Annotated in this window: 102 protein-coding genes, 3 tRNA genes and 1 other annotated feature (1 of these 106 cut by a window edge); of the genes, 66 read left to right on the forward strand and 39 right to left on the reverse strand. The window is 61.1% G+C overall.

Features of this window, described 5'->3' with window-relative positions:
• Positions 1-671, reverse strand: partial view of a D-alanyl-D-alanine-carboxypeptidase/endopeptidase AmpH gene (ampH, locus tag AWX27_RS11730; RefSeq protein ID WP_060422247.1) — the 5' portion only. The gene continues 472 nt to the left of window position 1, outside the view; the window shows 671 of its 1,143 coding nt (coding positions 1-671); the start codon lies at positions 669-671; its stop codon lies off the left edge, out of view.
• A 126-nt stretch (positions 672-797) separates the two neighbouring features.
• A complete protein-coding gene (locus AWX27_RS11735; RefSeq protein WP_060422250.1) occupies positions 798-1,556 on the reverse strand; it encodes a FadR/GntR family transcriptional regulator in 759 nt (252 codons plus the stop codon).
• Between the two features lie 235 nt (positions 1,557-1,791).
• Between AWX27_RS11735 and AWX27_RS11740 the strand changes: the two genes are divergently transcribed.
• The 7 genes from AWX27_RS11740 to fucP are packed head-to-tail and all read left to right on the forward strand — an operon-like array spanning position 1,792 to position 7,953.
• Positions 1,792-2,532 (forward strand): SDR family oxidoreductase, encoded by a 741-nt coding sequence (locus AWX27_RS11740; protein ID WP_060422253.1) that lies wholly within the window; start codon positions 1,792-1,794, stop codon positions 2,530-2,532.
• Positions 2,533-2,557: 25 nt separating this feature from the next.
• Positions 2,558-3,403 (forward strand): fumarylacetoacetate hydrolase family protein, encoded by an 846-nt coding sequence (locus tag AWX27_RS11745; protein ID WP_049202360.1) that lies wholly within the window; start codon positions 2,558-2,560, stop codon positions 3,401-3,403.
• 14 nt (positions 3,404-3,417) lie between these two features.
• Positions 3,418-4,695 (forward strand): L-fuconate dehydratase, encoded by a 1,278-nt coding sequence (locus tag AWX27_RS11750; RefSeq protein ID WP_060422259.1) that lies wholly within the window; start codon positions 3,418-3,420, stop codon positions 4,693-4,695.
• Between the two features lie 14 nt (positions 4,696-4,709).
• The gene (locus AWX27_RS11755) at positions 4,710-5,573 is read left to right on the forward strand and encodes an amidohydrolase family protein (RefSeq protein ID WP_060422262.1); all 864 of its coding nucleotides are present in this window, start codon (positions 4,710-4,712) and stop codon (positions 5,571-5,573) included.
• Complete coding sequence (locus AWX27_RS11760; RefSeq protein ID WP_033636997.1) at positions 5,551-6,327, forward strand: L-fucose dehydrogenase; 777 nt, start codon at positions 5,551-5,553, stop codon at positions 6,325-6,327. Before AWX27_RS11755 ends, AWX27_RS11760 begins: the two co-directional genes overlap by 23 nt.
• The gene (locus tag AWX27_RS11765; protein ID WP_060422266.1) at positions 6,324-6,683 is read left to right on the forward strand and encodes an L-rhamnose mutarotase; all 360 of its coding nucleotides are present in this window, start codon (positions 6,324-6,326) and stop codon (positions 6,681-6,683) included. Before AWX27_RS11760 ends, AWX27_RS11765 begins: the two co-directional genes overlap by 4 nt.
• Before the next feature lie 40 nt (positions 6,684-6,723).
• The gene (fucP, locus tag AWX27_RS11770; protein WP_060422270.1) at positions 6,724-7,953 is read left to right on the forward strand and encodes an L-fucose:H+ symporter permease; all 1,230 of its coding nucleotides are present in this window, start codon (positions 6,724-6,726) and stop codon (positions 7,951-7,953) included.
• A gap of 1 nt (position 7,954) precedes the next feature.
• Here fucP and AWX27_RS11775 read toward each other — a convergent pair whose 3' ends face one another.
• Positions 7,955-9,157, reverse strand: coding sequence for an MFS transporter (locus tag AWX27_RS11775; RefSeq protein WP_060422274.1), 1,203 nt, complete (start codon positions 9,155-9,157; stop codon positions 7,955-7,957).
• Positions 9,158-9,265: 108 nt separating this feature from the next.
• Here AWX27_RS11775 and AWX27_RS11780 point away from each other — a divergent pair, with 108 nt between their 5' ends.
• On the forward strand, positions 9,266-10,177 hold the full coding sequence (locus AWX27_RS11780; protein WP_060422279.1) for a LysR family transcriptional regulator: 912 nt from the start codon (positions 9,266-9,268) through the stop codon (positions 10,175-10,177).
• A gap of 10 nt (positions 10,178-10,187) precedes the next feature.
• Here AWX27_RS11780 and AWX27_RS11785 read toward each other — a convergent pair whose 3' ends face one another.
• Entirely contained in the window at positions 10,188-11,384 is a 1,197-nt protein-coding gene (locus tag AWX27_RS11785; protein ID WP_060422285.1) for an MFS transporter, read from the reverse strand.
• A gap of 136 nt (positions 11,385-11,520) precedes the next feature.
• On the opposite strand from AWX27_RS11785, the gene AWX27_RS11790 reads away from it, so the two are divergent.
• Positions 11,521-12,117, forward strand: coding sequence for a TetR/AcrR family transcriptional regulator (locus AWX27_RS11790; protein ID WP_060422288.1), 597 nt, complete (start codon positions 11,521-11,523; stop codon positions 12,115-12,117).
• Between the two features lie 13 nt (positions 12,118-12,130).
• Here AWX27_RS11790 and AWX27_RS11795 read toward each other — a convergent pair whose 3' ends face one another.
• Positions 12,131-13,216 (reverse strand): GGDEF domain-containing protein, encoded by a 1,086-nt coding sequence (locus AWX27_RS11795; protein WP_060422291.1) that lies wholly within the window; start codon positions 13,214-13,216, stop codon positions 12,131-12,133.
• Positions 13,217-13,477: 261 nt separating this feature from the next.
• Here AWX27_RS11795 and AWX27_RS11800 point away from each other — a divergent pair, with 261 nt between their 5' ends.
• On the forward strand, positions 13,478-13,762 hold the full coding sequence (locus AWX27_RS11800) for a DUF1435 domain-containing protein (protein ID WP_048233751.1): 285 nt from the start codon (positions 13,478-13,480) through the stop codon (positions 13,760-13,762).
• Between the two features lie 88 nt (positions 13,763-13,850).
• On the opposite strand, the gene AWX27_RS11805 is transcribed toward AWX27_RS11800, so the two are convergent.
• The 4 genes from AWX27_RS11805 to AWX27_RS11820 form a co-directional block, all read right to left on the reverse strand.
• Positions 13,851-13,937 (reverse strand) — tRNA-Leu (locus AWX27_RS11805).
• Positions 13,938-13,979: 42 nt separating this feature from the next.
• Positions 13,980-14,066: transfer RNA gene (locus tag AWX27_RS11810), tRNA-Leu, on the reverse strand.
• A gap of 36 nt (positions 14,067-14,102) precedes the next feature.
• Positions 14,103-14,189: transfer RNA gene (locus AWX27_RS11815), tRNA-Leu, on the reverse strand.
• A 72-nt stretch (positions 14,190-14,261) separates the two neighbouring features.
• Entirely contained in the window at positions 14,262-15,206 is a 945-nt protein-coding gene (locus AWX27_RS11820; RefSeq protein ID WP_060422294.1) for a LysR family transcriptional regulator, read from the reverse strand.
• Positions 15,207-15,324: 118 nt separating this feature from the next.
• On the opposite strand from AWX27_RS11820, the gene AWX27_RS11825 reads away from it, so the two are divergent.
• On the forward strand, positions 15,325-16,317 hold the full coding sequence (locus tag AWX27_RS11825; RefSeq protein WP_049272812.1) for an aldo/keto reductase: 993 nt from the start codon (positions 15,325-15,327) through the stop codon (positions 16,315-16,317).
• A gap of 50 nt (positions 16,318-16,367) precedes the next feature.
• Here AWX27_RS11825 and rsmC read toward each other — a convergent pair whose 3' ends face one another.
• Positions 16,368-17,408 (reverse strand): 16S rRNA (guanine(1207)-N(2))-methyltransferase RsmC, encoded by a 1,041-nt coding sequence (gene rsmC / locus AWX27_RS11830; RefSeq protein ID WP_049198058.1) that lies wholly within the window; start codon positions 17,406-17,408, stop codon positions 16,368-16,370.
• 146 nt (positions 17,409-17,554) lie between these two features.
• Between rsmC and AWX27_RS11835 the strand changes: the two genes are divergently transcribed.
• The 14 genes from AWX27_RS11835 to yjjJ all read left to right on the forward strand — a co-directional run bounded on the left by AWX27_RS11835 (position 17,555) and on the right by yjjJ (position 31,412).
• Complete coding sequence (locus AWX27_RS11835; protein WP_060422298.1) at positions 17,555-17,992, forward strand: DNA polymerase III subunit psi; 438 nt, start codon at positions 17,555-17,557, stop codon at positions 17,990-17,992.
• Positions 17,937-18,380 (forward strand): ribosomal protein S18-alanine N-acetyltransferase, encoded by a 444-nt coding sequence (gene rimI / locus AWX27_RS11840; RefSeq protein WP_060422302.1) that lies wholly within the window; start codon positions 17,937-17,939, stop codon positions 18,378-18,380. Before AWX27_RS11835 ends, rimI begins: the two co-directional genes overlap by 56 nt.
• 151 nt (positions 18,381-18,531) lie before the next feature.
• Positions 18,532-20,121, forward strand: a complete 1,590-nt coding sequence (gene prfC, locus AWX27_RS11845) for a peptide chain release factor 3 (protein WP_038878480.1) — start codon at positions 18,532-18,534, stop codon at positions 20,119-20,121.
• 517 nt (positions 20,122-20,638) lie between these two features.
• Positions 20,639-21,253, forward strand: a complete 615-nt coding sequence (gene osmY / locus AWX27_RS11850; protein ID WP_060422308.1) for a molecular chaperone OsmY — start codon at positions 20,639-20,641, stop codon at positions 21,251-21,253.
• Between the two features lie 161 nt (positions 21,254-21,414).
• Positions 21,415-21,576: a DUF1328 domain-containing protein gene (locus AWX27_RS24530; RefSeq protein WP_004857650.1), complete on the forward strand. Its 162-nt coding sequence runs from the start codon at positions 21,415-21,417 to the stop codon at positions 21,574-21,576.
• Positions 21,577-21,644: 68 nt separating this feature from the next.
• The gene (locus tag AWX27_RS11855; protein ID WP_060422311.1) at positions 21,645-21,830 is read left to right on the forward strand and encodes a CsbD family protein; all 186 of its coding nucleotides are present in this window, start codon (positions 21,645-21,647) and stop codon (positions 21,828-21,830) included.
• A 10-nt stretch (positions 21,831-21,840) separates the two neighbouring features.
• The gene (locus AWX27_RS11860) at positions 21,841-22,959 is read left to right on the forward strand and encodes a patatin-like phospholipase family protein (RefSeq protein WP_060422316.1); all 1,119 of its coding nucleotides are present in this window, start codon (positions 21,841-21,843) and stop codon (positions 22,957-22,959) included.
• Complete coding sequence (locus tag AWX27_RS11865) at positions 22,956-23,738, forward strand: TatD family hydrolase (RefSeq protein WP_060422321.1); 783 nt, start codon at positions 22,956-22,958, stop codon at positions 23,736-23,738. The genes AWX27_RS11860 and AWX27_RS11865 overlap by 4 nt, the downstream gene beginning before the upstream one ends.
• Positions 23,739-23,922: 184 nt before the next feature.
• Positions 23,923-25,200 (forward strand): NupC/NupG family nucleoside CNT transporter, encoded by a 1,278-nt coding sequence (locus AWX27_RS11870; RefSeq protein ID WP_038630188.1) that lies wholly within the window; start codon positions 23,923-23,925, stop codon positions 25,198-25,200.
• Between the two features lie 370 nt (positions 25,201-25,570).
• On the forward strand, positions 25,571-26,350 hold the full coding sequence (gene deoC, locus AWX27_RS11875; protein WP_004933072.1) for a deoxyribose-phosphate aldolase: 780 nt from the start codon (positions 25,571-25,573) through the stop codon (positions 26,348-26,350).
• A 66-nt stretch (positions 26,351-26,416) separates the two neighbouring features.
• A complete protein-coding gene (deoA, locus tag AWX27_RS11880) occupies positions 26,417-27,739 on the forward strand; it encodes a thymidine phosphorylase (protein ID WP_019454991.1) in 1,323 nt (440 codons plus the stop codon).
• Positions 27,740-27,809: 70 nt separating this feature from the next.
• Positions 27,810-29,033, forward strand: a complete 1,224-nt coding sequence (deoB, locus tag AWX27_RS11885; RefSeq protein WP_049198074.1) for a phosphopentomutase — start codon at positions 27,810-27,812, stop codon at positions 29,031-29,033.
• A 166-nt stretch (positions 29,034-29,199) separates the two neighbouring features.
• Positions 29,200-29,931: a purine-nucleoside phosphorylase gene (gene deoD / locus AWX27_RS11890; protein WP_004933059.1), complete on the forward strand. Its 732-nt coding sequence runs from the start codon at positions 29,200-29,202 to the stop codon at positions 29,929-29,931.
• 137 nt (positions 29,932-30,068) lie between these two features.
• Positions 30,069-31,412, forward strand: coding sequence for a type II toxin-antitoxin system HipA family toxin YjjJ (gene yjjJ, locus AWX27_RS11895; protein WP_060422325.1), 1,344 nt, complete (start codon positions 30,069-30,071; stop codon positions 31,410-31,412).
• Between the two features lies 1 nt (position 31,413).
• Here yjjJ and AWX27_RS11900 read toward each other — a convergent pair whose 3' ends face one another.
• The gene (locus tag AWX27_RS11900; RefSeq protein ID WP_060422328.1) at positions 31,414-32,097 is read right to left on the reverse strand and encodes a YtjB family periplasmic protein; all 684 of its coding nucleotides are present in this window, start codon (positions 32,095-32,097) and stop codon (positions 31,414-31,416) included.
• A 110-nt stretch (positions 32,098-32,207) separates the two neighbouring features.
• Between AWX27_RS11900 and serB the strand changes: the two genes are divergently transcribed.
• The 4 genes from serB to AWX27_RS11920 all read left to right on the forward strand — a co-directional run bounded on the left by serB (position 32,208) and on the right by AWX27_RS11920 (position 37,487).
• Entirely contained in the window at positions 32,208-33,185 is a 978-nt protein-coding gene (gene serB, locus AWX27_RS11905) for a phosphoserine phosphatase (RefSeq protein WP_016929162.1), read from the forward strand.
• Positions 33,186-33,204: 19 nt separating this feature from the next.
• Positions 33,205-34,590, forward strand: coding sequence for a DNA repair protein RadA (gene radA / locus AWX27_RS11910; RefSeq protein WP_025159617.1), 1,386 nt, complete (start codon positions 33,205-33,207; stop codon positions 34,588-34,590).
• 58 nt (positions 34,591-34,648) lie between these two features.
• A complete protein-coding gene (nadR, locus tag AWX27_RS11915) occupies positions 34,649-35,920 on the forward strand; it encodes a multifunctional transcriptional regulator/nicotinamide-nucleotide adenylyltransferase/ribosylnicotinamide kinase NadR (RefSeq protein ID WP_049198077.1) in 1,272 nt (423 codons plus the stop codon).
• 133 nt (positions 35,921-36,053) lie between these two features.
• Complete coding sequence (locus tag AWX27_RS11920) at positions 36,054-37,487, forward strand: glycosyltransferase family 39 protein (RefSeq protein WP_060422331.1); 1,434 nt, start codon at positions 36,054-36,056, stop codon at positions 37,485-37,487.
• A 31-nt stretch (positions 37,488-37,518) separates the two neighbouring features.
• Here the strand turns inward: AWX27_RS11920 and AWX27_RS11925 are convergent, their stop codons facing one another.
• Positions 37,519-38,520, reverse strand: a complete 1,002-nt coding sequence (locus tag AWX27_RS11925; RefSeq protein WP_060422335.1) for a zinc-binding alcohol dehydrogenase family protein — start codon at positions 38,518-38,520, stop codon at positions 37,519-37,521.
• 97 nt (positions 38,521-38,617) lie between these two features.
• Between AWX27_RS11925 and AWX27_RS11930 the strand changes: the two genes are divergently transcribed.
• Positions 38,618-39,529 (forward strand): LysR family transcriptional regulator, encoded by a 912-nt coding sequence (locus AWX27_RS11930; RefSeq protein ID WP_060422339.1) that lies wholly within the window; start codon positions 38,618-38,620, stop codon positions 39,527-39,529.
• Between the two features lie 28 nt (positions 39,530-39,557).
• Here AWX27_RS11930 and AWX27_RS11935 read toward each other — a convergent pair whose 3' ends face one another.
• Together AWX27_RS11935 and AWX27_RS11940 are read right to left on the reverse strand one after the other, a co-directional pair.
• The gene (locus tag AWX27_RS11935) at positions 39,558-40,565 is read right to left on the reverse strand and encodes an NADP-dependent oxidoreductase (protein ID WP_060422343.1); all 1,008 of its coding nucleotides are present in this window, start codon (positions 40,563-40,565) and stop codon (positions 39,558-39,560) included.
• Positions 40,566-40,579: 14 nt separating this feature from the next.
• The gene (locus AWX27_RS11940) at positions 40,580-41,548 is read right to left on the reverse strand and encodes an SDR family NAD(P)-dependent oxidoreductase (RefSeq protein WP_060422347.1); all 969 of its coding nucleotides are present in this window, start codon (positions 41,546-41,548) and stop codon (positions 40,580-40,582) included.
• 162 nt (positions 41,549-41,710) lie between these two features.
• Between AWX27_RS11940 and AWX27_RS11945 the strand changes: the two genes are divergently transcribed.
• Positions 41,711-42,616 (forward strand): AraC family transcriptional regulator, encoded by a 906-nt coding sequence (locus AWX27_RS11945; RefSeq protein ID WP_060422351.1) that lies wholly within the window; start codon positions 41,711-41,713, stop codon positions 42,614-42,616.
• 32 nt (positions 42,617-42,648) lie between these two features.
• Here AWX27_RS11945 and ettA read toward each other — a convergent pair whose 3' ends face one another.
• From ettA to AWX27_RS11965, 4 genes are all read right to left on the reverse strand, one after another.
• On the reverse strand, positions 42,649-44,316 hold the full coding sequence (gene ettA / locus AWX27_RS11950) for an energy-dependent translational throttle protein EttA (protein WP_025159620.1): 1,668 nt from the start codon (positions 44,314-44,316) through the stop codon (positions 42,649-42,651).
• Positions 44,317-44,458: 142 nt separating this feature from the next.
• A complete protein-coding gene (locus AWX27_RS11955; protein WP_033649136.1) occupies positions 44,459-44,956 on the reverse strand; it encodes an outer membrane lipoprotein YfiB in 498 nt (165 codons plus the stop codon).
• A 38-nt stretch (positions 44,957-44,994) separates the two neighbouring features.
• Positions 44,995-46,242 carry a diguanylate cyclase DgcN/YfiN gene (locus tag AWX27_RS11960; RefSeq protein WP_038878524.1) on the reverse strand — a complete coding sequence of 416 codons (1,248 nt, stop codon included), beginning with the start codon at positions 46,240-46,242 and terminating at the stop codon, positions 44,995-44,997.
• The gene (locus AWX27_RS11965; RefSeq protein ID WP_060422355.1) at positions 46,239-46,844 is read right to left on the reverse strand and encodes a regulatory sequestration protein YfiR; all 606 of its coding nucleotides are present in this window, start codon (positions 46,842-46,844) and stop codon (positions 46,239-46,241) included. Before AWX27_RS11965 ends, AWX27_RS11960 begins: the two co-directional genes overlap by 4 nt.
• Before the next feature lie 639 nt (positions 46,845-47,483).
• Here AWX27_RS11965 and sltY point away from each other — a divergent pair.
• Positions 47,484-49,412: a murein transglycosylase gene (gene sltY, locus AWX27_RS11970; RefSeq protein ID WP_060422358.1), complete on the forward strand. Its 1,929-nt coding sequence runs from the start codon at positions 47,484-47,486 to the stop codon at positions 49,410-49,412.
• 54 nt (positions 49,413-49,466) lie between these two features.
• Positions 49,467-49,796 (forward strand): trp operon repressor, encoded by a 330-nt coding sequence (gene trpR, locus AWX27_RS11975; RefSeq protein WP_016929152.1) that lies wholly within the window; start codon positions 49,467-49,469, stop codon positions 49,794-49,796.
• A gap of 11 nt (positions 49,797-49,807) precedes the next feature.
• On the opposite strand, the gene yjjX is transcribed toward trpR, so the two are convergent.
• A complete protein-coding gene (gene yjjX, locus AWX27_RS11980) occupies positions 49,808-50,326 on the reverse strand; it encodes an inosine/xanthosine triphosphatase (protein ID WP_060422361.1) in 519 nt (172 codons plus the stop codon).
• A gap of 101 nt (positions 50,327-50,427) precedes the next feature.
• Between yjjX and gpmB the strand changes: the two genes are divergently transcribed.
• A complete protein-coding gene (gpmB, locus tag AWX27_RS11985; RefSeq protein WP_060422364.1) occupies positions 50,428-51,075 on the forward strand; it encodes a 2,3-diphosphoglycerate-dependent phosphoglycerate mutase GpmB in 648 nt (215 codons plus the stop codon).
• Here the strand turns inward: gpmB and robA are convergent.
• Complete coding sequence (gene robA / locus AWX27_RS11990; protein WP_038878537.1) at positions 51,072-51,941, reverse strand: MDR efflux pump AcrAB transcriptional activator RobA; 870 nt, start codon at positions 51,939-51,941, stop codon at positions 51,072-51,074. The two genes, gpmB and robA, sit on opposite strands and share 4 nt — an antisense overlap.
• 342 nt (positions 51,942-52,283) lie before the next feature.
• Here robA and creA point away from each other — a divergent pair, with 342 nt between their 5' ends.
• Positions 52,284-52,763, forward strand: a complete 480-nt coding sequence (gene creA / locus AWX27_RS11995; protein ID WP_060422367.1) for a protein CreA — start codon at positions 52,284-52,286, stop codon at positions 52,761-52,763.
• Between the two features lie 51 nt (positions 52,764-52,814).
• On the opposite strand, the gene arcA is transcribed toward creA, so the two are convergent.
• The gene (gene arcA, locus AWX27_RS12000; RefSeq protein ID WP_060422371.1) at positions 52,815-53,531 is read right to left on the reverse strand and encodes a two-component system response regulator ArcA; all 717 of its coding nucleotides are present in this window, start codon (positions 53,529-53,531) and stop codon (positions 52,815-52,817) included.
• Between the two features lie 630 nt (positions 53,532-54,161).
• On the opposite strand from arcA, the gene AWX27_RS12005 reads away from it, so the two are divergent.
• The 5 genes from AWX27_RS12005 to thrC all read left to right on the forward strand — a co-directional run bounded on the left by AWX27_RS12005 (position 54,162) and on the right by thrC (position 59,893).
• Positions 54,162-54,848 (forward strand): tRNA/rRNA methyltransferase, encoded by a 687-nt coding sequence (locus tag AWX27_RS12005; protein WP_060422374.1) that lies wholly within the window; start codon positions 54,162-54,164, stop codon positions 54,846-54,848.
• Between the two features lie 212 nt (positions 54,849-55,060).
• Entirely contained in the window at positions 55,061-55,129 is a 69-nt protein-coding gene (thrL, locus tag AWX27_RS24535; protein ID WP_071998276.1) for a thr operon leader peptide, read from the forward strand.
• Positions 55,068-55,185 (forward strand) — a sequence feature (Thr leader region). (Overlaps the previous gene by 62 nt.)
• A 24-nt stretch (positions 55,186-55,209) precedes the next feature.
• The gene (thrA, locus tag AWX27_RS12010) at positions 55,210-57,669 is read left to right on the forward strand and encodes a bifunctional aspartate kinase/homoserine dehydrogenase I (RefSeq protein ID WP_060422379.1); all 2,460 of its coding nucleotides are present in this window, start codon (positions 55,210-55,212) and stop codon (positions 57,667-57,669) included.
• A 1-nt stretch (position 57,670) separates the two neighbouring features.
• Positions 57,671-58,600: a homoserine kinase gene (gene thrB, locus AWX27_RS12015; protein WP_060422382.1), complete on the forward strand. Its 930-nt coding sequence runs from the start codon at positions 57,671-57,673 to the stop codon at positions 58,598-58,600.
• Positions 58,601-58,603: 3 nt separating this feature from the next.
• On the forward strand, positions 58,604-59,893 hold the full coding sequence (gene thrC, locus AWX27_RS12020; RefSeq protein WP_060422384.1) for a threonine synthase: 1,290 nt from the start codon (positions 58,604-58,606) through the stop codon (positions 59,891-59,893).
• Positions 59,894-59,939: 46 nt separating this feature from the next.
• Here thrC and yaaA read toward each other — a convergent pair whose 3' ends face one another.
• Positions 59,940-60,716 carry a peroxide stress protein YaaA gene (gene yaaA, locus AWX27_RS12025; protein WP_060422564.1) on the reverse strand — a complete coding sequence of 259 codons (777 nt, stop codon included), beginning with the start codon at positions 60,714-60,716 and terminating at the stop codon, positions 59,940-59,942.
• Between the two features lie 106 nt (positions 60,717-60,822).
• On the reverse strand, positions 60,823-62,259 hold the full coding sequence (locus AWX27_RS12030) for an alanine/glycine:cation symporter family protein (RefSeq protein ID WP_060422389.1): 1,437 nt from the start codon (positions 62,257-62,259) through the stop codon (positions 60,823-60,825).
• A gap of 384 nt (positions 62,260-62,643) precedes the next feature.
• Here AWX27_RS12030 and tal point away from each other — a divergent pair, with 384 nt between their 5' ends.
• From tal to AWX27_RS12045, 3 genes are all read left to right on the forward strand, one after another.
• Positions 62,644-63,597: a transaldolase gene (gene tal / locus AWX27_RS12035; protein ID WP_004932982.1), complete on the forward strand. Its 954-nt coding sequence runs from the start codon at positions 62,644-62,646 to the stop codon at positions 63,595-63,597.
• 151 nt (positions 63,598-63,748) lie between these two features.
• On the forward strand, positions 63,749-64,336 hold the full coding sequence (mog, locus tag AWX27_RS12040; protein ID WP_004932980.1) for a molybdopterin adenylyltransferase: 588 nt from the start codon (positions 63,749-63,751) through the stop codon (positions 64,334-64,336).
• A 124-nt stretch (positions 64,337-64,460) separates the two neighbouring features.
• Positions 64,461-65,768, forward strand: a complete 1,308-nt coding sequence (locus AWX27_RS12045; RefSeq protein WP_060422391.1) for an MFS transporter — start codon at positions 64,461-64,463, stop codon at positions 65,766-65,768.
• 44 nt (positions 65,769-65,812) lie between these two features.
• On the opposite strand, the gene satP is transcribed toward AWX27_RS12045, so the two are convergent.
• Complete coding sequence (gene satP / locus AWX27_RS12050; RefSeq protein WP_025301520.1) at positions 65,813-66,412, reverse strand: acetate uptake transporter; 600 nt, start codon at positions 66,410-66,412, stop codon at positions 65,813-65,815.
• Positions 66,413-66,736: 324 nt separating this feature from the next.
• On the opposite strand from satP, the gene dnaK reads away from it, so the two are divergent.
• From dnaK to nhaR, 4 genes are all read left to right on the forward strand, one after another.
• On the forward strand, positions 66,737-68,650 hold the full coding sequence (gene dnaK, locus AWX27_RS12055) for a molecular chaperone DnaK (RefSeq protein ID WP_004932972.1): 1,914 nt from the start codon (positions 66,737-66,739) through the stop codon (positions 68,648-68,650).
• A 106-nt stretch (positions 68,651-68,756) separates the two neighbouring features.
• Positions 68,757-69,881, forward strand: coding sequence for a molecular chaperone DnaJ (dnaJ, locus tag AWX27_RS12060; RefSeq protein ID WP_004932969.1), 1,125 nt, complete (start codon positions 68,757-68,759; stop codon positions 69,879-69,881).
• A gap of 236 nt (positions 69,882-70,117) precedes the next feature.
• On the forward strand, positions 70,118-71,284 hold the full coding sequence (nhaA, locus tag AWX27_RS12065; protein ID WP_033649145.1) for a Na+/H+ antiporter NhaA: 1,167 nt from the start codon (positions 70,118-70,120) through the stop codon (positions 71,282-71,284).
• Positions 71,285-71,476: 192 nt separating this feature from the next.
• Positions 71,477-72,376, forward strand: coding sequence for a transcriptional activator NhaR (gene nhaR, locus AWX27_RS12070; RefSeq protein ID WP_004932962.1), 900 nt, complete (start codon positions 71,477-71,479; stop codon positions 72,374-72,376).
• A gap of 71 nt (positions 72,377-72,447) precedes the next feature.
• On the opposite strand, the gene rpsT is transcribed toward nhaR, so the two are convergent.
• On the reverse strand, positions 72,448-72,711 hold the full coding sequence (gene rpsT / locus AWX27_RS12075; protein WP_033637053.1) for a 30S ribosomal protein S20: 264 nt from the start codon (positions 72,709-72,711) through the stop codon (positions 72,448-72,450).
• 390 nt (positions 72,712-73,101) lie between these two features.
• Here rpsT and ribF point away from each other — a divergent pair, with 390 nt between their 5' ends.
• From ribF to ispH, 5 genes are read left to right on the forward strand one after another with little or no spacing between them, the layout of a single operon-like run.
• On the forward strand, positions 73,102-74,040 hold the full coding sequence (ribF, locus tag AWX27_RS12080; RefSeq protein WP_033637054.1) for a bifunctional riboflavin kinase/FAD synthetase: 939 nt from the start codon (positions 73,102-73,104) through the stop codon (positions 74,038-74,040).
• Between the two features lie 32 nt (positions 74,041-74,072).
• On the forward strand, positions 74,073-76,889 hold the full coding sequence (gene ileS / locus AWX27_RS12085) for an isoleucine--tRNA ligase (protein ID WP_060422395.1): 2,817 nt from the start codon (positions 74,073-74,075) through the stop codon (positions 76,887-76,889).
• Between the two features lie 13 nt (positions 76,890-76,902).
• Entirely contained in the window at positions 76,903-77,412 is a 510-nt protein-coding gene (lspA, locus tag AWX27_RS12090) for a signal peptidase II (RefSeq protein WP_038873364.1), read from the forward strand.
• Position 77,413: 1 nt separating this feature from the next.
• The gene (gene fkpB / locus AWX27_RS12095) at positions 77,414-77,884 is read left to right on the forward strand and encodes an FKBP-type peptidyl-prolyl cis-trans isomerase (protein ID WP_033637057.1); all 471 of its coding nucleotides are present in this window, start codon (positions 77,414-77,416) and stop codon (positions 77,882-77,884) included.
• Positions 77,865-78,818 (forward strand): 4-hydroxy-3-methylbut-2-enyl diphosphate reductase, encoded by a 954-nt coding sequence (gene ispH / locus AWX27_RS12100; RefSeq protein ID WP_038873368.1) that lies wholly within the window; start codon positions 77,865-77,867, stop codon positions 78,816-78,818. The genes fkpB and ispH overlap by 20 nt, the downstream gene beginning before the upstream one ends.
• A gap of 274 nt (positions 78,819-79,092) precedes the next feature.
• On the opposite strand, the gene AWX27_RS12105 is transcribed toward ispH, so the two are convergent.
• Positions 79,093-80,019, reverse strand: a complete 927-nt coding sequence (locus tag AWX27_RS12105) for a LysR family transcriptional regulator (RefSeq protein ID WP_060422398.1) — start codon at positions 80,017-80,019, stop codon at positions 79,093-79,095.
• A gap of 191 nt (positions 80,020-80,210) precedes the next feature.
• Here AWX27_RS12105 and pvcA point away from each other — a divergent pair, with 191 nt between their 5' ends.
• The 8 genes from pvcA (at position 80,211) to kefC (ending at position 91,940) form a co-directional block, all read left to right on the forward strand.
• Positions 80,211-81,176: an L-tyrosine isonitrile synthase gene (pvcA, locus tag AWX27_RS12110; protein ID WP_060422401.1), complete on the forward strand. Its 966-nt coding sequence runs from the start codon at positions 80,211-80,213 to the stop codon at positions 81,174-81,176.
• Positions 81,177-81,272: 96 nt separating this feature from the next.
• Complete coding sequence (locus AWX27_RS12115; RefSeq protein WP_049272798.1) at positions 81,273-82,136, forward strand: TauD/TfdA dioxygenase family protein; 864 nt, start codon at positions 81,273-81,275, stop codon at positions 82,134-82,136.
• 24 nt (positions 82,137-82,160) lie between these two features.
• A complete protein-coding gene (locus AWX27_RS12120) occupies positions 82,161-83,420 on the forward strand; it encodes a glycosyltransferase (protein ID WP_060422405.1) in 1,260 nt (419 codons plus the stop codon).
• 263 nt (positions 83,421-83,683) lie between these two features.
• Positions 83,684-84,505 carry a 4-hydroxy-tetrahydrodipicolinate reductase gene (dapB, locus tag AWX27_RS12125; protein ID WP_060422408.1) on the forward strand — a complete coding sequence of 274 codons (822 nt, stop codon included), beginning with the start codon at positions 83,684-83,686 and terminating at the stop codon, positions 84,503-84,505.
• A 470-nt stretch (positions 84,506-84,975) separates the two neighbouring features.
• Positions 84,976-86,124 carry a glutamine-hydrolyzing carbamoyl-phosphate synthase small subunit gene (carA, locus tag AWX27_RS12130; protein WP_072265406.1) on the forward strand — a complete coding sequence of 383 codons (1,149 nt, stop codon included), beginning with the start codon at positions 84,976-84,978 and terminating at the stop codon, positions 86,122-86,124.
• Between the two features lie 16 nt (positions 86,125-86,140).
• On the forward strand, positions 86,141-89,365 hold the full coding sequence (gene carB, locus AWX27_RS12135; RefSeq protein WP_033649161.1) for a carbamoyl-phosphate synthase large subunit: 3,225 nt from the start codon (positions 86,141-86,143) through the stop codon (positions 89,363-89,365).
• A 171-nt stretch (positions 89,366-89,536) separates the two neighbouring features.
• Entirely contained in the window at positions 89,537-90,094 is a 558-nt protein-coding gene (kefF, locus tag AWX27_RS12140) for a glutathione-regulated potassium-efflux system oxidoreductase KefF (protein ID WP_060422413.1), read from the forward strand.
• The gene (kefC, locus tag AWX27_RS12145; protein WP_038873391.1) at positions 90,087-91,940 is read left to right on the forward strand and encodes a glutathione-regulated potassium-efflux system protein KefC; all 1,854 of its coding nucleotides are present in this window, start codon (positions 90,087-90,089) and stop codon (positions 91,938-91,940) included. The genes kefF and kefC overlap by 8 nt, the downstream gene beginning before the upstream one ends.
• Before the next feature lie 35 nt (positions 91,941-91,975).
• Here the strand turns inward: kefC and AWX27_RS12150 are convergent, their stop codons facing one another.
• Positions 91,976-92,590, reverse strand: a complete 615-nt coding sequence (locus AWX27_RS12150) for a LysE family translocator (RefSeq protein WP_033651688.1) — start codon at positions 92,588-92,590, stop codon at positions 91,976-91,978.
• Positions 92,591-92,717: 127 nt separating this feature from the next.
• Between AWX27_RS12150 and AWX27_RS12155 the strand changes: the two genes are divergently transcribed.
• The 4 genes from AWX27_RS12155 to AWX27_RS12170 all read left to right on the forward strand — a co-directional run bounded on the left by AWX27_RS12155 (position 92,718) and on the right by AWX27_RS12170 (position 96,674).
• Positions 92,718-93,518, forward strand: coding sequence for a threonine/serine exporter family protein (locus AWX27_RS12155; protein ID WP_060422417.1), 801 nt, complete (start codon positions 92,718-92,720; stop codon positions 93,516-93,518).
• Positions 93,515-93,979, forward strand: coding sequence for a threonine/serine exporter (locus AWX27_RS12160; RefSeq protein ID WP_033637072.1), 465 nt, complete (start codon positions 93,515-93,517; stop codon positions 93,977-93,979). The genes AWX27_RS12155 and AWX27_RS12160 overlap by 4 nt, the downstream gene beginning before the upstream one ends.
• 143 nt (positions 93,980-94,122) lie before the next feature.
• On the forward strand, positions 94,123-94,605 hold the full coding sequence (gene folA, locus AWX27_RS12165; protein WP_038873402.1) for a type 3 dihydrofolate reductase: 483 nt from the start codon (positions 94,123-94,125) through the stop codon (positions 94,603-94,605).
• 179 nt (positions 94,606-94,784) lie between these two features.
• A complete protein-coding gene (locus tag AWX27_RS12170; protein ID WP_060422420.1) occupies positions 94,785-96,674 on the forward strand; it encodes a PhoX family protein in 1,890 nt (629 codons plus the stop codon).
• 47 nt (positions 96,675-96,721) lie between these two features.
• On the opposite strand, the gene apaH is transcribed toward AWX27_RS12170, so the two are convergent.
• The 6 genes from apaH to lptD form a co-directional block, all read right to left on the reverse strand.
• The gene (gene apaH, locus AWX27_RS12175; protein WP_060422423.1) at positions 96,722-97,573 is read right to left on the reverse strand and encodes a bis(5'-nucleosyl)-tetraphosphatase (symmetrical) ApaH; all 852 of its coding nucleotides are present in this window, start codon (positions 97,571-97,573) and stop codon (positions 96,722-96,724) included.
• A gap of 2 nt (positions 97,574-97,575) precedes the next feature.
• Positions 97,576-97,953: a Co2+/Mg2+ efflux protein ApaG gene (gene apaG, locus AWX27_RS12180; protein WP_016929119.1), complete on the reverse strand. Its 378-nt coding sequence runs from the start codon at positions 97,951-97,953 to the stop codon at positions 97,576-97,578.
• 12 nt (positions 97,954-97,965) lie between these two features.
• Positions 97,966-98,784, reverse strand: coding sequence for a 16S rRNA (adenine(1518)-N(6)/adenine(1519)-N(6))-dimethyltransferase RsmA (gene rsmA / locus AWX27_RS12185; RefSeq protein ID WP_060422426.1), 819 nt, complete (start codon positions 98,782-98,784; stop codon positions 97,966-97,968).
• Positions 98,777-99,769, reverse strand: a complete 993-nt coding sequence (pdxA, locus tag AWX27_RS12190; RefSeq protein ID WP_033649277.1) for a 4-hydroxythreonine-4-phosphate dehydrogenase PdxA — start codon at positions 99,767-99,769, stop codon at positions 98,777-98,779. Before pdxA ends, rsmA begins: the two co-directional genes overlap by 8 nt.
• Positions 99,756-101,057 (reverse strand): peptidylprolyl isomerase SurA, encoded by a 1,302-nt coding sequence (surA, locus tag AWX27_RS12195; RefSeq protein WP_048232625.1) that lies wholly within the window; start codon positions 101,055-101,057, stop codon positions 99,756-99,758. The genes pdxA and surA overlap by 14 nt, the downstream gene beginning before the upstream one ends.
• A gap of 65 nt (positions 101,058-101,122) precedes the next feature.
• Positions 101,123-103,483, reverse strand: a complete 2,361-nt coding sequence (gene lptD, locus AWX27_RS12200; protein ID WP_060422429.1) for an LPS assembly protein LptD — start codon at positions 103,481-103,483, stop codon at positions 101,123-101,125.
• Between the two features lie 228 nt (positions 103,484-103,711).
• Between lptD and djlA the strand changes: the two genes are divergently transcribed.
• Positions 103,712-104,533: a co-chaperone DjlA gene (gene djlA, locus AWX27_RS12205; RefSeq protein ID WP_015376627.1), complete on the forward strand. Its 822-nt coding sequence runs from the start codon at positions 103,712-103,714 to the stop codon at positions 104,531-104,533.
• A gap of 143 nt (positions 104,534-104,676) precedes the next feature.
• Here djlA and rluA read toward each other — a convergent pair whose 3' ends face one another.
• The 3 genes from rluA to AWX27_RS12220 all read right to left on the reverse strand — a co-directional run bounded on the left by rluA (position 104,677) and on the right by AWX27_RS12220 (position 110,905).
• Positions 104,677-105,327: a bifunctional tRNA pseudouridine(32) synthase/23S rRNA pseudouridine(746) synthase RluA gene (gene rluA, locus AWX27_RS12210; protein ID WP_060422432.1), complete on the reverse strand. Its 651-nt coding sequence runs from the start codon at positions 105,325-105,327 to the stop codon at positions 104,677-104,679.
• A 57-nt stretch (positions 105,328-105,384) separates the two neighbouring features.
• Positions 105,385-108,291 (reverse strand): RNA polymerase-associated protein RapA, encoded by a 2,907-nt coding sequence (gene rapA, locus AWX27_RS12215; protein WP_060422435.1) that lies wholly within the window; start codon positions 108,289-108,291, stop codon positions 105,385-105,387.
• Between the two features lie 247 nt (positions 108,292-108,538).
• A complete protein-coding gene (locus AWX27_RS12220) occupies positions 108,539-110,905 on the reverse strand; it encodes a DNA polymerase II (protein WP_060422439.1) in 2,367 nt (788 codons plus the stop codon).
• Positions 110,906-111,119: 214 nt separating this feature from the next.
• On the opposite strand from AWX27_RS12220, the gene AWX27_RS12225 reads away from it, so the two are divergent.
• The gene (locus AWX27_RS12225) at positions 111,120-111,896 is read left to right on the forward strand and encodes a DedA family protein (protein WP_038873425.1); all 777 of its coding nucleotides are present in this window, start codon (positions 111,120-111,122) and stop codon (positions 111,894-111,896) included.
• A 29-nt stretch (positions 111,897-111,925) separates the two neighbouring features.
• Here the strand turns inward: AWX27_RS12225 and ilvN are convergent, their stop codons facing one another.
• The 3 genes from ilvN to ivbL all read right to left on the reverse strand — a co-directional run bounded on the left by ilvN (position 111,926) and on the right by ivbL (position 114,142).
• Positions 111,926-112,219 (reverse strand): acetolactate synthase small subunit, encoded by a 294-nt coding sequence (gene ilvN, locus AWX27_RS12230; RefSeq protein ID WP_016929110.1) that lies wholly within the window; start codon positions 112,217-112,219, stop codon positions 111,926-111,928.
• Between the two features lie 3 nt (positions 112,220-112,222).
• On the reverse strand, positions 112,223-113,917 hold the full coding sequence (gene ilvB / locus AWX27_RS12235; protein ID WP_060422442.1) for an acetolactate synthase large subunit: 1,695 nt from the start codon (positions 113,915-113,917) through the stop codon (positions 112,223-112,225).
• Positions 113,918-114,028: 111 nt separating this feature from the next.
• A complete protein-coding gene (gene ivbL, locus AWX27_RS25090; RefSeq protein WP_154747116.1) occupies positions 114,029-114,142 on the reverse strand; it encodes an ilvB operon leader peptide IvbL in 114 nt (37 codons plus the stop codon).
• Positions 114,143-114,177 lie beyond the last annotated feature (35 nt).

Raw genomic sequence — 114,177 nt, forward strand, 5'->3', positions numbered from 1 at the left:
GGCGTCAGCGTGGTGTCGACCATGCCGAGCGGCGCGGTGATTTTCTCTTTCAGCAGCGCGTTGTAAGGCTTGCCTGCAGCGCGCGACAGCGCGTCGGCCAGCAGGTCATACGCCAGGTTGGAGTAGGCGGCGCGTACGCCCGGCGGCACCGTGACGTTGGCATGGGCCAGCCACTGCCAGCGCTGGGCCTTGGTCGGCCAGGTGAACACCGGCGTTTTCGGCGGCTTCTTGCCCGGCTGCTCGCGCGGCAGCGAGCTGGTGTGCGTCGCCAGGTTCAGCAGGGTGATCGGCTGCCCGGCGTTGTAAGCCGGCACATAGGCGCCTTTGGGGGCGTACTTGCGCAGCGGATCGGTCAGTTTGACCTGGCCTGCCGCCGCCATTTTCACCATCACTTCGCTGGTCATCAGCTTGGTGATCGAAGCGATGCGGATCAGCGAATCCGGGCGCGGGCGCAGGTTGTTGCCGGGTTTGGTATCGCCAAAGCTGCGGTTAACCACCTGATTACCGTCGATCACCACCAGCGCCATGCCGGTGGCGCCGCTGTTGTAGAAAATATGTTCGGCATACTGGTCGACGATTTGCGAAGCCAGCTGCGGGGGCGCGGCCTGCACGGCCAGCGGCGCGGCGCACAGGCCCAGCGCCAGCAATAAAGCGGAGACAGAGTTCTTCAACGGTCGTTATCCATTTAACAATGCAGCGGGGAAAGGGCTTATCCGTCGCCCAGTGTAATGCGCCCGGGCCCCGGCTGCATGTAGAAAAAAGAGCGGTGGCGATAAAATTTTTTCACCGCCGGCGAGCTACTGCGCGCGGGCGAAAATGGCGATCACTTCATCGAGGTGCGCCTTCATCGCCTTGCGGGCGCCGCGCACGTCGCGCGCTTCGATCGCCGCCAGGATCGCCCGGTGTTCCAGTTCGGAACGGTGCGGCATGTCGTCCGGCGTATAGTGGCGTTGCAGCACGCGGAACATGCTGCCGTAACGGTGGCCGAGCAGGTGGCCGATGATGAACGCATAGGCCGGGTTGCCGCTGGCCTGGGCGATGCGGATGTGGAACAGCCGATCGCCGGGGTGGGTGGCGGAACCGGCGCGGTTATCGCGGCAGTTCTGCTCGTAGGCGGCGCGGATGCCCGCCAGCTCTTCGTCGGTGGCGTGGCGCGCGGCCAGCGCGGCGGTCTCCGGTTCGATCAGCAGACGGGTTTGCAGCAGAGAAAACGGCGGCAGCTCGGCGTTGAAATCCAGCTCGATGTTCAGTTCGTCGTCGATCTCCGCCCACTGGTTGCGGCCGGCCTGGGTCATCACCGGCTCCTGCGACGGCGCCAGCGGCGTTGGCGAGCGCACGATCACCCCGTTACCGACCTTGACGTCCACCAGGCCGATCACTTCCAGCGCGATAAGCGCCTCGCGCACCGACGCGCGGCTGACCTGCAACTGCTGGGCGAGATCCCGCTCCGAGGGCAGGCGGCTGCCCGGCGGAAATTCGTTATTTTCGATAAGACGTTTGAGCTGGTCAGCTATCTGTCTGTAAATTCTTGGGTTTTCCAGTCGGGTAATCGGCATTTTTGACCTTTGACGATTCGGCGTTCAGTGATTTGGCGCACAATTATGCGACAAGGCGCTTGAGTAATCGTTATTCAAGTGTAAAAAAATGGTTAATTTAAATGCGGTTTCAAGGCTGTTTTATTAACTTCTTCCCCCAACGATAACGCGTAAAGCGTCTTTTGTCATGTTAGAGGCCTGACCTTTAACCGCCTTTATTGGCCTGACCATTAGACCTTTAGGCCGAGGAGTCAAGATGGATTTAACCGGGAAACGCGTACTGATCACCGCCGCCGGGCAAGGGATCGGTTTTACCACCGCCAGGCTGTTCGCCGCCGCCGGCGCTGAAGTGATCGCCAGCGACATCAACCTCGAGCGCCTGCAGGGCTCTGCCGGGATCCGCGCGCTGACGCTAAACGTCACCGATCCGGCCGCCATCGTGGCGGCGGCGGAAGCGATCGGCCCGATCGACGTTCTGTTCAACTGCGCCGGCGTGGTGCACAGCGGATCGATCCTCGATTGCACCGAAGATCAGTGGGCGTTCGCGCTCGATCTCAACGTCACCGCGATGTTTCGCATGATCCGCGCTTTCCTGCCGGGCATGTTGGCGCGCGGCAAAGGCTCGATCATCAACATGTCCTCGGTGGCCTCGAGCGTGAAAGGGGTGCCGAACCGCTTCGCTTACAGCGCCAGCAAGGCGGCGGTGATCGGCCTGACGCGCTCGGTGGCGGCGGACTACGTCACGCAGGGCATCCGCTGCAACGCCATCTGCCCCGGCACGGTGGAGTCGCCGTCGCTGCGCCAGCGTATTGCCGAGCAGGCGCGCGAGCAGGGGCGCAGCGAGCAAGAGGTGTATCAGGCGTTCGTCGCCCGTCAGCCGATCGGGCGCATCGGCACCACCGAGGAAATCGCCCAATTGGCGCTGTATCTGGCCTCTGACGCCAGTTCATACACCACCGGCACGGTGCAGATCATCGACGGCGGCTGGAGCAACTGAGCCGCCATTTTTGAGAGAGGAAGGCATGAAACTTTTACGTTACGGGCAACCTGGGCAAGAGCGCCCCGGCATGTTGGATGCGCAAGGCCGCCTGCGCGATTTGTCGCAGCATATCGCCGACGTGGGGGGCGCCGCGTTATTGCCGGCGTCGCTCGCCAAACTGCGCGCGCTGGACAGCGCCACGCTGCCGCTGGTCGAAGGGCAGCCGCGCCTCGGCGCCTGCGTCGGCGGCATCGGCAAGTTTATCTGCATCGGCCTGAACTACGCCGATCACGCGGCAGAGACCGGTGCCGCCATTCCTGAGGAACCGGTGGTGTTCAACAAATGGACCAGCGCGGTGATCGGCCCCCACGATCGGGTGGAGATCCCGCGCGGCTCGCAGAAAACCGACTGGGAAGTGGAGCTGGGCGTGGTGATCGGCCAGGGCGGACGCTACATCAGCGAAGCAGACGCGATGCGCCACGTCGCCGGCTACTGCGTGATCAACGACGTCTCAGAACGCGAATATCAAATTGAGCGCGGCGGCACCTGGGACAAGGGCAAAGGCTGCGACACCTTCGGGCCGATCGGCCCCTGGCTGGTGACCGCCGACGAGATCGCCGATCCGCACAGCCTGAACCTGTGGCTGGAGGTGGACGGCAAGCGCTATCAGGACGGCAACACCAGCACCATGATCTTCCGCATTCCGCAGATCGTCAGCTACCTCAGCCGCTTCATGAGCCTGCAGCCGGGCGATGTGATCTCCACCGGCACGCCGCCGGGCGTCGGGATGGGGCAGAAACCGCAGCCTATCTATCTGCGGGCGGGCCAGACGATGCGTCTGGGCATCGAAGGGCTGGGCGAACAGCGCCAGCAAACCGTACAGGCCTAACCGGGAGCGCCGCCATGACCACCATTACCGCACTGCGGGTTGAAGACATTCGTTTCCCCACGTCGCTGGGGCTGGACGGATCCGACGCCATGAATCCGGATCCCGACTATTCCGCCGCCTACGTGATCCTGGAGACCGATCGCGCGGATCTCAGCGGCCACGGGTTGACGTTCACCATCGGCCGCGGCAACGAGATCTGCTGCGCGGCGATCCGCGCGCTGGAGCATCAGATCGTTGGCGAGCGGCTGGAGGATATCGCCGCCGACATGGGCGCCTTCTGGCGGCGCTTCACCAGCGACAGCCAGCTGCGCTGGATCGGGCCGGACAAAGGCGCTATCCACCTGGCGACCGGCGCGGTGGTCAACGCGGTGTGGGATCTGTGGGCCAAATCGGTCGGCAAGCCGGTGTGGCGGCTGGTGGCGGAGATGACGCCGGAAGAGCTGGTGCGCTGCATCGACTTCCGTTACATCACCGACTGCATCACGCCGCAGGAGGCGCTGGCGCTGCTCAAGCAGCGGGCCGAGGGCAAAGAGCAGCGCCTGGCGCGGCTGCTGCAGGAAGGCTATCCCTGCTACACCACCTCCGCCGGCTGGCTGGGGTATCCGGACGACAAGCTGCGCCGCCTGTGCCAGGAAGCGGTCGACGCCGGTTTCTCCTACCTGAAGCTGAAGGTCGGGCGCGATCTGGAAGACGACATTCGCCGGGTGCGCATCGCCCGCGAGGTGATCGGCCCGGACCGCCGGCTGATGATCGACGCCAACCAGGTGTGGGAGGTGGACGAAGCCATTCCGTGGGTGAAGCATCTGGCGTTCGCCAAACCCTGGTTTATCGAAGAGCCGACCAGCCCGGATGACGTGGAAGGGCACCGCCGCATCCGCGAAGGGGTGGCGCCGGTCAAGGTGGCCACCGGTGAGATGTGCCAGAACCGCATCATGTTCAAGCAGTTCATCATGCGCGGCGCGGTAGACGTGGTGCAGATCGACGCCTGCCGCCTCGGCGGCGTCAACGAAGTGCTGGCGGTGATGCTGATGGCGACCAAATACCAGCTGCCGGTCTGCCCGCACGCCGGCGGCGTCGGGCTGTGCGAGTACGTGCAGCACCTGTCGATGATCGACTACCTGTGCATTGCCGGCACCCACGAAGGCCGGGTGATCGAGTATGTCGATCATTTGCATGAACACTTTGTCGATCCCTGCGTGATCAAAGGCGCGGCCTACATGCCGCCGAGCCGTCCCGGCTATTCGATCGAGATGCATCCATCGTCGATCGCGCAGTATCGATTCCGCGGGTGAGGCGGGAGGATCGCATGCCGCGCATCGACGCTCACCAGCACTACTGGCGCTATCACCCCCAGCACTACCCGTGGATTGACGAGCGGATGAGCGTGCTGCGGCAGGATTTCGATCCGCCCCGGCTGCGGCCGCTGTTGCAGGAACAGGGTTTCGACGGCGCGCTGGCGGTGCAGGCGCGCCCCAGCGAGGAAGAGACGCTGGCCCTGCTGGCGTTGGCTGAGCAGGGCGAGGGCATATGCGGCGTGGTGGGCTGGCTGGACATCGCCGCGCCGCAGCTGGCGCAGCGTCTGGAGGCCTTGCGGCCTTACAGCGCGCTGCGCGGGGTGCGTCATCAGGTGCAGGACGAAGCGGATCCGGCGGCCTGGCTGGCGCGGCCGGAGGTGGAACGCGGCATGCAAACGCTGCAGCGCGCCGGGTATGTGTACGAGATCCTGGTGACGCACCGGCATCTGGCGGCCGCGGCGGCGTTCGCCGCCTGCCACGATGAACACTGGCTGGTGTTGGATCATCTCGGCAAGCCGGACATCGCGCGCGGCGCGCGGCACTGGGCGCAGCAAATCCGGCCGCTGGCGGCGCTGCCGCACGTGGTCTGCAAGCTGTCGGGGCTGATCACCGAGGCGCCGGGTGGCCGGTGGCGGGCGGAAGAACTGCTGCCGTTCTTCGACGCCGCGCTGGAGGCGTTCGGCCCGCAGCGGCTGATGTTCGGCTCCGACTGGCCGGTGTGCCTGCTGGCCGGCGACTACCGCCAGGTGGTGCAACTGTGCGAACGGGCGCTGTCGACGCTGGGGGCCGCCGAGCAGGCGGCGATTTGGGGCGACACCGCCTGGCGAATTTACGGTTTAACGGAGTCTGGTTATGGATCTGTATCTGCAAGATAAGGTGGTGCTGGTCACCGGCGGCGGTGCCGGCATCGGCGCGGCGATTGCTCATGTGCTGGCCGAAGAAGGCGCGATCCCGGTGCTGGTCACCAACGCCGCGCCGGAGGCGGCGCTGCTGGCCGATTTGCAGCGGCTGCAGCCGCGCACCGAGGTGATCCTCACCGAACTGTGCGACGAGGCGGCTTGCCGCCGCGCGGTCAGCCAGACGCTGGCGGCCTTCGGCCGCATCGACGGGCTGGTGAATAACGCCGGGGTCAACGACGGCGTCGGGCTGGAGGCAGGGCGCGAAGCGTTCGTCGGCTCGCTGGAAAAGAACCTGGTGCACTACTACCTGATGGCGCACCTGTGCCAGGCGGCGCTGCAGGAGAGCCGGGGCGCCATCGTCAATATCGCCTCCAAGACCGCGCTCAGCGGCCAGGGCGGCACCAGCGGCTACACCGCCGCCAAGGGCGCGGTGCTGGCGCTGACGCGCGAATGGGCGGTGTCGCTGCGCCATGACGGGGTGCGGGTGAACGCGGTGGTACCGGCGGAGGTGATCACCCCGCAGTACCAGCGCTGGCTCAACACCTTCGCCGAGCCGCAGCGGCAGATGGCGAAAATCACCGCGCGCATTCCGCTCGGGCAGCGCATGACCACGCCGCAAGAGATCGCCGACACCGTGGCGTTTCTGCTGTCGTCGCGGTCGTCGCATACCACCGGGCAATGGCTGTCGGTGGACGGCGGCTACCTGCATCTCGATCGGGCGCTGACGTGAGCGGCGCGGCGGCAGGGCGGCGCCGTTTCTGCCAGGCGCTCGATCTGATTGACTCACCGGCGCTGATTGCGGAGTACCAGCAGCATCATCAGCGCATCTGGCCGGGCATCGCCGCACATTTGCGTGAGCACGGCATTCTGGACATGGAGATTTACCGGTTGGGCATCCGGCTGTTCATGATCGTGGAGGTCAGCGCCGATTTCGATGCCGTGCGTTTTGACGCCGCCAGCCTGAACAACCCCGAAGTACAGCGATGGGAAGCGCTGATGTGGCACTACCAGGCCGCCACCCCCTGGACGCCGCAGGGCGAAAAATGGGTGGAAATGGCGCGGATATTTTCTCTGCAACAGCAATAACGCCAACATCATCATCGCCAGACGATACGAGGGTATCACCATGCTTGCTGAAAAAAGTGCGGCCTCGGCGCAGCCGGGCGTCGCCGTGACCGCCAATCTGCGCTGGGCCTTTATCCTGGTCACCAGCCTGTTCTTTATGTGGGGGCTGTCCTATGGCCTGCTGGACGTATTAAACAAACATTTTCAGGAGACGTTGCACGTTACCAAGGCGCAGTCGGGGCTGTTGCAGGCGGCCTATTTCGGCGCCTATTTCCTGGTGGCGCTGCCCGCCGGATACTTTATGGACCGCAAGGGCTATAAGGCGGGCATTCTGATCGGGCTGTGTCTGTATGCGCTGGGGGCGCTGCTGTTCGTGCCGGCGGCGTCGGCCAACAGCTTCGGCGTGTTCCTGTTCGCGCTGTTCGTTATCGCCAGCGGTTTGGGCTGCCTGGAAACGGCCGCCAACCCGTACGCCACGGTGCTGGGCGACGCGCAGGGCGCCGAACGGCGGCTCAACCTGGCCCAGTCGTTCAACGGCCTCGGGCAGTTTATCGGCCCGTTGATCGGCGGCACGCTGTTCTTCTCCGCCAGCCAGTCCGCCGGCGGCGGCGATCAGAGCGCGGTTAAGATGACCTATGTGGCGATCGCCGTGCTGGTGCTGCTGATCGCGCTGTTGTTCAGCCGCACCCGGCTGCCGGCGATCCGCGAAGAGGAAAAACCGGTACACGGCGTGATAGCGCAGGGATTGTGGCAGCATCCGCATTTCGTCGGCGGGGTTATCACGCAGTTCTTTTACGTGGCGGCGCAGGTGGGCGTAGGGGCGTTCTTCATCAACTATGCCACCGAACACTGGCGTGAGGTGTCTAACCAGAGCGCCTCTTACCTGCTGTCGATCGCCATGATCTGCTTTATGGTCGGGCGCTTCTTCAGCACCTGGTTGATGGGGCGAGTCAAGCCGGCGACGCTGTTGGCGGCCTATGCGCTGATCAACATCGCGCTGTGCGGCGTGGTGATGCTGAGCGTTGACGGCGTGTCGGTGGTGGCGCTGATCGCGGTATTCTTCTTTATGTCGATCATGTTCCCGACCATTTTCGCCCTGGGGGTGAAAAACCTGGGTAAACACACCAAGCGCGCCAGCTCCTTTATGATCATGGCGATCGTCGGCGGCGCCATCATGCCGTACTTTATGGGGGCGCTGGCCGATCGTTACAGCACCGCGCTCTCTTATCTGCTGCCGCTGCTGTGCTTCGCGGTGGTGCTGGTTTACGGCCTGCGGCAGCGCCGCGCCTGATTTAACCCGGCGGCGAATCGGCATTCGCCGCCGTTGTCAGCGCCTGTGGGCGGGTTCGCATCAGGATCGCCAACGCCAGCAGCAGCACGATGCCGGACAGCACGCCGTTTAGCGTCAAGCCTCCGGCATCCACCACCAGCCCGCCCGCCAGTGAACCGCAGGAAATCGCCAGATTAAACAGCGCGATATACAGTGAAGAGGCGACCTCGACCGCGTCGGGGGCCGCCTTGAGCATCCATGCCATCAGCGAAACGGAAACGCCGCCGTAGGCGATGCCCCACAGCAGGAGGAAGGCGCTGCCGCTCAGCGGCGCGTGGCCCAGCAGCGGCAGCAGCAGGACGGCGAGCGCCAGCCCGAGGGCGATCAGCGCCAGGGTGCGGCGCAGCCGTTTGGCGGCGGCCTGGCCGGCGATGAAATTCCCGATGATACCGGCGGCGCCGTAGGCGAACAGTAGCGGACCCACCCAGCGGCCCTCGATGCCGGCGACCGTCTGCAGCAGCGGGCGGACAAAGGTGTAAGCCATAAAGTGGCCGGCGACCAGCAGAAACGTCAGCAGCAGCCCGGTCATCAGCCGACGATTCGCGCGCTGCACGGTGAACGACCGCCAGCTTATCGCCTGCGTGACCGGTAGCGGCGGCAGCACGCACAGCAGCAGGAGCAGGGTCAGCGCCGCCAGGACGGCGACGGCCAGAAACGCCATGCGCCAGCCCAGCGCTTCGCCGAGGAATACGCCGAGCGGCACGCCGAACACCGAGGCCGCCGCTACGCCGCCGAAGATGACGGACAGCGCCAATCCGACGGAAGTCGGCGGCACCAGACGTTCCGCCAACCCACCCGCGATGGCCCAGATGCCGCCGATGCAAAAGCCCAGCAGGATGCGCGCAGCAAACAGCAGCGCCATGGAGGTGGCGGCGGCGGCCAGCAGGTTGGCGGCGAGCAGCAGCAGTAGAAAGGCGATCAGCAGGCTGCGGCGATCCGTGCGCCGGGCACCCAGCACCACCAGCGGGGCGAACAGCGCGGCAAACAGGGCGGGCAGGGAAATCAGCAGCCCGGCGCGGCCTATCGATGCGTTCAAGGTGCTGACGATCGGAGTCAGCAGCCCGACGGGCAGCATTTCTGCCGTGACGACGGTAAAGGTGGACAGGGCGATAGCGAAAGTCGCCAGCCAGGGTTTTGCGCCGCCGCCGGCGTGTAAGGCACTCATAATGACTCTCCCAACAGATGAAGAGCCTCAGTGTATCCGCGCCAAAATGGCTGATAAACTGGCCTGAATGCGCAACATTGGGGATAAATCGTGGCTAATTTACCGTCTATGCCGTTGGATAACCTGACCGACCTGCTGGTGTTCATTCGCGTCGCCGACGCCCGCAGCTTCACGCTGGCGGCCGAGAGACTGGGCATTTCCCGATCGGCGGCGGGCAAATGCGTGAACCGATTGGAGGAGCGATTGGCCACTCGGCTGCTGCAGCGCACCACGCGCAGCGTCAGCCTGACCGAAGACGGCGCGGTGTTTTACGAGTATGCGCAGCGCATCCTGTCGCAGGCCGAAGAGGCGGAAACGGCGCTGAATACGCGGCGGCAAACGCCGCGCGGGCGGCTGCGGCTGGATCTGCCGGTTTCGTTGGGGCGATTGCATATCCTGCCGATTCTGCGGGAGTTTTTGGCGCAGTGGCCGGAGGTGAACGCCGACGTCAGCTTCTCCGATGAGTACAGCGATCTGGTGCGCGACGGCATCGACGTGGCTGTCCGCGTCGGCGGCAGCGACGACAGCCGGCTGGTGCGGCGGGTGCTCGCGCCGCATCGCCTGATCACCTGCGCGGCGCCGGATTATCTGGCGCGGCACGGTACGCCTGCAAAACCGGAGGCGTTGGGCGATCACGAGACGCTGGTCTTCAGACATCAGGGGCTGCCGGCGCCCTGGCGCTATTTGGTCAACGGCCAACTGCACGAACAGCCGGTGCGTGGCCGGATGCGTTTCAACAACGTCGAAGCCTTGCGGGATGCGGCCGTCGCCGGAGCCGGCCTGTGCCAGGTGGGGGCGTTTCTGGTCGGCGAGCAGATTGCGGCCGGCACGCTGGTGCCGGTGCTGGAGCGCTATTGTCGCCCGGGGCCGCCGATCTGCGCCGTCTACCCCAGCCGACGCCATCTCTCCCCCAAGGTGAAACTGTTTCTGGCGGCGATCGAACGGCGCTGGCAGGGCAGGGCGATTTGGGAAACCGCTTAGCGCGGGCGATTCACGCCGCTTTCAAGGCCAGCGTTCGCCGCATTAAGCGGTAGCCGCCTGCCGCCACCAGCAGCACGATCAGCCCGGCGGTGAGCGTGACGCTGAAGCCGGCCGTTATCCCTATGGCATCGATCGCCAGGCCCGCCAATGCGGCGCCGAGCGCCACGCCTATCCCCAGGCCGGTGACCATCCAGGTCAACCCCTCCGTCAGTCTGGAGGGCGGCACGATGTTTTCAACCAGCCCCATGGCAACGATCATGGTCGGCGCAAAAAACAATCCCGCGACAAACATCGCCGCCGCCAGCGTCAAGACATTGTGCACCCACAGCAGCGGCAGGGTGGTGAAGGCGGTGGCGAATGCCGCGTATAAGAACAGACGAGGCAAGGGGACGGGGATCTTCATTGCGCCGAAAATCAGCCCGGCCAGGCAGGAGCCGAACGCGTAAACCGACAGCACGATGCTGGCGGCGGCCGGCTGCCCTTGCTGCTCGGCGAAGGCCACGCTGATAACGTCCACGGTGCCGACGATGGTACCCAGAGCGATCAGCGCCAGCACCAGGATCTGCATCGACGGCATGGCCAGGATGGCGCGCTGCCGCTGGTTATTGTGGGCGTAAACCGGAGGCTGAGTGCTTTTTTGCGAGGCGAATGCCGCAACGCCCGCCACCAGAAGCAGCGCGGCCACCAGAGGGCCGGCCTCTGGGAAGAGTGAAACGCTAAGCCCCACGGCGATCGGTGGGCCGACGATAAAGGCCACCTCGTCCAATACGGACTCGAATGAAAATGCCGTGTGCAGCTGTGGCGTGCTGCGATAAATTTCGCTCCAGCGGGCCCTGACCATCGCAGAGATGCTGGGCATACTGCCCGCGAGCGCGGCGAAGACAAACAGCGTCCAGTCCGGCGCCCGATAGTGGGTGCAGAGCAACAGCAGCAGCAGGGCGATCGTGCTGACCCCGGTGGCGTAGGGCAACACGCGGCTTTGGCCGTGACGATCCGCCGCGCGCGCGATTTGCGGCGCAAGCAGCGCCATGGAAAAGGCGAACGTCGCCGCCACCGCGCCCGCCAACCAATAGGAGCCGCGTACCTGCGAGAGCATGGTGATGATGCCGATACCGGTCATCGAGACCGGCAGACGCGCGATCAGCCCGGCAGAGGAAAACGCCTTGCTGCCCGGGGCGTTGAACAGTTTGAAATAAGGATTTGCCATGGAAAGGGCTCCGGAATGTTGGCGGCTCGGTATTCGCTCAATGTCCATCATTGACATACGCCACGTATGTTAAGTTAATTGACATACATGGCGTATGTCAATTATAACGTCATCAATAACGAGGCGGAGTGGACCCATGGCACGTAAAGCGCGCGCAGAAATGATTGAAGAAACGCGACAAAAACTGGTGGCGGCCGCCCGTCAGCAGTTTGGCAGCGTGGGGTATGCTGAGACGGTGATGGATGAACTCACCGCGCAAGCCGGTATGACGCGCGGTGCGCTCTATCACCACTTTGGCGACAAGAAAGGTTTGTTTTTGGCCGTCGTGCAAGAAATCGACGCCGAGATGGATGCGCGTCTGGCGGCAATTTCCGCCAACGCGCCCGACGAGTGGAGCGCTTTTGCCGGGCGCTGTCGCGCCTATCTGGCGATGACGATTGAACCGCAAGTGCAGCGCATTTTATTGCGTGACTCACCTTCTGTATTGGGGGCGGAACATCTTCAGGCTAGCCGGTTACAATGTATCGCCTCCATGACGAATATGCTGCAAAAGCTGATGGAACAGCGGACGATCGCGACGACCGCACCTGAGGTATTGGCGCATTTAATCAATGGCGGCCTGATGGATGCCGCGCTTTGGATCGCGAATCAGCAGGATGAGAAGATCGCTTTGGAGCAGGCGTTGGCCGGTTTGACGCTGTTGCTGAACGGCTTGCGGCCAACGGCCGCTTAACCGGACAGGGTATTTACTCCTGCGGCTGCAGCAGAGCGGGCTGGACGTTTTGCGCCAGCTGGATATTGTTGCGGCCGCTGTGCTTCGCCAGATAGAGCGCGGCGTCGGCCGCGCCGATCGCCGATTCGACGTCCAGCTTTTCCAGCGCGGAGATGCCGGCGCTGAGCGTCAGCGTGCCGCTGTGCTGCGGGCTGGCGCCGTGTGGGATGTTCAGTTCCGCCACCCGTTGGCGCACCCGCTCGGCCAGCTGCGCCGCGTAGCCTTCGTGCACGTTGGTCAGCAGCACCAAAAACTCTTCCCCGCCGTAGCGCACCACGATGTCGCGTGAACGTACCGCATCGCGGATGGCGATCGCCACCTGCACCAGCGCCCGGTCGCCCATCGCGTGGCCGTAGCTGTCGTTGTAGACCTTGAAGTGGTCGATATCCAGCAGCAGCACGTAGTGGCGGCCGGTTTGCGGTTCCAGCAGCATGTTGATCTTATTCTCCAGCCCGCGGCGGTTATAAAGACCGGTCAGGGGATCGAGCATGCTTAAATTATTGAATTTGTCCCGTTCGTTATACAGGTTGGCCACCAGCGCGTGGGTAAAGATTTCACTGCGTTTCAACATCAGGTGGTGGATGGAGAAAGCGATAATAGGTAATAGCGTGGTGAATAATATCCGCAGGGTATTATGCATACCGTCTAAAGCCAGGATCACCATTGCGGAAGGCACAGCGTGTAAACAAAAGGCGGTAAAGTTATCCGTCAGAGAAATAGCGCTGATAAAAAAGATGCTGAACAAACTAATTAATAAAAAATCTTGGTTATTCGGTAGGCAATATTGACTTTTAACGTAAATATGGGCGGCCCACAGCAGGCCGAGCAAGCTGGCGAACAGGTTGAGTTTGCACAGGTATTTCCGCGGCGTTTGCAGGGAGAATAGCGCCGCCGCCAGACAAAATAGCGGTATACATAATAAAGGTAGGGTAAATGAGGGCGTATCCCTAAAAGGGAACAATAACGTAAATACGGAAGAGGCGGCATTCATCACCAGAAAAAGAAATAATGCCAGGCGCTGCTTGCTGTTCAGTAATTCCTGATAAGAACGGGCGTTCATACGGAGGTCACTCTTTGCAAAGTCGTTCTGTCGAATAATTAAGGTTGAGAAGCATTCCCTCGGCGCGAAATATCCACGGAAGTTGCATGGTTGATGATTGTGATTATTATCATGCAAACAGGACTAGGAATTTTCTTATGTCAAATTATCATTTTTTCATGCTGGTGTCATCTGGGTTTGGTCACCGCAGTGAAAATGATGCGGCGGCCAAAAAAGTGTTATATGATATTGGTTATCATTATCACTTAAAGGGGGGTTATCATGCTCACCGCCATGATTGCCGCGTGTGGACTGTGGGGCGTCAGCTGGTGCCTCGGCGATCGCCTGGCCAGCGCCTGGGGCGTTTTGCTGCCGTGCGCGCTGATGCCGCTGCTGGCCTTGATCGATCTGAATATGATGCAGCTGCGCACCCTGATTGTGATAGCGATGCTGGCGACGCTGGTGATGCTGTTCAACAGCCGGCTGCGTCACTATCTGCTGCTGCCTTCCTGCATGGCGCTGGCGGGCGGCCTGGCGGCAATCAGCCTCAACTTCAGCTTCGCGTAAACGCCGGAAACGGCAAAACCACGCTTAGGCGTGTTTATCATCAATGCGTTGGGATTTTTTCGAAGGAACTACCGGATAGATCATCAATTGGTGCGAAGAGAGGGACTTGAACCCTCACATCCGTAAGGACACTAACACCTGAAGCTAGCGCGTCTACCAATTCCGCCACCTTCGCACAGTCGATGTTGTTGCTTTGATTTATATTACGTCGCCAGCTTGGTGCGAAGAGAGGGACTTGAACCCTCACGTCCGTAAGAACACTAACACCTGAAGCTAGCGCGTCTACCAATTCCGCCACCTTCGCATCGATGCTGAGTGCAATATAAATCATGTGGTTATTTGGTGCGAAGAGAGGGACTTGAACCCTCACGTCCGTAAGGACACTAACACCTGAAGCTAGCGCGTCTACCAATTCCGCCACCTTCGCGTACCAGAAACATTACCGGAGTAACGTTACCACGGAGGCGAATTCTAGAGATTTTGGCGGGCACGTCAACAGTTATTTCCCCGCTTTGCGGGCGTTTGCTGGAAAAACAGCCATATCGCCGCTTTTCTGCTGGTCAAACAGCCAAATCAGCCAATCAATCAACACCCTGACCCGTGGCGCCAGGAAACGGCCGGGCGGATACATGATGTAAATCGGCATCGGCGGAGGCGGCGTGTCCGCCAACACTTCCACCAGTTCGCCCCGTTCCAGCCAGGGAGCAAGTGAATAGCGCGCCGCCTGAATCAACCCCATGCCGGCACGCGCGCCGGCGATGTAAGCGTCGGCGCCGCTGACGCTCAGCCGGGCAGGGAGTTCGCGCAGTTCCACCTTGCCGCCACGGCAGAATTCCAGCGGATAATCGCGGTTGCTGGCCAGGGAAAAATACCCTACCGCGCGGTGCGGCGCCAGGCTATCGATGTCGAGCGGCGTGCCGCTGGCCTGCAGGTAAGCGGGGGAAGCGCAGGTGATCTGCGGCAGCTGGGCGATGCGCCGCGCCACCAGGCTGTCGTCTTCGGTTTCCCAGGCGCGCAGCACGCAGTCTACGCCTTCGCGCAACAGATCGACGTGGGTGTCGTTGGCACCCAGCGCCAGCGTGATGTCGGGATAGCGCCGGTAAAAGTCGCCCAGCGCCGGAATGACGATCTGGCGCGCCAGCGAATGGGGCATATCGATGCGCACTTTGCCGGACGGCTGCAGCTTATGGTGGCTGAACAGCGTGTCCGCTTCCTCAAGCGCCCCCAGCAGCTGTACGCAGCGTTGATAGTAAAGGCTGCCTTCGCTGGTCACCTGTACCTGGCGGGTGGTGCGGATCAGCAGGCGCACGCCCAGCCGCTGCTCCAGCCGTTTCAGCGCGTTGCTGACCGTGGCGCGCGGCAGCTGCAGGCGCTCGGCCGCCCGACTGAAGCTGCCCAGTTCGACGATGCGGGTAAAAATGCGCATGGCTTGAACCTGATCCATGTCCACTCCGGGTTGTTGGTGATTTTTGAACAGTGATGTGCGATCTGCATTATTTATCTTTGTAGCGTAAACAACCAGACTTTGCTGCGTTATCCGTTCATCGCATGAGGGCTGCACAATGCAACAACGTAAACTGGGTTCCCACGGTCCCGTCGTCTCCGCCCTGGGGCTGGGATGCATGGGCATGAGCGACTTCTACTCTACCGGCGCCGATCGGCAGGAGGCCATCGCCACGCTGCACCGGGCGCTGGAGCTGGGCGTCACGCTGCTCGACACCGCCGACATGTATGGTCCGCACACCAACGAAGAGTTGGTGGGGGAAGCGATCAAGGGCAAACGGCAACAGGTGTTCCTGGCTACCAAGTTCGGCATCCTGCGCGATCCGGCGGATCCTTCGGCGCGCGGCGTCAGCAGCCGGCCCGAGTATATCCGGCGCTCGGTGGAAGGCAGCCTGCGGCGCTTGGGCGTAGAGGAGATCGATCTTTATTATCAGCATCGGGTCGATCCGCAGGTGCCGATCGAAGACGTCGTCGGCACGATGGCGGATCTGATCCGCGAAGGCAAGATCCGCCATATCGGCCTGAGCGAGGCGTCGGTCGCCACGCTGGAGCGGGCGCACAAGGTGCATCCGATCACGGCGTTGCAGACCGAGTATTCGCTGTGGACGCGCGATGCTGAACAGGGCGTGCTGGCCGCCTGTGAGCGCCTGGGGATCGGCTTTGTGCCTTACAGCCCGTTAGGGCGCGGTTTCCTTACCGGCGCTATCCGGCGGCCGGAGGATCTGGCCGAGGACGATTTCCGCCGCGGCAACCCGCGCTTCCAGGGCGAAAACTTCGCCCGCAACCTGGCGCTGGTGGAGAAGGTGGGTGAGCTGGCGGCGCAGAAGGGCGTCAAGCCTTCACAGCTGGCGCTGGCCTGGGTGTTGGCGCAGGGCGAGCACATCGTGCCGATCCCCGGCACCAAACGCCGTCGCTATCTGGAAGAGAACGTCGCGGCGGCGGAGATAACGCTGAGCGCGGCCGAACTGGCGGCGATCGAAGCGGTGTTTCCGCTGAGTGCAGCGGCCGGCGATCGCTACGGCGCCGAGTCGATGGCCTATATCAACGGCTAAAAAAAAGCGCGGCCTCAGGCCGCGCTCTGTCGTTTTCCGCCAACGGCGAATTATTTCTTCTTCGGCGCGCGCGGTGGGCGGCCGACGGTGGCCTGATACACCTTGAAGCGGCCGTTCTGCGCCAGCACTTCGTGGCTGCCGAAGGTGGCGTCCAGAATGTCCGGGTACGGCAGGAAGGCGTTGGCGACGATGCGCAGCTGGCCGCCGATCGGCAGGTGTTTCACCGCGCCGCGGATCAGGGTTTCGGCGGCGGTCAGGCTGGTCTGCAGCCCGTCGTGGAACGGCGGGTTGGAGATGATCATGTCGAAACGGCCGGTGATGTCGGAGTAAACGTTGCTGACGATCACTTCGCCTTCGATGCCGTTGGCGGCCAGCGTCGCGCGGCTGGATTCCACCGCGGCGGCGTTGACGTCGCTGAGGGTCAGTTTCACCTTCGGCGACAGCTTGGCCATCACCGAGGCCATCACGCCGGCGCCGCAGCCGATGTCCAGCACCTTGCCTTTCATGTGTTTTTCCAGCGTCGACAGCAGCAGTGAGCTGCCGACGTCCAGGCCGTCGCGGCTGAACACGCCCGGCAGCGTTTTCACTTCCAGATCGTGCAGCTGATAGCTGTCCCACCAGTCGTTCAGGTCGAATTCGGTCTGCGCGTCCAGGCGGCCGTGATACAGGCCGCAGCGGCGCGCGCTGTCGATTTTCACCAGTGCAACGTGGCCTTCCAGCGTTGGCTCGGCGCTGCGCACGCCGCTGCGGTTTTCACCGACCACGAACACGTCTACGCCCACCGGCAGCAGCGCCAGGATGTTGCACAGCTGGAATTGCGCTTCCTGCTTGCTCTTCGGCCAGTAGTAAACCAGCGTGTCGCAGTCGGCGACGAAAGCGGGATCGACGGTCAAACCGAACTGCACGTTATCGCCCATCGTCCGGTTCAGTAACTGCCAGTGATGGTATTGCTGAGTGTGGACGCGCACGTCCGCGGCCTCGAATTGGGCCGGCAGGCTGTCCTGCAGGTCGCCGGCAAACAGCACGCGGCGTTCGATAAATTCATCACTGTGGCGCAGCATGACTTCACTGGCGGGGGTTAATGCAGACATCAGATATTGGCTCCTGGAAATGAGACCGGGGATTATAGAGCTTTGTGGCGATATGTTCGACGGGTTTGTTGGCGCGGGCTGCGCGGGTTTGTTAGCATAGCGCGGCGCATGGCAGGCATGGCGCACCACAACGGGTAGGAATCGGCATGGCATCAAAACGCGACTGGCTGTTACAACAACTGGGTATTACGCAGTGGACATTGCGCCGCCCGAGCGTGTTGCAGGGCGAAGTGGCGGTCAGTCTGCCGCCCGAGGCGCGCCTGCTGGTGGTGGCGCAGACGCTGCCCGCGCCCGACGATCCGCTGTTTTGTGACGTGCTGCGTAGCCTGGGGCTGACGCCGGCGCAAACCTACAGCCTGACGCCGGAACAGGCGGCGATGCTGCCTGAAGAGACCGCATGCAACAGTTGGCGGCTGGGCGTGGCGGAACCGCTTGCGGTCGCCGGCGCGCAGCTACACAGCCCGGCGCTGGCCGAGCTTTCCCAAGACGCGGGGGCCAAACGCGCCCTCTGGCAGCAGATTTGTCATCATGAACACGATTTCTACCCTGACGGCGGCCGACCTGGCCACGGCCTTCACCATTGAGCAAGCCAGCCACGCTTTCCCCTGGACGGAAACCACCTTCGCCAGCAATCAGGGCGATCGCTACCTTAACCTGAAGCTGAACGCCGATGGGGAAATGGCGGGATTCGCCATCACGCAGATCGTGCTGGACGAAGCCACGCTGTTCAACATCGCCATTCATCCGCGGTGGCAGCGCCGGGGCTTTGGCCGCCTGCTGCTCAACGCGGTGATCGAACAGCTGGAGAGCCGTGGCGTGGTGACGCTGTGGCTGGAGGTGCGTGCCTCCAACCAGGCGGCGATCGCACTGTATGAAGATCTCGGTTTCAACGAGGTCACCGTGCGCCGCAATTATTACCCGAGCGCCCACGGCCGCGAAGACGCGATCGTGATGGCGCTGCCGCTGGCGTAATCCGCCCGGCCGGTAAAAGCATTGATTGTCACCGGTTGGCAAATCGGCGAAAATGCCCGGCTGTTATCTTTTATTCACCGCTTTGCCCGGCGCCGCGATCGGCGCGTTCTGATGATGTCGCAGGGCGGACTAACCGTAGAACCTGAAAACCATGTCTCCTAGTGAATTTGCCCGCGAAGTCTCCAAAAGAAGAACTTTCGCCATCATCTCGCACCCCGATGCCGGTAAAACCACCATTACCGAAAAAGTGCTGCTGTTCGGACAGGCGATCCAGACCGCCGGTACGGTAAAAGGCCGTGGCTCCAGCCAGCACGCCAAATCCGACTGGATGGAAATGGAAAAGCAGCGTGGGATCTCGATCACCACCTCCGTGATGCAGTTCCCGTACCGCGACAGCCTGGTTAACCTGCTGGATACCCCGGGGCACGAAGACTTCTCTGAAGATACTTACCGTACCCTGACCGCCGTCGACTGCTGTCTGATGGTGATCGACGCCGCCAAGGGCGTTGAGGATCGTACCCGTAAGCTGATGGAAGTCACCCGTCTGCGCGACACGCCGATCCTGACCTTCATGAACAAACTGGACCGCGACATCCGCGATCCGATGGAAGTGATGGATGAAGTCGAGCGCGAACTGAAGATCGCCTGCTCGCCTATCACCTGGCCGATCGGCTGCGGCAAGCTGTTCAAGGGCGTTTACCACCTGTACAAGGATGAAACCTACCTGTATCAGACCGGTAAAGGCCACACCATCCAGGAAGTGCGCATCGTCAAAGGCCTGGACAACCCGGAGCTGGATGCGGCGGTGGGCGAAGATCTGGCGGCGCAGCTGCGCGATGAGCTGGAGCTGGTGCAAGGCGCTTCCCACGAGTTCGATCAGGAGGCTTTCCTGAGCGGCGAGCTGACCCCGGTGTTCTTCGGTACCGCACTCGGTAACTTCGGCGTGGATCACATGCTGGACGGTCTGGTGGCCTGGGCGCCGGCGCCGATGCCGCGCAAAACCGACACCCGCGAAGTGACGGCGGCGGAGGAGAAATTCACCGGCTTCGTCTTCAAGATCCAGGCCAACATGGATCCGAAACACCGCGACCGCGTGGCCTTCATGCGCGTGGTGTCCGGCCGCTACGAGAAGGGCATGAAGCTGCGCCAGGTGCGCACCGGCAAAGACGTGGTGATCTCCGACGCGCTGACCTTTATGGCCGGCGACCGTTCGCACGTGGAAGAAGCCTACCCGGGCGACATCATCGGCCTGCACAACCACGGCACCATTCAGATCGGCGATACCTTCACCCAGGGTGAAGACATGAAGTTCACCGGTATTCCGAACTTCGCGCCGGAGCTGTTCCGCCGCATTCGCCTGCGCGATCCGCTGAAGCAGAAACAGCTGCTGAAGGGACTGGTGCAGCTGTCCGAAGAGGGCGCAGTACAGGTGTTCCGTCCGATCGCCAACAACGATCTGATCGTCGGCGCGGTCGGTGTGCTGCAGTTCGACGTGGTGGTGGCGCGTTTGAAGAGCGAGTACAACGTGGAAGCGCTGTACGAATCGGTCAACGTGTCGACCGCGCGCTGGGTCGAGTGCGACGACGTGAAGAAGTTCGAAGAGTTCAAGCGCAAAAACGAGATCAACCTGGCGCTGGACGGCGGGGACAACCTGTCCTACATCGCGCCGACCATGGTGAACCTCAACCTGACGCAGGAACGCTATCCTGACGTGACCTTCCGCAAAACCCGCGAACACTGATCGCTCGGCAGGGCGCCCAGTGCGCCCTGCACGCTTCTCCTATCCTCACTGCGCTAATTAATAAATCTTCCTCATATTTTATCCTGCGAACCGCTATCGCCAGGCGATGTTCGTTCGGCCTGCGTTTTCCGTCTGATGGTCTATCTTTAACGAGATGTCCGCACATTGCTTGAGAGTAAATCACTGTAATACGCTATTTGTTTGGTGAGTTATTCTGATGTGTTGCCGATAGGAGACAGTCAGTGTCTTTAAATATCAATGAGATAGCCATATTTCAGTTTTGTGTAACTTAGCCTGTCGTCAATAGACGACAGTTTTTTGATTAAAAATCCGGCTGAAAGATTTTTATCTTTGATAATTAAGGTGTTTTTTGAGTTGGCACGGCCGTTGCAATACTCCTGTCGTGAACGCTTAATCGTATAGCGATGATGAAGTATTTACCGAGAAGGCCGCGTGAAGGTGGCCGCAGGGTTCCGGCGCTTTGGCGTCGAGAGCCCCCAACAAAAGGAAGAGATCGATGAAAAAGACCAAATTTGTACACTCGCTGATGGCTGTCGTATTGGGTTCTGCTTTGGTAAGCGGCAGTGCGCTGGCCGAAGACAGTCTGCTCAACAAGGCGTCTAACGCCGCGGATAGTGCCGGTGCCAAAATCGATAGCTCCATGAAAAAAGTTGACGGTTACATGGATGACAGCGCGATAACGGCTAAAGTTAAAAGTGCGTTGGTGGAAGATAAGACCATCAAAAGTTCTGACATTTCGGTGAAAACCGAAAAAGGCACCGTGATCCTGAGTGGGTTCGTCGGCAGCCAGGCGCAGGCGGAGCATGCGGTCGCGGTCGCCGGTAAGGTGGAAGGCGTCAAGACCGTCAGCGACAAGCTGCACGTGAAAGATGAAGCCAACCAGTCGATCAAATCGTATGCCGGCGACACCGCCACTACCAGCGAGCTGAAAGCCAAGCTGCTGGCCGATGACATCGTGCCGTCGCGCAATGTGAAAGTGGAAACCACCGATGGTGTGGTGCAGCTTTCCGGTGAGGTGAAAACGCAGGCGCAGTCTGAGCGTGCGGAAAGCATCGCCAAGGCCATCGACGGCGTGAAAAGCGTGAAAAACGACCTGGTGGTCAAGCAGTAATTCCGCCAGGCGCCCGTAACAAGCAACAACAAGCCGCATCTGTCGGGCCGTGAAGGCGGCCCGGCATGTAACACCAAAAAAAGAAACTGATTTGCCGTCGGCGTCCCGTTGTCGGGGCGGTAGACAGCAGCGAATTTTTTCACAATGGTAAGGAGAAGCTTATGTTTCGTTGGGGCATTATCTTTTTAGTCATCGCGCTTATCGCTGCGGCGCTGGGGTTCGGTTCGTTGGCGGGCACCGCTGCCTGGGCGGCTAAAATCGTGTTCGTTGTCGGAATCATCCTGTTCCTGGTCAGCCTGTTCACCGGCCGCCGTCGCCCTTAGCCGGCGGGCATTTTCCCGTAAACTGTAACAAAGCTTAACTCCTTTTCTCACGTCGGGGAGGGCCGGCCATGAACAGCGACATCATCGTCGGGCGCTGGAAACAGCTGAAAGGCCAGGTATGGCAGGCGTGGGCAGAATGGTCAGGCAGCGATTATGCCTGGCTGGCCGGCAGCAACGATTTCCTCGCCGGCGTACTGCAAGAGGATTACGGAAGAGAGCGAGACGCGGTATCCTCGGAGAAAACGTCTCACTGAGGATGCCAAGTTGGGATACAGAATACCCATCACGCTCGGCAATATAGAACCGCTGGCGTCTAAACCCTTTCGGCCAGGCAAGATGGCGCTGGTCTGCGAAGGCGGCGGCCAGCGCGGCATTTTCACCGCCGGCGTGCTGGACGAGTTTCAGCGCGCGGGCTTTAACCCTTTCGATCTGCTGATCGGCACGTCGGCCGGCGCCCAGAATCTGTCCGCCTATATCTGCGGGCAGGTGGGCTACGCGCGTCGGGTAATCACCCGCTACACCACCTCGGCCCAGTTCTTCAATCCGCTGCGCTTCGTGCGCGGCGGGCATCTGATCGATCTCGATTGGCTGGTCGATACGGCGGCGGCGCAGATGCCGTTGGCGATGGACGTGGCGGAACAGCACTTTACCGACGGGCGCGAGTTCCTGCTGTGCGCCTGCCGCAGCGATGACTTTGAGCCGACCTACCTGCCGGCGCAGCGCGAACGCTGGCTGCCGGCCATCAAGGCGTCCAGCGCCATTCCCGGTTTTTATCGCCAGGGCGTGGAGCTGGACGGCGTCAGCTATCAGGACGGCGGCATCAGCGATGCGATCCCGGTGGAAGAGGCCTATCGTCGCGGCGCTGACACCATCGTGGTGATCCGCACCGTGCCCTCGCAGATGTACTACACCCCGCAGTGGATGAAGCGCATGGAGCACTGGCTGAGCGACAGCAGCCTGCAGCAGATGGTGCGCATCCTGCAGCATCACGAGCAAAGCTATCACCGCATCCAGCGCTTTATCGAGAAGCCGCCGGGCAAGCTGCGCATCTTCGAAATCTTTCCGCCGAAGCCGCTGGCCAGCAATGCGCTGGGCAGCCGACTGGGGTCGCTCAATCAGGATTATCACCTGGGGCGCCGCTGCGGCCGTTACTTCCTGGCCACCGTCGGCCAGTGGATGGCGCAGCCGGAGCCGGACGGCATGAAGGTGAAAAAAGCGCTGTCGCGCCGCCTGATCCAGCCGGAGAACGTCAGAATGCCTTCGCCGATCGTGACCGATATCGTCATGCCGTCCGAGCTGGGCGCGCAGCCGGAGGCCGCGGTAGCGGCGCCGAAGATCATTCTGCCGGGTGATTTGCCGCCGGGTGAAGGGGGGGCGCTGTGAGTTACGCCTTTACCGATACTCACTGCCATTTCGATTTTCCGCCCTTTACCGGGCATGAGGCCGAGAGCCTGACGCGGGCGGCAAGCGCCGGCGTGCAGCGCATCATCGTCCCGACGGTCACCGCCGATCGCTTTGCCCGGGTGCTGCGACTGGCGCAAGATCACGCGCCGCTGTTCGCCGCGCTGGGGCTGCACCCGTTGTATATCGCGCAGCATCATGAGCCGCAGTTGGAGCAGCTGGCAACGCTGCTGGCCGAACGGCCGCGCAAGCTGGTGGCAGTGGGGGAGATCGGGCTCGATCTGTATATGGACAACCCGCAGTTCGAGCGCCAGCAAAGCGTGCTGCTGGCCCAGCTGAGGCTGGCGAAACAGCATGACCTGCCGGTGATCCTCCATTCGCGCCGCACCCACGATCAGCTGGCCGCGGCGCTGCGGCGCATGCAGTTGCCGCGTCGCGGCGTGGTGCACGGCTTCGCCGGCAGCCTGTCGCAGGCGCAGGCCTTTATCCGCCTCGGCTATTACATCGGCGTGGGCGGCACCATCACCTATGAGCGGGCGCAAAAAACGCGCGGCGTGATGGCGCAGTTGCCGCTCGAGGCGCTGCTGCTGGAGACCGATGCGCCGGACATGCCGCTGGCCGGCTATCAGGGGCAGCCGAATCGCCCCGAACGCGCCGCCGAGGTGTTTCAAACGCTGTGCGAGCTGCGGCCGGAACCGGCCGACGAGATTGCCGCCCACCTGCAACGCAATACTCAGGCACTGTTCGCCATGCCGGATTGATGGGTTTATAACGTGACTTGCGTCACGTTATAAGATTTTCATTTGCGTCTCGTTGTATACATTTGTGACATAAATCGGTGCGAGGGTGACCTCGCTCAGTATAATCCCCCCCGAAACACTCCAATAGCAGACCTCTCTTCATGAGCAGGGATGTACTTTATTTTTTGCAACAGGGAAACTTTGCATGCAACTCATCATGAGTCTGGTCGGTATGGCGGTGCTGATCGCCATTGCGGTGCTGCTCTCCAGCAACCGCCGGGCCATTAAACTGCGCACCGTCGTGTGGGCGTTCATCATCCAGATCGGCATCGGCGCGCTGGTGCTGTACGTGCCGCTGGGCCGCAGCATCCTCGGCAGTATGTCTAACGGCGTGGCAAACGTTATCGCCTACGGCAATCAGGGCATTTCGTTCATTTTTGGCGGGCTGGTGTCCGACAAGATGTTCGAGGTGTTCGGCGGCGGCGGCTTCGTGTTCGCGCTGCGCGTTCTGCCGGTGATCGTGTTCTTCTCCTCGCTGATTGCGGTGCTGTACTACCTCGGCATCATGCAGTTGGTGATCCGCGTGCTGGGCGGCGGTTTGCACAAGCTGCTGGGCACCTCGCGCACCGAATCGCTGTCGGCGACCGCCAACATTTTCGTTGGCCAGACCGAAGCGCCGCTGGTGGTGCGCCCGTATATTGCCACCATGAGCCAGTCAGAATTGTTCGCCGTGATGTGCGGCGGCCTGGCCTCGGTAGCCGGTTCGGTATTGGCGGGGTATGCGCAGATGGGCGTGCCGCTGGAATACCTGATCGCCGCGTCCTTCATGGCCGCGCCGGGCGGGCTGCTGTTCGCCAAGCTGATGGTGCCGGAAACCGAGCAGACTCACGATAAAGACGATGCGATGAAACTGATCGCCGAAGAAGAGCGTCCGGCCAACGTGATCGACGCGGCGGCTTCCGGCGCAGCCTCCGGCATGCAGCTGGCGCTGAACGTCGGTGCGATGCTGTTGGCGTTTATCGCGCTGATCGCCTTGCTTAACGGCATTCTCGGCGGTATCGGCGGCTGGTTCGATTATCCGCAGCTGTCGCTTGAACTGATCCTCGGCTGGGTGTTCTCGCCGATCGCCTTCCTGATCGGCGTGCCGTGGAGCGAGGCGATGACCGCCGGTTCGTTTATCGGCCAGAAGATCATCGTCAACGAGTTCGTCGCCTACATGAACTTCGGCGCCTATCTGCGCCCGGACGACGTGGTGGCGGCGGAAGGCCTGCAGGTGCTGTCGACCCACACCAAGGCGATCATCTCCTTTGCGCTGTGCGGCTTCGCCAACCTCTCCTCGGTGGCGATCCTGCTGGGCGGTCTGGGCAGCATGGCGCCCAACCGTCGCCACGACATCGCGCGTTTCGGTCTGAAGGCCGTGGCGGCGGGCACGCTGTCCAACCTGATGAGCGCCACCATCGCCGGTTTCTTCCTGGCGCTGTAAGCCATCCCGGAGCCCGCGACGGCGCGACCGATCGCGGGACTCCGCCTATACTCTAAGCAACGCGGGTGCTTGCCGCACCCGCGATCTTCAGCCGCTTCTTTAGCGAATTTGTGAACGATATCGCGTTATTTTGTGATGTTCTTCACATATAATTCCGGTCTGTTACAGTGTTATTTCATATAGTGTGACGATGAACGCGAATCGCCCTTGGCATTCGTGTTCAAATAGCTATTACTGGCCGGCCGCAAGGCGGGTGGCCATGTGCGGTGAGAAGGATCTCAGTTGCCGCCGCGGGAACGCCGTTCCCCTGCGCTATCTTCATGGAACCAAGTCCGCTCGCCAACACCCAGGTACTCAGTTGGAGAGTTTTATGACCGAATTAACCGCAGCAGCGCAACGTGCGCTGAACCTGATGGATTTAACCACGCTGAATGATGATGACACCGACGAGAAAGTGATCGCCCTCTGTCGTCAGGCCAACAGCCCGGCCGGCCACACGGCGGCCATCTGCATCTACCCGCGTTTTATCCCGGTAGCGCGCAAGGCGCTGCGTGAGCAAGGCACGCCGGATATCCGTATCGCCACCGTGACCAATTTCCCGCATGGCAACGACGATATCGACATCGCGCTGGCGGAAACCCGCGCGGCCATCGCCTATGGCGCGGATGAAGTGGACGTGGTGTTCCCTTACCGCGCGCTGATCGCCGGCAACGAACAGGTCGGCTTCGAGCTGGTGAAACAGTGCAAGCAGGCTTGTCAGGCGGCCAACGTGCTGCTGAAAGTGATTATCGAAACCGGTGAGCTGAAGCAGGCCGACCTGATCCGCAAGGCGTCCGAGATCGCCATCAAGGCCGGGGCGGACTTTATCAAGACCTCCACCGGCAAGGTGCCGGTCAACGCCACGCTGGAAAGCGCCGAGCTGATGATGTCGGTGATCCGCGATCTGGGCGTGGCGAAGACGGTGGGCTTCAAGCCGGCCGGCGGCGTGCGCACCGCAGAGGATGCGCTGCATTATCTGCAACTTGCCGATCGTATTCTGGGCGAAGGCTGGGCCGATGCGCGGCATTTCCGCTTTGGCGCTTCCAGCCTGCTGGCCAGCTTGCTGACCGCGCTGGGCCACCAGACCCAGACCGCCGGCGGCGGCTACTGATCGATTTCGTTGGCGGGCGCCAGGCGCGCCCGTCTGCACCGACTCTCGGCGACACAGGGGGATGCTTTGTTCCTGGCTCAAGAAATTATTCGTAAAAAACGCGACGGCCAGCCGTTAAGCGAAGCGGAAATCCGCTTTTTCATCAACGGCATTCGCGACAACGTGGTGTCGGAAGGGCAGATCGCCGCGCTGGCGATGACCATTTATTTCCATGACATGAGCATGCCGGAGCGCGTGGCGCTTACCATGGCGATGCGCGATTCCGGCACCGTGCTGGATTGGAAGAGTCTGGCGCTGAACGGCCCGATCGTCGACAAGCATTCGACCGGCGGCGTGGGCGACGTGACCTCGCTGATGCTTGGCCCGATGGTGGCGGCCTGCGGCGGCTATGTGCCGATGATCTCCGGCCGCGGCCTGGGGCATACCGGCGGCACGCTGGACAAGCTGGAAGCCATTCCGGGCTTCAATATTTTCCCGGACGATAACGCCTTCCGCAAAATCATTCAGGACGTCGGCGTGGCGATCATCGGCCAGACCAGCTCGCTGGCGCCGGCGGACAAACGTTTCTACGCCACCCGCGACATTACCGCTACCGTGGATTCGATCCCGCTGATCACCGCCTCCATTCTGGCCAAGAAGCTGGCGGAAGGGCTGGATGCGCTGGTGATGGACGTGAAGGTCGGCTCCGGCGCCTTTATGCCGACCTATGCGCTGTCGCAAGATTTGGCGCAGGCGATCGTCGGCGTGGCCAACGGCGCGGGCTGCAAGACCACCGCGCTGCTGACTGACATGAACCAGGTGCTGGCCTCCAGCGCCGGCAACGCGGTGGAAGTGCGCGAAGCGGTGCGCTTCCTGACCGGCGAATACCGCAACCCGCGCCTGCTGGAAGTGACGCTGGCGCTGTGCGTGGAAATGCTGCTGTCCGGCGGCCTGGCGCAAGACGAGGCCGACGCGCGCGCCAAACTGCAGGCGGTGCTGGACAACGGCAAGGCGGCGGAGGTGTTTGGCCGCATGGTGGCGGCGCAGCAGGGGCCGATAGACTTCGTCGAACGCTACGATAGCTATCTGCCGGCGGCAACGCTGAGCAAGCCGGTGTATGCTGAAAAGCCGGGCATCATCAGCGCCATGGATACCCGCGCGCTGGGCATGGCGGTGGTTTCGCTGGGCGGCGGCCGTCGCCGGGCGAGCGACGCCATCGACTACAGCGTTGGTCTGACCGAAGTGGCGCGCCTGGGCGATAAAGTGGATGCCCAGCAGCCGTTGGCGATGATCCACGCCAACGATGAAGAGAGCTGGCAGCAGGCGGCCGATGCGGTGCGCAGCGCAATGACGCTGAGCGACAAGGCGCCGGAAGCGACGCCGGTGGTGTATAAGCGCATCACGGAATAACCCAAGAATCAGGAACGGCCGCGGCTTTTTCGCGGCCGTCCAAAGCGTGAGAACACGCAGGAGAGCACAGATGAAACGCACATTTATTATGGTATTGGACTCCTTCGGCATCGGCGCCAGCGAAGACGCCGAACGTTTTGGCGACCAGGGTTCCGACACCCTGGGCCACATCGCCGAGGTTTGCGCGCGCGGTGAGGCCAACGTGGGCCGCCAGGGGCCGCTGACGCTGCCTAACCTGAGCCGTCTGGGCCTCGGTAAAGCGGCGGAAGAGTCCACCGGCAACTTCCCGCAGGGGCTGGACCGCAACGCCGACATCATCGGCGCTTACGCTTACGCCAGCGAGCTCTCTTCCGGTAAAGACACGCCGTCGGGCCACTGGGAAATCGCCGGCGTGCCGGTGCTGTTCGACTGGGGCTACTTCACGGACGAGCACAACAGCTTCCCGCAGGCACTGCTGGACAAGCTGGTCGAGCGCGCCAAGCTGCCGGGTTACCTGGGCAACTGCCACTCGTCCGGCACCGTGATCCTCGATCAGCTGGGCGAAGAGCACATGAAAACCGGCAAGCCGATTTTCTACACCTCCGCCGACTCGGTGTTCCAGATCGCCTGCCATGAAGAAACCTTCGGCCTGGATCGCCTGTATGAACTGTGCGAAATCGCGCGTGAAGAGTTGACCGAAGGCGGGTACAACATCGGCCGCGTGATCGCGCGTCCGTTCGTCGGCGATAAGCCGGGCCACTTCCAGCGCACCGGCAACCGCCACGATCTGGCGGTAGAGCCGCCGGCGCCGACCGTGCTGAAAAAGCTGGTGGATGAGAAGGGCGGTGAAGTGGTGTCGATCGGTAAAATCGCCGACATCTACGCCAACGTCGGCATCACCAAGAAGGTGAAGGCGACCGGCATCGACGCGCTGTTCGACGCGACCCTGATCGAAATGGAAAAGGCCGGCGACAACACCATCGTGTTCACCAACTTCGTGGACTTTGACTCCTCCTATGGCCACCGCCGCGACGTGGCGGGCTACGCCGCCGCGCTGGAGCTGTTCGACCGCCGCCTGCCGGAGCTGCTGAAGCTGGTGAAAGACGAAGACATCATCATCTTCACCGCCGACCACGGCTGCGACCCGACCTGGCCGGGCACCGACCACACCCGCGAGCACATCCCGGTGCTGGTTTACGGCCCGAAAGTGAAGCCGGGCTCGCTGGGCCACCGCGAGACCTTTGCCGACATCGGCCAGACCGTCGCCAATTATTTTGGCCTGTCGCCGATGGATTACGGTAAGAGCATGTTCTAAGCCCTGTCTTTCAAGCCGCAGCGTTGTTAGCTTCACGCGTGAACCCCAGTCACTTACTCAAGTAAGCTCCTGGGGATTCACCCGCTAGCTGCCTGGCTGCAACTCGACATTCAAGGCTTAGATGTTTGACGTTTTTATTAAATAAGATTTCTAAAGGAAGAAAATTATGGCTACGCCGCACATTAATGCTGAGATGGGTGATTTCGCTGACGTAGTACTGATGCCGGGCGATCCGCTGCGTGCAAAATACATCGCCGAAACCTTCCTGGAAGGCGCGGTGGAAGTGAACAACGTGCGCGGCATGTTGGGCTTTACCGGTACCTACAAAGGCCGCCGCATCTCCGTAATGGGCCACGGCATGGGCATCCCGTCCTGCTCCATCTATGCGCGCGAGCTGATCGCCGAATTCGGCGTGAAGAAGATCATTCGCGTGGGTTCCTGCGGCGCGGTGCGTGACGATATCAAACTGCGTGACGTGGTGATCGGCATGGGCGCGTGCACCGACTCCAAGGTGAACCGTCTGCGCTTCAAGGACAACGACTACGCGGCGATCGCCGACTTCGACATGGTGCGCAACGCGGTCGACGCGGCGGCGGCGCAGGGCATCCCGGCGCGCGTGGGCAACATCTTCTCCGCCGATCTGTTCTACACGCCGGATCCGGACATGTTCCAGGTGATGAAGAAGTACGGCATCCTGGGCGTGGAAATGGAAGCGGCCGGCATCTACGGCGTGGCGGCGGAGCTGTATGAAGAGTTCGGCTGCAAGGCGCTGACCATCTGCACCGTGTCCGACCACATCCTGCGTCACGAAGCGACCACGGCGGCGGAACGCCAGACCACCTTTAACGAAATGATCGTTATCGCGCTGGAATCCGTGCTGCTGGGCGACAAAGCGTAATACCCCGGCGGGCGTCATCATGGCGCCCGCCCGTCAATCTATTCATTCCGCTTGGCCAGTTTTGGCTAACGCTTTACCTTTCTGCCGTTTAACGCTATTACTTCCTCTATCAATCTATTCACCAATCTATTCATCTGATGATCACCGTTGAACAAGTTTTGCGTCATGGGCCAGCTACGGCTCGTCAACTGACAGAAGCGTTAGGCATCAGCCAGCCGACGCTATCGCGCCGTATCCGCGAACTGGCGGGCGCAGTATTGATCCTCGGTAAAGGTAAGGCGACGCGCTATGTATTGCGGCGCGGGATCGGCGGTGAGAGGCAGTTTCCGCTGTATCGGGTTGATGAACGGGGTAAGGCGCACCTGTTTGCCACACTTTGCCCGCTGTATCCTGCCGATAACTGTGCGGTGTGCGATGAGCGCAGCGGAGAGTGGCAGCTCTATGACGGCATACCATGGTATTTGAACGACCTACGGCCGATTGGCTTTCTCGGGCGAGCCTGGGGAAAAGCAGCGGCGCGCGAGTTGAATTTGCCGGAGGATGTGCGGCGATGGGATGAAGGCCAACGCTTGTTGGCGCTCTGCCGTTATGGCGAAGACATGACCGGCGATCTGCTGCCTGGTGCCGACAGCTATCAGCGTTGGTTAATGCGGGACACTGCCGTCGCCATCACGGTGGAAGATAAAACCGAGCGTTACGCCGCATTGTCTGTCCAGGCGCTGGCCGGGGAACTGGTGGGCTCTTCCGCCGGTGGCGAGCAACCCAAATTTGCCGCCTATACTGAGCTGGCGCCTGGGCGCCGTGCGCATGTGTTGGTGAAGTTCAGCCTGGCGCCGACGCATGTCATTGCACAGCGCTGGAGCGATTTGCTGATCGCCGAGTCGCTGGCGTTGCAGACGGTCGCCGCTGCGGGATTGCCTGCCGCATCGGCGCAAATCCTGTTCGGCGCCGACCGGCAATGTTTTTTAGAGATTGAGCGCTTTGATCGCATCGGTGAAGAAGGGCGGGTAGCGATGGTGTCGCTGGAGGCACTGGATGCTGAGTTCAGCGGCAGCGGCCACGCCAACTGGGTCGTGGCCGCCGAGCGGCTATTGCAGCAAGGGGTGATCAATCACTCAGTCTACCAACGGATTGCCCTGTATTGGGCCTTTGGCCGGTTGATCGCCAACAGTGATATGCACCAAGGCAACCTGTCGTTCTTGCGAATAACCCAGCGGCCGGTCATGTTGGCGCCTTTGTACGATATGCTGCCGATGGCTTTTGCCCCGGCAAGCAGCGGCAATCTGCGCCATGACGCGGTGGAGATCCGTTTGAGCAATGAGGTGGGCGGTGCTGTCTGGCGGCAAGCTGAGCTATTGGCTCTCGAGTTCTGGCGGCGAACGGCGCAACATGACGACATCAGCGATGCCTTCCGCGCGATTGCCGAGCAAATGCTGGCGCAACTGCAGAAGCTGCACGAACGCATTCAGCACCTGGCCTGAGTTACCCCTGCTTCGGCGCTTCCTGTTTTTTCTCCGGCGCATCCTCTTCGTCGTCTTCCACCGTATTGCCTTCTGCCAACGGCGTGTTGGCGGTCAACAGGTACGGCGACTGCTGCCAGCGGCTGCGGCGGTGTTGCAGCAGGGTGCGCGCCAGAATGATGCCGATCGCCAGCGCCAGCAGGATCATCAGGCGCAGCAGGTTGGTGGTGTTGTCTACCTGCTTGGATTCGGTCGCCAACACGTGGGTGTCGAGGGTGATGCGGATAAAGCCGATCGGGCCGTCTTTGCCCTGAATGGATTCGACCAACTGGTGGTTGAAGTAGCTGCCGGCGCGTTTGCCGTCGAGCGACAGGCGATCGCGTATACTTATCTGTTCCCCGGCGTGGGAGACCAGCGTGCCGTCCAGCTGATACACGCTGACGTCGAGAATGCGGCTGTGATCGGTGAGCTGTTTGAGGATGGCGTCGATACGCGGGGTGTTGCCGTCGTCGTCCAGCAGCGGTGCCAGGCTGTAGGCGACCTGTTTGGTCAGCGTCTGCGCCAGTTCTTCAACCTGTTCGGATCGCGCCATTTGGTGACTCAGGCTAAAATAAGAGGCGCCCTGCATCAGCAGCACCAGCAAAGCCAGGCAAATCAGGATAATAGCGGTGCGGTGCAGGCGAAATTTCAGTTTAGCGCGAGCCATGCAGGTTCCTTGGGCATCGGGGACACTTTATGTTGCCAGAACCGCTGGCGATAGGATAGCTTGATGCGTCGTTTTATCATGCAGCGTTTTTGTCCATTCAGGAGTCAATGATGTCAAACAGTCTGACCTATTGCGATCTTCCGGCGGAGATCTCTCAATGGCCGGGTCTTCCCCTTTCGCTCAGCGGCGACGAAGTGATGCCGCTGGACTACCGGGCGGGCAATACCGGGTGGCTGTTATACGGCAGAAAGCTGGACAAGGCGCGCATTACGCAATTCCAACGCAAGCTCGGCGCGGCGATGGTGATCGTCACCGCCTGGGGCGTGGACGACTATCAGGTGGTGCGGTTGGCGGGCACGTTGACGCCGCGCGCCAAGCTGTTGGCGGCGGAGAGCGGGCTGGACGTGGCGCCGCTCGGCAAGATCCCACACCTGCGCACGCCGGGGCTGCTGGTGATGGACATGGATTCGACGGCGATCGAGATCGAATGCATCGACGAGATCGCCAAGCTGGCGGGCGTCGGCGAGCAGGTGGCGGAAGTCACCGAACGCGCGATGCGCGGCGAGCTGGACTTTACCGCCAGCCTGCGCCAGCGCGTCGGCACGCTGAAAGGGGCCGACGCCAACATCCTCAAGCAGGTGCGCGACGAGCTGCCGCTGATGCCGGGGCTGACCAGCCTGGTGGGCAAGCTGCAGGCGATGGGCTGGCATGTGGCGATCGCCTCCGGCGGCTTCACCTACTATGCCGAATACCTGCGCAACCGGCTGCGGCTGGTGGCGGCAGCGGCCAATGAGCTGGAGATCCGCGACGGCAAGCTGACCGGCGAAGTGCTGGGGCCGGTGGTGGACGCACAGTTCAAAGCCGACACGCTGCTGCGGCTGGCGGAGAAGCTTGAGATCCCGCTGGCGCAGACCGTGGCCATCGGCGACGGCGCCAACGATTTGAAAATGATGCAGGCGGCGGGGTTGGGCATCGCCTACCACGCCAAACCGAAAGTGTATGAAAAAGCGCAGGTGGCGATCCGGCATGCGGATCTGATGGGCGTGCTGTGTATTCTCACCGGCAGCCTGAAACACGAAGTGCGATAACGAAAGATTGAGGTAAGACGTGGCAAAAGCGGCAAAACGGGCATTTGTGTGCAATGAGTGCGGGGCGGACTATCCGCGTTGGCAGGGGCAGTGCAGCGCCTGTCATGCCTGGAACACCATCACGGAAGTGCGTTTGGCCGCGTCGCCCGCAGCGGCGCGCAACGATCGCCTCAGCGGTTATGCCGGCGACGCCGGCGTCAGCAAGGTACAGAAGCTGTCGGAAATCAGCCTTGAGGCGCTGCCGCGCTTCACCACCGGCTTTCTCGAGTTCGACCGCGTGCTGGGCGGCGGCGTGGTGCCCGGCAGCGCCATTCTGATCGGCGGCAACCCCGGCGCCGGCAAGAGCACCCTGTTGCTGCAGGTGCTGTGCAAACTGTCCGAACAGATGAAAACCCTGTACGTCACCGGCGAGGAGTCGCTGCAGCAGGTGGCGATGCGCGCTCACCGTCTGGGGCTGCCGACCGGCGGCCTGAACATGCTGTCTGAAACCAGCATCGAGCAGATCTGCCTGATCGCCGAGCAGGAGCAGCCGAAGCTGATGGTGATCGACTCGATCCAGGTGATGCACATGGCGGACATTCAGTCTTCGCCGGGCAGCGTGGCGCAGGTGCGGGAAACCGCCGCCTATCTGACGCGCTTCGCCAAGACGCGCGGCGTGGCGATCGTCATGGTCGGCCACGTCACCAAAGACGGCTCGCTGGCCGGGCCGAAAGTGCTGGAACACTGTATCGACTGTTCGGTGCTGCTGGATGGCGACGCCGATTCCCGCTTCCGCACCCTGCGCAGCCACAAGAACCGCTTCGGCGCGGTCAACGAGCTGGGCGTGTTTGCCATGACCGAACAGGGGCTGCGCGAAGTCAGCAACCCTTCGGCGATCTTCCTCAGCCGCGGCGACGAAGTCACCTCCGGTAGCTCGGTGATGGTGGTGTGGGAAGGTACCCGGCCGCTGCTGGTGGAGATCCAGGCGCTGGTGGATCACTCGATGATGTCCAACCCGCGCCGCGTGGCGGTGGGCCTGGAGCAGAACCGGTTGGCGATCCTGCTGGCGGTGCTGCACCGGCACGGCGGGCTGCAGATGTCGGATCAGGACGTGTTCGTCAACGTGGTCGGCGGGGTAAAGGTCAGCGAGACCAGCGCCGATCTGGCGCTGCTGATGTCGCTGGTTTCGAGCCTGCGCGATCGGCCGCTGCCGAACGATCTGGTGGTGTTCGGCGAAGTGGGGTTGGCGGGAGAGATTCGCCCGGTGCCGAGTGGCCAAGAGCGCATCTCCGAAGCGGCCAAGCACGGCTTCAAGCGCGCCATCGTGCCGCACGGCAACATGCCGAAGAAGCCGCCGGCCAACATGCAGGTGTTCGGGGTCAAGAAGCTGGCGGACGCGCTGGACGTGCTGGAAGAGTTTTATTAATGTCGCCGACGGCGAGAAAGATATGCTATTTTGTTTAGCATACTAAACGGAGGTGGCCATGCCGCAATTTGATTACCTGAAGACGTCCATTAAGCAAAAGGGCTGTACTTTGCAGCAGGTGGCGGATGCCAGCGGCATGACCAAAGGCTATCTCAGCCAGCTGTTGAACGACAAGATCAAAAGCCCGAGCGCGCAAAAGCTCGAGGCTCTGCACCGTTTTCTCGGGCTGGAGTTCCCGCGTAAAGAGGTTAAAGTCGGCGTGGTGTTTGGTAAATTTTACCCGCTGCACACCGGCCACATCTACCTGATCCAGCGCGCCTGCAGCCAGGTGGACGAGCTGCACGTTATCTTGTGCCATGACGAGCCGCGCGATCGCGAGCTGTTCGAGAACAGTTCGATGTCGCAACAGCCGACGGTCAGCGATCGCCTGCGCTGGCTGCTGCAAACCTTCAAGTACCAGAAAAACATCCATATCCATTCGTTCGACGAGCAGGGCATCGAACCCTATCCGCACGGCTGGAACGTGTGGAGCGACGGCATGAAGGCCTTTATGGAACAGAAGGGCATCGTGCCGAGCTTCATCTATTCCAGCGAAGCGCAGGATGCGCCGCGCTACCGCGAGCATCTGGGCATCGAAACCATTTTGGTCGACCCCGAGCGTTCGTTCATGAACATCAGCGGCAATCAGATCCGCCAGGATCCGTTCCGCTATTGGGACTACATCCCGACCGAGGTGAAGCCGTTCTTCGTGCGCACCGTAGCGATCCTCGGCGGCGAATCGAGCGGCAAGTCGACGTTGGTCAACAAGTTGGCCAACATCTTCAACACCACCAGCGCCTGGGAATATGGCCGCGATTACGTGTTTTCGCACCTGGGCGGCGACGAGATGGCGCTGCAGTATTCCGACTACGACAAAATTGCCCTCGGGCAGGCGCAATACGTGGATTTCGCGGTCAAGTACGCCAACAAGGTGGCGTTTATCGATACCGATTTCGTGACTACGCAGGCATTTTGCAAAAAGTACGAAGGGCGTGAACACCCCTTCGTGCAGGCGCTGATCGACGAATACCGTTTCGATCTGGTGATCCTGCTGGAAAACAACACGCCGTGGGTGGCGGACGGCCTGCGCAGCCTCGGCAGCACCGCCGATCGCCTGGCGTTCCAGCGCCTGCTGGAGGAGATGCTGCGCGCCAACAACATCGAGTACGTGCACGTTGAGTCCAGCGATTACGAAGAGCGTTTCCTGCGCTGCGTCGAGCTGGTGCAACAGCTGCTGGCGGCGGACGCCGGCCGGTTGAGCGCGCCCGCCCATCGTCACGCGGCAGGCTGAGTAAAATTAGCGTAATGTGCGATCGATGCGGCAGAAACGCCACCCAGGCGCACATTTAACGGCTTGTTTAAACATGGTTCATTCGACAGCGACTAAGTTAAGATTTTCTTTACAATAACGCTTAGAAGAAGACATGTCTTATCGCTTACTCGCTCTCTGGTTGGTCTGCTATGCCGCAGCCTGGACGCTGCTGACTGTTCATCTCGATCCTACCCTGCCTTACGACGCCGTCGAGGCGCTCAACTGGGGCCTCAACGGCGAGTGGGGCTCACCGAAAAATCCGTGGCTGGTCGGTGCGGCGATGCATCCGGCGATCTGGCTGTCGTGGCTGCCGCTGAACGTTTACTGGTATGGCGGGCACTTCATCGCCATCGCCATCGGCATGTTGGGCGTCTGGCTGTTGGCGCGGCGCCTGAGCGGCAGCACCTCGCTGGCCTGGATGGCGCTGCTGACGCTCAACCTGTCCGGCATCATCAATTTCGACATTATTCCCTACAATGACAACTACCTGTTGGTGATGCTGTGGCCGTGGATGGCGCTGTTCTTCCACATGGCGATCTCGCGTTCGGCCAACTGGTGGCCGGCCTTCGCGTTGGTGGCCGGTCTGGCGATGATGGCGAAATACTCGACCTTCGCCTTCGTCTATTTCGTGGCGCTGTCGACGCTGTTCGTACCGCAGGTCCGTCGCTGCTATCGGCAGCCGCAGTTCTATCTGGCGGTGGCGATCTGGCTGGCGTTGGTGTTGCCGAACGTGTTCTGGCTCTGGAACCACGACTTTGCCGCCTTCAAATGGGTGGATTCGCAGATCAAGATGCAGCTCAACCTCGACATGCTGCAGTCGCTGCTGCTGGTGTTCTATCCGTCTCTGGTGCTGTGGGCGATCCTGCGGCGCAGCGGGGCGGTGCTGGCCTGGCCATCGGCGTTGCCGATGCGGGTGCTGCTGTGGATCTATCTGTTGCCGCTCGGCATTATCACTTTCTGGTTCTCCTTCAACGTCGGCGGCCGGTTGACGGAGTGGCTGCAGCCGTTCTTCATGCTGGCGCCCGCGCTGCTGGTCGGCTGCGTCCGTCAGCCACCGGTGCGTTCACTGCGCGCGGCGACCCTCGGGCTGATGTGCGCAGCGCTGGCGGTCTATCTGGGGTATGCCGCAGTGATGCTGGGCAACGTGCGCAACGCCGGCCAGAAAATGGTGGGTATCAAGGCGTTCAGCGCCGGGGTGGAGCGGCAGTGGCAGGAGCGGTATGGCGTCGATCTACGCTACGTTGGCGGCGAATACCTGTCGCAGTGGATGACGGTGTACGCCGGTTCCCGGCCGCAGACCATTACGCGCTGGTCCAATCATACGCGCCCGAATATCTACAACGTCAACATCAGCTATCCGCAGATTGCGCAGCACGGCGTCGCCCTGTTCGGCCGGTTGGGCGAAGACTGTGCGCACAGCGACTTCGGCGGTGAGTTGGCCCACTGGCCGAAGATGCGCCTCGATTGGCAGCAGACGCTGACGTTCCGCGCCGATCCGCATGCCGACGAGCAGACGCTGTGCGTCGGCTTCGTCCGCCCGCAGTAACGGCGGCGCAGGGCGCCGCCGCGATTCAGGCTTAGTAAGCGATAACCAGCTTGCCTTGCATATGGCCGCCGAGCAACTGTCGATGCGCGGCGGTCAGCGTGTCTACCGACAGCCCGTGCAGGGTTTCGCTCAGCGTGGTGCTCAGCTTGCCTTCGTCCAGCAACTGCGCCATCTGCTGCAGGATCTTGCCTTGCTGCGCGATGTCCGGGGTGGTGAACATGCTGCGGGTGAACATGAATTCCCAGTGCAGCGCGGCGCTTTTCAGCTTCAGCGCGTTTTGATCCAACGGCTGCGCGTTCTCGACGATGGTGCAGATATGGCCCAGCGGCGCGACCAGCTCGGCCATCACCGGCCAGTGGCCGTCGGTATCGTTCAGGCACAGGATGTAATCCACCTGCTCGATGCCGTGCTGCGCCAGGTTGCCCTTCAGATCGCGGTAGTCCACCACCAGATCGGCGCCGCGCTCACGGCACCAGGCGGCGGATTCCGGCCTTGAGGCGGTGGCGATCACTTTCACCTTGCTGCGCAATGCGGCCAGCGGAATGGCCAGCGAGCCGACTCCGCCGGCGCCGCCGATGATCAACAGCGTCTTGTGCTCCGGCGCATTCTGAATGTTCAGGTGTTCGAACAGCGCCTCCCAGGCGGTGAGGGCGGTGAGCGGCAGGGCGGCGGACTCGGCCCAGTTCAGGCTGCGCGGCTTGTGCGCGGCGATGCGTGAGTCGATCAGCTGGTGGCTGCTGTTGCTGCCGGGGCGGGTGATGTCGCCGGCGTACCAGACTTCATCGCCGGGCTTGAAGCCGCTGACGCCGCTGCCCACGCCCACCACGATGCCGCTGGCGTCCCAGCCGAGAATGCGCGGCTGCTGCAGGCCGCTTTTCTGCAGACCGGCGTGCACTTTGGTGTCCACCGGGTTGACCGACACGGCTTTCACCTCCACCAGCAGATCGTACTGGCCGGGAACCGGCATCTCCGGTGAAATTTCGATGAAACCGGCGGGGTTCTGCGGGTCTACGGCAATGGCTTTTATCGACATGATTGTACTCCTTTCAAATGATGCCCCCAGTGTAGACCCGCGGCAGTGGGGTGATAAGATGGACAATATCTAACTGAGTGTTCGTTTAAGGTGAACAATGGAATTCAAACAGCTGCAGGACATGGCGCTGTTCGCGCTGGTGGCGGAGTGCGGCAGCTTCACCGCCGCCGCACAGCGCGTGGGATTGCCGAAATCCAGCGTCAGCCAGCGCATCAGCCAGCTCGAACAGACGCTGGGGCTGCGCTTGCTCAACCGCACCACGCGCCAGCTGAACCTGACCTTCGCCGGTGAGCGTTATCTGGAACATTGTCAGGCGATGATGTCCGCCGCCGAACGCGCCGATCTGGCGCTGCAGCGGCTGCGCGATAACCCGAGCGGCCGCCTGCGCATCTCGACGCCCGCCGGGCTGGGGGCGACCCTGGTGGCGCGGCTGGCGGCGGATTTTCAGCGCCAGTACCCGGACGTTTCGCTGGAGGTGTCGGTGTCCGATGCCATGGTGGATCTGGTACAGGAAGGCTTCGATGCCGCGTTGCGCACCGGCAAGCCGCAGGATTCTTCGCTGATCGGTCGCCGTCTCGGGTATGCGCCGCGCTATCTGTTGGCGGCGCCGTCCTATCTGGCGCAGCATCCGCCGATCGAACACCCGCAGCAGCTGCAACAGCATCGCTGCATTGCCCACCGCGCCTGGACGGCCTGGAACCTGCGCTGTGGCGACGACTACTACCGTTGGCAGCTGCCGCTGGCGCACACCACCGACAACCTGCTGTATGCGCGTGAATGCGCTATCGCCGGTGCGGGGATCACGCTGTTGCCGGCGTTTCTCAGCCGCGAGGTGGTGGCGCAGAAGCTGTTGGTGGAAGTCTTGCCGGCGTGGCGCGCGGAGGGTAATGAGCTGTATCTGGTCTACCCGAGCCGCAAGCTGAATTCCGCGGCGCTGGCCTGTTTTATCGCTGTGGTGCTGCAGCACTCGGCGTTTGACGACTACGCGCGCGAGCTGGCGCGGGAATGATGGCCGGGGCACGCAGAGCTTTCTCGGTTCAGGCGGAGGGCCGTGCCACCTGAACGATGCGTTTCCCTCTATTTTTGCCCGCCAGCAGGCCGCCCAGCGCAGCGGGCAGCAGCTCAAAACCGGTGATCAGGTCTTCGATGACCGCGAGTTTTCCCTCAGCGATCCAGACCGTGAGCGCCGCCAGCGCCTGTTCTTGGCGGTGAAGGAAATCGGCCAACAGGAAACCCCGCATCGTCAAGCTGTTGACGATCAACAAACCGGGTATCCCGGCAGGTGCTGCCGGCGGGGAGGCCGTATCGTACTGCGATACTGCGCCGCAGCAAACGATGCGCCCCTGTTTTGCCATGTGCGGCAGGCTGGTCGCCAAAACATCGCCGCCGACGTTGTCGAACAGCACATCGATGCCGTTGGGGCATGAGCGGCTCAGGGCGTCATGCAGATTTTCCGCCTTATAATCTATCGCCGCGTCGAACCCCAGCCTGTCCGTCAGCAGAGCCGTTTTGGCGCTGCCGCCGGCAATGCCCACCGTGCGGCAGCCTTGAAGCCGGGCGATTTGTCCTGCGAACATGCCTACCGCCCCTGCGGCGGCGGATACGACGACGGTTTCACCGGCCTTGGGGTGTCCGCATTCCAGCAGGCCGAAGTAAGCAGTGAGTCCTGGCACGCCGTAAACGCTGAGCAAGTGCGTATGCGGAACGGTATCCGACTGCTTGAGCGCGCCTGCCACCGGTACGACTGCGAAGGTTTGCCAGCCGGTTTCTGCCAGCACTAAATCTCCGGTGGCCAGCAGGGGAGAGCGCGACTCGACGACTTCGGCCAGCACGGTCGCGGCCATGACCTCTCCCGCCTGCAATCCGGAACGATAGGTGGCGCCCTGCATCCAGGCTCTGCTGGCCGCATCCAGAGGCACGTAAAGCGTGCGTAACAGAACCTCTCCAGGGCCGGGGATTGGCATGGGAGCCTTCCGAGTCTGAAAACAATCGACGGTCAGTTTTCCTTGTGGGAGTTTGACGAGGATGATTTGTCGATTCTGCATAGGTGGGCTCCTGTTTAAATCTTGCCGAAGGCATTGACGCCGGTGAGTTGCGCCGACAGTTTCCATAGGCGTTGAGCCTGTTCAGGATCGACGGCGTAGCTTTTTACGCCGCTGAAGGAAAAGCCGTTGTCATCGTTGCGCCGGGCGACATCGCAATCTTCGCAATACAATCCGCCAAGGCCATTGAGCTGAGGCGATGTTGCCGCCCAAACCTGGGTTGCCGCTCCTTGTTGCGGGGTTTTCAGCATTTCCGGGTGGGCGGGTTTGCCGTTGGCGTCGATCCAGCCCAATGCGAGCATCTCTTCCTGCGAGAGATAGCGCTGCAGCGGCGTTTGGATCATGCCGGGATGCAGCGAGAAGGCGCGCACGCCGGTGTTTTTCCCCAGCTTGTCTAGCTGGAGGGCGAAGAGCGCGTTAGCGGTTTTCGATTGGCCATAGGCCAGCCACTTGTCATAGCCGCTGTGAAACTGGACGTCATTCCAGCGTATGGCGCTGGCATGGTGACCGGAAGATGAGATGACGACAACGCGGGCGCCGCCCGCCAGTGCTGGCCAGAGGTGGTTCACCAGTGCGTAATGCCCCAGGTGGTTGATCGCGAATTGTGCCTCCCAGCCTGGGCCGATACGGGTTTCTGGACAGGCCATAATGCCGGCGCCGCAGATCAACAAATCGAGGTGGACGCCGGTCGCCAGAAGTTGTTGTGTGAACTTTCTGATGTTGCTCAGATCGGTCAAATCAAGCTCATAAATGTCGACGTTGCTGATACCGATGATGGCCAGACGAGTGCGGGCGATGACGGGATCGCGGGCGGCGACGATCACCTGTGCTCCCGCCTGCGTCAATGCGCGAGTCGTTTCCAATCCCAGGCCGGAATGACCGCCTGTTACCAGCGCCGTCATGCCGGCCAGTTGACGATCTTTGAGTACGTCGGCGGCGGTGGTGGTGGCGTTAAAGCTGGAGTTGAGGGGCACTTGTCGGTTCATTGGACGTTCCTCGCTGCGGTTGGCTGTGACACTGGGAGTGTAAGTCGGCTCTATCAGCGGCTGAATGCAACAAAAACCTAATTTCTGTCGCCATCGTCCTAAAGCCTTTGGCTGGAGCATCGCACGGGTTATGCTCTTGAAAGGACCTTGGGGGGAGAGGGTATGGATCCTTTATCGGAAGTGCTGGCACCATTGAACAGCCAAAATGCGTTTTTCGGCGGCCTGAAGGCCGGCGGCGACTGGGCCGTTCATTTTCCCGCTCCGCAAGGCGGGAAGTTCAACGCGGTGGTGCGTGGCGGCTGTTGGCTGGCGGCGGAAGGGCTGGCTGAACCGCTGTGGCTGGCGGCCGGCGACTGTTTACTGCTGACTCGCAGCCTGCCGCTGACCGTCGGCAGTGACTTGTCACTGCCGGCGCTCGACGCAGACGCGCTCTATCTGCAGGCGAAAAACGGCATGGCGAGCTGCGGCGAGGGGGAAACGTGCCTGTTTATCGGCGGTCGTTTTAGCTTTGGCCAAGAAGTGGAGCGGTTGTTTGGCAGCCTGCCCGCGCTGATGGTGATTCGCGGGGGGACGGAAGAGGCGGCCGTGCTGCAATGGGCGCTGCAACGGCTGGCGGATGAGCTGGTTAGGCCTTCACCGGGCAGTACGTTGATGACGCATCATCTGGGGCAAATCATGTTGACCCAGGCGCTGCGGATATACCTGATGGGGGAGGAGAGCGCGGCGTCGGGTTGGCTGCCCGCCTTGTTCGATCCGCGCATCGGCGCCGCGATGCAGGCAGTGCACGCCGATCCCGCCCGGCGCTGGACGGTGGCGTCGCTGGCCGCCGCTGCTAGCGTTTCTCGCTCGACGCTGGCGTTGCGCTTCAAGCAGAAGGCCGGTATGGCTCCGCTGGAGTATGTGTCGCGATGGCGCATGCTGCTGGCGGCGCGGGCTTTGCGTACCGGCAGCGAACCGGTGTCCACCATTGCGCAGCGTTTGGGATATGATTCGGACAGCGCGTTCAGCCACGCCTTTAAGCGCATGATGGCATGCTCGCCGCGCGACTATCGCCGGACACGGGAATAAAAAAAAAGGCGCCGCATGCGGCGCCTGGGGTATTACTTGGCGATCTTCTTGTACTTGATGCGGTGCGGCTCGAGCGCGTCGGCGCCCAGCGTACGCTTCTTGTACTCTTCGTACTCGGTGAAGTTGCCTTCGAAGAATTCCACCTTGCCCTCGTCCTGGTAGTCCAGGATGTGGGTGGCGATACGGTCGAGGAACCAACGGTCGTGCGAGATCACCATGGCGCAGCCAGGGAATTCCAGCAGGGCGTTTTCCAGCGCGCGCAGGGTTTCGATATCCAGGTCGTTGGTCGGTTCATCGAGCAGTAGCACGTTGCCGCCAACCTGCAGCAGCTTGGCCAGGTGCAGACGGCCACGCTCACCGCCGGACAGCTCGCCCACGCGTTTGCCCTGATCGACGCCCTTGAAGTTGAAGCGGCCGACATAGGCGCGGCTCGGCATCTCGGTGTTGCCGATGCGCATGATGTCCTGCCCGCCGGAGACTTCTTCCCACACGGTTTTCGAGCCGTCCATGCTGTCGCGGAACTGATCGACGGACGCCAGCTTGACGGTATCGCCCAGCACGATGCTGCCGGAGTCAGGCTGTTCCTGACCGGACATCATGCGGAACAGCGTGGATTTACCCGCGCCGTTCGGGCCGATGATGCCGACGATTGCCCCTTTCGGCACCGAGAACGACAGGTCGTCGATCAGCAGGCGGTCGCCGTAGGACTTGCGCAGGTTGCTGACTTCGACCACTTTATCGCCCAGGCGTGCGCCAGGTGGAATGAACAGTTCGTTGGTTTCGTTGCGTTTCTGGTATTCGGTGTTGTTCAGCTCTTCGAAGCGGGCCAAACGGGCCTTGCCTTTGGACTGACGGCCTTTGGCACCCTGACGCACCCACTCCAGCTCTTTCTCGATCGACTTGCGACGAGCGGCTTCGGCGGACGCTTCCTGCGCCAGACGCGCGTCTTTCTGCTCCAGCCAGGAAGAGTAGTTGCCTTCCCATGGAATGCCCTCGCCGCGGTCCAGTTCGAGGATCCAGCCGGCCACGTTATCCAGGAAGTAACGGTCGTGGGTGATCGCCACCACGGTGCCTTCGAAGTCGTGCAGGAAGCGTTCCAGCCAGGCCACGGACTCGGCGTCCAGGTGGTTGGTCGGTTCGTCCAGCAGCAGCATGTCCGGTTTTTCGAGCAGCAGGCGGCACAGCGCTACGCGGCGGCGCTCACCCCCGGACAGGTGGGCGATTTTGGCGTCCCAGTCCGGCAGGCGCAGCGCATCGGCGGCGCGTTCCAGTTGGGCGTTGAGGTTGTGACCGTCGTGCGCCTGAATGATCTCTTCCAGGCGGCCCTGTTCGGCGGCCAGCTTGTCGAAGTCTGCGCCTTCTTCCGCGTACAGCGCGTACACTTCGTCCAGGCGTTTCAGCGCGCCGACCACTTCCGCCAGCGCTTCTTCCACCGATTCACGCACGGTGTGTTCGAGGTTAAGCTGCGGCTCCTGCGGCAGGTAACCGATCTTGATGCCCGGCTGCGGGCGCGCTTCCCCTTCGATATCGGTATCGATGCCGGCCATGATGCGCAGCAGGGTGGACTTACCGGCGCCGTTCAGGCCCAGTACGCCGATTTTGGCCCCAGGGAAGAAGCTCAGGGAGATGTTTTTCAAAATATGACGCTTCGGCGGTACGACCTTGCCGACGCGGTGCATGGTATAGACGTATTGAGCCACGTTGCTCTAAGCCTCTCTATATCAGTATTTATAGGATGTCTGGCGGCATGAGTGTAGCCCGTTTCGATCTCGGATCCCAGACATCGCTCAGCGATCGCTAAGTATAACCGTTTATGCGCCGATAAAGGCGCATATTGGTGGCTTATGGCGTGACGACGATCGCGACGCGGCGGTTTTCCGCGCGGCCGCTGGAGGTGCGGTTATCGGCAACGGGATCGCGCTTGCCCATGCCGCGGGTTTCGATATTGGCGCGCGGAATGCCGACGCTGGCCAGCAGATCGGCCACCGCATCGGCGCGGCGCAGGGAGAGCTGATCGTTATAGCTGTCTTCACCGTAGTTGTCGGTATGGCCGTCCAGGCGGAACTTGGTGATGCCGACGCTCAGCAGCGCACGGCCCATCTTCTGCACCGTCTCGGTGCTTTCCGGGTTCAGCTTGCCGATGTTGTTGCCGAACAGCACCTTATCCGACAGGCCAAACTCCCAGCCGTTATCGGTCAGCTTGAAGCCCTGCGATTGCAGCAGCGCGATCTGCTCGGGCGTCAGGCCCTGCGGCTTGCTCTGGCAGCCGGCGAGCGCCAGCAGGGCGACGAACACCATCGTCAGCAGTGAAAAACGACCTTTAAACAGTTGCTGTATCATAGTCAAAATCCCTAGTTCAAGTGTTATAGCCGGGGCTCTTATTTATGTATAGCCAGCCGCCAGCCTCCGTTATAACGATGCTTTGCCTGATACATCGCATCGTCAGCTTCGTGCAAAAGACCCTGAGGCGTCGAGGCGTGATCAGGGTACAGCGCAATACCGATACTCAGAGAGGTAATGACCGCCTCGTCGTTCGGCAAAATGACCGGTTGCGTCATGCAGTCGATGATGTTGTCAGCGATCTGCAGGACATCTTCCGTGCCGTGTACCGGCGCCAGCAGCACGGCGAATTCATCCCCGCCCAGACGCGCGACCAGATCGGTCTCGCGCAGCTGCGCGCGAATGCGTCCGGCAATGGTGGTCAGCACCGCATCGCCTGCGGCGTGGCCGTAACTGTCGTTCACTTCCTTGAAGCGATCGCCGTCGATAAACAGCACCGCCAATTTTGCCGGCGGCTCGATATCGCCCAGGGCGCGGCTCAGCCGCCCTTCGAAGAAGGCGCGATTCGGCAAGCCGGTCAGGCTGTCGTGCGTCGCCCGGTGGGCCAGCGAGTCGTTCTCCTGCTTCAGGTGGGCCTGCCAGGCCTCCAGCTCGTCGAGCAAGCCGTTGAAATCGTTGCTGAGCTCATGCAGCTCGGCGATCGGCGCCGACGGCACCCGCAGGCCGAAGGTGCGATCGCGGCGCACCGCGTGCGCCACGTTGGCGATGTCGTCCAGCGAACTGACGATGCCGACCAGCATACGGCGCGACAACACCAGGGCGCACAAGGTACTGAGCACCAGGCAGGCGATCATGCCGACCATGCCGCGCAACAGGAAACGCAGCAGGCTGCCGCCGTTGCCGCTCAGCCAGACCTGGCCGACCTGCTTACCCTCGTGGGTGATGGGCAGGATGACCGGTTCGGGCAGCGCCCAGTGTGCGACGATCTGCTCCAGGCCGTGCAGCGGCCCATCGGTGGGATGGCGCCAGTTGGCCAGCATCTTGCCGTTGTTGTCGAGGATCCGCGCGTCCGATACTTCTTCGTTGGAGGCGATCAGCATCAGCGCCTCGCGCGCGGCGGTGCGGTCTTCAAACACCACGGCGGCCTCGACGGTATAACTGATGGAGCGCGCGATCAGGTGCAGGTTGTGGTTGGCATAGGCGCGCAGTGCAAACAGCGCCACCAGCGTCAAAAAGATGCCGGCGGTGCCGACGGCGATCAGCGCCAGCCCAAGATGCACCCGCTGCAGCACTCGGCCCAGCGTCGGGCGCGCATTGCCGGAACGGTTTTTACGCAACAGCCTCATAGCGGCGGCGCCTGTTTGCGTGCCAGCTGCAGCACGTTGGGGTGGACGCGCACGCCGCTGCGCGCCAGGGCGTCCAGGTTGACCTTGAAGCTGGCCTGATCCCCATCGATCTGCAGGCAAAATGCGCTGCCGGCGGAGCATTCGCTATCGTTCTCGCTGATGCTGAGAATGGAGTTGCCGGAAATGCGCTGCATGAAATTTTGTCTCTGCGCGGCGGTGATGTTCCCTAAGTAGATAACATCGCAGCCGGTACTCAGCGTTGGGCTGTCGAACGGCACGCGCTCGGCTTTAATCGGACGCGGGGCGCTGAGCAGGATCGGATCGAACAACCCTTCGGCATACTGGGTGGGTGCGGTCACGCACAACCGGATCGGATTGGGTTCACGCGACCAGCGGGCGTAGCTGATGATGCCGACCACCACGGTCGTTACGGCGTGCGTGCGCTTTTGATAGGGATCATCGGCGGCGCGCGCAGGCCCGGGCAACGTCAGCAGCACCAACAAAACGATCAGCAACAGGCGACCGATATTCAGGCGTGCGGCATGGAAGCCCGGCACGGGGCTTTTTGCGCAACGCATCGCTATCGCGGTCTTACTTGCCATTTTCACCCGCCATTCCGGCCTGATCCACCGCCCGCAGGCCGTGGCCTGACAAGGAAAAATCCGGCCCGCTTGAAGGGACAATCGTTTTGCTGAAAGCTGTCAGTCGCACTGCCTAATGAACACTATCTAACCCATAATTGGCGCGGATTGTATTATAAGATGTCTTCGTTGGGCGCTTTATGTGCTGTTTTCTCGGAATTATCCTACTTATTTTTGATAGTATAAAAATGCCTACCCGGGTTTGCCACCGCTTTTCTGCAAAGTTGGCGCGTTTGGCCAGCTGTCAGGCGATTTGCGCAACGACTGCGTCATTTCGAAAATGTAATAATGTGATAGCTAATAATTAAAAAGTATTTTACTTCTCCAATAAGCACCGGGACGGCTAATAAAAATCCGGTAGCTGGAAATATCCCGCCGGCCTGATTTGTCAGCCAAAGTAAACGTTTTTTACCTGGCTCCCGTCATGGCGATACACTTCTTCTTCTACAGTATTGAATGGATAAGCGATTGCGCTGTCTATGGTAGATATCTGCGTCCGGGCCGTGCGCCCGGCTTTATTTTGTCCCGCGGCGCCGTGGCGCGGCGGTCACCGGGGAGCTGGGCGGCTCCTGCGGTATAACCAGTGAGGAAAGAGCGAGGATGGTCAAGGTGGACAAGCGACGGCTGTTGGCGATGGGGCTGTGCCTGACGGCGTTTTCCGGCGCGGCGCTGGCGGATTCTCTGGATGCGCAACGTCAGCGTTACCAGCAGATCAAACAGGCGTGGGACGGCAATCAGATGGACGTGGTGGCGCAGCTGATGCCGACGCTGCGCGATTACCCGCTTTATCCTTACCTGGAATACCGCGAGCTGACGCAGGATCTGAGTCAGGCGGGGTTCTCCGAGGTGAACGACTTTATCAAACGCAACCCGACGCTGCCGCCGGCGAAATCACTGGCGCCGCGCTTCGTCAATGAGCTGGCGCGTCGCGAAGACTGGCGCACCCTGTTGGCCTTCAGCCCGCAGCCGCCCAAACCGGTGGCGGCGCGCTGCAACTATTACTACGCCAAGTGGGCCACCGGCGATCAGCAGGCGGCCTGGAGCGGCGTCGACGAACTGTGGCTGAACGGCAAAACGCTGCCGAGCGCTTGCGATCGGCTGTTCAGCGTCTGGCGCGGCGCGGGCAAGCAGACGCCGCTCGATATTCTGGCGCGCATGAAGCTGGCGCTGAAAGAGGGTAACAGTTCACTGGTCAACAACCTCTACAGCCAACTGCCGGCCGACTACCAGACCATGGGCAACGCCCTGGTGCGCTTGCAAAACGATCCGACCACCGTGGAAGCCTTCGCCCGCAGCGTGGGGCCGACCGACTTTACCCGCGCCGCCACCGGCATCGCCTTTGAGCGCCTGGCGCGGCAGGATGTGGAAAACGCGCGGGCGATGATCCCGACGCTTGCGCGGCTGCAGAAAATGAGCGACGACGAGCGGCTGGGGCTGGAAGAGGCGGTGGCCTGGCGCCTGATGGGCAGCGATGCCACCTTTGAACAGGCGCAGTGGCGTGATCAGGTGATCCTGCGCAGCCGTTCGCCTTCGTTGCTGGAGCGCCGGGTGCGCATGGCGCTGGGCAACGGCGATCGGCAGGGCGTGGCGACCTGGCTGGCGCGCCTGCCGGAAGAGTCGCGCAACAAGGATGAGTGGCGCTACTGGCGCGCCAGTCAACTGATGGACGAAGGGAAACGCGCCGAAGGCGAGGAGATATTGCGTAACCTGATGACCGAACGCGGCTTCTATCCGATGGTGGCGGCGCAGAAGCTGAACGCCACTTATCCGGTGATGGTGGCGGTGGCGGCCAAGCCGCGCGCGTCGCTGACCGACGGGCCGGAAGTCGCCCGGGTGCGCGAGCTGATGTACTGGAATATGGACAACCTGGCCCGCAGCGAGTGGGGCTCCTACGTCGCCAGCCGCAGCCGGCCGGAACAAGAGGCGCTGGCGCGTTACGCCTTTGAGCAAAAATGGGCCGATCTGAGCGTGCAGGCGACCATCGTCGGCAAGCTGTGGGATCACCTGGAGGAACGCTTCCCGGTCGCCTGGCCGCAGGAGTTCCGCCGCGCCACCGATGACAAGGGGATCACCACCAGCTATGCGATGGCGATAGCGCGTCAGGAGAGCGCCTGGAATCCGAAGGCACAGTCGCCGGTTGGCGCTTCCGGCCTGATGCAGGTGATGCCGCGCACCGCGCAGCATACGGTGCAGATGTTCAACATCCCCGGCTACGTCGGCCCGAGCCAGCTGTTCGATCCGCAGACCAACATCACCATCGGCACCAGCTATCTGGAGTCGGTCTATCAGCAGTTCGGCCGCAACCGCATCCTGTCGACCGCCGCCTATAACGCCGGCCCGTCGCGGGTGAACACCTGGCTGGGCAACAGCTCAGGGCGGATCGATCCGGTAGCGTTTATCGAAAGCATTCCGTTCTCGGAAACCCGCGGCTACGTCAAGAACGTGTTGGCCTATGACGCGTTTTACCGCTATCTGACGCATCGGCCGGCCAAGGTGCTGACCGACGCCGAGTGGCAGAGACGTTATTGATTTTGACGGCCCTATGGTATGCTGCTGTACTAGTTAAATAGTATGGTGGCTGCCATGACGCAATTATCGTTAAACGACCCCGCTCTTTCAGAACAAGGCAATGAGGATTGGCTGCGCTTCGTCGCGCTGCTGCAGAATTCGTTTGCGCAAGAACTGCATCAACCGCTGCTGCAGCTGATGCTGACGCCGGACGAGCGCACCGCGCTGGGCACTCGGGTACGGATCATTCAGGAACTGATGCGCGGCGAAATGAGCCAGCGTGAGCTGAAAAATGAACTGGGCGCGGGGATTGCCACCATCACCCGCGGATCGAACAGCCTGAAAGCGGCTTCACCGGCGCTGAAACAGTGGCTTGAGCAGCAGTTGCTGCACGACGCGCCCTAACAGGCTCGGGGTTATTGCTGATAGATGGCGTTGTGGAACGGCACCAGCGCCAGCAGCAGCGCCTGATGATAAACGCTGGTGCGGCTCAGCCGGCCGTCGGTGAAGACGCCGATGGCGCCGCCCTGACGCTTCACCTCGGGGTTGCCGGTGATTGCCGCCATTTCGCTGCCCAATTCGCGACCGTCGCGAATACCTTGTAAGATGACTTCCGGCAGCATCAGGCTCGCCGAGCGGGATTCGCCGCGGATGTGCGGGTTCTCGATGGTCATCCAGGCGAAGGTCATATTCTCTTCAATCCCGGCTTCTACGCCGACCCAAAAATCGGCCTCGGGCCTGACCTGGCGCGCTTCCATGACGCGTTGGCGCGAGCCGGTGCGCGTTTCGTGATTGCCTATCGGCTGCAGCGAGACGCCGCTGGCGACGTCGACGGCTTCAATGCGATAGTGGCCCGCGCCGAAGACGTCGTCGAAGGCCAGTTGAATAGCCTTGATCTTTGCCGGGTTGGTAGTTGCAGCGACAACATGGTACATAACGGGTTTGATATCCTTCTGGCCGATACGCCGGGCAGCGGCAAAAGCGCCGCCGGGCCGGGGATAAACGCAAATTTCACGCAGTATAACGGAAAACAAAAATGTTACAGGTATACCTCGTTCGCCATGGCGAAACGGAATGGAACGCGGCTCGCCGCATCCAGGGTCAGTCCGACAGCCCGTTAACCGCCATGGGTGAACACCAGGCCCGTCTGGTCGCCAGGCGCGTCAGCAAAGAAGGCGTTACGCATATCATTACCAGCGATCTGGGGCGCACGCGCCGCACCGCGCAGATCATCGCCGAAGCCTGTGGCTGCGAAGTGATTTGCGATCCGCGTTTGCGTGAGCTGCACATGGGGGTTCTGGAAGAACGCCTGATCGACAGTTTGACGCCGCAGGAAGAGCAGTGGCGCAAACAGATGGTCGATGGTACTCCTGACGGCCGTATCCCTCAAGGCGAATCCATGGAGGAGCTGGGCGAGCGCATGCGCGCCGCGCTGGAGAGCTGCCTGATGCTGCCGGAAGGCAGCAAGCCGCTGCTCGTCAGCCATGGCATCGCGTTGGGGTGTTTGATCAGTACGGTGCTCGGGCTGCCGGCCTATGCGGAACGTCGCCTGCGCTTGCGCAACTGCTCACTGTCGCGCGTCGATCACCAGCAGAGCCCGTGGCTGGCTTCCGGCTGGATCGTGGAAACGGCGGGCGATGTCACGCATCTGGACATGCCCGCGTTGGACGAACTGCAGCGTTAACGTCGAATCGGGATCAGGTAATCGCACTTGATCTCGATAGGCGCCTGATGCGGACGGCGCTCGCCTTTCGGATAGAAACGCTCGATGTCGTGCCCCTTGCGGCGCGTCAGCTGGAGCGCCGGCAGGCAGGTGCCGTACACCGTCAGGATGAAGTCTTGCAGCCCCTCGGTGGGCCCTTCATAGCTGAACATCGCGAATTCACCGCCCGGCAACACCAGCGGCTGGCCTTCCTGTACTTTGTCAGGCACCTGATCCGGCTCCAGCGCCGTGGTGTACAGCACTTCCTGTTCGTCGTCCTTCTCCTGGCTCGGGCGCGAGTGGTGCAGCCCGTACAGCACCGGCGGCAGGGTATCGACGTCACCGAGGAACTGGCGCCAGAACTGCGAGCGCAGTTCAGTGCGCACGGTGGTGATCTGTTCCAGCGTACAGGAGTAGCTTTGGGTCAGGCCAACCAGATGCTTATCCGGCAACGAAACGAATTCCGGCTGCGGCAGGGTGAAGGCCCCCAGACGGATCGGCGGACAGATGCCGAACGCGTTCCAGTCTTCGGCGCGGCGGTACAGCGCCGGCGTTTGCGCAAACTGTTTTTTGAAGGCGCGGGTGAAGGTCTGCTGCGAGTCGAAACGGTATTGCAGGGCGATATCCAAAATCGGCCGGCCGGTCAGACGCAGCGCGACGGCGGCTTTGGACAGCCTCCTTGCCCGGATGTAAGCACCGATGGCGTTACCGGTAATATCTTTGAACATCCGTTGCAGATGCCATTTGGAGTAGCCGGCCTTGGCCGCCACGTTATCCAGCGACAAGGGTTGGTCCAAATGGCTTTCCAGCCAGCTAAGCAGATCACGAATGATACCGGCTTGATCCATAGATCTTCCTCGTAAAGCTTGGGGGTAGGAACCCGAACTGTTGATTCGTCACGCTGGTGCTGCGCTATCAGACCGATCCATGAGCCATTATGCGTTGCACTCTTTGCCTCTGCTGCGCATGCCGCGCCAGAGTTGGATTGGGGTACACCGTAGTGGGCGCAAAGAAATAACGACGCCGCATCATAGCAATTTTTTTACTCCGCGACTCTCAAAGATTTTTGTCACGCTCTGTGCTAAAACGGACGGTGCGGACCCGTAAAAAACCGATTCCGTGAGCTTAGACATAAATAATGGCGATCGCCGAACCTATTTTTGCGGCAAGGTTATATCGGAGTTAAGTAAATGAAAAAAGGCTGGATATTTTTATTCGGTTTGGTTTGCGCAACCCTTGGCAGCGCGCAGGCGGAGCAGGTAGGTTCCGTTGATACGGTGTTTAAATTGTTGGGGCCAGACCACAAAATCGTGGTGGAAGCGTTCGACGATCCGGATGTTAAAAATGTAACTTGTTATATCAGCCGCGCCAAAACCGGCGGCATCAAAGGCGGCCTGGGGCTGGCGGAAGACACCGCCGACGCGGCCATTTCCTGCCAGCAGGTGGGGCCTATCGAGCTGAGCGACAAGATCAAAAACGGCAAGGCGGAAGGCGATGTGGTGTTCCAGAAACGCACCTCGCTGGTGTTCAAGAAGCTGCAGGTGGTGCGCTTCTACGACGCCAAGCGTAATTCGCTGATTTACCTCAGCTACTCCGACAAGGTGATCGACGGCTCGCCGAAGAACGCGCTGAGCGCGGTGCCGATCATGCCGTGGGCCGAGACGAAATAAAAAAACGGGGTTCAGCATGCTGAACCCCGTTTTCATGACGGCAGGCCGGAATTACTCTTCCAGATCGCCGCAGAAGCGGTAGCCTTCGCCGTGAATGGTGGCGATGATTTCCGGCGTGTCCGGCGTCGATTCGAAGTGTTTGCGAATGCGACGGATGGTGACGTCCACGGTACGGTCATGCGGCTTCAGCTCGCGGCCGGTCATTTTCTTCAGCAGTTCGCCACGGGACTGGATCTTGCCCGGGTTTTCGCAGAAGTGCAGCATGGCGCGGAATTCGCTGCGCGGCAGCTTGTACTGTTCGCCGGCCGGGCTGAGCAGCGAGCGGCTGTTGATGTCCAGCTCCCAACCGTTGAACTTGTAGCTCTCGACCAGGCGGCGCTCTTCGCCCAGGCTGCCCAGGTTCATGGTACGCGACAGCAGGTTGCGTGCGCGGATGGTCAGCTCACGCGGGTTGAACGGTTTGGTGATGTAATCGTCGGCGCCGATTTCCAGGCCGAGGATTTTATCCACTTCGTTATCGCGACCGGTCAGGAACATCAAGGCGACGCTGGCCTGTTCGCGCAGTTCGCGCGCCAACAGCAGGCCATTTTTGCCTGGCAGGTTGATGTCCATGATGACCAGATTGATATCATTTTCAGACAGGATATTGTGCATCTCTGCACCATCATTGGCTTCATGAACAATGTAGCCTTCCGCCTCGAAAATGCTCTTCAGGGTGTTACGAGTGACTAACTCGTCTTCGACAATCAGAATGTGCGGGGTCTGCATATTTGCTACCTAAAATTGCCAACAAAATAGAAAATCGGAAGTACAGAAGTCTCTGTTTTCTTAGAGGAGGGCAGAGATAGCGCCACGTTCCCTCTCAGCAAATGACTAAAGTACGTAAACTCGTTCTTGATGCACTTTCCATCTCATGTCAACAAGATCGCTAGCCTGGTGGGGATGCTGTTCCCTACAACCCCTTGGGGTGCCAAATCGGCGCATATCCTAACCCCATTAACAGCAATATAACAGCGCGTGCCGAATTCATCACCCAACAAAACTACGCTTTGTTGACATATATCAAATTCAATTGTAGCACGTTAACAGATTTGTGAAAAACACTTACAGAAATGCCAGTTTAAGTCACAGAACCTCAAATTCTGTGAACGATTCAGCATTATCCGGCCCGATAGGATACAATTATTCGCTTATTGATCATCGTCTTGTTTTAACTCATTGATAAATAAATGCAGTAAAACATAAGCACGAATAATGACTATTACGACGGGTTTATTAGCTCAACGAGCCGTTTAATCTTGTTTGTTGCTATTAACGCGTTTATTGTTACGCAATTGTAAATATAAGCGGGCGCTGCGCCACCGTCAAAAACGCAGGCCCGCCTTCGGTGGAAGAGTGATGCAGCTTCATATTGTTTTAGTGGCTCCGGCGCGGCCGGAAAACGTTGGCGCGGCGGCGCGCGCGATGAAAACCATGGGCTTCACGTCGTTGCGCATCGTCGACAGCGAGGCGCACCTGCAGCCGGCGGCGCGCTGGGTGGCACACGGGGCCGGCGAGATCCTCGACGGCGTGCAAACGTTCGCCACGCTGGAGCAGGCGCTGGCGGACGTGGATTTCACCGTCGCCACTACCGCCCGCAGCCGCGCGCGTTTTCACTACTACTGCACGCCGCCTGAGCTGCTGGAACAGTTGAGCGAGCGTAAGCAGTGGGTCGGCCAGGCCGCGCTGGTGTTCGGCCGTGAAGATTCCGGCCTGACCAACGAAGAGCTGGCGCTGGCGGATTTGCTGACCGGCGTGCCGATGCAGGCGGACTATCCGTCGCTTAATCTGGGGCAAGCGGTGATGGTGTACTGCTACCAGTTGGCGAGCTTGATGGGCGTCAGCACGCCGCAGGAAACGGCGGCGTCGGAAGGGCAGCTCAAGGCGCTGCGCCGCCGTGCCGATGCCTTGTTGAACGCATTGGAGGTCGGCGATGACCAAAAATTGCGCGACTGGCTGCACCAGAGGCTCGGCGTGCTGCAACAGCGAGATACGGCGATGTTGCATACGTTGCTGCACGACATCGAAAAAAAACTCGCCAAGTGATAGCGGCTTCATCAAGCGGTTACCCAGAGTGATCCACTATTAAACCGGCTTTAAGTTGTTTTTTTGTTCTGTCATTTTGCTTTTTACCTCCGGTATCGCGCAATGTCGCCGCTGAACGGAAAATAAGCAAAAAAAAGAAATCGTTTGACTTGGGATAGCGATTGCTTTAACCAATAGAGGGGACAGAGTATTTCATGAGACAGACAGACAACATGCGCAATATCAGCCTGAATACCACAATTATTACCACCACCGATACCACAGGTAACGGGGCGGGCTGACGCGCACAGGAAACACAGAAAAAAGCCCGCACCTAATCAGTGCGGGCTTTTTTTTCGGCTTAAATTCGGAGAGATCACACATGCGAGTGCTGAAATTTGGCGGAACCTCGGTGGCGAATGCAGAACGTTTTCTGCGCGTTGCCGACATCATGGAGAGTAACGCGCGTCAGGGACAGGTAGCCACGGTCTTGTCCGCCCCCGCAAAGATCACCAACCATCTGGTGGCGATGATCGACAAAACGGTGGCAGGCCAGGACATTCTGCCGAATATCAGCGACGCCGAGCGGATCTTTGCCGATCTGCTGAGCGGCCTGGCGCAGGCGCTGCCGGGTTTTGAATACGACAGGCTGAAGGGCGTGGTCGATCAGGAGTTCGCGCAGCTCAAGCAGGTGCTGCACGGCGTTTCGCTGCTGGGGCAGTGCCCGGACAGCGTGAACGCGGCTATTATCTGCCGCGGTGAAAAGCTCTCCATCGCCATCATGGAAGGGGTATTCCGCGCCAAGGGCTACCCGGTTACGGTGATCAACCCGGTGGAGAAACTGCTGGCGCAGGGCCACTACCTGGAGTCCACCGTGGACATCGCCGAGTCCACGTTGCGCATCGCCGCGGCGGCGATCCCGGCCGACCACATCGTGCTGATGGCCGGTTTCACCGCCGGTAACGACAAGGGCGAGCTGGTGGTGCTGGGCCGCAACGGCTCCGACTATTCCGCCGCCGTGCTGGCCGCCTGCCTGCGCGCCGACTGTTGCGAAATCTGGACCGACGTCGACGGCGTGTATACCTGCGATCCGCGCACCGTGCCGGACGCCAGGCTGCTGAAATCGATGTCGTACCAGGAGGCGATGGAGCTCTCCTACTTCGGCGCCAAAGTGCTGCACCCTCGTACCATCACGCCGATTGCCCAGTTCCAAATCCCTTGCCTGATTAAAAACACTTCCAACCCGCAGGCCCCCGGCACGCTGATCGGCAAAGACAGCACCGATGACGCGATGCCGGTGAAAGGCATCACCAACCTGAACAACATGGCGATGATCAACGTCTCCGGCCCGGGCATGAAAGGCATGGTCGGCATGGCCGCGCGGGTGTTCGCCGTGATGTCGCGCGCCGGCATTTCGGTGGTGCTGATCACCCAATCCTCTTCCGAATACAGCATCAGCTTCTGCGTGCCGCAGGGCGAACTGCAGCGCGCCCGCCGCGCGCTGGAGGAGGAATTCTATCTGGAGTTGAAAGACGGCGTGCTGGATCCGCTGGACGTCATGGAACGCCTGGCGATCATCTCGGTGGTCGGCGACGGCATGCGCACCCTGCGTGGTATCTCCGCGCGCTTCTTCTCCGCGCTGGCGCGCGCCAACATCAATATCGTCGCCATCGCCCAGGGCTCTTCCGAGCGTTCAATTTCGGTCGTGGTCAGCAATGATTCCGCCACCACCGGCGTGCGCGTCAGCCACCAGATGCTGTTCAACACCGATCAGGTGATCGAAGTGTTCGTCATCGGCGTCGGCGGCGTCGGCGGGGCGCTGATTGAGCAGATCTACCGCCAGCAGCCGTGGCTGAAGCAAAAACATATCGACCTGCGGGTGTGCGGCATCGCCAACTCGCGCGTGATGCTGACCAACGTGCACGGCATCGCGCTGGACAGCTGGCGCGACGAGCTGGCCGGCGCGCAGGAGCCGTTCAATCTCGGCCGCCTGATCCGGCTGGTGAAGGAGTATCACCTGCTGAACCCTGTGATCGTCGACTGTACCTCCAGCCAGGCGGTGGCCGATCAGTATGTGGACTTCCTGGCGGACGGTTTCCACGTGGTGACGCCGAACAAAAAGGCCAACACCTCGTCGATGAACTATTATCAGCAACTGCGTGCGGCCGCCGCCGGTTCGCACCGCAAGTTCCTCTATGACACCAACGTCGGCGCCGGTTTACCGGTGATTGAGAACCTGCAAAACCTGCTGAACGCCGGCGATGAGCTGGTGCGCTTCTCCGGCATCCTGTCCGGTTCGCTGTCCTTTATCTTCGGCAAGCTGGACGAAGGGCTGTCGCTGTCGGCGGCGACCCTGCAGGCCCGGGCCAACGGCTACACCGAGCCGGATCCGCGCGACGATCTGTCCGGTATGGACGTGGCGCGCAAGCTGCTGATCCTGGCGCGCGAGGCCGGTTACAAGCTGGAGCTGAGCGATATCGAGGTCGAGCCGGTGCTGCCGCCGTCCTTCGACGCATCGGGCGACGTGGATCAGTTCCTGGCGCGGCTGCCGGAGCTGGATAAAGAGTTCGCGCGCAACGTGGCCAACGCCGCCGAGCAAGGCAAGGTGCTGCGCTATGTCGGCCTGATCGACGAAGGGCGCTGCAAGGTGCGCATCGAGGCGGTGGACGGCAACGATCCGTTGTATAAAGTGAAGAACGGCGAGAACGCGCTGGCCTTCTACAGCCGCTACTATCAGCCGCTGCCGCTGGTGCTGCGCGGCTACGGCGCCGGTAACGATGTGACCGCAGCGGGCGTGTTCGCCGATCTGCTGCGCACACTGTCATGGAAGTTGGGAGTTTAATATGGTTAAGGTGTATGCACCGGCCTCGATCGGTAACGTCAGCGTCGGTTTCGATGTGTTGGGCGCGGCGGTTTCGCCGATCGACGGCACGCTGCTGGGCGACTGCGTCAGCGTCGAAGCCGCCGAGACGTTCAGTCTGCAAAATGCCGGGCGCTTCGTCAGCAAGCTGCCGGCCGAGCCGAAAGAGAACATCGTTTATCAATGCTGGGAGCGTTTCTGCCAGGAGATCGGCCGCGAAGTGCCGGTGGCGATGCGGTTGGAAAAGAACATGCCGATCGGTTCGGGGCTGGGCTCCAGCGCCTGTTCGGTGGTCGCCGGGCTGATGGCGATGAACGAGTTCTGCGTTCGGCCGCTGGATAAGACGACGCTGCTCGGCCTGATGGGCGAGCTGGAAGGCCGCATTTCCGGCAGCGTGCATTACGACAACGTGGCGCCTTGCTATCTGGGCGGTCTGCAGCTGATGCTGGAAGAAGAAGGCATCATCAGCCAGGAGGTGCCGTGCTTTGACGATTGGCTGTGGGTCATGGCCTATCCGGGCATCAAGGTCTCCACCGCCGAAGCGCGCGCCATTTTACCCGCGCAATACCGTCGTCAGGATTGCATCAGCCATGGTCGCTATCTGGCCGGTTTTATCCATGCCTGCCACACCCGTCAGCCGCAGCTGGCCGCCAAATTGATGCAGGACGTGATCGCCGAACCGTACCGCACCCGGCTGCTGCCGGGCTTCGCCGAAGCGCGCAAGGCGGCGCAGGAGATCGGCGCGCTGGCCTGCGGCATCTCCGGTTCCGGCCCGACGCTGTTCGCCGTCTGCAACGACGGCGCCACCGCGCAACGCATGGCCGCCTGGCTGCAACAACACTATCTGCAAAACGACGAAGGTTTTGTTCATATTTGCCGTCTGGATACCGCAGGCGCTCGACTACTGGGATAACGCATGAAACTGTACAACCTTAAGGATCACAACGAGCAGGTCAGCTTCGCGCAGGCGATCAAACAAGGCCTGGGCAAGCAGCAGGGGCTGTTCTTCCCGCTGGAGTTGCCGGAGTTCGAACTGACCGAGATCGACCAGCTGCTGGAGCAGGACTTTGTCACCCGCAGCAGCCGCATTCTGTCGGCCTTTATCGGCGAAGAGGTACCGGAAGCGGCGCTGAAGAAACGCGTGCAGGCCGCCTTTGAGTTCCCGGCTCCGGTGGCGAAAGTGACCGAAGACGTCTCTTGCCTGGAGCTGTTCCACGGCCCGACGCTGGCGTTCAAAGACTTCGGCGGCCGCTTTATGGCGCAGATGCTGGCGGAAGTGGCCGGCGATCAGCCGGTGACCATTTTGACCGCCACCTCCGGCGACACCGGCGCCGCCGTGGCGCACGCCTTCTACGGCCTGAAGAACGTCCGGGTGGTGATCCTCTACCCGCAGGGCAAAATCAGTCCGCTGCAGGAGAAGCTGTTCTGTACCCTGGGCGGCAACATTCACACCGTAGCGATCGACGGCGACTTCGATGCTTGCCAGGCGCTGGTGAAGCAGGCGTTCGACGATCAAGAATTGAAAGACGCGTTGCACCTGAACTCGGCTAACTCGATCAACATCAGCCGCTTGCTGGCGCAGATCTGCTACTACTTCGAAGCGGTGGCGCAGCTGCCGCAGGAAGCGCGCAATCAGCTGGTCATCTCGGTGCCGAGCGGCAACTTCGGCGATCTGACCGCCGGGCTGCTGGCCAAGTCGCTGGGCCTGCCGGTGAAGCGCTTTATTGCCGCCACCAACGCCAACGACACCGTGCCGCGCTTCCTGACCAGCGGCCAGTGGCAGCCGCACGCCACGGTCGCGACGCTGTCCAACGCCATGGACGTCAGCCAGCCAAACAATTGGCCGCGCGTGGAAGAGCTGTTCCGTCGTAAGGTCTGGCAGCTGAAAGAGCTGGGCCACGCGGCGGTCAGCGATGAGACCACCAAGGAAACGATGCGTGAACTGGCCGAGCTGGGTTATATCTCAGAACCGCACGCGGCCATTGCCTATCGCGCGCTGCGCGATCAGCTGCAGGAAGGGGAGTTCGGTCTGTTCCTCGGCACGGCGCATCCGGCCAAGTTTAAAGAGAGCGTAGAAGCGATCCTCGGGCAGGAACTGCCGTTGCCGAAAGCGCTGGCGCTGCGCGCCGATCTGCCGCTGCTGTCGCACACGCTGCCTGCCGGCTTTGCCGAACTGCGCAAGTTCCTGATGGCGCTGCCGGCCTGAAGTTCGGCAGGCTAGAATCTGAAAAGCCGTCTTGCGACGGCTTTTTTTATGCCTGCTCCGGGCGTTTGAACACCAGTTCATTGCCCTGCGAGGCGGCTTCGTCGAAGGCGTAGCCTTCCAGGTTGAAGTCCACCAGCTGCTCGCTGCGCGTCAGGCGGTTCTTGATGATAAAGCGGCTCATCAACCCGCGCGCTTTCTTGGCGTAGAAGCTGATGACCTTGTACTTGCCGTTCTTCTCGTCGAGGAACACCGGTTTGATCAGCGCGCCGTGCAGTTTGGCCGGCTTCACCGACTTGAAATACTCGTCGGAAGCCAGGTTGACCACCACGTCGTCGCCCTGCTGCTCCAGCGCTTCGTTGAGTTTCTGGGTGATTTGATCGCCCCAGAAGCTGTACAGATCTTTGCCTTTCGGGTTTTCCAGCTTGATACCCATCTCCAGCCGGTACGGCATCATCAGATCGAGCGGGCGCAGCACGCCATACAGGCCGGACAGCATACGCAGATGCTGCTGGGCAAAGTCGAAATCGGCCTCGTTGAAATCCTGCGCCTGCAGGCCGGTGTAAACGTCGCCCTTGAACGCCAGCAGCGCCTGACGGGCATTGTCTGGGGTAAATTTGGGCTGCCACTCGCTAAAGCGCGCGGCGTTCAGCCCTGCCAGCTTGTCGCTGATGCTCATCAGGCTGGCGATTTGCGCCGGCGTCAGCTCGCGGCAAATTTTGATAAGTCGCTGAGACTTGTCCAGCAGTTCGGGCTGCGTGAAACGTTCTGTCGCCAGCGGGCTGTCGTAATCGAGAGTTTTTGCAGGGGAAATAATAACGAGCATGGCCAGATCCTGTTTATCCAAGTGCGGATACTGTAGCAAAAAGCGCGGGAAAAAGGGGCAATCGGTCCAATAGGCCGGGGCGCGCACCGCACGCGCCCCGGAAAACTCAGTGCGGTGGTTGATGACCGTCCCACACGCCCGGCTCCAGCTGCGACTTCAGCTCCGGATAACGGTTGGCGTCAAAAGTCGGCAGCTTGCCCAGGCGGCGCTGGCGATGGTAGTCGTCGGCCAGCTTCAGCGCCACCCGCGACAGCAGCAGGATGGCCGTCAGGTTGGTGATGGCCATCAGCGCCATGGAGGTATCCGCCATTTTCCACACCAGCGGCAGCTCCGCCAGTGCGCCGAACATCACCATGCCCAACGCCACGCAGCGGAAAATGATCAGGCCGCCCGGATGGTTGTGCTCGAGGAACACCAGGTTGCTCTCGGCATAGGCGTAGTTGGCGATGATCGAGGTAAAGGCGAAGAAGAAGATGGCGATGGCGACGAACGGCGCCCCCCAACTGCCGACGGCGGTCGACAGCGCGCGCTGGGTCAGATCGATGCCGCTGATGCTGTCGGTCGGCTGATCGAGAATGCCGGAGGAGAGGATGATCGCCGCGGTGGCGCTGCAGATGACGATGGTATCGATAAATACCCCGAGCATTTGCACGTAGCCTTGCGAAGCCGGATGCGGCGGATAAGGCGAGGCGGACGCCGCCGCATTGGGCGCCGAGCCCATGCCGGCTTCGTTGGAGAACAGGCCGCGCTGCACGCCCTGGGTCATCGCCTGGGAGATGCCGTAACCGACGGCGCCGGCCGCAGCTTCCTGCAGGCCGAAGGCGCTTTTGAAGATCAGCGCCAGGATCGCCGGCATGTGTTCGATGTTATGGCCAATCACCCAGAGGGCCAATAGCAGGTAGGCGCCCGCCATCAGCGGCACCACCAGTTCGGCCACTTTGGCAATGGATCGAATGCCGCCGAAGATCACCACCCCGCTCAGCACCACCAGGCCGATGCCGACGTGCAGCGGCTGCAAATGGAAGGCGACGGCGGAGGCCTGGGCGATAGAGTTGGCCTGCACGGCGTTGAATACCAGGCCGAACGCGATGATCAGGAAGATGGAGAACAGCACGCCCATCCAGCGCATGCCGAGGCCCTTTTCCATATAGTAGGCCGGGCCGCCGCGGTAGTTGCCGTTATCGTCTTTGGTTTTGTAGAGCTGCGCCAGCGAGCTTTCCACAAAGGAGGTGGCCATGCCGATAAACGCCACCACCCACATCCAGAAGATGGCGCCGGGGCCGCCGGCGGTCAGGGCGATGGCGACGCCGGTCAGGTTGCCGGTGCCGACGCGCGCCGCCAGCGTGGTACACAGCGCCTGGAAAGAGGAGATGCCGGCGCTGTCGCTTTTATTGCTGTTTTTCAACACCGAGAACATGTGGCTGAAGTGGCGGAGCTGGATAAAACGGGTGCGCAACGTGAAGTAGATGCCGGTGCCGAGCAGCAGATAAATCAGCACCGACCCCCACAAAATATTGTTTATAAAGTTCATCAGGTCCGTCAAGGGATCCCTCCTCGTTATCGAAATTTAATGCGCACCTTGCAGCATCCACCGCAGGTGAAAAACATTGGCCTATTTTTTACAAGAGCTTAGCTGGAATTGGTCCGGCGTCAGTCGATTAAGATTTTTCGCAGATTAGCGGACGAATTGCATCAATTTTTTCGAATTTAACATAATTTATTCGGACAATAGCACGTTATTGCCTTTCCATCCGCTCGGTTATGGCGAAAGATATCGGCGTAAACGGTTGCTCGCCCAAGGATAAAACAGATGCTTGCGCGCCGCGGTTTTCCAGCCTTGCACCGGGCTTGGCGCATGTTATTATCAGGGTAGGGCATGGTTGAACAATGCCAAAAGTTCATGCACAAACGATGAGATAATGCCAACATGACCGACAAATTAACTTCCCTGCGCCAGCTGACCACGGTGGTTGCAGATACGGGTGATATCGCGGCAATGAAGCTGTATCAACCGCAGGACGCTACAACCAACCCTTCGCTGATCCTCAATGCAGCCCAAATTCCTGAATACCGCAAACTGATTGACGAAGCCATCGCCTGGGCGCGCGGCCAGAGCAGCGATCGCGAGCAGCAGATCGCCGACGCCGCCGACAAGCTGGCGGTCAACATCGGTCTGGAAATCCTCAAACTGGTTCCGGGCCGCATCTCCACCGAAGTGGATGCGCGTCTGTCTTACGACACCGTCGCCAGCGTGGCCAAGGCCAAGCGCCTGATCAAACTGTACAACGAAGCCGGCATCAGCAACGATCGCATCCTGATCAAACTGGCCTCGACCTGGCAGGGCATCCGCGCGGCGGAGCAGCTGGAGAAAGAAGGCATCAACTGTAACCTGACGCTGCTGTTCTCCTTCGCTCAGGCTCGCGCCTGTGCCGAAGCCGGCGTTTACCTGATCTCACCGTTCGTCGGCCGTATCCTCGACTGGTACAAAGCCAACGGCGACAAGAAAGAGTTCGCCCCGCACGAAGATCCGGGCGTGATCTCCGTGACCGAAATTTACCAGTACTACAAACAGCACGGTTACAACACCGTGGTGATGGGTGCCAGCTTCCGTAACGTCGGCGAAATCATCGAACTGGCCGGCTGTGACCGCCTGACCATCGCCCCTGCGCTGCTGAAAGAGCTGGCGGAGAGCGAAGGCGCGCTGGAGCGCAAACTGTCTTACACCGGTGAAGTGAAGGCGCGTCCTGCCGCACTGACCGAACCTGAGTTCTACTGGCAGCACAACCAGGATCCGATGGCGGTTGAGAAACTGACCGACGGTATCCGCAAGTTCGCCGTAGACCAGGGCAAACTGGAAAAAATGATCGCCGACCTGCTGTAATTCCCGCAGATCGCGCAGTAAAAAGGTGGCTCAGGCCACCTTTTTTTATGCCCGACGCTCCCGCCGGCGGGGGAAGCCCTTATACTCTCGGCAATGACAACAGAACGGGAGACGAACCCGTTCGGACCCCATCAGGCTGTAGAGGTTACGCATGGATATTTTACGTATTGGTTTGGTTTCCGTTTCCGATCGCGCTTCCGGCGGCGTTTATCAAGATAAAGGCATCCCGGCGCTGGAAGAGTGGCTGAGCGGCGCGCTGGCGACGCCGTTCAAGCTGGAAACCCGGCTGATCCCCGATGAGCAGACGCAAATTGAACAGACGCTGTGCGAGCTGGTGGACGAAATGGGCTGCCATCTGGTGCTGACCACCGGCGGCACCGGGCCGGCGCGCCGCGACGTCACCCCCGACGCCACGCTGGCGATCGCCGATCGTGTGATGCCCGGCTTCGGCGAGCAAATGCGTCAGATCAGCCTACACTATGTGCCAACGGCAATTCTTTCTCGCCAGGTGGGGGCGATCCGCAAACAGGCGCTGATCATCAACCTGCCCGGCCAACCGAAGTCGATCAAGGAAACGCTGGAAGGGGTAAAGGATGAGCAGGGCAATGCGGTGGTACACGGCATCTTCGCCAGCGTGCCTTATTGCATTCAACTGCTCGACGGGCCTTACGTCGAAACGCACGCCGCGGTGGTAGCAGCATTTCGGCCAAAGAGCGCGCGTCGCGAGATAAACCTCTAAATTTCAGCATTCTGCGAGATCGGATTCAGCCCGTCTGGTGTGAAAATAATTTGCCGCTATAGTAAGGATTCTTTTACAGAAAGCCTGCGGCTTTTATTTTTACAGCCTTTACCGACGGTGCCCTATGCCTCACGACACTAATCGCCGGCTGAACCGGCAAGACTACAAAACGCTGACGTTGGCCGCGTTGGGCGGCGCGCTGGAGTTTTACGACTTCATCATCTTCGTGTTCTTCGCCGCCGTGGTCGGCGATCTGTTCTTCCCGGCGGACATGCCGGAGTGGCTACGTCTGGTGCAAACCTTCGGCATCTTCGCCGCCGGCTATCTGGCCCGCCCGCTGGGCGGCATCGTGATGGCGCACTTCGGCGATCTGGTCGGCCGCAAGAAGATGTTTACCCTGAGCATTCTGCTGATGGCGTTGCCGACGTTGGCGATGGGCCTGCTGCCGACCTATGCCAGCATCGGCATTGCTGCGCCGCTGCTGCTGCTGTTGATGCGCGTGCTGCAGGGGGCGGCGATCGGCGGTGAGGTGCCGGGCGCCTGGGTCTTCGTTGCCGAACACGTGCCGCGCCGGCGCATCGGCTTCGCCTGCGGCACGCTGACCGCCGGGTTGACGGTGGGCATCCTGCTGGGCTCGGTGGTGGCGACGGTGATCAACACTACGCTCAGCCCGCAGAGTATCGCCGGCGGCGGCTGGCGCATTCCTTTCCTGTTGGGCGGCATGTTCGGCTTGGTGGCGATGTACCTGCGCCGCTGGCTGCAGGAAACGCCGATCTTCATCGAGATGCAGGCGCGTAAAGCGCTGGCCGAGGAGCTGCCGCTGAAGTCGGTGGTGCTCAACCACAAGCGGGAAGTGGTGGTATCGATGCTGCTGACCTGGCTGCTCTCCGCCGGCATCGTGGTGGTGATCCTGATGACCCCGACCTATCTGCAAAAGCAGTTCGGCATTGCGCCGGCCTTGACGCTGCAGGCCAACAGCATCGCCACCATCATGCTGATCGCCGGCTGCATCGTCGCCGGTTTATCGGCCGATCGCTTCGGCGCCAGCAAAACGCTGGTGGTCGGCAGTGTGCTGCTGGCCGGCTGCAGCTGGCTGTTCTATCAAACGGTGGGCGTGCACCCGGAAATGCTGTTCGCCTGCTATGCGCTGGTGGGGTTCAGCGTAGGCGTGGTGGGGGCCGTGCCGTACGTGATGGTGCGGGCGTTCCCGGCGGAAGTACGGTTTACCGGCATCTCGTTCTCATATAACGTCTCGTACGCTATTTTTGGCGGTTTAACCCCTATTTTTGTGACGCTGATCATGAAATTGACCCCGTTAGCGCCCGCTTACTACGTGTTGGCGCTGTCGCTCATCGGGCTGCTGCTCGGCTTCTACCTGCATCGCGATCTGAACAGCGAAGCCGGGGAGCGGCGAGCCGATTCCTACAGCTAAAAAAAAGCCCTGCACTGCAGGGCTTTTTCATCAGGGGAGGGCGATTACGCCGTGACCGGCGAGGCCGCGACGCGGGCCGGAGCCGGCTCGCCAATCGGCAGCACGGTGCGGCCGTATTGTTCGTTGAGCACTTCGGCCATCGCCAGGTAAATGGCGCTGGCGCCGCAGATGATGCCTTCATAGCCGGCGAAGGTCAGCAGCGCATGATTGCCGGTGATGTTGCCGACGGCCAGCAGGGCGAACAGCAGCGTGAGGCTGGCGAACACGAACTGCAGCACGCGGTTGGCGGCCAGGGTGCCGAAGAACATGAACAGGGTGAAGACGCCCCACAGTGCCAGGTAGATGCCCAGCACGTGCGCCTCGGTGGCCTCAGCCAGGCCCAGACGCGGCAGCAGCAGCAGGCCGACCAGGCTCAGCCAGAAGCTGCCGTAGGCGGTGAAAGCGGTCATGCCGAAGGTGTTGCCCTTCTTGTATTCCAGCAGACCGGCCAGGATCTGGGCCAGGCCACCGAAGAAAATCCCCATGCTGATGATGGCGGAGTTCAGTGGGAAAAAGCCCGCGTTGTGCAGGTTCAGCAAGACGGTGGTCATCCCGAAGCCCATCAGGCCGAGAGGGCCGGGATTCGCCAACTTGTTGGTGTGCATAAGTCCTCTGCGATAACAGAAAATTAACGGAAACAGCGAAGTAAAATAATAAATGGTCTGAATGGCCAAAAAATCGAAGTTTTCCACCAGAGCGCGCGCATCATAATGATCCCCGCAGCCGGAAACAATGATCTGAATGACGATAAAAAAAGAAATTTTTTTCGCCTTGCCCCTTGATGCCGGATTGGATGGCCCCATCTTATTTGCAACCGCAGTTGCTAACCGCGGGTCGCACTGAGATATCGGGCAGTTGAAAAGCAAAAAATCGCCCGCATATAGGTTAGCAACCTGACTGATTATGAATTTTTTAGTGGAGACGTTTAGATGGGTAAAATTATTGGTATCGACCTGGGTACTACCAACTCTTGCGTAGCAATTATGGATGGTGCCAAGGCACGCGTGCTGGAAAACGCCGAGGGCGACCGCACCACTCCTTCTATTATCGCATATACCCAGGACGGTGAAACTCTGGTTGGCCAGCCGGCTAAGCGTCAGGCAGTGACCAACCCTGAAAACACCTTGTTCGCCATCAAGCGCCTGATCGGTCGCCGCTTCCAGGATGAAGAAGCGCAGCGCGACAAAGCGATCATGCCGTACAAAATCGTCGAAGCCGACAACGGCGACGCTTGGCTGGAAGTGAAAGGCCAGAAAATGGCTCCGCCGCAGATCTCTGCGGAAGTGCTGAAGAAAATGAAGAAAACGGCGGAAGATTACCTGGGTGAACCGGTAACTGAAGCGGTTATCACCGTACCGGCTTACTTCAACGACGCCCAGCGTCAGGCGACCAAAGACGCCGGCCGCATCGCGGGTCTGGAAGTCAAGCGCATCATCAACGAACCAACCGCTGCGGCCCTGGCCTACGGTCTGGACAAAGAAGTTGGCAACCGCACCATCGCGGTTTATGACCTGGGCGGCGGTACTTTCGATATCTCCATCATCGAAATCGACGACGTTGACGGCGAAAAAACCTTCGAAGTGCTGGCGACCAACGGTGACACCCACCTGGGTGGCGAAGACTTCGACAGCCGTCTGATCAACTACCTGGTGGAAGAGTTCAAGAAAGATCAGGGTATCGATCTGCGCAACGATCCGCTGGCGATGCAGCGTCTGAAAGAAGCCGCTGAGAAAGCGAAGATCGAACTGTCTTCCGCTCAGCAGACCGACGTTAACCTGCCGTACATCACTGCAGACGCGACCGGTCCAAAACACATGAACATCAAAGTGACTCGCGCCAAACTCGAGTCGCTGGTTGAAGATCTGGTTGCACGTTCTATCGAGCCGCTGAAAGTGGCGCTGAAAGACGCAGGCCTGTCGGTTTCCGACATCCAGGACGTGATCCTGGTGGGCGGCCAGACCCGTATGCCAATGGTGCAGAAGAAAGTCGCAGACTTCTTCGGCAAAGAGCCGCGTAAAGACGTGAACCCGGACGAAGCGGTTGCCGTGGGCGCTGCGGTACAGGGCGGCGTGTTGGCCGGTGATGTGAAGGACGTTCTGCTGCTGGACGTGACCCCGCTGTCGCTGGGTATCGAAACCATGGGCAGCGTGATGACGCCGCTGATCACCAAAAACACCACGATCCCGACCAAGCACAGCCAGGTGTTCTCTACCGCTGAAGACAACCAGTCTGCGGTAACCATCCACGTGCTGCAGGGTGAGCGTAAGCGCGCCAGCGATAACAAATCTCTGGGCCAGTTCAACCTGGACGGCATTCAGGCGGCACCGCGCGGCATGGCGCAGATCGAAGTGACCTTCGATATCGATGCCGACGGCATCCTGCACGTGTCTGCCAAAGACAAGAACACCGGTCGTGAGCAGAAGATCACCATCAAGGCATCTTCTGGCCTGAACGAAGACGAAATCCAGAAAATGGTGCGCGACGCCGAGCTGAACGCTGAAGCCGACCGCAAGTTCGAAGAGCTGGTACAGACACGTAACCAGGCCGATCACCTGATCCACGGCACTCGCAAGCAGCTGGAAGAAGCGGGCGACAAACTGCCGGCGGAAGACAAAACGGCGATCGAAGCGGCGCTGAAAGATCTGGAAGCGGCGGTGAAAGGCGAAGATAAAGCCGAGATCGAAGCGAAGACTCAGGCTCTGGTGCAGGTTTCCGGCAAACTGCTGGAAATGGCCCAGGCGCAGCAGGCTCAGCAGGGTGCTGACGCCGGCGCGGACAACGCGGCGCAGAAAGACGACGACGTGGTTGACGCTGAGTTCGAAGAAGTTAAAGACAAAAAATAATCGCCCTTAAGCGGGCACGGGGCGGCCGAGATGCCGCTCCCGGAAACCAGCACGGGCGTCGAGGCAACTCTGCGCCCGTGCACGCATGTTAAGGGTAAGCGAAAGAATGGCGAAGAAAGACTATTACGAGATTCTCGGCGTCAGCAAGACGGCGGATGAACGTGAGATCAAAAAGGCGTACAAACGCCTGGCGATGAAATACCATCCTGACCGCAACCAGGAACAAGACGCCGAAACCAAGTTTAAAGAAGTTAAAGAAGCTTACGAAGTCCTGACCGACGACCAGAAACGCGCGGCCTACGATCAGTACGGGCACGCGGCATTTGAACAGGGCGGCATGGGCGGCGGCGGCTTTGGCGGCGGTGCCGACTTCAGCGATATCTTTGGCGACGTGTTTGGCGACATCTTCGGCGGAGGCCGCCGTCAGCGCGCCAGCCGCGGTTCCGATCTGCGCTATAACATGGAGCTGACCCTCGAGGAAGCGGTACGTGGCGTCACCAAAGAGATCCGCATCCCGACGCTGGAAGAGTGCGACGTCTGCCACGGCAGCGGCGCCAAGCCGGGCAGCTCGCCGGTAACCTGCCCAACCTGTCACGGCCAGGGCCAGGTGCAGATGCGTCAGGGCTTCTTCACCGTGCAGCAGGCGTGTCCGCACTGCCATGGCCGCGGTCAGATCATCAAAGATCCGTGCAACAAGTGCCACGGCCACGGCCGGGTAGAAAAATCCAAAACGCTGTCGGTGAAAATTCCGGCCGGCGTCGATACCGGTGACCGCATCCGCCTGGCGGGTGAAGGCGAAGCCGGCGAGCACGGCGCACCGGCGGGCGATCTGTACGTTCAGGTGCAGGTGAAGGCGCACCCGATCTTCGAGCGCGAAGGCAACAACCTGTACTGTGAAGTGCCGATCAACTTCGCCATGGCGGCGCTGGGCGGCGAGATTGAAGTGCCGACGCTGGACGGCCGGGTGAAACTGAAGGTGCCTTCGGAGACCCAAACCGGCAAACTGTTCCGCATGCGCGGCAAGGGTGTGAAATCGGTGCGTGGTGGCAGCCAGGGCGACCTGCTGTGCCGCGTAGTAGTGGAAACCCCGGTCAATCTGAACGACAAGCAGAAGCAATTGCTGCGCGAACTGGAAGAGAGCCTGGGCGGCCCGTCCGGTGACAAGAACAGCCCGCGTTCGAAGAGCTTCTTCGACGGGGTGAAAAAGTTCTTTGACGACCTGACTCGTTAACCTGCTGTTTCTGCTGGGTTATATTAGAACCCCGGGCGTCTGTCCCGGGGTTTTTATTTGCATGTTGCACCCCTAATTCCCTATAAATAATGTGACTTATTCGTGCTTTTAATCGGTTTTATCGAGTTATTTAGCATTTATAAACTTATTTTTTCGAACTAAAACGCCCTCTATACTCACTTCATGACTGTGGTTCGCAGGGCGCTACGCCCTGCACGGATTTGGAGAGACGTATTGTGACCAACATCATTCGTCAATTTTTACGTCAGGAAGCCGCGGGCGGCATCATTCTGATCGCGGCGGCGATCGTCGCCCTGATCATGGCCAACACCCCGGCGCAGGGGATCTATCAGGCATTCCTCAACCTGCCGGTGATGGTAAAAATTGCTTCGCTGGAGATCGCCAAGCCGCTGCTGCTGTGGATCAACGACGGCCTGATGGCCATCTTCTTCCTGGTGGTGGGGCTCGAGGTTAAGCGCGAGCTGATGCAGGGCTCGCTGTCCGGGCGTGACAAGGCGGTGTTTCCGGCGATCGCCGCGCTGGGCGGTATGCTGGCGCCGGCGCTGATTTACCTGCTGTTCAACGGCGCGGATGAAGTCACCCGCCAGGGCTGGGCGATCCCGGCCGCGACCGATATCGCCTTCGCGCTGGGCGTAATGGCGCTGCTGGGCAACCGCGTACCGACCAGCCTGAAAGTGTTCCTGCTGGCGTTGGCGATCATCGATGACCTGGGCGTGATTATCATCATCGCGCTGTTCTACACCCATGAAGTGTCGATGGTGGCGCTGGGCGTGGCGGCGGCGGCGACGGTGCTGCTGGCGGTGATGAACTGGCGTGGCGTGGGTAAAACCTCGCTGTACATGATGGTCGGCCTGGTGTTGTGGGTCGCGATCCTCAAGTCCGGGGTACACGCGACGCTGGCCGGGGTGATCGTCGGCTTTATGATCCCGCTGAACGTGAAGAAGGGGCCGTCGCCGTCGGAAACGCTGGAGCATGAGCTGCACCCTTGGGTCGCGTTTATGATCCTGCCGCTGTTCGCATTCGCCAACGCCGGGGTTTCTTTGCAGGGCGTATCGCTGGAAGGATTGACGTCGCTGCTGCCGGTCGGGATTGCGGCCGGGCTGTTTATCGGCAAGCCGCTGGGGATTTTCCTCTTCAGCCTGCTGGCGGTGAAAATGGGCATCGCCCGCTTGCCTGAGGGGATCGGTTTCAAACAGGTGTTTGCCGTTTCGGTGCTCTGTGGTATTGGTTTCACCATGTCGATTTTCATCGCCTCGCTGGCGTTTGGCGATGCGGATGCGGCACTCAGCACCTATTCCCGCCTGGGGATCCTGCTGGGCTCCACTGCGGCGGCGGTGGTAGGGTATGGGTTGCTGCGTCTGGCGTTGCCGCGGGTGCGTTAATCCTGCGTGTGCCCGATAAGGGCACACAATAAAATGGCTGGTCGGAGCTGCGCGGTATAAAATATGTGCAGCTTCGGCCGTTCTTCGTTGGGACTAATGGGGCTATACGTTGTCTGAAGCAGGGAAAGGAAGTTTGTCGCTCGTCACGGCACACCGTTTGCCGCTGCGAAACGTTGTTAAGGAGAGCCGCTCGTGAGGATGTCGCATATCAACTTTAATCACCTTTATTATTTCTGGCAGGTCTGCAAGGCCGGTTCCGTGGTCGGTGCCGCCGAAGCGTTGTTTTTGACGCCGCAGACCATCACCGGCCAGATCAAAGCGCTGGAGGAGCGGTTGGACGGCAAGCTGTTCAAACGCCAGGGGCGCGGGTTGGTACCTTCGGAGCTGGGGCAGCTGGTGTTCCGCTATGCCGACAAGATGTTTATGCTCAGCCAGGAAATGCTGGATATCGTCAACTACCGCAAAGAGTCGAACCTGCTGTTCGACGTTGGCGTGGCGGACGCGCTGTCGAAGCGCCTGGTCAGCCAGGTGTTGGAAACGGCGGTAGTGGTGGATAACGAACAGATCCACCTGCGCTGTTTTGAATCGACGCACGAGATGCTGTTGGAGCAGCTCAGCCAGCACAAGCTGGATATGATCCTGTCGGATTGCCCGGTGGATTCCAGCCAGCAGGAAGGGCTGTTCTCGCTGAAGCTGGGCGAGTGCGGCATCAGCTTCTTCTGCCGCCAGCCGGCGCCGGAGTTGCCGTTCCCGGCCTGCCTGGAGCAGCGCAAGCTGCTGATCCCCGGCCGCCGCTCGATGCTGGGGCGCAAGCTGCTCAACTGGTTCAATACGCAGGGCATTCAGGTGGAGATCCTGGGGGAGTTCGACGATGCGGCGCTGATGAAGGCCTTCGGCATGTATCACAATGCGATTTTCGTGGCGCCGACGCTGTATGCGCAGGATACCTATAACGATGACAACGTGGTGGAGATTGGGCGCATCGACAGCGTGCAGGAGGAGTATTACATCATCTTCGCCGAGCGCATGATCCAGCATCCGGCGGTGCAGCGCGTGTGCAACAAAGACTTCTCGGCGCTGTTTTCCTGCTAGTGGTTCACTGAACGCAGGGCGTAAAAAAACCGGCCTGAGCCGGTTTTTTTATCAAGCAGATAACGAAATGCTTATTGCATTGCGTTGATGCGTGCAGTCAGGTTTGACTTATGACGCGCTGCTTTGTTTTTGTGGATCAGGCCTTTAGCTGCCTGACGGTCCACCAGTGGCTGCATTACCAGGAATGCAGTTTGTGCTGCTTCTTTGTCGCCAGCTGCGATAGCTGCGTCTACCTTCTTGATGAAGGTACGCACCATTGAGCGACGGCTAGCGTTATGCTTGCGGCGTTTCTCAGACTGTACGGCGCGTTTCTTAGCTGATTTGATATTAGCCAAGGTCCAACTCCCAAATATATTCTATTGAGGACAATTCAAAGGCCGAGGAATATGCCCTTTTAGCCTTCGTTTGTCAATGGATTTGTGCAAATAAGCGCCGTTTGTACAGGCGGCACTCGCTACGTTGTGATGGCGCAGGATTTTACCAGCTTCGCTCTTGGGAATACAGTGTTTCGCGAGAAAATTCGCCAATGTTTTGCCGCGGCGGACGCAAGCCGTTGGCCGTGGTCGAGAATCGGCCCGGCAGTGCCGGATAAACTGCGGCGAAGCCGTTTCACGCGCAGATTATCTCCGGTATGGTATGTCTATTACATAAAGGCACCAATCGCGGGTTAACCTTACCGGCTGTACAAGGTATAATCCGCCGATTTCCACTGTTTTGAGCCAGCTATGGAGCTAATTCGCGGCATTCACAATATCCGGGCGCGCCACCATGGTTGCGTGCTCACCATCGGCAACTTTGACGGCGTACACCGCGGTCATCAGGCGCTGCTGGAGCAGTTGAAGCAACAAGGGCAACGCCTCGGGCTGCCGGTGATGGTCATGATCTTTGAGCCGCAGCCGCTGGAGATGTTCGCCGCAGACAAGGCGCCGGCCCGCTTGACGCGCCTGCGCGACAAGGCCAACTACCTGGCGCAGGCGGGCGTCGATTACCTGCTGTGCGTCAAGTTCGATCCGCGTTTTGCCGCCAACACCGCGCAGGCGTTCGTCGCCGAGCTGCTGGTGGAAAAACTGGGCGTCAAATTCCTGATGGTGGGGGATGATTTTCGCTTTGGCGCCGGGCGTCAGGGCGATTTTCCGCTATTGCAGCAGGCCGGAAAAGAGTACGGCTTCGAGGTGGTCAGCACCCCGACCTTCCGCGAAGGCGAGCGGCGCATCAGCAGCACCGCGATCCGCACCGCGCTGAGCGAGGACGATCTGCCGCTGGCGGAGACACTGCTGGGCCACCCATACAGCATTTCCGGGCGCGTGGTGCACGGCGACGAGCTGGGCCGCACCATCGGCTTCCCGACCGCCAACCTGCCGCTCAAGCGCCTGGTGGCGCCGGTGAAAGGGGTGTATGCGGTAGAAGTGTACGGCCTGGGGCCGCAGCCGCTGCCGGGCGTGGCCAATATCGGTACGCGCCCGACCGTCGCCGGCGTGCGCCAGCAGCTGGAAGTGCATCTGCTGGATGTCACAATGGATCTTTACGGGCGCCATATTGAGGTGGTGCTCCGCGCAAAATTGCGCAATGAACAACGGTTTGCTTCGCTCGATGCCCTGAAGCAGCAAATCGCCAATGATGTGGTGACGGCCCGGAAGTTCTTCGGGCTACAGACACCGGTTTAATCTCTATAGCCGAAAACGGAACCGAGAATCTAATGAGTGACTACAAGAATACCCTGAACTTGCCGGAAACAGGGTTCCCGATGCGCGGCGACCTCGCCAAGCGCGAACCTGGCATGCTGCAACGTTGGTATGAACAGGATCTGTACGGGATTATTCGTACTGCCAAAAAGGGCAAAAAAACCTTCATTTTGCATGACGGCCCTCCGTATGCGAACGGCAGCATTCACATTGGTCACTCGGTTAACAAGATTCTCAAAGACATTATCATCAAGTCGAAAGGGATGGCCGGCTTCGACTCGCCTTATGTGCCGGGTTGGGACTGCCACGGCCTGCCTATCGAACTGAAGGTTGAACAGCTGTACGGCAAACCGGGCGAGAAGCTGACGGCGGCCGAGTTCCGCCAGAAGTGCCGCGAGTACGCGGCCGAGCAGGTTGAAGGCCAGAAGAAGGACTTCATCCGCCTGGGCGTGCTGGGCGACTGGGATCGCCCATACCTGACCATGGACTTCAAAACCGAAGCCAACATCATCCGCGCGCTGGGCAAGATCATCAGCAACGGCCACCTGCTGAAAGGCGCCAAGCCGGTTCACTGGTGCACCGACTGCGGATCGTCGCTGGCGGAAGCGGAAGTGGAGTACTACGACAAGACTTCGCCGTCGATCGACGTGACCTTCCATGCGGCCGACGCGGCTGCCGTGGCGGCCAAGTTCGGCGTGAGCCACTTCAACGGGACTATCTCCCTGGTTATCTGGACCACCACCCCGTGGACCCTGCCGGCCAACCGCGCGATCTCGCTGCATCCGGACTTCACCTATCAGCTGGTGCAGGTTGACGGCCAGTGCCTGATCCTGGCGGCCGAGCTGGTGGAAAGCGTGATGAAACGCGCCGGCATCACCGAATGGACGGTGCTGGGCAACTGCAAAGGCGCCGATCTGGAGCTGCTGCGCTTCAAACACCCGTTCATGGACTTCGACGTGCCGGCGATCCTCGGCGAGCACGTGACGCTGGACGCCGGTACCGGTGCGGTGCATACCGCAGGCGGTCATGGCCCGGATGACTTCGTCATCAGCCAAAAATACGGTCTGGAGATCGCCAACCCGGTAGGGCCGAACGGCTGCTACCTGACCGGCACTCACCCGCTGCTGGACGGCAAGTTCGTCTTCAAGGCCAACGATCTGATCGTCGACCTGCTGCGTGAGAAAGGCGCGCTGCTGCACGTCGAGAAGTTCCTGCACAGCTATCCGTGCTGCTGGCGCCACAAGACGCCGATCATCTTCCGCGCCACGCCGCAATGGTTCGTCAGCATGGATCAGAAAGGCCTGCGTCAGCAGTCGCTGGAAGAGATCAAAGGCGTGCAGTGGATCCCGGATTGGGGCCAGGCGCGCATCGAAATGATGGTGGCCAACCGCCCGGACTGGTGCATCTCGCGTCAGCGCACCTGGGGCGTGCCGATGTCGCTGTTCGTGCACAAAGAAACCGAGCAGCTGCACCCGCGCACCGTTGAGCTGATGGAAGAAGTGGCCAAGCGCGTCGAGCAAGACGGCATTCAGGCCTGGTGGGATCTGGACGCGGCCGATATCCTCGGCGCGGAAGCCGCCGACTACGTGAAAGTGCCGGATACGCTGGACGTGTGGTTCGACTCCGGTTCCACCCACGCTTCGGTGGTCGACGTGCGCCCTGAGTTCCAGGGACACAGCGCCGACATGTATCTGGAAGGCTCCGACCAACACCGCGGCTGGTTCATGTCATCGCTGATGATCTCCACCGCGATGAAAGGCAAGGCGCCTTATAAAGAAGTGCTGACCCACGGCTTCACCGTCGACGGCCAGGGCCGCAAGATGTCCAAGTCGATCGGCAACACCGTCAGCCCGCAGGACGTGATGAACAAGCTGGGCGGCGACATTCTGCGTCTGTGGGTGGCATCGACCGATTACACCGGCGAAATCGCGGTCTCCGACGAGATCCTCAAGCGCTCCGCAGACTCTTATCGCCGCATCCGCAACACCGCGCGCTTCCTGCTGGCCAACCTGAACGGGTTCGAGCCGAGCACCGATTGCGTGGCGCCGGAAGACATGGTGGTGCTGGATCGCTGGGCGGTCGGCCGTGCGCTGGCGGCGCAGCAGGATATCGAGCAGGCTTACGCTAACTATGATTTCCACGAAGTGGTGCAGCGTCTGATGCAGTTCTGCTCGGTCGAGATGGGCTCCTTCTATCTGGATATCATCAAGGATCGTCAGTACACCGCGAAGAGCGACAGCGTCGCCCGCCGCAGCTGCCAGACCGCGCTGTATCACATCGTGGAAGCGCTGGTGCGCTGGATGGCGCCGATCATGTCGTTCACTGCGGACGAGATCTGGGGCTTCATGCCGGGCAAACGCGCGCAGTACGTGTTTACCGAAGAGTGGTACGACGGCCTGTTCGGGCTGGCGGAAGGCGAGCCGATGAACGACGCTTTCTGGGCCGAGCTGCTGAAAGTGCGCGGCGAAGTGAACAAGGTGCTGGAGCAGGCGCGTGCCGACAAACGCCTCGGCGGCTCGCTGGAAGCGGCGGTAACGCTGTATGCCGACAGCGAGCTGGCGGCGCGCCTGAACAGCCTGCAGGATGAGCTGCGCTTCGTGCTGCTGACCTCTGCGGCAAGCGTTGCGCCATTGGCGGATGCGCCGGCCGACGCGCAGGCTTCCGAGCTGCTGAAAGGGCTGAAGATCGCCTTCAGCACGGCACCGGGTGAGAAGTGCCCGCGCTGCTGGCATTACACCACCGATATCGGCCTGGTGGCGGAACACGCAGACATCTGCGGCCGCTGTGTGAGCAACGTCGCCGGTGACGGCGAGAAGCGTAACTTTGCCTGAGAACTCGCGCCTGATGAGTAAATCAATTTGTTCGACCGGCCTGCGTTGGCTGTGGGTTGTGGTGGCGGTGCTGGCGCTGGATTTTGGCAGCAAGCAGTGGATCCTCGCTAACTTTACGCTGGGCCAGTCCCAGCCGTTGATCCCGTCGTTCAACCTGTTTTACGCGCGCAACTACGGCGCTGCGTTCAGCTTCCTGGCCGACCATGGCGGCTGGCAGCGCTGGTTCTTCGCCGGCATCGCCATCGCCATCGTTGCGGTGCTGCTGGTGATGATGTACCGCAGCACCGCGCAGCAGAAGCTGAACAACATCGCCTACGCCTTTATTATCGGCGGGGCGTTGGGCAATCTGTTCGATCGCCTGTGGCACGGTTTCGTGGTCGATTTCATCGACTTCTACGTCGGTGACTGGCACTACCCGACCTTCAATCTGGCGGACAGCTTCATCTGCGTGGGCGCGGCGATGATCGTGCTGGAAGGTTTCCTGTCGCCGGCGAACAAAGACGCAAAGAGTAAAGGTGAGTAATATGACGGCTCAGGTTATCAGTGACAGCGCGGTGCTGGTTCACTTTACGCTGAAACTGGAAGACGGTTCGACCGCCGAATCCACCCGCAGCAGCGGCAAGCCGGCGCTGTTCCGCCTGGGTGACGGCAGCCTGTCGGCACCGCTGGAAGCGCAGCTGCTTGGCCTGCGCGCGGGCGACAAATGCGCCTTTACCCTGCAGCCGGAAGCGGCGTTCGGCGCGGAGAACCCGGATCTGGTCCAGTTCTTCTCGCGCCGCGACTTCGCGGAAACCGGCGTGCCGGACGTGGGCACCATCATGCTGTTTACCGCCATCGACGGCAGTGAAATGCCGGGCGTGGTGCGCGCGGTGGCGGAAGATTCGATCACCGTCGATTTCAACCATCCGCTGGCGGGCCATCCGGTGACCTTCGATATCGAAGTGCTGGAGATCGATCCGCAGCAGGAGGAGATGCATGCAAATATTGCTGGCTAACCCGCGCGGCTTCTGCGCCGGGGTTGATCGTGCGATCAGCATCGTGGAACGCGCGCTGGAACTGTATGGCGCACCGATCTACGTGCGGCATGAAGTGGTGCACAACCGCTACGTGGTCGACAGCCTGCGTGAGCGCGGCGCGGTGTTTATCGAAGAGATCGCGGAAGTGCCGGACGGCTCTATCCTGATCTTCTCGGCGCACGGCGTTTCTCAGGCGGTGCGCGCCGAAGCCAAGGCGCGCGATCTGACCATGCTGTTCGACGCCACTTGCCCGCTGGTGACCAAGGTGCATATGGAAGTGGCGCGCGCCAGCCGCCGCGGCACCGAAGCGATTCTGATTGGCCACGCCGGGCACCCGGAAGTGGAAGGCACCATGGGCCAGTACAGCAACCCGCAGGGCGGCATGTACCTGGTCGAGTCGCCGGAAGACGTGTGGAAGCTGCAGGTGAAAGATGAAAGCAACCTGTGCTTCATGACGCAGACCACGCTGTCGGTAGATGATACCTCGGACGTGATCGACGCCCTGCGCCAGCGTTTCCCGAGCATTATCGGCCCGCGCAAGGATGACATTTGCTACGCCACCACCAACCGTCAGGAAGCGGTGCGTAACCTGGCCGGCGATGCGGACGTGGTGCTGGTGGTGGGGTCAAAAAACTCCTCCAACTCCAACCGACTGGCGGAACTGGCGCAGCGCGTCGGCAAACCGGCTTATCTTATCGATTCGGCGGCGGATATTCAGGAGAGCTGGCTGAGCGGGGCGCGCCATATCGGCGTTACCGCCGGTGCCTCAGCGCCGGACGTGCTGGTGCAGGAGGTGATCTCTCGCCTGAAAGCGCTGGGCGGTATGGACGTGCATGAAATCAGCGGGCGTGAAGAGAACATCGTGTTCGAAGTGCCGAAAGAGCTGCGCGTGGACGTTCGTCAGATAGACTGACAGGCGCCGGCGGATGACAACGGGGAGCCCAGGCTTCCCGTTTTTTTTGGGCATTCGCATGGCATTGAAAATAAAACGCTGCGCATATTCAAATTTTCTGCTAACTAAAGTCAAATTTATTCTGAGTATTTGAAATAGCGTCGGTGTCATTAATTATATAAGCTGACGAAAAGTCATTAATCAAGGTATCATTAGTCTGCAATCTAAATAAGGCCTGGCGTTGGCAAGGTGATTACAATAATTACAATAATGGGTGTTGCAGATGTTTCTTATTTTATTCCTGCCGAATATGTTCTAAGGCGTTTAATCCTTTCTCCTTTAAATAGAGCTTCATATGCTCCAGCAATCGTCGGACTTTTAATGGCTGAATCTCCCGACGCGGCATAATGGCATAGCAATTTATTTCCGGTAATCGCCAGTCGGGCAATATTTCAATCAGCTCGCCGCTGAGCAACTCACGCTCAACGTTGGCGAAGAAATTGCGAATGATACCCTTGCCGGTCAGCGCCAACTCCTTCATCGCCATACCGCTGTTGGTGAACAAGCGCCCGGTCATGCGCATGCGGTGTTCACCGCCGTCGCGATGGATCAGACGAACAAACTGCGGGTTGCCGAGCGGTGTAAAGGTCACCCAGTGGTGATGCGTCAGCGCCTGCGGCGAATCCGGCACGCCGTGGTGCGCCAGGTAGGCCGGCGAGGCGCACAGCACTTCGCGGCAGCGCGCCAGCCGGGTGGAAACGTAGCTGGAGTCGGCCAGCACGCCGCCGCGTATCGCCAGATCGATGCGTTGCGTGATGAGGTCTATCTTCTCATCGTGGATTTCCAGCCGCAGCGTGAGCCGCGGGTGCTCGTCGAGGAAGCTCTGCAGCGCCGGCACCAGATAGTGGGTGGCGAATTCGGTCGAGGTGGCGACGCGTAGTTCACCCACCAGTTCGCCACGCAGCGCGGCGATCCGTTGTTGGCCGCGTTCGGCGGCGTGGATCATCAGCAGGCAATCTTCATAAAAGCACAATCCGGCTTCGGTCAGACTCAATGAACGCGTCGACCGCAACAGTAATTGAATGCCCAGATGTTCCTCCAACTGGCGAATATGTTGGCTGACGGCCGAGGTCGTCATGCCCAATTCTTTTGCCGCCATGCTGAATGCGCCGCAATCGACCACTTTTGAGAAAATGGCCATGCGTTTTAAAATATTGCTCATAGTTTGTTAAGCACAACTTAACCAAGATTGTGAATTATACGGGCTAATAATATAGCACCATCTCTTCTATATTGCCTGAAGCATATAAACGCCGGGCTAATTATTATCTCGCAGAGGTTTTTTCTCTTTTTGATAAATCTTATTGCGCTTTTCAATAATACACCCGCGCCGCATCGCAACAGGAGCACATTGTGGACAGCGTTCAGAAAGATGAAATAGCGTTAAAAATCCTACGTGAATTATTGCAATACCGCCGCCGTTTCCCCGGTGGCGACACCTCAATTGCCGAAGAAGAACAACGGGTCACTCAGGTGCAATTGCCACGCATTCGGGCATTCATTGAAAACGAGCAGCGCATCGAATTCGTGCTGCCGGCCTTTCCGACCAAGTCGCCCAACACCAACAAGGTGATCGGCGCGGTGCCGGACATGGCGGAGCGGCTGTCGCTGATCTTCCTCAACTCGCTGTGCCAGCGTATTCAACTCTATTACCCGCCGGGTGCGCATATCGTTATCTGCTCCGACGGCCACGTGTTCGGCGATCTGATCCGCGTCAGCGACGAAGCGATCAACCACTATCAGCGCGAGATTGAAGGCCTGCTGCATGAAGTGGGTGCGACGCACCTGAGCGTGTTCAACCTCGGCGACGTCAAAGGCCTGGCGGAGCATACCGACGATTACGATCTGCTGCGCCGGCTGTTGGTGGACGGCTACGCCGAGTCGGAAGAGGCGATCAAGCAACAGCTGATGCAGGACGAACAGGGCCTCTTGCTGTACCGCGCCATCACGCGTTTCCTGTATGAAGACAGCCAGCTGCCGGGCTACAGCGGTTCCAACGCCGCGCTGCAGAAGGACGCCAAGCAGCGCGCCTGCGGCGTGATCCAACGCAGCTGGGCCTGGGGCAACCTGCTGGCGCAACATTTCCCGGCGGCGATCCGCCTGTCGATTCACCCGCAGCCGGTCGATAGCCTGAAAATGGGCATCCACATGATGCCGACCAAAGACGACTGGCTGACACCGTGGCACGGCGTGGCGGCGAACGTGAACGGCCAGTTCGTGCTGATGAAGCGTAAAGACGCGCAGAGCCTGGACGGCGAACTGGTGGAGATCCGCGGCACGCCGAGCCATTACCTGATCGAGCAGCCACAGATGGCCTGAGGCCGCCGCAGGCTTTTGCGCCCGAAATCCTGGCGGGCGCGTTTTTGACGGCACGTTGCCGTGTGAGCAGCACATTCGATGCAAGGAGAATCACCGATGAACAACCAACCGCTTAATTGCCATATCCAACCGAATACCCCGTTCGGCGCGATCCTGACGCCGCAGCATCCGGGGCAAAAGATCGGCGAGCTGCCGGTGGCGGCGCTGCGAGCGCTGGCGCAGGAACACCACTTGCTGGTGCTGCGCGGATTCGACTCCGGTTTCAGCGAGGCGGAAGTCCTGACTCGCTATGCCGAACAGTGGGGCGAAATCATGATGTGGCCGTTCGGTGCGGTGCTGGACGTGAAGGAACATCCGGACGCCAAGGATCATATCTTCGACAGCAGCTACGTCCCGCTGCATTGGGATGGCATGTATAAGCCGACCATCCCCGAGTTCCAGCTGTTCCACTGCGTGGCGGCACCCTCTCAGGACGAAGGCGGATGCACCACCTTCGTCGATACCACACGGCTGTTGGCCAATGCGGACGAAGCGCTGCTGGATCAGTGGCTGTCGGTCTCGATCACCTACCGCATCAAGCAGGTGGTGCATTACGGCGGTGAAGTCTGTTCGCCGCTGGTGGTGCAGCACCCGAACGGCAGGGGGTTAATCATGCGCTACAATGAACCGCCGACGGAGGGGAAAAAATTCCTCAACCAGCATGCGCTGGAATATCACGGCGTGCCGGAACAGCAGCAGGAACAGTTCCACCACACCCTGCAGCAGCACCTGTACGATCCGCGTCACTATTATGCTCACCAATGGCAACAGGGTGACGTGGTGGTGGCGGACAACTTCTCGCTGCTGCACGGCCGTGAGGGCTTTACCGCCCGTTCCGCGCGTCATTTGCAGCGCGTGCATATTCAGAGCAACCCGGTGTGCGCCAATCTGGCGCTGAAGCCGGCCAACGCAGAAGCGTAAAGGAGCATTATGGCAAGGATACTGATGGCGGCGGTCGCCACTCCGGGGCACGTTTACCCGATGTTAGCCATCGCTCGCCACCTGATTGCCCAAGGGCATCAGGTGCGGGTGATGACCGGCGCGCTGTTTCGCGAACGCGCCGAGGCGGCGGGCGCGAACTTCGTGCCGTTCGACGCGCAGGTAGATTTCGACTATCGCCACCTGGAAGAGCACTTTCCGGCGCGCGCCGCGCTGCCGCCGGGCAATGCGCAGATGGCGCTGGCGCTGAAGGATTTCTTCGCCGCACCGATCCCGCTGCTGGATCGGCAGCTGCGGGCGGCGATCGCCGCCGAAAAGACCGATCTGCTGATGGTGGAGAACTGCTTCTACGGCGTGCTGCCGCTGCTGCAGTCCGCCGAGCGGCCGCCGGTCTTCGGTATCGGCGTTACGCCGCTGTCGTATTCTTCGCGCGATGCTATTTTTTATGGCCCGCGTATCCCGCTGGCGCTGCTGCCACAGGCGTTGACCCGTGAGCAGCTGGTGGATGAAGAAACGCGCGTGCTGCTCGATGAAGTACAGCAGAGCTTCGATACCGCGCTGGTGCAGGCGGGCGGGCGGGCGCTGGATCGCCCATTCACCGACGCGCTGATCGGCGGCTGCGAGCGTTTCCTGCAGCTGGCTACCACGGCGCTGGAATATGAGCGTGACGATCTGCCGAGCGGCGTGCGCTTCGTCGGCCCGCTGCGCAGCGGCGGCCAGCCGGCGGCGGAAGAGACGCTGTGGGAGGCGGACGATGATCGGCCGCTGGTGATCGTGTCTCAGGGCACGCTGGCCAATGTCGATTTGCATCAGCTGATCGTACCGACGCTGCAAGCGCTGGCGCATTTGCCGGTGCGAGTGCTGGCCACGACCGGCGGACGGGCGACGGAAGGGCTGATGGAGGCACTGCCGGGCAATGCCAGAGTGCGGGAGTTTATCTCCTTCGAACGCTGGCTGCCGGAGACGGCGCTGCTGATCACCAACGGCGGTTACGGCTCGATCAACTATGCGCTGGACAGCGGCGTGCCGCTGATCGTCGCCGGCACCGGCGAGGACAAGCTGGAGGCGGCCGCGCGCGTGGTGGCCGCCGGCTGCGGCATCAGCCTGCACACCAGCACGCCGACCGCCGAACAGATCCTGGCGGCGGCGACGCGCATTCTGCAACAGCCGATCTATCGGCAACGCGCGGCGCTGGTGCGTGAGGACTATGCCCGCCACGACGCGCTGACGGCGATCGCCAACGAAGTGGCCGCCATTACCGCCTGACCTTGCCGTTCTTCCTTCCTCTGGCGCCGTTTTCGGCGCCTTTTTTCTGCATTTTTTTGCCATGGAAACTGCATGATTATGTACAATCGTCGCAGGCCGCCAAATCGGTTGAATGTTAATCTCACGACAGCGCCGCTGATGAGAACGGAGGAATATCATAATTTTCTAATTATGAAATGAATCCTCTGGCGACGCTGAAGCGGGGCGGTTACCCTGAATCGATAGCCTAATGGGATAGGCGTCAAATCAAGAAGAGAGCAAGCATGAGTGATTCACAAATCCGCATTGCGATTGCGGGCGCCGGCGGCCGGATGGGCCGTCAATTGATCCAGGCGGTGCAGCAGGCGGAAGGCGTGGTGTTGGGGGCGGCGCTGTCGCGCCCGGGCTCCAGCCTGGTCGGCGTCGACGCCGGCGAACTGGCGGGCATCGGCGCGCTGGGCGTCAAGGTGAGCGACAGTCTGGAGAAGGTGGCGAACGAGTTCGATATTTTGATCGACTTCACCCGCCCGGAAAGCACCCGGGGTTACCTGGATTTTTGCGTGGCGCACCACAAGGCGATGGTGATTGGCACTACCGGCTTCGATGACGCCGGCAAACAGGCGATCCGCGATGCGGCGCAGCATATCGGCATCGTGTTCGCCGCCAACTTCAGCGTCGGCGTCAACCTGGTGTTGAAACTGCTGGAGAAGGCCGCGCAGGTGATGGGCGACTATACCGATATCGAAATCGTTGAGGCGCACCACCGCCACAAAGTGGATGCGCCGTCGGGCACGGCGCTGGCCATGGGCGAAGCGATCGCCGGCGCGCTGGGGCGCGACCTGAAAAGCTGCGCGGTCTATGCGCGCGAAGGCCATACCGGCGAACGCGATCCGAAAAGCATCGGCTTTGCCACCATTCGCGCCGGCGATATCGTCGGCGAGCACACCGCTATGTTCGCCGACATCGGTGAACGGGTGGAAATTACCCATAAGGCCTCCAGCCGGATGACTTTTGCCAGCGGCGCGGTGCGTGCGGCTGCCTGGTTGCATAACCGGGATAAAGGTCTGTTTGATATGCGTGATGTGCTGAATCTGGACCAATTATAATTAATTTGCATACCATCGTGATGTGGTTGTATTGATCATAATGCTATGATAATCGGACAATAATTTTATTGTCCTTTTTTTTAACATGAAAAAAGAAGCGTTGGTGTGTTTTTATTTCATTGATTGTTATTTATTGATGTTTACCTTGCTAATCATCCCGTTTTTATCCACCAGATCTTATTTCAGCGTCTTTTGGAGCCCATTCTGGCACCATTTTTCGTCATTCAGCCTCGCAACCGTTTTCCAGCCCCGGTTTTCTGTGTTTTTATCGCCGCTCAAGCCGCATGAGCGGTGAGAACTGCAAAAATAAAACAAAAAACGGTAGTTTGGGTAGACAAGCCTGGCACTCATCATTAAAATGCGCCCAATTTGCCAAAAATTGGCCTCGCGGACGGTTTTTGCATTGATTTAGATCGCGATATCTGAATTAATATGCAAATATTGTGATTGATTATTCCTCGGAGGATGTTTTGATAAAGTCAGCGCTATTGGTTCTGGAAGACGGAACCCAATTCCACGGTCGGGCCATCGGGGCAGAGGGAACGGCAGTGGGGGAAGTGGTCTTCAATACGTCGATGACCGGTTATCAAGAAATCCTCACTGATCCTTCCTATTCCCGCCAGATCGTTACTCTTACTTATCCTCATATCGGCAATGTCGGCACCAACGCTTCCGACGAAGAATCCTCCGCAGTACACGCCCAAGGCCTCGTCATTCGTGACCTCCCGCTGATCGCCAGCAACTACCGCAACGAAGAAAGCCTGTCCGACTACCTCAAGCGTCACAACATCGTGGCAATCGCCGATATCGATACCCGTAAATTAACCCGCCTGCTGCGCGAGAAGGGCGCCCAGAACGGCTGCGTCATCGCCGCCGACTCGCCGGACGCCGCGCTGGCCCTGGCCAAGGCGCAAGGTTTCCCGGGGTTGAAAGGCATGGATCTGGCGAAAGAGGTCACCACCCAAGAAGCCTACAGCTGGCAGCAAGGCAGCTGGACGCTTGAAGGCGACCTGCCTGAAGCCAAAACCGCCGCGGAACTGCCGTTCCACGTGGTGGCTTACGACTACGGCGCCAAGCGCAACATCCTGCGCATGCTGGTGGATCGCGGCTGCCGCCTGACCGTGGTGCCGGCGCAGACCCCGGCCGACGAGGTGCTGAAAATGAATCCGGACGGCATCTTCCTGTCCAACGGTCCGGGCGACCCGGAGCCATGCGACTACGCCATCGCCGCCATCAAACAGTTCCTGGAAACCGACATTCCGGTGTTCGGCATCTGCCTGGGCCACCAGCTGCTGGCGCTGGCCAGCGGGGCGAAAACCATGAAGATGAAGCTCGGCCACCACGGCGGCAACCACCCGGTGAAGGATCTGGACAACAACACCGTGATGATCACCGCGCAGAACCACGGCTTCGCCGTCGATGAAAACAACCTGCCGGCGAACCTGCGCGTCACGCACAAATCGCTGTTCGACCACACGGTGCAGGGCATTCACCGCACCGACAAAGCGGCGTTCAGCTTCCAGGGTCACCCGGAAGCCAGCCCAGGCCCGCACGATGCCGCGCCGCTGTTCGATCACTTTATCGAACTGATTGAGACTTACCGTTCTAACGCCAAATAATCAGGAGCAGTAAAAAATGCCAAAACGTACAGACATAAAAAGCATCCTGATCCTCGGCGCTGGCCCGATCGTTATCGGCCAGGCGTGTGAGTTCGACTACTCGGGTGCCCAGGCGTGTAAAGCGCTGCGCGAAGAGGGTTACCGCGTCATTCTGGTCAACTCCAACCCGGCGACCATCATGACCGACCCGGAAATGGCCGATGCGACCTATATCGAGCCGATCCACTGGGAAGTGGTGCGCAAGATCATCGAAAAAGAGCGCCCGGATGCGGTGCTGCCGACCATGGGCGGCCAGACGGCGCTGAACTGCGCGCTGGAGCTGGAGCGTCAGGGTGTGCTGGCCGAGTTCGGCGTTACCATGATCGGCGCGACGGCCGATGCGATCGACAAGGCTGAAGACCGTCGCCGTTTCGACGTGGCGATGAAGAAAATCGGTCTGGACACCGCGCGTTCCGGCATTGCGCACACCATGGAAGAAGCGCTGGCGGTAGCCGCTGACGTCGGCTTCCCGTGCATCATCCGCCCTTCCTTTACCATGGGCGGCACCGGCGGCGGCATCGCCTACAACCGCGAAGAGTTCGAAGAGATCTGCGAACGCGGTCTGGACCTGTCGCCGACCAACGAGCTGCTGATCGATGAATCGTTGATCGGTTGGAAAGAGTACGAGATGGAGGTGGTGCGTGATAAGAACGACAACTGCATCATCGTCTGCTCCATCGAAAACTTCGACGCGATGGGCATCCACACCGGCGACTCGATCACCGTCGCACCGGCCCAGACCCTGACCGACAAGGAATACCAAATCATGCGCAACGCCTCGATGGCGGTGCTGCGTGAGATCGGCGTCGAAACCGGCGGCTCCAACGTGCAGTTCTCGGTCAACCCGAAAACCGGCCGCCTGATCGTTATCGAAATGAACCCGCGCGTGTCGCGCTCTTCGGCGCTGGCGTCGAAAGCCACCGGCTTCCCTATCGCCAAGATCGCCGCCAAGCTGGCGGTGGGCTACACCCTCGATGAGCTGATGAACGACATCACCGGCGGCCGCACCCCGGCATCGTTCGAACCGTCCATCGACTACGTCGTGACCAAGATCCCGCGCTTCAACTTCGAGAAGTTCGCCGGCGCCAACGATCGCCTGACCACCCAGATGAAGTCGGTCGGCGAAGTGATGGCCATCGGCCGCACCCAGCAGGAGTCGCTGCAAAAAGCGCTGCGCGGCCTGGAAGTGGGCGCTACCGGCTTCGACCCGAAAGTCAGCCTGGACGATCCGGAAGCGCTGACCAAGATCCGCCGCGAGCTGAAAGACGCCGGCTCTGACCGCATCTGGTACATCGCCGACGCCTTCCGCGCCGGTTTGTCGGTTGACGGCGTCTTCAACCTGACCAACGTCGACCGCTGGTTCCTGGTGCAGATTGAAGAGCTGGTGCGCCTGGAAGAGCAGGTGGCCGACGCGGGCATCAACGGCCTGAACAAAGCGTTCCTGCGCACCCTGAAACGCAAGGGCTTCGCCGATGCGCGTCTGGCCAAGCTGGCCGGCGTCGCCGAGAGCGAAATTCGCAAGCTGCGCCACAGCCACGGCCTGCATCCGGTGTACAAGCGCGTGGATACCTGCGCGGCGGAATTCGCCACCGACACCGCCTACATGTACTCCACCTATGAAGAAGAGTGCGAGTCCAACCCGACCAACGACCGGCCGAAAGTGATGGTGCTGGGCGGCGGACCGAACCGTATCGGCCAGGGCATCGAGTTCGACTACTGCTGCGTGCACGCCTCGCTGGCGCTGCGCGAAGACGGCTACGAGACCATCATGGTCAACTGTAACCCGGAAACCGTCTCCACCGACTACGACACCTCCGACCGCCTGTACTTCGAGCCGGTGACGCTGGAAGATGTGCTGGAAATCGTGCGCATCGAGAAGCCGAAGGGCGTGATCGTGCAGTACGGCGGCCAGACCCCGCTGAAGCTGGCGCGCGAGCTGGAAGCTGCGGGCGTGCCGATCATCGGCACCAGCCCGGACGCCATCGACCGCGCCGAAGACCGCGAGCGCTTCCAGCAGGCGGTCAACCGTCTGGGCCTGAAGCAGCCGGCCAACGCCACCGTCACCGCCATCGAGCAGGCGGTGGAGAAGGCGGCGGGCATCGGCTATCCGCTGGTGGTGCGCCCTTCCTACGTGCTGGGCGGCCGGGCGATGGAAATCGTCTATGACGAAACCGACCTGCGCCGCTACTTCCAGACCGCGGTCAGCGTGTCCAACGATGCGCCGGTGCTGCTGGACCGCTTCCTGGACGACGCGGTGGAAGTGGACGTCGACGCCATCTGCGACGGCGAGCGCGTGCTGATTGGCGGCATCATGGAGCACATCGAGCAGGCGGGCGTGCACTCCGGTGACTCCGCGTGTTCGCTGCCGGCGTACACCCTGAGCCAGGAAATTCAGGACGTAATGCGTCGCCAGGTGGAAAAGCTGGCGTTCGAGCTGCAGGTACGCGGCCTGATGAACGTGCAGTTCGCGGTGAAAGACAACGAAGTCTACCTGATTGAAGTGAACCCGCGCGCCGCGCGTACCGTGCCGTTCGTGTCCAAAGCGACCGGCGTGCCGCTGGCCAAAGTGGCCGCGCGCGTGATGGCGGGCAAAACGCTGGTTGAGCAGGGCGTGACCGAAGAAATTATCCCGCCGTACTACTCGGTGAAAGAAGTGGTGCTGCCGTTCAACAAATTCCCGGGCGTCGACCCGATTCTGGGGCCGGAAATGCGCTCTACCGGGGAAGTGATGGGCGTGGGCCGCACCTTCGCGGAAGCTTTCTCCAAAGCGATGCTGGGCAGTAACTCGGGCATGAAAAAGCAGGGCCGCGCGCTGCTGTCGGTGCGTGAAGGCGACAAGGCTCGCGTGGTCGATTTGGCCGCCAGCCTGCTGAAGCAGGGCTTCGAGCTGGACGCTACCCACGGCACCGCGGTGGTGCTGGGCGAAGCGGGCATCAACCCGCGCCTGGTCAACAAGGTGCACGAAGGGCGTCCGCACATTCAGGACCGTATCAAGAACGGCGAGTACACCTACATTGTCAACACCACGGCCGGCCGTCAGGCGATTGAAGACTCCAAGCTGATTCGCCGCAGCGCCCTGCAGTACAAGGTGCACTACGACACCACGCTGAACGGCGGCTTTGCCACCGCGATGGCGCTGAAAGCGGATCCGACCGAGCAGGTCACGTCGGTGCAGGAAATGCACGCGCGCATCGGCAAATAACCGCGCGATAACGCTACGCCAGGGGCGCTGCAGATGCAGCGCCCTTTTTTATTCAGCGAATTTGTCGGCTGGCGTTAAAAATTTCCGCTATCAATCAGTGGGCAAACTGTCACCCTGTGTGATTGGTATATGCTTGGTGTATTGGCAAGGAACGAAGGAACGACGATAACAATGATTCTGATAATTTATGCTCACCCGTATCCCCGGCATTCGCATGCCAACCAGCGCCTGCTGCAGGCGGTGAGGGATCTCCCCGAGGTAGAGGTGCGCTCGCTGTATGAGCTGTACCCCGATTTCAATATCGACATCAACGCCGAGCAGCGGGCGCTGGAGCGCGCCGACCTGGTGGTGCTGCAGCATCCGATGCAGTGGTACAGCTTCCCGCCGCTGTTGAAGCTGTGGATCGACAAAGTGCTGGAGCACGGCTGGGCCTACGGCCACGACGGCAACGCGCTGGTGGGGAAAGACTGCCTGTGGGCGGTGACCAGCGGCGGCGACGAGCACCACTTCGAGCTGGGCGACTTTCCCAACTTCGCCGCGCTGGCGCAGCCGCTGCAGGCCACGGCGATTTACTGCGGCATGAACTGGCAGCCTTTTTTCGCCCTGCATAACACCTTTACCTGCAACGAACCGGCGCTGCTCGCCGCCGGCGAAGCCTACCGGCAGCGGTTGGTCGACTACCTGATGGAACATGCCGAAGCGGAAACACGGGAGGCCAGCCATGGATAACCACCACATGATGATCGAGGGGCTGATCTACCTCGGCTCCGCCGCGCTGTTTGTGCCGATCGCGGTGCGACTGGGGCTGGGCTCGGTGCTCGGCTACCTGATTGCCGGCTGCATCATTGGCCCCTGGGGGCTGAAGCTGGTGTCGGATGCCGAGTCGATCCTGACCTTCGCCGAGATCGGCGTGGTGCTGATGCTGTTTATCATCGGCCTGGAGCTGGATCCCAAGCGGCTGTGGACGCTGCGCGCCTCGGTGTTCGGCGGCGGCAGCATTCAGATGGTGGGCTGCGGCCTGGCGCTGAGCGCCTTCTGTTACTTCCTGGGCCTCAACTGGAAGGTGGCGCTGTTGATTGGCCTGACGCTGGCGCTCTCATCCACCGCCATCGCCATGCAGGCGATGAGCGAACGCAACCTGACGCCGTCGCCGATCGGCCGCAGCGCATTTGCGGTGCTGCTGTTCCAGGATATCGCGGCGATCCCGCTGGTGGCGATGATCCCGCTGCTGGCCAGCAGCGGCGCCACCACCACGCTGGGCGCTTTCGTGCTGTCGGCGGCCAAGGTGGTGGGCGCGTTGACGATAGTGGTGTTGCTCGGCCGCTACGTCACCCGCCCGCTGCTGCACTTCGTCGCCCGTTCGGGCATGCGCGAGGTGTTCAGCGCCGTGGCGCTGTTCCTGGTGTTCGGTTTCGGCATCCTGCTGGAGATGGCCGGGCTGTCGATGGCGATGGGGGCGTTCCTCGCCGGGGTGCTGCTGGCGAGCTCGGAATACCGCCACGCGCTGGAGAGCGATATTCAGCCGTTCAAGGGGCTGCTGCTGGGGCTGTTCTTTATCGGCGTCGGCATGTCGATCGACTTCGGCACGCTGTTCCATCATCCGCTGCTGATCGCCTCGCTGCTGCTGGGCTTTATGCTGATCAAGGCGGCGCTGCTGTGGCTGATTGGGCCGCTGCTCGGCGTGCCGAAGCGCCAGCGCGGCCTGTTCGCCATTCTGCTGGGGCAGGGCAGTGAATTCGCCTTCGTGATCTTCAGCGCCGCGCAGCTGGCCGGCGTACTGCCGGTCGAATGGGCCAAGTCGCTGACGCTGGCGGTGGCGCTGTCGATGGCGGCCACGCCGCTGCTGCTGGTGATCGCCGCGCAGCTGGAGAAAAATGCGCCGAAAGAGGAGCGCCCGGCTGACGTTATCGACGACGAGAATGCCAGCGTGATCATCGCCGGCTTCGGCCGTTTCGGTCAGATCGCCGGCCGTTTGCTGTTGGCCAACGGCGTACACACCGTGGTACTGGATCACGATCCGGACCATATCGAGACGCTGCGCAAATTCGACACCAAGGTGTTCTACGGCGACGCCACGCGCGCCGATTTGCTGGAGGCCGCCGGCGCCGCCCACGCCAAGGTGCTGATCAACGCCATCGACGACGTGGAAGACAGCCTGGCGTTAACCGAGCTGGCCAGGCAGCACTTCCCGCATCTGAAGGTGGTGGCACGAGCGCGCGACGTCGATCACTGGTATCAGCTGCGGCAGCTGGGGGTGGAAAAACCGGAGCGCGAAACCTTTGAAAGCTCGCTGCGCATCGGCCGTGAAACGCTTGAGCTGCTGGGGCTGGACGCCTATGAGGCGCGCGAGAAGGCGGATACGTTCCGCCGCTATAACCTGAAGATGCTGGAAGACACGCTGGAGAATTATCAGGACACCGAGTTCCGCATCGCCAGCCTGCAGCGGGCCAAGGAGATGCTCAGCGCGGCCATCGAGCAGGATCAGAATCGGCTGGCGCGGGTGCAGCAGACCGGCTGGCGCGGCAGTATCGACGGCAAGGCGCCGGAGGATGAAGTGGTGGAAGCTAAAGGATAAGAATAGGGGCGCCAGATCGGCGCCCCTTTTTTTGCTTAGCTCAGTGCGACCTTGATGCCCAAGGCGATCAGCATACCGCCCAGCAGCTTGTCGACGATCTTCTGGGTCTTTTCCAACCCGCGACGCACCGGCCCGCTCTGGATCAGGAACACCAGCAGCGGCCACCAGATGACCGACAGGCCGAGAATAATCCCCGCGTACCACAGCTTGTCGCCCAGGCCGGAATCGATCTGCAGCACCTGGGTGAATACCGCCAGGAAGAACAGGGTGGCTTTCGGGTTCAGCAGGTTGCACAGGTAGCCTTGCGCAAAGGCGCTCTTCAGGCTGACCTGCTGCTGCGGCAGATTGCTGACGTTCATCTTACCGCTGCCGCGCGACAGCAGCGCCTGGATGCCGATCCACACCAGATACACCGCCCCGGCGTATTTCAGCAGGTTGAACAACCACGGCGTGGTGGTGATCACCACCGCCAGCCCGGCGACGCAGTAGGACATGTGGGTAGCGACGCCGCAGATCACGCCAAAGGCGGTCATCATGGCGGCCAGCCGCGGATAGCGGGCGGCGTTTTTGATCACCAGGAAAAAATCCGGGCCGGGGGAGAGCATGCCGAGGGCGGCAATGCCGGCGACGAACAGCGAAGTTTCAAGCATGGGAGCGTCTCGCGCAAAAGACAGAGTTCTGGCGATAATAACGCCGCTTCCTCTGATGCGCATCAACCCAATGAGGTATTGTTAGGCTCTATGATAATTATTCATCTACCGCCAGCGACGGAGCCCTATGCAGCAGACTAACGCCACAGAGAGGCCGGAACCGCACCGGCAACAGCGTGAAATAACCCGCCTGTGCATTCAATGCGCGCTGCTGCTGTTGCAGCACGGCGCTGAGAGCACGGTGGTGGAACAGCTGTCGACCCGCCTGGGGCTGGCGCTGGGGATGGACAGCGTGGAAAGCTCGATCTCCGCCAATGCGGTGGTGTTGACCACCCTCAGCCACGGCGCCTGTCTGACCACCACCCGCAAGAACGTCGATCGCGGCATCAATATGCAGGTGGTGACTGAAGTGCAGCATATCGTGATCCTCGCCGAGCACCACCTGGCGGATGCGCACGACGTGGCGCGCCGTTTTGACAGGATCCGGCCGTTGCGCTACCCGCGCTGGCTGGTGGTGCTGATGGTGGGGTTGTCCTGTGGGTGCTTCAGCATGCTTAACGGTGGTGGCGCTGACGCCTTCCTGGTGACCTTTATCGCCAGCGGCACGGCGATGCTGGTGCGCCAAATTCTCACCGCCCGCCATATGAATCCGCTGATCAATTTTTGCCTGACGGCGTTTGTCGCGACGTCGATCTCCGGGCTGCTGCTGCGCCTGCCGGCGTTTAAGGACACCTCGAGCGTGGCGATGGCCGCCAGCGTGCTGTTGCTGGTGCCGGGCTTCCCGCTGATCAACGCGGTGGCCGATATGTTCAAGGGGCACGTCAATACCGGGCTGGCGCGCTGGGCGATGGCCAGCCTGCTGACGCTGGCGACCTGCATCGGGGTGGTGATGGCGATGTCGCTGTGGGATCTGCGGGGGTGGTCATGAGTCTGCTGTGGGCCTTGTTGCAGGAGATGTTGTTGGCGGCGGTGCCGGCGCTGGGCTTCGCCATGGTGTTCAACGTGCCGCTGCGCGCGCTGCGTTATTGTGCGTTGCTTGGGGCCATCGGGCGCGGTTCGCGCATGCTGATGATGCACGGCGGCATGAACATCGAGTGGGCCTCGCTGCTGGCGGCGATCCTGATCGGTATCATCGGTATCTACTGGTCGCGCTGGCTGCTGGCGCACCCGAAGGTGTTCACCGTGGCGGCGGTGATCCCGATGTTCCCCGGCATTTCCGCCTATACCGCGATGATAACTGTGGTAGAGATCTCGCATTTGGGCTACAGCGAAGCCTTGATGGAGACCATGATCACCAACTTCCTCAAGGCCAGTTTCATCGTCGGCGCGTTGTCGATCGGCCTGTCGTTGCCGGGCCTGTGGCTGTACCGCAAACGCCCCGGCGTGTGAAATTTCCCGGCGGGAGATCGTTGGTTATTAGATATGCTGATAAGAGCTATCTTATATATTCATCTTGCTTGATTAGCCTATCGACGGCACTCAGGCCTTTACGTATAGTGTCACCAATTTTGCTGCCTACACAGGGTTAAACAATGATTATCAGCCTGATCGCTGCCTTGGCGGCGGATCGCGTTATTGGCATGGAAAACGCCATGCCGTGGCACCTGCCGGCGGACCTTGCGTGGTTTAAACGCAACACGTTGAATAAGCCGGTTATTATGGGCCGCAAGACCTTCGAGTCCATCGGCCGCCCGCTGCCGGGCCGCCACAATATCGTTTTGAGCAGCCGTCCGGGCAGCGAAGCCGGGGTGACCTGGGTGACCTCGATGGATGAAGCGCTGGCCGCCGCCGGCGACGTGGAAGAAGTGATGGTGATCGGCGGTGGGCGTATCTATACCCAGCTGCTGCCGCGCGCCGATCGCCTGTACCTGACGCACATCGACGCCGAGGTCGGCGGCGATACCCACTTCCCGGATTACGAGCCGGACGAGTGGGAAACCACGTTCAGCGAGTTCCACGACGCTGACGATCTGAACTCGCACAGCTACTGCTTCGAGATCCTGCAGCGCCGCTGATTTCAGCGCGTTAGCCAACTCTCCCCGGGGGCGCAAGCAATTGCGCCCCGGCCTTTTTGCGCCAGTCGTCCGTAACCTTTCCGTCACATTACCTGATTAGTATGAAGCCCAACTCCGAGCGCCCCGGCAACTCTGGTGAATCTTGACCGCGGCGCCATAACTAAAAAGGTAACCACGCTATGACCAAGCAAATTGAGCAATTAGACGCCGACCGCCTGATCGATCCCACTCGCCGCAAACTGCTGCTCGGCAGCGCCGGCGCCGTCGGCCTGGCCGGCTTTCTCGGCGGCGGCATCTGGTCGGTCTCCGCCGAGGCGTTGGCCGAGGATCTGCCGCCGAACAAACTGCTGGGCTTTCAGGGCATCGCCGCCTCTACCGCCGACGAGGTGACCATCGCACCGGGCTACCGTGCGGAGGTGCTGATCTCCTGGGGGGAGCCGCTGGTGGATGGCGCACCGGCCTTCGATCCGCAGGGCAACAACAGCGCCGCCGATCAGGAAAAACAGTTCGGCGACAATAACGACGGCATGAGTTTCTTCCCGATCGACGATCGCCACGGCGTGATGGCCATCAATAACGAATACGTCAACGAGCAGTACCTGTTCGCTCACGGCGGCGCCAAGGCCACCAACCTGGAAGAGGTGCGTAAATCCCAGGCGGCGCACGGTGTTTCCATTGTGGCGGTAAAGCGCGTCGGCGACGGCCAGCGTTGGGAAGTGGAGCGCCCGTCGCGCTATAACCGCCGCATCACCGCCAACACCGACATGCAGTTCAGCGGCCCGGCCGCCGGGCATCCGCTGCTGCAGACCGCCGCCGATCCGAGCGGACGCAAGGTGCTGGGCACCTTCGGCAACTGCGCCAACGGCAAGACGCCGTGGGGCACTTACCTGACCTGCGAAGAAAACTTCGATACCTACTTCGGCACCCGTCAGGCCGATTACCCAACCACGCCGGAACAGAAGCGCTACACGTTGAAGGTCAGCGAGCCGGAGCGTAACTGGCCGGACTATGACGAGCGCTTCGACGTGGCGAAGAACCCCAACGAATTCAACCGCCACGGCTGGATCGTGGAGATCGATCCGCTGAATCCGACTTCGACGCCCATCAAGCACACCGCGCTGGGCCGCTTCAAGCATGAAAATGCGGCGGTGACCGTGGCCAAAGATGGCCGTCTGGTGGTGTACATGGGGGACGACGAGCGCGGCGAACATATCTATAAGTACGTTTCCAAAGGCGTGGTCGACGCCGCCAACCCGGCCAACAATCGCACGCTGCTGGACGAGGGAACGCTGTACGTGGCGCAGTTCGACGGCGACGACGCCGGCACGCCGCTGAAGGGCAAAGGACGCTGGATTGCGCTCGAATTCGGCAAGAACGGCCTGACGCCGGAGAACGGCTTCCGCGATGAGGCCGAAGTGCTGATCTTCGCCCGCAAGGCGGCGCAGCAGGTCGGCGCCACCAAAATGGATCGCCCGGAGTGGATCGCGGTGAACCCGCATGACGGCCGCGCTTACTGCACGCTGACCAACAACAGTAAGCGCGGTGAGGAAGGGATGCCGCTGAACGCCGCCAACCCGCGGCCGAACAATATCTATGGCCAGATCATTCGCTGGGACGAAGGCGGTGACGCCACCGCCGGCACCTTTGCCTGGGACATGTATGCGCTGTGTGGCAACCCGATTGCCCACCCGGAAGGCGTCAACCGCGGCACGCCGAACATCACGGCGGACAACACGTTCAACAGCCCGGACGGGCTGGGCTTCGATCGCGCCGGCCGCCTGTGGATCCTCACCGACGGCAAGTACAGCAACAAGGGGGATTACGTCGGGCAGGGCAACAACCAGATGCTGGTGGGCGATCCGGTCAGCGGCGAAATTCGCCGTTTCATGGTGGGGCCGAAGTCCTGCGAACTGACCGGCATCACCTTCACTCCGGACTACAAGACGATGTTCGTCAACGTGCAGCATCCGGGAGAAGAGGGCGATTCGCACTTCCCGAACAACAGCCCGCGCCCGCGTTCATCGGTATTGATGATCACGCGTGAAGATGGCGGGGTGATTGGGGCGTAAGGCGGTAAAGAGAACCAAGGCGGCCTGGGCCGCCTTTATGTTTGTTTTCAGGACGCGGCCAGTCTGCCGTCGTGGTCAGGCGCTTCGCCACGGTTGGCGGGCTGCGTGAAGTAACGGCGGTCTTCCCAGCGCAGCATCGTCAGATCGCCGCCCCAGCAGCAGCCGGTATCCAGCCCGATTACGCCTTCCGGCGTGCCCTTGCCTTCCAGCGAGGCCCAGTGACCGAAGACGATGGTGTATTCCGGATCCACCAGGCGCGGCAGCTCGAACCACGGCTTCAGCGGCGCCGGCGCGGTGCCCGGCGCATCTTTGCAGATCATGTCGAGCTGGCCGTTGGGGAAGCAGTAGCGCATGCGCGTGAGCGCATTGGTGCTGAAACGCAGGCGCGCCAGGCCGCTCAGTTCCGGCGCCCAGTTGTTCGGCATGTCGCCGTACATGGCGTCGAGAAACAGCGGGTAGCTGTCGCTGCTCAAGACCGCTTCCACTTCGCGCGCGCACATTTTCGCGGTGTCGATATCCCACTGCGGGGTGATGCCGGCGTGCGCCATCACCAGCTTTTGCTCATCGTCCACCTGCAGCACCGGTTGGCGGCGCAGCCAGTTGATCAGCTCGTCGGCGTCCGGCGCTTCCAGCAGCGGGGTGATGCGATCTTTGGGTTTGTTGCGGCTGATGCCAGCGTAGACCGCCAGCAGGTGCAGATCGTGGTTGCCCAGCACCATGCGCACCGCCGGGCCGAGCGAGCGCACGAAGCGCAGCACGTCCAGCGAGGCGGGGCCGCGCGCCACCAGATCGCCGGTCAGCCACAGCCGATCGCGCTCGGGATCGAAAGCAGCCTGAGCCAGCAGCGACTTCAGTTCATCGTAACAGCCGTGAACGTCGCCGATAAGGTATGTCGACATAATTAATGGATCAGCGTTGGAATGGCTAAGCGAAACACGGGAATAGCGGTGCGGAACGGTTGACCCTGATGGTCCACCATTTCGTAATGGCCTTCCATGGTGCCCAGCGGCGTTTCCAGAATCGCGCCGCTGGTATACTGAAACTCTCCGCCGGGCGGAATGACAGGCTGTTCGCCGATCACGCCTTCGCCCTGAACTTCGGTTTGGCGGCCGTTGCTGTTGGTGATCAGCCAGTAACGGCCCAGCAGTTGCACGTCGGTCCGCCCCAGATTGCGGATAGTGATGGTATAGGCGAAGACGTAACGCTCTTCTTCAGGGATCGACTGTGATTCCACATAGATGCTCTGAACCTGAATACACACGCGGGGCGAATCAATCATGACAACAACTCCTTATTGCTGCGGCGTCGGATTGGCTGACAGCCAGTTCGCCAGCTTGCAGTACTGTGCCACAGAAATATTTTCTGCTCTGAGCGAAGGATCGACGCCCAGCTCCGTCAGCTGCTCCGGCGTGAACAGGTCGCCCAGGCTATTGCGGATGGTTTTCCGCCGCTGGTTGAACGCCTGCGTGGTGATGCGGCTCAGCATGCGCACGTCGCCCACCGGGTTCGGCAGCACGCTGTGCGGCACCAGGCGCACCACGGCGGAATCGACCTTCGGCGGCGGCGCGAACGCGGTCGGCGGCACTTCCAGCACAGGAATGACGTTGCAGTAGTACTGCGCCATCACGGTCAAACGCCCGTAGGCCTTGCTGTTCGGGCCGGCCACCAGACGGTTGACCACCTCTTTTTGCAACATAAAGTGCATGTCGCGGATTGCCTGAGTATAGCTGAAAAGGTGGAACATCAGCGGCGTCGAAATATTGTACGGCAGGTTACCAAATACGCGCAGCGGTTGGCCAGCTTCCTCGGCCAGTTCGGCGAAATTCACCGTCATGGCGTCCTGCTGGTGGATGGTCAGCTTGTCTTTCAGCCGCGGGTGGTTCTCCAGCCGGGTGGCCAGATCGCGGTCCAGTTCGATCACCGTCATGCGGTCCATGCGTGCGCCGACCGGCTCGGTCAGGGCGCCGAGGCCGGGGCCGATCTCGACCACCGCTTCGCCCGGCTGCGGGTGAATGGCGGAGACAATGCTATCGATGACAAACTGATCGGTTAAAAAGTTTTGTCCAAAGCGTTTGCGGGCAAAGTGCCCTTGGTGGACTCTGTTATTCATTACAATTAATTATCATTTTAATGGCGAGATTCAGGGCCGTTTGGAAACTGCCGACATCGGCGGTGCCGGTGCCGGCCAGTTCCAGAGCGGTACCGTGGTCGACCGAGGTGCGTATGAAAGGCAAACCGAGGGTGATATTCACCGCGCGGCCGAACCCTTGGTATTTTAGCACCGGCAGCCCCTGATCGTGATACATCGCCAGCACCGCATCGGCATCTTGCAGATATTTGGGCTGGAACAGGGTGTCCGCCGGCAGCGGGCCGACAAGATGGATGCCTTCAGCGCGCAGCGCGTCGAGCGCCGGGATGATGGTGTCTATCTCTTCGTGCCCCATATGGCCGCCTTCCCCGGCGTGGGGATTCAGGCCGCAAACGTAAATGTGCGGCCGGGCGATGCCAAATTTGGTTTTCAGATCGTGGTCGAGGATGCGGATGACTTCGAACAGGCTCTGTTGCGTGATGGCGCCCGGCACCGCCAGCAGCGGCAGGTGGGTGGTCGCCAGCGCCACGCGCAGCTCTTCGGTCGCGAGCATCATCACCACGCGATCGCAGCGGCTGCGATCGGCAAAGAATTCGGTATGGCCGATAAACGGCACGCCGGCGTCGTTGATCACGCCCTTGTTCACCGGGCCGGTGATCAGCGCAGCGAATTCGCCGTTCAGGCAGCCGTCGCAGGCGCGCGCCAGGGTTTCCACCACGTAGGCACTGTTGCCGACGTTGAGCTCCCCGGCGGTGACCGGGTGAGCGAGCGGAACCGGCAGTACGGTCAGCGTGCCGGCGCGTTGCGCTTCGGCCGGTTGCTGCGGCTGGTAGTCGCGCAGCGTCAGCGGCAGGCCCAAACGCTTGGCGCGTTCAAGCAGCAGGGCCGGATCGGCGCACACCACCAGCTCAACAGGCCAATCCTGTTGCGCCAGCGCTGCCACCAAATCCGGCCCTACCCCGGCGGGTTCGCCGGGGGTAATGACGACGCGTTTATTGCTGTGCATCGCTGCCATCGAGGATCTTCACGTAAGCCTGGGCGCGCTGTTCCTGCATCCAGGTCTGCGCTTCTTCGGCGAACTTACGGTTGAACAGCATGCGGTAAGCGCGATCTTTTTGCGCGGCGTCGGTCTTATCCACCTGGCGGGTATCCAGCAGCTGGATCAGGTGCCAACCGAAGGAAGAGTGGACCGGCGCGCTGATTTCACCCTTGCTCAGCTTCAGCAACGCATCGCGGAAGGCCGGATCGTAGATGTCCGGGGAAGCCCAGCCCAGATCGCCGCCCTGCATGGCGGAACCTGGATCCTGCGACAGCTGTTTGGCTTCGTCGGCAAACTTGGCGCGGCCGCTCTTGATCGCTTCCGCAACGGATTGCAGCTTGGCGCGCGCCTGATCGTCGGTCAGCACCACCGAAGGTTTCAGCAGGATGTGACGGGCGTGCACTTCGGTAACCGACACCGACTGGCTCGCGCCGCGGATGTCGTTCACTTTCAGGATGTGGAAGCCGACGCCGGAACGGATTGGGCCGACGACGTCGCCTTTCTTGGCGCTCACCAGACGTTCCGCGAACAGGGTCGGGATCTCTTGCAGCTTGCCCCAGCCCATGTTGCCGCCTTTCAGCGCCTGAGAGTCGGCGGAGTAGGTGATCGCCAGCTTGCCGAAGTCGGCGCCGCTGTTGATCTCACCCACCAGGCGTTTGGCCAGCTCTTCGGCTTTGTCGACCTGCTGCTGAGACGGGTTCTCCGGCAGCGGGATCAGGATGTGGCTGATGTTCATTTCGGTGTCGCTGCCGTTCTGCGCGCCCACCTGTTTGGCCAGCGAGTCCACTTCCTGCGGCAGGATGGTGACGCGGCGGCGCACTTCGTTGTTACGCACTTCGGAGATCAGCATCTCTTTGCGGATCTGCGAACGGTAGGTGTTGTAGTTCAACCCTTCGTACGACAGGCGGCTGCGCAGCTGATCGACGCTCATCTTGTTTTGTGCGGCGATATTGGCGATCGCTTTATCCAGATCGGCGTCGGACACGGTGATGCCCATTTTCTTGGCCATCTGCAGCTGGATGTTATCCATGATCAGGCGTTCGATGATCTGATGGCGCAGCGTCTTGTCGTCCGGCAGCTGTTGGCCGGCCTGCTGGGCGTTGAGCTTCACTGACTGCAACAGACCGTTGACGTCGCTTTCGAGTACCACGCCGTTATCCACGACGGCGGCGACTTTATCCACTTCTTGGGGTGCTGCGAACGCGGCATTGGCGCAAACCACCAATCCGAGAATAAGCGTTCTCCAGTTCTTCATACATTTCCCATTATGTAATCCGCAAATGCGGGTGAAAGTTCTCGTTTTCAAAGTGTTGCAAAGCGTCAGAATGCGCGCTGATACGGCAGAATGCCGGAGCGCAGCATTTCTGCGGAGCCGAGACTATGATCGCTGCTCAGGCCGCGCAGTTCGACGTTGAACGAAACTCTGTTGTCGTAAACGCTGGTATTGTTGCTGTTGTTCCAGTCGGTGATCTTGCGCTCATAGCCCAGGGTCACTGCCCAGCAGCAGGTGTTGTACTTCAGCCCCACCAGCTGATCGGCGGATTGTTTGGCGCGGGTGTCGTAATAATACGCCCCGACCACCGCCCAACGATCGGCGATCGGCCAGCTGCCGGTGATGCCCACCTGCGAGATGCCGTCCTGGAAGGCCGGAACCGTTTTGGTGTTCAACGCCGTCTGGATATATTCCGGCGTGGCGTAACGGTAGTTCAGCTGCACCACGCGCTCGGCATCCTGGCGGTATTCCACCACGCCGTTGCCCAGCGAGACGCTGTTCAGGCGGGTGTCGTACTGCAGGCCGCCGCGCAGGCCCCAACGATCGTCGATTTTCCAATAGGTATCGCCGGCCCAGGCCACGCTGCCGGTATCGTCGTTGTTGTCGTACCCGGTTACCTGGTCGCCGGTGCGCGAACGGCTGAAGTAGTAGATTTGACCCACGGAAGCGTTAAAACGTTCAACCAGCGCGTCATCATAAATGCGGGTGGTCAAACCGGTGGAGACGCGGTTCTGCGAAGCGATGCGATCCAGGCCGCTGTAGGTGCGGTCGCGGAACAGGCCGGAGTAGTCGGTCTGCAGCAGCGTGGTGTCGTAGGTGTAGATGTTGCTCTGGTCGCGGTACGGCACGTACAGGTACTGCACGCGCGGCTCCAGCGTCTGGGTGGCGCCTTCGGCCCAGATCATCGGTCGTTCGAATACCAGCTTGCCGTCAACCTTGAACTGCGGCAGTACGCGGTTGACCGAGTCATCAAGTTCCGGTGCAGCGACGCCTTTACGGCTCTGGTAGTTGGCGGCGAAACCGTCAGGAATATCCTGCTGGTAATGGGTCGCCATCACCTTGGCTTCGGTGTTCAGGCTGGCCCAGCCGTTGGTCAACGGCAGGTTGAGCGTCGGCTCCATATGCAGACGGGTGGCGTCCGGGCTGTATGGGTTGACGCTGGTGAACTTGGCCGCCTGACCGTAGATATGGAAGTCGAACGGGCCGAGGTCGTTCTTGTAGTAGTTCAGATCCAGCTGTGGCTGGACTTTATACGAGTCCGACTGTGAACGATCGGTGTCGTCGTAAATCTGGAACTGTTTGGAGCTCAGCGTGGCGTTCCAGTTCTCGTTGGCATAGCCGAGGCTGAATTTCTGCGTGGCGTAGCCGTCAGTGGTGGAGCCGTACTTGGAGTCCAGGTCGGTGAAGTATTTAGAGTCGCTGACCTTGGTATAGTCGACGTTGAAGCGCCACACCTGATCCATGACGCCGTTGTGGTTCCAGTAGAACAACCAGCGTTTGTTGTCGTCATGATCTTTGCCGTATTCCTTGTCGTCCGGCAGCCAGTCGAACTCCATCAGGCCGAGGCCCGGCTGCACCAGATAACGGAACTCGGTCTGCCACTGCAGGCCGCGCTTGGACATATAGTGCGGCGTGATGGTGGCGTCGTAGTTCGGCGCGATGTTCCAGTAGTACGGCAACATGAACTCGAAGCCGTTGTTGCTGCCGTACTTGGCGTTCGGGATCAGGAAGCCGGAACGGCGCTTGTCGCCGACCGGCAGCTGCAGGTACGGGCTGTAGAACACCGGCACGCCGCCGATGCGGAAGCGGGCGTTCCACACTTCCGCCACCTGTTCTTCGCGATCGTGGATCACTTCGGAGCCGACCACGCTCCAGCTGTCGTCGCCCGGCAGGCAGGAGGTAAAGGTGCCGTTTTCCAGAATGGTGTAACGGTTGGCGCCGCGCATCTTCATCTTGTCGGCGTCGCCGCGCCCCTGGCGGCCTACCATCTGGTAGTCGCCTTCATAGACGTCGGTATCTTTGGTGTTCAGGTTCGACCAGGCCTTCGGGCCTTTCAGTTTGATCTGATTGTCGCTGTAGTGCACGTCGCCGGTGGCGGTGACGGTACGCACCGGCTCCGTCTGGCCGGGTTTTTCCGTCTGGTTCAGCTCAACTTCTTTGGCGGTCAGGGTGCTGTTGCCCTGCTCGACGCGCACGTTGCCGCTGAACAGGGCACTTTTCGGGTAGTCGGCGCGCGAGTCATCGGCATTGATCGTCACCGGTTGGCTGTTCGGATCGCCGCTGACCAAAGGCTTGTCGTAAACGGGAACGCCAAGCATGCATTGCTCGGCCAGATCAGCCAGCGCATGCTGACTGTAGAGTGCCGTCCAAATCATCGTGGCCAGCAGTGTTGGGAAACTTTTTTTCATACGCGGTTTTGGTGTTCCGTCATCAGAGGCGTCATGTCCGGCAAACGGTCAGAGACTATATTACTCATCTGCGTTGCGCTAGTGCTAAATCCAGCCGTTTACTTGCGTCGTCGTTAGGCGCAAAGATAAATGACAGGTATGATAATCCAAATTCTAGGAAAAATCGCCTGCACCCTTTCCTGAAGCGAAGGGGAGTGGGCGGCTTTCGGCATGATAATTGAGGAGTATATGCAGTATTGGGGAAAACTGCTCGGCGTCATCGTCGCCATCTGGTCTGGCGCGGGATTCTGGGGTGTAGTTCTGGGGCTGATTATCGGTCATATGATCGATACGGCGCGCAGCAACAAGCGCAGCCGGGGGTTCTTCACCGACCAGCAAACGCGGCAAACGCTGTTTTTCCGCACCACTTTTCAGGTGATGGGCCACCTGACCAAATCCAAAGGACGCGTTACCGAGGCGGATATCCAGATCGCCAGCCTGTTCATGGATCGCCTGCAGCTGCATGGCGAAGCGCGCACCGCGGCGCAGCAGGCGTTCCGCGAGGGCAAACAGAGTCAGTTCCCGCTGCGTGAGACGCTGCAGCAGTTCCGCAGCATCTGTTTTGGCCGCTTCGATTTGATTCGGATGTTTCTGGAAATTCAGATTCAGGCGGCGTTCGCCGACGGCTCGCTGCACCCGAACGAACGCCAGGTGCTGTACGTCATCGCCGAGGAGCTGGGTATTTCGCGCGCGCAGTTCGACCAGTTCCTCAGCATGATGGAAGGTGGGCGCCAGTTCGGCGGCGGTCAGCAGGGCGGATATTCGCAGGGCGGCTATCAGCAGGCTCAGCGCGGCCCGACGCTCGACGACGCGTGCAAGGTGCTCGGCGTGCGCAGCAGCGACGATGCCGCCACCATCAAACGCGCCTACCGCAAACTGATGAGCGAACACCATCCGGATAAGCTGGTGGCGAAAGGCTTGCCGCCGCAGATGATGGAAATGGCCAAGCAGAAAGCGCAGGAGATTCAGGCGGCGTACGACCTGATCAAACGCGAGAAAGGCTTTAAATAACGATACCCGTCATACTTCGAGCTGCAGGTGTGTTGGCTGCCCGCGCTTACCCCGGTCACGTACTTTTTGTACGCTCCCGGGGCTGCGCTTAGTTGCCGCCTTCCTGCAACTCGAATTATTTAGGGTATCCCTGGGTGATGCGCTTAGAAATCCGGCTCGGCGCGAAAGTGCATCGGCGTCTGGAAGGCGGGGTGGGTGATGCGCAGCTCTTGCGCATGCAGCTGCAGCCGCGGCGCCATCGCCTTGGCCTCCGGCGGGGCGTAGAAACCGTCGCCGAGGATCGGATGCCCCAGCGCCAGCATGTGCACCCGCAGCTGATGCGAGCGGCCGGTGATCGGCGTTAGCTTCACGCGGGTGCTGCCGTCGGCGTCGCGCGACAGCACCCGATACTCCGTTTGCGCCGCTTTGCCGGTGTCAAAACACACTTTCTGCAGCGGCCGGTTCGGCCAATCGCAGATCAGCGGCAAGTCCACCAACCCTTCGTCATGCTCCATATGCCCCCAAACGCGGGCGATATAGGATTTCTTCGGTTCGCGTTCGCGAAACTGACGCTTCAGCTCACGCTCGGCGGCCTTGTTGAGCGCCACCACGATCACCCCGCTGGTGGCCATGTCCAGCCGGTGCACCGATTCGGCGGCCGGATGATCGGCCTGAATACGGGTCATCAGGCTGTCTTTGTTTTCCGGCGTGCGGCCGGGCACCGACAGCAAGCCGCTGGGCTTGTTGACCACCATGATGTGTTCATCCTGATACAGGATGTGCAGCGGGTCCTGCGGGGGATTGTAGGGTTCCATCTTGGCTCCGCGATAAGGGCCGAACGGGGAGGCGGTTGCCTCCCCGCGTCGCGCCGGTTACTGGTGGGTGACCACCACCAGACGAATGGCGTCCAGGCGCCAGCCGGCTTCATTGAGGTTGGCCAGCACCTGACGGCGGTTGAACTCCAGCGCTTCGACTTCGTCGTCGCGGATGTTCGGGTTGACCGCCTTCAGCGCTTCCAGACGCGCCAGCTCGGCGCTCAGCTTGTCGTCCGCCTCTTGCTTCGCCTGTTCGATAAGCGTGCGCGCCTGCGCTTCCACCAGGCTTTCCGCCTGCTGCAGCATGGCGTGCACGTCTTGCTGCACGGCGTTGACCAGCTTGCTGGAGGTGTGGCGATTGACCGCGTTCAGCTGGCGGTTGAAGCTTTCGAACTCGACCTGCGCCGCCAGGTTGGTGCCCTTGCGGTCCATCAGCATGCGGATCGGCGTCGGCGGCAGGAAGCGGGTCAGCTGCAGGTGCTTCGGCGCCTGGGCTTCTACCACGTAAACCAGCTCAACCAGCAGGGTGCCGACCGGCAACGCTTTGTTTTTCAACAGGGACACTGCGCAGCTGCCGGTGTCGCCGGAGAGGATCAGATCCAGGCCGTTGCGGATGATCGGGTGCTCCCAGCTGACGAACTGCGCGTCTTCGCGCGACAGCGCCCGATCGCGGTCGAAGGTGACGGTGCAGCCGTCCTGCGGCAGGCCCGGGAAGTCCGGCACCAGCATATGATCGGACGGCGTCAGCACGATCAGGTTGTCGCTGCGGTCTTCCTGATTGATGCCGACGATGTCGAACAGGTTGAGCGCGAAGCCCACCAGATTGACGTCGTTATCCTGCTCGGCGATGGCGGCGGCCAGCGCCTGGGCTTTGTCGCCGCCGTTGGAGTGCATCTCCAGCAGGCGGTCGCGGCCCTGTTCCAGCTGCGCTTTCAACTGATCGTGCTGCTGGCGGCAGGCGTGGATGAATTCGTCGAAGCCTTCCTGTTCGGTCGGCGCGGCCAGATAGCCGATCAACTGCTCGTAGCAGCTGTCGTAGATGGTGCGGCCGGTCGGGCAGGTGTGTTCGAAGGCATCCAGCCCCTCGTGGAACCAGCGGCCCAGCACCGCCTGCGCGGTGTGCTCCAGGTAAGGCACCATGATTTGGATATCGTGCATCTGGCCGATACGGTCCAGACGGCCGATACGCTGCTCCAGCAGATCCGGGTTGAACGGCAGATCGAACATCACCAGCTGGCTGGCGAACTGGAAGTTGCGGCCTTCGGAGCCGATCTCGGAACACAGCAGCACCTGCGCGCCTTCCTCTTCGGAGGCGAAGTAGGCGGCGGCGCGGTCGCGCTCGATGATCGACAGCCCTTCGTGGAACACCGCGGCGCGGATCGCTTCACGCTCGCGCAGTACCTGCTCCAGCTGCAGCGCGGTGTCGGCCTTGGCGCAGATCACCAGCACTTTTTCGTTGCGGTTGGCCAGCAGATAGTCCAGCAGCCACTCGACGCGCGGGTCGAAGTTCCACCAGGTGGCGTTTTCGCCTTCGAATTCCTGGTAGATCTGCTCCGGGTACAGCATGTCGCGCGCGCGCGCTTCGACGGACTTCTTGGCGCCCATGATGCCGGAGACTTTGATCGCGGTCTGGTACTGGGTCGGCAACGGCAGCTTGATCTGGTGCAGGTTGCGGTGCGGGAAGCCCTTCACGCCGTTACGGGTGTTGCGGAACAGCACGCGGCTGGTGCCGTGGCGATCCATCAGCATGGAAACCAGCTCCTGACGCGCCTGCTCGGCGTTGTCGCCTTCGCTGTTGGCGGCTTTGAGCAGCGGTTCGATGTCCTGCTCGTCGATCAGCTCGCCCAGCAGGTTCAGCTTGTCATCGGCCAGGCGCTCACCGCTCAGCAGCAGGGTGACGGCGTCGGCCACCGGGCGGTATTTCTGCTGCTCGGCAACGAAATCGCCGTAGTCGTGGAAACGGCTCGGATCGAGCAGGCGCAGGCGCGCGAAGTGGCTCTGTTGGCCCAGCTGCTCCGGTGTGGCGGTCAGCAGCAGCACGCCGGGGATATGCTCGGCCAGCTGTTCGATCACCTGATATTCGCGGCTTGGCGCTTCTTCGCTCCAGGCCAGGTGGTGCGCTTCGTCGACCACCAGCAGATCCCACTGGGCGTCCGCCAGTTCTTCCAGGCGCTGCTTGTTGCGGCGTACGAAGTCCAGCGAGCAGATCACCAGCTGTTCGGTTTCGAACGGGTTGCTGCTGTCGAGCTTGGCTTCGGCGTAGCGGCTGTCGTCGAACAGCGAGAAGTAGAGGTTGAAGCGGCGCATCATCTCCACCAGCCACTGGTGCTGCAGCGTTTCCGGCACCACGATCAGCACGCGCTCGGCGCGGCCCGCCAGCAGCTGCTGGTGGATGATCATGCCGGCTTCGATGGTTTTGCCGAGGCCGACTTCGTCCGCCAGCAGGACGCGCGGCGCATGGCGCTGGCCGACTTCATGGGCGATGTGCAACTGGTGCGGGATCAGGCTGGCGCGCATGCCGCGCAGGCCGGCGAACGGCAGGCGATACTGCTCGCTCTGGTATTTGCGCGCGCGGAAACGCAGCGCGAAACGATCCATGCGGTCGATTTGGCCGGCGAACAGACGATCCTGCGGTTTGCTGAAGGTCAGCTTGCTGTCCAGCAGGACTTCGCGCATCGCCACGCCGCTTTCCTGGGTGTCCTGACGGGTGCCGATATAGGTCAACAGACCGTTTTCCTCTTTCACCTCTTCCACCTGCAGCTGCCATCCCTCGTGGCTGCTGACGGTATCGCCCGGGTTGAACATCACGCGGGTGATCGGCGAATCGTTTCTGGCATAGAGGCGGTTTTCACCGGTGGCGGGGAAAAGCAGGGTAATCATGCGCGCGTCCAGCGCCACGACGGTGCCCAGTCCTAATTCGCTTTCCGTGTCGCTGATCCAGCGTTGACCAAGAGTAAAAGGCATATATTGTCGGCTCGATTCTTTGTAAGTAAGTCTTGTTACCGGGCGGGAAGGGCCGCGGCACCTGTACTGAACGTCTGCTAATCCCGGTTTGTTTTAAATTTGACGGGCAATAGCCGTTCACGCCATGCAGACGTCGCGAGACGGCAGGGCTAAGCGTGGTTCAGTTTTGGGAAGGGCGCTATGGTAATGGAAGGCGGCGCGTTCGTCACCTGCAAAACCGGATGATTTTTCTTAACCTGGCGCAATCTCAAAACAGCCCCATCTGCCCGGTGACCAGCGTGGTGAAATCGTCGTGCAAGAAAGGGAGTATAGCGTCTGCCACCGGTTGCAGCTGGCGTTCGAGGTAATGCTGATAGTCGATGGGCGAATGGCGCGTTTCCAGCGGTTCCGGCCCGGCGACGGTCATCACGTAGCTGATCCAGCCGCCGTTCTGATACTGCAGCGGCCGCCCCTGGCTGCGGTTGTAGTCATCGGCGATGCGCGCGGCGCGGGCGTGCGGCGGCACGTTGCGCTGATAGTCGTCAAGCTTTCTGCGCAGGCGCTTGCGGTACACCAGCTGATCGTCGAAGTTGCCGTTCAGGGTTTTGCCGACGTAGTCGCGCACATAGTCCTGGTAGGGTTGCCGTTTGAAGATGCGCTGATAGAGCTGCTGCTGGAACTGCTGCGCCAGCGGCGTCCAGTCGGTGCGCACCGTTTCCAGACCTTTGTACACCATCTCTTCCTCGCCGCCGGCGCGTGCGATCAGGCCGGCGTAGCGCTTCTTGCTGCCCTGTTCGGCGCCGCGAATGGTCGGCATCAGGAAGCGGGAATAGTGGGTTTCGAACTCAAGCTCCAGCGCGTTCTCCAGCCCGAACTGCTGCTGCAGATGCTGCCGCCACCAGGCGTTGACCCGCTGCACCAGCGCCCGGCCGATCTGCGCCGCCTGCTGCTCGTCATGCGGCTGTTTCAGCCACACGAAGGTGGAGTCGGTATCGCCGTAAATCACCTGATAGCCTTCGGCTTCGATCAGCTCGCGGGTTTGGCGCATGATCTCGTGGCCGCGCAGGGTGATCGACGACGCCAGTCGCGGATCGAAGAAGCGGCAGCCGCTCGATCCCAGCACGCCGTACAGCGCGTTCATGATGATCTTCAGCGCCTGTGACAGGGGCTTGTTGTGCTGGCGCTTGGCGGCCTCGCGCCCCTGCCAGATCTGCTCGACGATCGCCGGCAGGCAGTGTTTGCTGCGCGAGAAGCGGGCGTTGCGAAAGCCGGGCACCGAGTCGGCGTCGCTGGGGTGGCGCATGCCTTCCACCAACCCGACCGGATCGATCAGGAAGGTGCGGATGATCGACGGGTATAGGCTTTTATAGTCCAGCACCAGCACCGAATCGTACAGGCCGGGCTGGGAGTCCATCACGAAGCCGCCGGGGCTGTGTTCCTCCGGCTGTTCGCCGAGGTTGGGGGCGACAAAGCCCAGGCGATGCATGCGCGGTATATAGAGGTGGCTGAAGGCCGCCACCGATCCGCCGCTGCGATCGGCCGCCAGCCCGGTGACGGTGGCGCGTTCCAGCAGGAAGTTGAGCAGGTCGGCCTTGGCGAAGATGCGCGTCACCAGCTCGCAGTCCTTCAGGTTGTAGCGGGCCAGCGCCGGCTTGTCTTCGGCGAAGCGTCGGTCGATCTCCGCCATGCGCTGATAAGGGTTGTCGATCGCCTTGCCTTCACCCAACAGCGCCTGCGAAACGTATTCCAGGCTAAAGGAGGGGAAGTTCCAGGTGGCGGATTTCAGCGCTTCGATGCCGTCGATGATCAGGCGGCCGGCGGCGGCGGCGAAAAAGTGGTTCTGTTTGAAGCCGTGCTCGCGCCACTCCAGCAGGTTGCCGCCGCGCCCCAGCCGCAGCGGGATCTGGTAGCGTTCGGCGTGCTTTTGCAGCACCCGCAGATCGAACTGCACCAGGTTCCAGCCGATGATGGCGTCAGGATCGTGGCGCTCCAGCCACGCGTTCAACCGTTCCAGCAACTGGGGGCGGCTGGCGCAGTATTCCAGATCGAAATCCAGCGGCGCATCGCCGCCGTTGGCCGGCCCCAGCATGTAGACCTGGCGCTGGCCGCAGCCTTCCAGTGCGATGGAGTAAAGTTCGCCGTGGGCGGTGGTTTCGATATCCAGCGACACCAGCCTGAGCGTCGGGCGGTAGTCCGGCGCCGGCTTCATCTGGCCATTGAGCAACGGCCCATCGCCGTTGCCCTGGCCGTTGAACCACACCGGCGCGGTGATGAAGCGTTCCATCAGGTAGCGCTCGGGCGGGCGAATGTCGGCCTCGTAGACCGTAACGCCGCCTTCCCGCAGCAGTTTTTCCAGCTTGATGAGCTGACGGTGCTGGCGGCAGTACAGCCCCAGCATCGGGCGGTGATGAAAATCCGTCAGCGCCAGCGGTTTCAGTTCGACTTGCCGTTCTTCCCGCAGCAGCAGTTCCGCGCGCGGCTTTTGTTCGGCGGGGATAAACGCCACCGAGGTTTGCGGCGGTAGACGCAACTGACGCGGGCCCGCGTCGGTCGCCAGCCAAAATTCGACCTCGGTGCCGGCGGGCGTGTCGCGCCAGTGGCGAGTGAGCAGGAAACCCTGTTGCAGTGCTGTCATAACCCCTTCGTCTTCCGCCGGGCGGCGTGCGCGACATTCAGCGAGATGTCGGTTTTAGCGCTAATATAGATAAATTATAGTATGGGTTTTTATACAGTGATTGTCCATTGCCGCGCGGCGTTGCCAAATACGCATACAATTCATCGATTGACTCGTCTGCGGCGGCACTGGAAAATCCTTCGCCCCGTTTGGCCGAATAATCCGCAGAGGTGTAATGGAAGCCTATTTACAAGATTTGATCACCCAGTCACTGGCTTTCACCCTGATGGTCGTCCTGCTGGTCGCTTTTCTCGAGTCGCTGGCGCTGGTGGGGCTGCTGCTGCCCGGCACGGTGATGATGGCCAGCATCGGCGCCCTGATCGGCAGCGGCAAGGTGGACTTCTACTACGCCTGGGCGGCGGGGATCGTCGGCTGCCTGCTCGGCGACTGGATCTCCTATTTCGTCGGCCGCGCCTTCAAAGGGCCCTTGCACCGCTGGTCGTTCCTGAAGAAGAACAAAGCGCTGCTCGACAAAACCGAACACGCCTTGCACCAGCACAGCATGGCGACCGTTCTGATCGGCCGCTTCGTTGGCCCGACGCGCCCGCTGGTGCCGATGGTGGCCGGCATGCTCGATCTGCCGCCGTACAAGTTTGCCTTGCCGAACATCATCGGCTGCCTGACCTGGCCGCCGGTCTATTTTTTCCCCGGCATCCTGGCGGGCGTGGCGATCGACATTCCCGCCGGCGCCAACAGCGCGATGTTCAAGTGGTTGCTGCTCGCCGCGGCGCTCACCCTCTGGCTGGCGGTGTGGCTGAGCTGGCGCTGGTGGCGTGAGGGCAAGCGCAACGCCGATCGGCTGAGCCGTTGGCTGACGCCGCTGCGGCTGCGCGTGGTGTGCGCCGTGAGTTGGCTGGCGGCGCTGGCGGTCGGTTATCTGCTGAGCCAGCAGCCGCTGATGCCGGTGTATCGGCACCTGTTGTGGCAGGTGCTGTCCGGGCAATCATCATAATGGATAGGGGGCGTCAGCCCCCGTTCGCCTTACTGGAAGAACGCTTCCAGCTGTTCAAATACCCGCACGTCTTCGCTGTGGCGCTTCACCTGCAGCACGTCCTCCAGCTTTTCCACCTGGCTTATCATCTGCTCCAGCCGTTGGTCGTCGGCCACCAGTAGCCAAATGCGGCTCTGCTGGCCGTCCTTCAGCGGCAGGCACAGAATGCCTTCGACGTTGAACGCGCGGCGAGCGAACAGCCCGCAAACGTGCGACATGACACCGGGATGGTTGCGCACGGCCAGCTCCAGGATCACCTGGGGTTTATCTTGTGGTTGCAGCATGGCTTATTCTCCAATCATGTCGATGTTGGCGGCGCCCGGCGGCACCATCGGGAACACTTTTTCGTTGATGTCGATCAGCGCGTGGATCAGGCAGGGGCCCGGGCGTTGGATCGCTTCGGCCAGCGCGGCCTGCGGATCTTCCGCGGCGTTCAAATCGCAGGTGTCCAGCCCGAATCCGGCGGCGATCTTCAGGAAGTCGGTGCGCTTCGGATAGGCGGCGGCGAAGATGCGCTGCTGGTAGAACAGGGTTTGCTGCTGGTGCACCAGCCCCAGCGCCTGGTTGTTCATCAAAATGATTTTCACATCCAGATCGTGTTCGACCGCGGTGGCCATTTCCTGAATGTTCATCATCAGGCTGCCGTCGCCGGAGAAGCACAGCACTTTACGCTCAGGCTCCGCCAGCGCCGCGCCGATCGCCGCCGGCAGACCGAAGCCCATGGTGCCCAGGCCGCCCGACGTCAGCCACTGGCGCGGCCGGCTCAGCGGATAGGCCTGCGCCACCCACATCTGATGCTGGCCCACGTCGGTGGTGATAATGGCGCTGTCGTCCACGCAGCGCGCGGCGGCCAGCACCAGGCCGTAATGGCTCAGCGGATCGTCGGCGTTCGGCATGTTGAACGGGAACTCGCGTTTCAGGTCGTTGACGGTGCTCAGCCACGCGCTGCGCGGCTGCGTGTCGATCTGCGGCAGCAGCTGTTGCAGTACCTGGCCGACGTCGGCATGGATCGCCACGTTGGCCTGTTTGACCTTGCCCAGCTCGGCGCGGTCGATATCCACGTGAATGATGGCGGCGTTAGGGCAGAACTGCTCGGTTTTGCCGATTGCCCGATCGTCGAAGCGCGCGCCCAGCACGATCAGCAGATCCGCCTCCTGCAGAATGAAGTTGGTGCTGCGCGCCGCGTGCATGCCCAGCATGCCCAGCGACAGCGGGTGTTCCACCGGCATCGTCCCCAGCGCCATCAGCGTCATGGTGGTAGGCAGACCGGCGCGTTCGGCCAGTTCCAGCGCCTGCCGGTGAGCGTCGGCGCAGATGATGCCGCCGCCCAGGTAGAGGATCGGGCGTTTCGCCTGGTTGATCATCGCGGCGGCCTGCGAAACCAGCGCCGGATCGAAGCTCGGTGCGGCGTCCGGCACGGCGATCGGCGGCAGCTCTTCCAGGGTGATGGTGGCGGTCTGCACGTCTTTCGGCACATCGATCCAGACCGGGCCGGGGCGGCCGGACTCGGCGATGCGGAACGCGTCGCCGATCACCTGTGGCAGTTCGCGGATATCGCGTACCAGATGGTTGTGCTTGGTGATCGGAATGGAAATGCCGTAGGTATCCACCTCCTGGAAGGCGTCGGTGCCGATCATCGAGGAGGGCACCTGACCGGTGATGCACACCAGCGGAATGGAGTCGAGCTTGGCGTCGGCGATGGCGGTGACCAGGTTGGTGGCGCCCGGCCCGCTGGAGGCGATGCATACCGCCGCTTTGCCGTTGGCGCGCGCCATGCCCTGCGCCATAAAGCCCGCGCCCTGTTCGTGGCGCGCCAGCACGTGGTGAATGCGGGTGCTTTGGCTCAGCGCGTCATACAGCGGCAGCGCGGCGCCGCCGGGGATGCCGGCGACGGTGGTGATGCCCTGCCGCTCCAGCAGATGAACGATCAATTGTGCGCCGGTGAAGCTGGTGCCCGGTTGAGGCGTGCCCGAAGTTGCCATGTTCCTGTCCTTTCTCAAGGCCGGTGAGCTTTTCTGGGCAGGGTGCTAAAACAAGAAACCCCGCCCGGTTTGCGCCGGCGGGGTTTGGGAATCGATGCGTTGATTCGGACCCTACGGCGCATTGCCGACGACCACCACCACACGCACGACGACCACCGCGGCTGGTAGCGCGGTAACTAGTAGGGTCGAAGTCAGCGAGGATGCGATCACAGGGAACCTTATCATCAGTAAAAAAAGTCAGGTTTTTATAAAAGCACAGG

Source organism: Serratia sp. 2880STDY5682894 (assembly GCF_001537385.1).
In the GTDB taxonomy this organism is placed as follows: Bacteria; Pseudomonadota; Gammaproteobacteria; order Enterobacterales; family Enterobacteriaceae; genus Serratia; species Serratia nevei.

What these genes read in the sequence shown, in the direction of transcription:
- AWX27_RS11735 (WP_060422250.1), bottom strand. Translation starts at nt 1,556, where the DNA reads ATGCCGATTACCCGACTGGAAAACCCAAGAATTTACAGACAGATAGCT.
- AWX27_RS11740 (WP_060422253.1), top strand. Translation starts at nt 1,792, where the DNA reads ATGGATTTAACCGGGAAACGCGTACTGATCACCGCCGCCGGGCAAGGG.
- AWX27_RS11745 (WP_049202360.1), top strand. Translation starts at nt 2,558, where the DNA reads ATGAAACTTTTACGTTACGGGCAACCTGGGCAAGAGCGCCCCGGCATG.
- AWX27_RS11750 (WP_060422259.1), top strand. Translation starts at nt 3,418, where the DNA reads ATGACCACCATTACCGCACTGCGGGTTGAAGACATTCGTTTCCCCACG.
- AWX27_RS11755 (WP_060422262.1), top strand. Translation starts at nt 4,710, where the DNA reads ATGCCGCGCATCGACGCTCACCAGCACTACTGGCGCTATCACCCCCAG.
- AWX27_RS11760 (WP_033636997.1), top strand. Translation starts at nt 5,551, where the DNA reads ATGGATCTGTATCTGCAAGATAAGGTGGTGCTGGTCACCGGCGGCGGT.
- fucP (WP_060422270.1), top strand. Translation starts at nt 6,724, where the DNA reads ATGCTTGCTGAAAAAAGTGCGGCCTCGGCGCAGCCGGGCGTCGCCGTG.
- AWX27_RS11775 (WP_060422274.1), bottom strand. Translation starts at nt 9,157, where the DNA reads ATGAGTGCCTTACACGCCGGCGGCGGCGCAAAACCCTGGCTGGCGACT.
- AWX27_RS11780 (WP_060422279.1), top strand. Translation starts at nt 9,266, where the DNA reads ATGCCGTTGGATAACCTGACCGACCTGCTGGTGTTCATTCGCGTCGCC.
- AWX27_RS11785 (WP_060422285.1), bottom strand. Translation starts at nt 11,384, where the DNA reads ATGGCAAATCCTTATTTCAAACTGTTCAACGCCCCGGGCAGCAAGGCG.
- AWX27_RS11790 (WP_060422288.1), top strand. Translation starts at nt 11,521, where the DNA reads ATGGCACGTAAAGCGCGCGCAGAAATGATTGAAGAAACGCGACAAAAA.
- AWX27_RS11795 (WP_060422291.1), bottom strand. Translation starts at nt 13,216, where the DNA reads ATGAACGCCCGTTCTTATCAGGAATTACTGAACAGCAAGCAGCGCCTG.
- AWX27_RS11800 (WP_048233751.1), top strand. Translation starts at nt 13,478, where the DNA reads ATGCTCACCGCCATGATTGCCGCGTGTGGACTGTGGGGCGTCAGCTGG.
- AWX27_RS11820 (WP_060422294.1), bottom strand. Translation starts at nt 15,206, where the DNA reads ATGGATCAGGTTCAAGCCATGCGCATTTTTACCCGCATCGTCGAACTG.
- AWX27_RS11825 (WP_049272812.1), top strand. Translation starts at nt 15,325, where the DNA reads ATGCAACAACGTAAACTGGGTTCCCACGGTCCCGTCGTCTCCGCCCTG.
- rsmC (WP_049198058.1), bottom strand. Translation starts at nt 17,408, where the DNA reads ATGTCTGCATTAACCCCCGCCAGTGAAGTCATGCTGCGCCACAGTGAT.
- AWX27_RS11835 (WP_060422298.1), top strand. Translation starts at nt 17,555, where the DNA reads ATGGCATCAAAACGCGACTGGCTGTTACAACAACTGGGTATTACGCAG.
- rimI (WP_060422302.1), top strand. Translation starts at nt 17,937, where the DNA reads ATGAACACGATTTCTACCCTGACGGCGGCCGACCTGGCCACGGCCTTC.
- prfC (WP_038878480.1), top strand. Translation starts at nt 18,532, where the DNA reads ATGTCTCCTAGTGAATTTGCCCGCGAAGTCTCCAAAAGAAGAACTTTC.
- osmY (WP_060422308.1), top strand. Translation starts at nt 20,639, where the DNA reads ATGAAAAAGACCAAATTTGTACACTCGCTGATGGCTGTCGTATTGGGT.
- AWX27_RS24530 (WP_004857650.1), top strand. Translation starts at nt 21,415, where the DNA reads ATGTTTCGTTGGGGCATTATCTTTTTAGTCATCGCGCTTATCGCTGCG.
- AWX27_RS11855 (WP_060422311.1), top strand. Translation starts at nt 21,645, where the DNA reads ATGAACAGCGACATCATCGTCGGGCGCTGGAAACAGCTGAAAGGCCAG.
- AWX27_RS11870 (WP_038630188.1), top strand. Translation starts at nt 23,923, where the DNA reads ATGCAACTCATCATGAGTCTGGTCGGTATGGCGGTGCTGATCGCCATT.
- deoC (WP_004933072.1), top strand. Translation starts at nt 25,571, where the DNA reads ATGACCGAATTAACCGCAGCAGCGCAACGTGCGCTGAACCTGATGGAT.
- deoB (WP_049198074.1), top strand. Translation starts at nt 27,810, where the DNA reads ATGAAACGCACATTTATTATGGTATTGGACTCCTTCGGCATCGGCGCC.
- deoD (WP_004933059.1), top strand. Translation starts at nt 29,200, where the DNA reads ATGGCTACGCCGCACATTAATGCTGAGATGGGTGATTTCGCTGACGTA.
- yjjJ (WP_060422325.1), top strand. Translation starts at nt 30,069, where the DNA reads ATGATCACCGTTGAACAAGTTTTGCGTCATGGGCCAGCTACGGCTCGT.
- AWX27_RS11900 (WP_060422328.1), bottom strand. Translation starts at nt 32,097, where the DNA reads ATGGCTCGCGCTAAACTGAAATTTCGCCTGCACCGCACCGCTATTATC.
- serB (WP_016929162.1), top strand. Translation starts at nt 32,208, where the DNA reads ATGTCAAACAGTCTGACCTATTGCGATCTTCCGGCGGAGATCTCTCAA.
- nadR (WP_049198077.1), top strand. Translation starts at nt 34,649, where the DNA reads ATGCCGCAATTTGATTACCTGAAGACGTCCATTAAGCAAAAGGGCTGT.
- AWX27_RS11920 (WP_060422331.1), top strand. Translation starts at nt 36,054, where the DNA reads ATGTCTTATCGCTTACTCGCTCTCTGGTTGGTCTGCTATGCCGCAGCC.
- AWX27_RS11925 (WP_060422335.1), bottom strand. Translation starts at nt 38,520, where the DNA reads ATGTCGATAAAAGCCATTGCCGTAGACCCGCAGAACCCCGCCGGTTTC.
- AWX27_RS11930 (WP_060422339.1), top strand. Translation starts at nt 38,618, where the DNA reads ATGGAATTCAAACAGCTGCAGGACATGGCGCTGTTCGCGCTGGTGGCG.
- AWX27_RS11935 (WP_060422343.1), bottom strand. Translation starts at nt 40,565, where the DNA reads ATGCAGAATCGACAAATCATCCTCGTCAAACTCCCACAAGGAAAACTG.
- AWX27_RS11940 (WP_060422347.1), bottom strand. Translation starts at nt 41,548, where the DNA reads ATGAACCGACAAGTGCCCCTCAACTCCAGCTTTAACGCCACCACCACC.
- AWX27_RS11945 (WP_060422351.1), top strand. Translation starts at nt 41,711, where the DNA reads ATGGATCCTTTATCGGAAGTGCTGGCACCATTGAACAGCCAAAATGCG.
- AWX27_RS11955 (WP_033649136.1), bottom strand. Translation starts at nt 44,956, where the DNA reads ATGATACAGCAACTGTTTAAAGGTCGTTTTTCACTGCTGACGATGGTG.
- AWX27_RS11960 (WP_038878524.1), bottom strand. Translation starts at nt 46,242, where the DNA reads ATGAGGCTGTTGCGTAAAAACCGTTCCGGCAATGCGCGCCCGACGCTG.
- AWX27_RS11965 (WP_060422355.1), bottom strand. Translation starts at nt 46,844, where the DNA reads ATGGCAAGTAAGACCGCGATAGCGATGCGTTGCGCAAAAAGCCCCGTG.
- sltY (WP_060422358.1), top strand. Translation starts at nt 47,484, where the DNA reads ATGGTCAAGGTGGACAAGCGACGGCTGTTGGCGATGGGGCTGTGCCTG.
- trpR (WP_016929152.1), top strand. Translation starts at nt 49,467, where the DNA reads ATGACGCAATTATCGTTAAACGACCCCGCTCTTTCAGAACAAGGCAAT.
- yjjX (WP_060422361.1), bottom strand. Translation starts at nt 50,326, where the DNA reads ATGTACCATGTTGTCGCTGCAACTACCAACCCGGCAAAGATCAAGGCT.
- gpmB (WP_060422364.1), top strand. Translation starts at nt 50,428, where the DNA reads ATGTTACAGGTATACCTCGTTCGCCATGGCGAAACGGAATGGAACGCG.
- robA (WP_038878537.1), bottom strand. Translation starts at nt 51,941, where the DNA reads ATGGATCAAGCCGGTATCATTCGTGATCTGCTTAGCTGGCTGGAAAGC.
- creA (WP_060422367.1), top strand. Translation starts at nt 52,284, where the DNA reads ATGAAAAAAGGCTGGATATTTTTATTCGGTTTGGTTTGCGCAACCCTT.
- arcA (WP_060422371.1), bottom strand. Translation starts at nt 53,531, where the DNA reads ATGCAGACCCCGCACATTCTGATTGTCGAAGACGAGTTAGTCACTCGT.
- AWX27_RS12005 (WP_060422374.1), top strand. Translation starts at nt 54,162, where the DNA reads ATGCAGCTTCATATTGTTTTAGTGGCTCCGGCGCGGCCGGAAAACGTT.
- thrA (WP_060422379.1), top strand. Translation starts at nt 55,210, where the DNA reads ATGCGAGTGCTGAAATTTGGCGGAACCTCGGTGGCGAATGCAGAACGT.
- thrB (WP_060422382.1), top strand. Translation starts at nt 57,671, where the DNA reads ATGGTTAAGGTGTATGCACCGGCCTCGATCGGTAACGTCAGCGTCGGT.
- thrC (WP_060422384.1), top strand. Translation starts at nt 58,604, where the DNA reads ATGAAACTGTACAACCTTAAGGATCACAACGAGCAGGTCAGCTTCGCG.
- yaaA (WP_060422564.1), bottom strand. Translation starts at nt 60,716, where the DNA reads ATGCTCGTTATTATTTCCCCTGCAAAAACTCTCGATTACGACAGCCCG.
- tal (WP_004932982.1), top strand. Translation starts at nt 62,644, where the DNA reads ATGACCGACAAATTAACTTCCCTGCGCCAGCTGACCACGGTGGTTGCA.
- mog (WP_004932980.1), top strand. Translation starts at nt 63,749, where the DNA reads ATGGATATTTTACGTATTGGTTTGGTTTCCGTTTCCGATCGCGCTTCC.
- AWX27_RS12045 (WP_060422391.1), top strand. Translation starts at nt 64,461, where the DNA reads ATGCCTCACGACACTAATCGCCGGCTGAACCGGCAAGACTACAAAACG.
- satP (WP_025301520.1), bottom strand. Translation starts at nt 66,412, where the DNA reads ATGCACACCAACAAGTTGGCGAATCCCGGCCCTCTCGGCCTGATGGGC.
- dnaK (WP_004932972.1), top strand. Translation starts at nt 66,737, where the DNA reads ATGGGTAAAATTATTGGTATCGACCTGGGTACTACCAACTCTTGCGTA.
- dnaJ (WP_004932969.1), top strand. Translation starts at nt 68,757, where the DNA reads ATGGCGAAGAAAGACTATTACGAGATTCTCGGCGTCAGCAAGACGGCG.
- ribF (WP_033637054.1), top strand. Translation starts at nt 73,102, where the DNA reads ATGGAGCTAATTCGCGGCATTCACAATATCCGGGCGCGCCACCATGGT.
- ileS (WP_060422395.1), top strand. Translation starts at nt 74,073, where the DNA reads ATGAGTGACTACAAGAATACCCTGAACTTGCCGGAAACAGGGTTCCCG.
- lspA (WP_038873364.1), top strand. Translation starts at nt 76,903, where the DNA reads ATGAGTAAATCAATTTGTTCGACCGGCCTGCGTTGGCTGTGGGTTGTG.
- fkpB (WP_033637057.1), top strand. Translation starts at nt 77,414, where the DNA reads ATGACGGCTCAGGTTATCAGTGACAGCGCGGTGCTGGTTCACTTTACG.
- ispH (WP_038873368.1), top strand. Translation starts at nt 77,865, where the DNA reads ATGCAAATATTGCTGGCTAACCCGCGCGGCTTCTGCGCCGGGGTTGAT.
- AWX27_RS12105 (WP_060422398.1), bottom strand. Translation starts at nt 80,019, where the DNA reads ATGAGCAATATTTTAAAACGCATGGCCATTTTCTCAAAAGTGGTCGAT.
- AWX27_RS12115 (WP_049272798.1), top strand. Translation starts at nt 81,273, where the DNA reads ATGAACAACCAACCGCTTAATTGCCATATCCAACCGAATACCCCGTTC.
- AWX27_RS12120 (WP_060422405.1), top strand. Translation starts at nt 82,161, where the DNA reads ATGGCGGCGGTCGCCACTCCGGGGCACGTTTACCCGATGTTAGCCATC.
- dapB (WP_060422408.1), top strand. Translation starts at nt 83,684, where the DNA reads ATGAGTGATTCACAAATCCGCATTGCGATTGCGGGCGCCGGCGGCCGG.
- carB (WP_033649161.1), top strand. Translation starts at nt 86,141, where the DNA reads ATGCCAAAACGTACAGACATAAAAAGCATCCTGATCCTCGGCGCTGGC.
- kefF (WP_060422413.1), top strand. Translation starts at nt 89,537, where the DNA reads ATGATTCTGATAATTTATGCTCACCCGTATCCCCGGCATTCGCATGCC.
- kefC (WP_038873391.1), top strand. Translation starts at nt 90,087, where the DNA reads ATGGATAACCACCACATGATGATCGAGGGGCTGATCTACCTCGGCTCC.
- AWX27_RS12150 (WP_033651688.1), bottom strand. Translation starts at nt 92,590, where the DNA reads ATGCTTGAAACTTCGCTGTTCGTCGCCGGCATTGCCGCCCTCGGCATG.
- AWX27_RS12155 (WP_060422417.1), top strand. Translation starts at nt 92,718, where the DNA reads ATGCAGCAGACTAACGCCACAGAGAGGCCGGAACCGCACCGGCAACAG.
- AWX27_RS12160 (WP_033637072.1), top strand. Translation starts at nt 93,515, where the DNA reads ATGAGTCTGCTGTGGGCCTTGTTGCAGGAGATGTTGTTGGCGGCGGTG.
- folA (WP_038873402.1), top strand. Translation starts at nt 94,123, where the DNA reads ATGATTATCAGCCTGATCGCTGCCTTGGCGGCGGATCGCGTTATTGGC.
- AWX27_RS12170 (WP_060422420.1), top strand. Translation starts at nt 94,785, where the DNA reads ATGACCAAGCAAATTGAGCAATTAGACGCCGACCGCCTGATCGATCCC.
- apaH (WP_060422423.1), bottom strand. Translation starts at nt 97,573, where the DNA reads ATGTCGACATACCTTATCGGCGACGTTCACGGCTGTTACGATGAACTG.
- apaG (WP_016929119.1), bottom strand. Translation starts at nt 97,953, where the DNA reads ATGATTGATTCGCCCCGCGTGTGTATTCAGGTTCAGAGCATCTATGTG.
- rsmA (WP_060422426.1), bottom strand. Translation starts at nt 98,784, where the DNA reads ATGAATAACAGAGTCCACCAAGGGCACTTTGCCCGCAAACGCTTTGGA.
- pdxA (WP_033649277.1), bottom strand. Translation starts at nt 99,769, where the DNA reads ATGCACAGCAATAAACGCGTCGTCATTACCCCCGGCGAACCCGCCGGG.
- surA (WP_048232625.1), bottom strand. Translation starts at nt 101,057, where the DNA reads ATGAAGAACTGGAGAACGCTTATTCTCGGATTGGTGGTTTGCGCCAAT.
- lptD (WP_060422429.1), bottom strand. Translation starts at nt 103,483, where the DNA reads ATGAAAAAAAGTTTCCCAACACTGCTGGCCACGATGATTTGGACGGCA.
- djlA (WP_015376627.1), top strand. Translation starts at nt 103,712, where the DNA reads ATGCAGTATTGGGGAAAACTGCTCGGCGTCATCGTCGCCATCTGGTCT.
- rluA (WP_060422432.1), bottom strand. Translation starts at nt 105,327, where the DNA reads ATGGAACCCTACAATCCCCCGCAGGACCCGCTGCACATCCTGTATCAG.
- rapA (WP_060422435.1), bottom strand. Translation starts at nt 108,291, where the DNA reads ATGCCTTTTACTCTTGGTCAACGCTGGATCAGCGACACGGAAAGCGAA.
- AWX27_RS12220 (WP_060422439.1), bottom strand. Translation starts at nt 110,905, where the DNA reads ATGACAGCACTGCAACAGGGTTTCCTGCTCACTCGCCACTGGCGCGAC.
- AWX27_RS12225 (WP_038873425.1), top strand. Translation starts at nt 111,120, where the DNA reads ATGGAAGCCTATTTACAAGATTTGATCACCCAGTCACTGGCTTTCACC.
- ilvN (WP_016929110.1), bottom strand. Translation starts at nt 112,219, where the DNA reads ATGCTGCAACCACAAGATAAACCCCAGGTGATCCTGGAGCTGGCCGTG.
- ilvB (WP_060422442.1), bottom strand. Translation starts at nt 113,917, where the DNA reads ATGGCAACTTCGGGCACGCCTCAACCGGGCACCAGCTTCACCGGCGCA.
- ivbL (WP_154747116.1), bottom strand. Translation starts at nt 114,142, where the DNA reads ATGATAAGGTTCCCTGTGATCGCATCCTCGCTGACTTCGACCCTACTA.